Below are 115,343 nucleotides of genomic sequence, written 5' to 3' on the forward strand. Positions count from 1 at the left end.
TCTTCCGTTACCTCTTCTGTTCCTTCTCTTTTTTGCTTCGCTAACGCCGCTGCTTTCGCTTTCGCTGCAGCTGCTGCCTTCGCTTTTGCCTTTTCCTCTTCCGTTACCTCTTCTGTTCCTTCTCTTTTTTGCTTCGCTAATGCCGCTGCTTTCGCTTTTGCGGCCGCAGCTGCGCGTCGTTTTGCTTCTTCCACAGTCATTTCATCATTTTTTGGTAGCGCTTTCTCTTTTTCCTGATCTTCTTCCTCAAGTTTACTTATTTCTGCATCATGTTTCGCAACGAGACGCTTTCTCGCCTCTTCTTTTGCACGCCTAGCCGCTTCTCTTTTCAAATCCTCTAATTCTTTGCTTGGATCACTCATTTATTCGTCACCTGCTTCCCCGTCTTTGCCTCGTAACGAATTTTTTCTTTCAATTTATTAATTCCATAAATTAAGGCAGCAGGATTTGGTGGACAACCAGGAATATACACATCAACTGGTACAATTTGATCTACACCTTTCACAACAGCATATGAATTTACATACGGGCCACCTGCTGTCGCACAAGATCCCATTACAATAACCCATTTCGGTTCAGGCATTTGATCATATAAACGCCGAACAATAGGAGCCATCTTCTTCGTTACCGTTCCCGACACAATCATAACGTCCGATTGCCTTGGTGAAGTCCGAAAAAATGACCCAAATCGATCTAAATCGTAATGCGATGAACCTACTCCCATCATTTCAATTGCACAGCATGCCAGTCCGAATGTCATCGGCCATAAAGAATTACTCCGTGCCCATCCCTTCAACTGTTCCAATGTAGAAAAAAAGATATTTCGTTCTAATTCCGCTCGCTCATTTGGATGTAACTCCTCAAAATTTATAACCATTGTAACACCTTCTTTTTCCAAGCATACGCTAATCCAACTAGCAACATTACAACAAAGATGAGCATTTCAATCAGTGCAAATAAACCGAGCTTGTCATATGCAACAGCCCATGGATATAAAAATAAAGTTTCTACATCAAAAATGACAAACAATAAAGCAAAAATATAATAACGAGCATGAAACCGAATATTTGCATCATGAAAAGGCTCAATCCCACTCTCATACGTCGTCGCTTTCGCTGCACTTGGTTTGTTTGGGCGCAGCATCTTTCCTAATGTAAGAGCCACTACCGGCAGCAATATGCCTAATAGCAAGAAAATCAAAACGATCATATAACTATTTTCATATACACTTACCATTGTGAAACCCTCCCCCCTGAATTAAGAACAAGTTCACTTAGTAAACAATATGTCCTAGTTGCAGTAATTATTATTTTTAAATTTTTCTAAATAATGCAACTATTTTAATCATTATAGCAAACTTCAAATTCCTATGTCGATATGTTGGGGGACAGAAACGGGAATTATTAAAATCTATTTTTAGAACTCGCTATACCTGTGTAAAATAAGTATAGAAATTATATATACTTTTCAAGAAACAATAAAAAATAAAAAGAGGAAGTTATATGTATATACCGTGGGTGAGATAAATGAAAAAACAAACACATGTAAGTATTCTTATAAGCATCATATTGTTATCTGTAGCGATTCATTATGTGGCAATGCCTTTTCTATATGAATACTCATTTCCTTTTCAAATATTAATTGGAATGAGTACTTTATTCATTGATATTATCGCTTGTAGTTATATACTTTATTTTTCAAACAAGAAAGAAGGGTTACCTCGTTTATTTTGGACCATTTTATGTATTGGAACCCTCTCTTATTTCATTGGAGATATCATCGTTGCCTATCAACGTTTAATTTTAAAGGACTACTATACATTCGTTGATTTGTCCGATTTTTTTTATCTACTTTTTTTAATTAGCTTTGCATTTGCCTTTCTATATGAAATCATCTATAACCGCGATTTATTAGAAAAGCTTTTTATGATATGTGATATTTGTATTATTGTTACAGCACAATTCACTTTAAGTTACTACTTACTTATCGAACGTACTATTCACGTTTCTTCAACATCCAATATCGACATATTTGTTCAACTTACCTATCCAATGACCGATTTACTCTTTTTCCTTATAGGAATCAATCTGTTATTCAAGCCATTATCTTTATTATCCAAAAAAGTCGGCGCGCTTCTTGGCAGTGCTTTAATTTTATATGCTACTACAGATGCGATTTATGCTTATATTAAATACTTCACACCCGAGTATTCTATGTTTACAGTTACTCCTCTCTATCAAGTAACTTTAGTACTAGTAGCAATCGCCTGTATTCTGCATACGAAAGAACCTGAAAAACAAGAGCAAGTACTATTAACACCTAAACTTGGTGAATCGATCAGATTATCATTACCTTATATTTCTGTAGTAATGCTTATTGTGTTTATACTAGTTGAATACGTTTTTGCACCTATTGTAGTAATTGGGCTTATGATAACTTTCTCCTTCGTTCTCATACGCCATAGTTTAGTTCGAAAACAAAATAAAGTACTATTACTAGCTCAAATGCAATTCAACTCAGAACTCGAAAAACAAATTGAACTACGTACAGAAGATTTAGTAGAACAAAAAAATGAACTATACCATAACCAACAAATGTTTAAATCTTTATATGAGCACCATCCAGATCCAATTTTCACATTAGACTTGTACGGTAATTTTCTCAACGTGAACAACGCTGGTACGACTTTACTCGGTTATCAAACGAATGAATTATTAAAACAACCATACTATTCACTTACGTATGAAGAAGATTTGGAAGAGATTATTAATGCCTTCCATCGCGTAAAAAAGGGAAAATCTATTTCTTTAGAAGTACGGGCGTATCATAAAAATAGAGATATTTACTACTTGCATGTTACAGCTGTTCCTATCTTTTTAAAAAATCATATTTCTGGCGTTTATTTAATGATTAAAGATATTACAGAAAGCAAACAACAGCAAGAACAAATTAACTTTCTAGCCTACCATGATACATTAACAGAGCTTGCAAATCGCCGTGCATTTCATCAATATGTAGAACAAGCAATTGCTCGATCCAAAATATCAAAAAGGCCTTTTGCTGTTATGTTCCTCGACCTAGACCGCTTTAAAGTTATTAACGACACCCTCGGTCATAGGGTAGGAGACCTGCTATTAATTGCAGTAGCAAAAAGACTCGAAAGAATAGCAACACCAAATATGAAACTTGCCCGATTAGCTGGGGATGAATTCACAATCCTTATTGAGAATTATCAAAAAAGGCCAGATGTAAAAAAAATAGCTGACGCGATTGTAGCAGACATGAACGAACCATTCGAAATTGAAAATCAACATTTAAAAATCTCACCAAGCATCGGGATTGCAATATATCCTGAAGCAGGTGAAGATCCATTATCAATCTTGCAGCATGCCGATATGGCCATGTATGAAGCAAAAAACAAAGGAAAAAACGGTAGCTCTCTGTACACGAAAGAATTATATAAAAAAATGGAACGAAAAGCTCGAATTGAAAAAGATTTACCACTCGCTTTAGTAAACGAAGAATTTTATGTCGTTTATCAACCACAAATTGATATTACGACGAAAAAAATTATTGGTGCTGAAGCATTAATACGCTGGAAACACCCACTCCTAGGTGACATTCCGCCATGTGAGTTCATTCCAATTGTAGAGGAGACTCCGCAGGCCATTCCACTCGGTCATTGGGTATTAAAAGAATCTTGTCGCCAGTTAAAAATATGGCATACTTTTGGCTATACAGATTTAAAAATAAGTGTGAACTTATCAGCAAAGGAGTTCCAGCAAGATAATTTAATCGAACACATTTCACAAATACTAACAGACTTTAACGTCGATCCCAAATATGTAACACTTGAGTTAACAGAACGAATTGCGATGATTGATGAAAAAGAAACATTATTAAGACTAAAACAATTAAAGGAATATGGTATTCAAACGTCCATTGATGACTTCGGTACCGGCTATTCTTCTCTCGCTTATTTATCAATTTTCCCTATCGATACATTAAAAGTACCGAGAGAATTTACACAACTCGCTGATCACCGTCCTGAAGAAAGGGCTATTGTCTCAACTATCCTTTCCCTTGCAAATACGTTAAATCTTTCTGTCGTTGCTGAAGGAATTGAAACAGAAAAACAACTTAAATTTCTACAAAAAAACAACTGTAAGTATATGCAAGGTTACTATTTCAGTAAACCACTTACGAGTCATCAATTTATAAAATTCCTACAAAAAACCCCCAGTATGAACCAATAGCTCATACTGGGGGTTTTATAAAATGAATCATCAATGTGGGATGCCCCACTTTATAGTGTCGGAATTGTTTTCTCGTAATATTCCTCTGCAATCTCTTCATAAAAAGCTGCTGACGTCGTATAAAAATATGGAATTAGCCATAGGAATCCAATCCCGAGTGTAATACAACTTAATATAAACCAACCAATAAAGCTTAAACATAAAATGAAATACTCCATCTTATGCCCATCCATCATACGACGGCTCTCTGTAATAGCTTGATTTATAGAATACTCAGGGTGATCATTTATAATAAAGTACGTCATCGCATAAGAAAATGATTTAATAATGCCTGGAATAATAAATAGTAAAAACCATAAGAAAAGATAAATATTCACTACTATATATAATAAAAATGACTTTATAAACTTACTTCCTTCTGTAAACCATCTGAATATATGCCCGATACGCGCTTCTTTTTCACGAATGATATGCAGCGCTAAACAATAGCCACCTAACGTTAATGGACCTACCATCAATATTGAAATAACGTCTACTGAAAGTGAGTTATTTACTTCTTTCCAATCCCAAAATTGAGAGAAAATGAAATCAATACTAAAACTAAAAGCTGAAATAAGAATCGAAATTAGTAATGTTGCCCCAACAGCTAAGCCCCATTTCCCTTCTAATGAATCTAGCGCTTCTCCTTTTAAATCACTAATCATAATTTGCCTCCTATACGTAATAACTCTATTAGTATAGCATGTTCCTACTACAATTGATCTTTTGAAAGATGGCGATAAAAATGCGCTGTCGTTGTACTCATATACGGGCTAAGCCAAAGAAAGCCTATTCCAAGTGTAAAAATCGCTAAAATTGCCCAACCTATAAAACTCAGCCACAACAGAAACAAATCCAATTTGTGCCCCTTCATAAGATGCTTACTTTCTTTCATCGCCTGTGACACACTATACTCTGGATTTTCAACCATAACATAGTACGTCAGCGCATAAGAAAAGTACATCACAATCATACCAACGATTGAAATAGCCAATAATACAAAGAAAGCAATAGCAAACGACGTATTTCCTTCTTCACCTAAAAATGCAAATAAGGCTACTAGCAACATTGGAATCCATGTACCTGTATATAATAAAATTGCAAGCATTGCCCACATTGTTTTCATCATTCTTTTAAAGCCACGAAATCCTTCGAATAAGTAATCTACTTTAGCACCTTCTCGTTTACTAATCTGTAAAAATACATTTGTATAACCGTATGATGTAATCCCATACGATGCGTTACCTAAAATTATCATAATGCAATAAAAAATCCCGAATGTAACGCCTGCTCCAATTGATATTGTTTCTTCTTCAACCGAACCTACTAAAACAGCAAATAAGAAAAATATAATAATTCCTGGAATTAAAAGTATAAGCATTGCAGCCATTGAAACAACATAACTTAAAATAAAATATAAAATCGTTGATCCAACACCTAGTCCCCAATTTCCTTTTAAGGAGTGCAATGCTTCTCGTTTCATTTCGCCGATCATTTATTCATCCCCTTTATAAATTGTTGTACATTCTCTACTTATACGAGCAACAATATAATTATACCATTTTTGTAAAATTATCCATAAACAACATAAAAAAAAATCCGTAAAGGCAAAGCCTTTACGGATTTTTTATTTCATATCGGAAACGTTTAAACGGTTCACAGCACGTTGTAATGCCATTTCTGCACGTTTAAAGTCAACATGTGCTTGTTTATCTTGCAGACGTTGCTCAGCACGACGCTTCGCTTCATTTGCACGATGGATATCGATATGGTTTGCTTCTTCAGCAGATGATGATAATACAGTTACTTTATCTGGACGAACTTCGATAAAGCCACCGCTTACCGCTACATAATCAGTGTGTCCACCATTTTTCAGACGAACTGCACTAATTTTTAATGGTGCAACAGTTGGAATGTGACCCGGTAAGATCCCCATTTCCCCACTCTCCGCTTTTACACTTACCATTTCTACTTCTTTTTCGTAAACCGGTCCATCAGGAGTTACAATACTGACTGGAAATGTCTTCATACTTCGTCCCTCCTAAGGCCTTACGCCATCATTTTCTTCGCGTTTTCAATAACTTCTTCAATGCCACCAACTAAGCGGAATGCATCTTCTGGAAGGTCATCATATTTTCCTTCTAGAATTTCTTTAAATCCGCTAACTGTATCTTTTACAGGTACATAAGAACCTTTTTGACCTGTAAACTGCTCAGCTACGTGGAAGTTTTGAGATAAGAAGAATTGAATACGACGAGCACGATGTACAACTAACTTATCTTCTTCAGATAACTCATCCATACCTAAGATAGCAATGATATCTTGAAGCTCTTTATAACGCTGTAAAGTTTGCTGTACTTGACGAGCTACTTCATAATGCTCTTCTCCTACGATTTCTGGAGAAAGTGCACGAGATGTAGATGCTAATGGATCTACGGCTGGGTAAATACCCATTTGTGTTAAACGACGCTCTAAGTTTGTTGTTGCATCTAAGTGAGCGAACGTTGTAGCTGGTGCTGGATCCGTATAGTCATCGGCTGGTACATATACCGCTTGGATAGACGTGATAGATCCTTTATTTGTAGATGTAATACGCTCTTGTAATTGACCCATTTCTGTTGCAAGTGTTGGTTGGTAACCTACCGCAGATGGCATACGACCAAGAAGGGCAGATACTTCAGAACCTGCTTGCGTGAAACGGAAGATGTTATCGATGAACAGAAGTACGTCTTGTCCTTGCTCATCACGGAAATGCTCAGCCATTGTTAATCCTGTTAATGCAACACGTTGACGTGCTCCAGGTGGCTCGTTCATTTGTCCGAATACCATCGCAGTTTTCTTAATTACGCCTGAATCGCTCATTTCGTGGTATAAGTCATTACCCTCACGAGTACGCTCACCTACACCAGCGAATACAGAGATACCACCGTGTTCTTGTGCGATGTTATTGATTAATTCCTGAATTAATACTGTTTTACCTACACCGGCACCACCGAATAGACCGATCTTACCACCCTTAATGTAAGGAGCAAGTAAGTCTACTACTTTAATACCAGTTTCAAGAATTTCTACTTTAGTAGATAATTCTTCGAATGCAGGTGCTTGACGGTGAATTGGATCACGATGTACATCTGCAGGAACCTCACCATCTAAGTCAATTGCATCACCTAATACGTTAAATACGCGACCAAGTGTTACATCACCAACTGGTACAGAGATTGGTTTACCAGTATCTTCTACTTCTGTGCCACGAACAAGTCCATCTGTGGAAGACATCGCAACTGTACGAACTGTATCATCACCTAAATGAAGTGCAACTTCAAATGTTAAGTTAATACTTCCGTTTTCGTTGCTTTGTTTTACCGTAAGGGCGTTGTAGATTTCTGGTAGCTTTCCGCCATCAAACTTAACGTCTACAACCGGACCCATGATTTGCGTAACGCGCCCTTTATTCATCGGGTTCCCTCCTAGCTTTCTTTTAATTAGCCAACTTTCTACGAGCAGCTAGCTTTTCATTTTTTATTGGTTTATAGCTTACGCGACTCTTTTGAAAGAGTCGCTTCCGCCTTTTATTGAATCTAGCTCCAGCGGTTAGAATGTTCGTTGGCTTCGCTTTTTCCTACGAGGCACAAATCGCCTCTACGTCAAAAGCTCCATCCCCCTCTCATTCTAAACGAACCGCTTCCGCCTTTTAATACTATTCTAACGCTGCTGCTCCACCAACGATTTCCGTAATTTCTTGCGTAATCGCTGCCTGACGCGCACGGTTGAATGAAAGTGTAAGTGAATCGATAACTTCCATTGCGTTGTCTGTAGCACTCTTCATTGCTGTCATACGCGCTGCGTGTTCACTTGCTTTACCGTCTAGTAATGCACCGTACACTAAGCTTTCTGCGTATTGTGGCAATAGTACTTTTAAAATTTCTTCTTCAGAAGGCTCGAATTCATAAGCTGTCGTCGGTTTATCAGACGCCACATCAGTAAGCGGTAAAATTTTATTTTCCGTTACTTCTTGTGAAATTTTACTTACGTAATGGTTGTAGTAAATATACAGCTCATCATAAGCACCATCTGCAAACATCGCAATTGCTCGAGAAGCAAGATCTTTAATATCAGTAAATGATGGGTGGTCAGATAGTCCAACTACTTCATCAATGATGTTAAAGCCGCGACGTTTTAAATAATCACGTCCTAGTCGTCCAAGCACAATAATTGAATATTGGTTTGAATCCATATTATGACGTTCACGAATTACGTTACTTACTGTACGTAATACGTTACTGTTATAACCACCTGCTAGTCCGCGATCAGATGTAATAACGATGTATCCTGTACGCTTTACAGGACGCGCATTGAGCATCGGATGATTAATTCCTTTACTTCCTTGCGCAATGCTCGCTACTACTTCTTGAATCTTTTCCATATACGGAACGAAAGATTTAGCATTTTGCTCTGCACGGTTTAACTTAGATGCAGATACCATCTCCATCGCTTTCGTAATTTGACTCGTTTTCTTTGTCGAGTTAATCTTCGCTTTTATATCGCGTAAAGATGCCACAGGTTTTCACCACCTTTTTTCCGGAAGTTGGCACGATTAGTAAGAATCCTCTTCCTAATCTACGTTGCAAGATATTCTTGCTCATGATTGAAGGAAAAGAATAGGTGCACCTACTCTTTTCCTTTACATAACCGTCAGCAATCTCAGAAATTGAGATGCCTTATATATTATCTAGCTCCAGCGGCTTGAATGCTCGGTGGCTTCACTTCTCCCTACGAGGCAAAAACCGCCTCTTCGTCAGAAGCTCCATCCCCCTCACATTCAGAACGAGCCGCTTCCGCTTTTATTAATCTAGTTCCACCTCTTAGCCGATGGGGCTGAACAGTCGGCTTCACTTTTTATTATTATTCAGAAGCTACGAATACTTTTTTAAATCCGTTAATTGCTGCTGCAAATTTGTCGTCATCCGCAAGTTTCTTAGTTGTGCGGATTTCTTCTAATAAGTCAGTCGCATTAGAATCTAACCAAGCATGGAATTCTTCTTCGAAACGAGTGATATCTACTACTGGGATATCATCTAGGAATCCACGTGTTAAAGCGTAAAGAATGATAACTTGTTTCTCTACACGTAACGGTTTGTGTAATCCTTGTTTTAATACCTCAACAGTACGAGCACCACGGTTTAGTTTCGCTTGAGTTGCTTTATCTAGGTCAGAACCGAACTGAGCGAACGCTTCTAACTCACGGTAAGATGCAAGGTCAAGACGAAGTGTACCTGATACTTTACTCATTGCTTTAATCTGAGCAGATCCACCAACACGAGATACAGAAGTACCCGCATCGATCGCTGGACGTACACCAGAGAAGAATAGGTCAGATTGTAAGAAGATTTGTCCATCCGTAATCGAGATTACGTTTGTTGGGATGTAAGCTGATACGTCCCCTGCTTGTGTTTCGATGAAAGGTAGTGCAGTTAAAGAACCGCCGCCTTTTGCATCACTTAATTTTGCTGCACGCTCTAATAAGCGAGAATGTAAGTAGAATACATCCCCTGGATAAGCTTCACGACCTGGAGGACGACGTAATAGTAATGACAGCTCACGGTAAGCTGCTGCTTGTTTGGATAAGTCATCATATACTACTAATACGTGTTTACCATTGTACATGAACTCTTCACCCATTGTTACACCAGCGTAAGGAGCTAGGTATAATAATGGAGCTGGTTGAGAAGCAGATGCAGTTACAACGATTGTGTACTCTAATGCACCGTGCTTACGTAGTGTTTCTACTACGTTACGTACAGTTGATTCTTTTTGTCCGATCGCTACGTAGATACAAATCATATCTTCATCTTTTTGGTTAATGATTGTATCAAGTGCAACTGCTGTTTTACCAGTTTGACGGTCACCGATGATTAACTCACGTTGACCACGGCCAATTGGTACAAGAGCATCGATCGCTTTAATACCTGTTTGAAGTGGTTCATGAACAGATTTACGATCCATTACACCTGGTGCTGGACTTTCGATTGGACGAGTGTTTGTTGTATTGATTGGGCCTAAACCATCAACTGGTTGACCTAATGGGTTTACAACACGACCAATTAGTTCTTTTCCTACTGGTACTTGCATGATGCGACCAGTACGACGAACTTCGTCACCTTCACGGATTTCTGTGTAAGGTCCTAAAATGATAATACCTACGTTGTTTTCCTCTAAATTTTGTGCTAGCCCCATAACGCCGTTAGAGAACTCTACAAGTTCACCAGCCATAACGTTATCAAGACCATGAGCACGTGCGATACCGTCACCAACTTGGATAACTGTACCAACATCACTAACTTCGATTTCAGACTGATAGTTCTCAATTTGTTGCTTTATCAGTGCGCTAATTTCTTCAGCTCTGATGCTCATGTGCTTCACCCCTATCTATTCTTCATTAATTCACGCTGAATACGTGCTAATTTTCCTTGTAAACTTCCATCATAAATGCGATTTCCAATACGTACTTTAATGCCGCCTAGTAAATCTTCATCTACAACATTTTTTACGCGAATTGCATCTTTTCCTGTTCTCTTCGCAAATGCTTCTGCAATGTTAAGCTTCTCTTCTTCTGATAGAAGACGAGTAGAATATACAGTTGCGTCCGCTACGTTACGTTCTTCATTAGCAAGAACAACATATTCATCTGCAATTTCAGGTAAGATATCAATGCGTTTGTTATCAATTAAAATATATAACGTATTTAAAATAGATTCAGAAACAGATCCGAATACGTTTGCAAGAAACGTTTTCTTTTGTTCCTTTGAAATGTTCGGTTGCGTTAAAAAGCTATGTAGTTCTCCGTTCTTTACATAAACGTTTTGTACAAGGCGTAATTCCTCTTCAAACATTTCTAATACGTGTTTTTCTTTAGCAATTTTAAAAAGAGCGACAGCATAACGTTTTGCTACAATCCCATTGCTCATCGCGCTTCTCCTACTTCTTTAATATAATCGCGAATTAACTTCACTTGATCTTCTTCTTTTAATTCTTTTTCAATTACTTTAGAAGCAATTTGAACAGATAAAGAAGCAACTTGTTCTTGTAAAGCAGCAATTGCTTGCTCTTTTTCGCGTTGAATTTCTTGTACAGCAGATGCTTTAATTGATTCTGCTTCTTCTTTCGCAGCAGCAACAATAACATCTTTTTGATCTACAGCTTGCTTTTTCGCTCTTTCGATTAACTCTTGTGCTTCAACACGTGATTGTTTTAACATTTCACGTTGTTCTTCTACTAACTTCTTCGCCTCAGCATTACTTCTTTCTGCAGCGTCGATTTCATTAGTAACATGCTCTTCACGTTCTTTCATAATTCCCATTAAAGGACCCCACGCAAATTTGCGTAGCATTACTAATAGAAGTAAGAAAATGAACAATGTATAAGCAATCGTTCCAAATGGAATGGCAGCACCTAATAATAAAGTTGGCACAAGGATTCACTCCCTTCAAAATATCTAAATTGATCATATGAAAAAAAAAGACATACGTTTCATTCATAAAGCAATGGCGAAGAAAGTTCGGAAAAACACTCTTCGCCATCTATGTAAGGGGAGTCTCCCTTATTTGTTCATTACGATGAAAGCAATAACTACACCGATGATTGGAAGTGCCTCAACTAAAGCAACCCCGATGAACATAATTGTTTGAAGTGCGCCTTTTAGTTCTGGTTGACGAGCAACACCTTCGATTGTACGTGATACGATAAGACCGTTACCAATACCTGCACCTAATGCTGATAAACCAATTGCAATTGCAGCTGCGATTACACCTAAACTCATTTAATTTGTCCTCCTTTGTATTATAAAAAAATAAATTTTTTCTTACTTAAATTATATTAATGGTCATGGCTTACTTTATGAGCCATATAAACCATCGTTAACATTACGAAAATAAATGCCTGGATTGAACCAACGAATACACTGAATCCCATCCACGCTAACATAGGTACAAGTGCACCTAATGCGCCAAGGAATGATGCTCCGCCCAACTTAGCAAGTAATCCTAATAAGATCTCACCTGCATAAATGTTACCGAATAAACGAAGACCTAACGTTAATGTGTTAGCAAACTCCTCAATAACCTTTAATGGGAATAAGAATTTCATAGGTTGGAAATAACCTTTTACATATTCTTTCGTACCCTTCATCTTAATTCCATAATAATGGGTGAGGGTAACTACCATCACGGCTAATGTTAATGTAACTGCTGGATCAGACGTTGGTGATCTCCACCATGCAATATGTTCGCCAGCTTCAGTTGCTGAATACATGAATGGTAAACCAAGGAAGTTCGATACGATGATAAACATGATAAGCGTAACGCCAAGCGTTAAGAAACGTCCACCTGTTTTCCAGTCCATCGTACTATTGATAATCCCTTTCACGAAGTCAAACACCCATTCCATGAAGTTTTGCATTCCTGTTGGGCGAAGAGCTAAGCTGCGAGTTCCGATAACAGCGATTAAGAATACAATAACTGCTGCTACAGTAACCATCATAACTGACGACAAATCGAACGTTAAACCTAGAAATTCAACTAATCTACCGTGTTCCACTAGTAATTCACCTCTCTTCCCTGCTCTTATACTCTAAATAAAGAAAATCTATGATCATGACAAGGTATCCTGTCAGCAATCCTACACCTAAGCCCCACATCGCAATTAACTCTTGATATTTGGCTGCAAATAAAATTAATAACCCAATCGTGGCGAATCTTGAATATGTACTTACCGCTGTTGCCTTAAACTTCACGTTTTCTCCATTTGTTACGCGATCCAACAGCTTGTCTGTTCTACGTGCAATGATGCGCAAACTAAGAAAACTGAAAATCGTCCCGATAATCAGCCCAAGAAATACATCCTTGTAAGAGGTGAATCCCCATCCTAGCACTAGAAGCGCAAGCAAGTAGTACATATATTTCTTTTGTCTTTGGACAAGTCCATGTACGTCTATCATCATTGCTCTCCCGAATAGTAATGTCGAATGAGTCGAATCATTGCGTATACCCCTGTTCCTAATCCGAGTAATAACCCTATAATAAGAAACAATGGAAACGTTCCAACCTTATTATCAATCCACTGCCCACCAAAGATCCCAACAAGAATAGAACCGACTAACTGAGCAAGAATACCTGACATTAAAGCATAAGCTTTTATATGGCTGCGATCGTTTTTTTGCAAGGATTCATCCCTCCAATATGTAACCCTCATTCACGATGTGTTAATAATAACTCATTTTTTTGCATAAATCCTATACAAAACAAAAAGTTTACATTTTCGTCACGGAATAGATGTAATTTTGTCACTGAAAGCCCTACCATCTATCCCCGTTGTTAGCATACAATAGGGTATTAACAGTGTCAACGAGAAATCGTAAAAAATCAAAAAATTTGAGTATTAGTCATTTCCTCCCAAAAATGAAAACGTTCCCCTTCTAAATACTGGTTAGAGATATGCAATTTCTAACAGTTTTCTCATTATAATAGAAGGAAATGTTCACAAGTTTGTCACCATTATATTTTTACGATATAACGCTTTCCTTCCATAATATAGTGCTCCTTAGACGTAAGACTTCTATATTATATGTGAGGTGTATGCAACTTATGTTGTATATACTATGTATATTTATCCCCCTCCCCTACCCTATCAAGGTACAAAAAAACGAGAGGGGAATCCCCTCTCGTCAGTTGTCTTACTTCGTTCCGAATAAACGGTCACCAGCATCACCAAGACCTGGCACTACATATCCGTGGTCATTTAATTTCTCATCTAATGCTGCTACATAAATATCAACATCAGGATGTTCTTCTTGTACTACTTTTACCCCTTCTGGAGCTGCAACGATACACATTAATTTAATTTGCTTTGCACCGCGCTTTTTCAGAGAGTTAATTGCTTCAGCTGCAGAACCACCTGTTGCTAGCATCGGATCTAGTACGATAAAGTCACGCTCTTCTACATCCGTTGGAAGTTTCACATAGTATTCTACCGGTTGCAATGTTTTAGGGTCGCGATATAAACCAACGTGTCCTACTTTTGCTGCTGGAATTAATTTCAGAATTCCATCAACCATTCCTAAACCTGCACGTAAAATTGGAATTAAACCAAGTTTTTTACCAGCGATCACTTTTGTTGTCGCTTTGCTTACAGGCGTTTCAATCTCAATATCTTCAAGTGGAAGGTCGCGAGTAATTTCGAAAGCCATTAAGCTTGCTACTTCGTCCACTAATTCACGAAAATCTTTCGTACCTGTATTCTTATCGCGAATATATGTAATCTTATGTTGAATTAACGGGTGATCAAATACATACAGTTTTCCCATGTGAATCTCTCCTTTAGATGATATTCATGCGTTTGCACGCTTTTTTACACTATTTACGATTGTAAAGAAAACGTTACTAATATTCAAGGGCAAATTTGGCAAAATCATGATTTTCCGATGAATCTATCTAGTATCTTTACCAATTATGGGAGCTGTATCCTTCATTATATCGCCAAAATTTATTCATCATTTGTATACATACTTAAAGAACAATATATGTCCAAAAAAAGACTGCTAAAACAATTACGTCTCAGCAGTCTTCTTCAATCTATTATATATCTGTGTACATTGGGAATTTGCTCGTTAACGCTTCTACACGCTTACGTGCTTCTTCTAATGCAGCTTCATTTTCATGATTTTTTAATGTGTAAGCAATAAGTGACGCAATTTCATCCATTTCTTCTAAACCGAAACCACGAGATGTTACAGCCGCTGTACCGATACGTACACCGCTTGTTACAAATGGGCTTGCTGTTTCAAATGGAATTGTATTTTTGTTTACTGTAATACCAACTTCGTCTAATACGTGCTCTGCTACTTTACCTGTGATTTCTAAGTTACGAACATCAATTAGGATTAAGTGATTATCTGTTCCACCAGAAACAAGTGTAAGCCCTTCTTTTTGAAGACCTTCAGCTAAGCGATTCGCATTGTTAACGATATTTTGTGCATATGTTTTAAAATCATCTTGAAGTGCCTCACCAAACGCAACAGCTTTTGCAGCGATTACGTGCATAAGTGGGCCACCTTGAATACCAGGGAAGATTGATTTGTCAATTTGTTTTGCAAATTGCTCTTCACATAAAATCATACCACCACGTGGACCACGTAATGTTTTATGTGTTGTTGTTGTAACGAAATGTGCATGTGGTACTGGATTTGGATGTAAACCAGCCGCTACTAAACCAGCGATATGTGCCATATCAACCATTAAGTATGCACCCACTTCATCTGCAATCTCACGGAATCGTTTGAAATCGATAACACGAGGGTATGCACTTGCACCCGCAACGATTAATTTTGGTTTATGTTCTTTCGCTTTTGCTAATACATCATCGTAATTAATACGGTGAGATTCAGCATCCACGCCATATTCTACGAAATTATATTGTACTCCACTGAAGTTAACAGGGCTTCCGTGTGTTAAGTGACCACCATGAGATAAATTCATACCAAGTACTGTATCGCCTTGCTCTAAAATCGTGAAGTATACTGCCATGTTCGCTTGTGCACCAGAATGTGGTTGAACATTTACGTGCTCTGCGCCGAAAATTTCTTTTACGCGATCACGTGCGATATCTTCTACTACGTCTACGTGTTCACAACCACCATAGTAACGTTTTCCAGGATATCCTTCAGCATACTTATTCGTTAAAACAGAACCTTGCGCCTCCATTACTGCTTCACTTACGAAGTTTTCCGAAGCAATTAGCTCAATCTTTGTGCGCTGTCTTCCTAGCTCTGCCTCAATTGCAGCAAATACCTTTTCATCTTGACGTTTTAAATGATCCACCAAAATCCCCCTTTTCTGAACGAATTACATCGATTCCCAATAGTTTTTTCTCATTTATTCAGAAAAAACGAAAATTCAGGTTGTAATTCTTTCGAACCTTCATGTTTTCAACTACATTCTAACATGACTTTCTATATCATAAAAGAAAAAAAAGACCGAAAATCGGTCTTTTCTTTCCTCTATGATAAAGTCAGACAACATACCTTATTCGTAACTTTAACGGCAAGTGACAGACTCTTCCTTCGCCGCGTAAACAGCACGTGCTCCACCAATTAGTTTTCCACGTGTTGTTGCCATCGTTACATGTGCACTTCCAATTTCCTTCACACTAGTACGAACCGGAACAGCTACGTGCTTTAAATGCATACCGATAAATGTATCACCAATATCCATCCCCGCATCTGCTTTAATAAACTCAATTACTACCGGATCTTTCAAATTGTGATAAGCATATGTTGCTAATGCACCACCTGCTGATCTAACAGGCGTAACTGTTACAATTTCAAATTGATATTTCATTGCCAACTCTCTCTCAACTACTAAAGCACGGTTTAAATGCTCACAACATTGAAACGCCAACTCAATACCTGTTTGCTCTTGAAATTGTTTTAACTCAGAAAAAATCGCCTCTGCTACTTCCATCGTTCCTGATGTTCCAATTCTTTCTCCTAGTACTTCGCTCGTACTACACCCCACTACAAAAATTTGACCACTTTGTAATGAAGCTTGTTCTTGGAAGTCAGAAAGCGAACTTTGTAGCTGTTCTCTTACCTTTACGATTTCTGTCATTACGCCTCTTCCTTTCACAGGTTGGTTCACCAAATTATATTTCCTACTGCCTCTAGTTAGAATCTATTACTTTGCTTCGTAAGTTTTAATTTTTCCTACGCGGTTTTCGTGACGGCCACCTTCAAATTCAGTTGTTAACCAAATTTTTGCGATGTCACGTGCTAGACCAGCACCAATTACACGCTCGCCCATTGCTAACATGTTTGTGTCGTTATGCTCTCTCGTTGCTCTCGCGCTGAAAGTATCATGAACTAATGCACAACGAATACCATTTACTTTGTTTGCAGCAATTGACATACCGATGCCTGTCCCACAAACTAAAATACCACGGTCTACTTCGCCATTTGCTACCATTTCCGCTGCTGGAAACGCAAAATCAGGATAATCAACAGAACCAGCTTCACATTCACAACCTAAATCAATATATTCAATATTTAACTCCTCTAATAAACTTACAAGTTCTTTACGAATATTCATACCGCCGTGATCAGATGCTACTACTACTTTCATTTTTACCCCTCCAAAGTTTCAATCCATTATCTTCATTTCTCACTTGACCCTTTAATGGGACGAAGTGATCTCCAATATCGTATTATACACGAAACATCAACCTTCTGAATGTTTTTTCAGTAAAGTTTGTACAAGTTTTTCCATCTCTTCTAACGTTTCTTTATAAATAGAGAGAGATCCGCCGAATGGATCTGAAATATCCTTACTTGTCCCCTCAGTTACTCCATATAATGTATCTACTTTCCCTTCCACACTCGGATAATGCCCAAGGATAATTTGCTTATGGTTTTCCGTCATTGTTACTACAATATCTGCCCAATCAATTAAGGCTTCGTTTACCTGCTGCGAAGCATGATCGATTGCAATCCCCTTTTCAGCTAAGGCTTCCTTTGCATGTACCGACGCATCACTTCCAGGATAGGCGAAAACACCAGCAGATTGCACTTCAAACTTGCCTTCTCCATGGTGACGCAGTAACGCCTCAGCCATCGGACTACGGCATGTATTTCCAGTGCAAACAAATAATACTCGTTTCATTTAAACCCACCCCTTCTCTCTACTTCCTACCCTTTATCATAGCGTAAATTAAAATAGAACAAAAGAAATGTGAATATACGAAAGACGCATTTCTCTTATATTTTTTCTAAGAAAAATGCGCCTTATCCACATATATGTGAAACCCTATTTCCAAGTGCCCAAAGTATTTTACCATACATAAGGAACAGACTACAAAACAAAATAAGGAATCCATTTCATACGAAACGGATTCCTTTCATTTAATAATAATTATTTCATTGTAACTTTCATTACCTCTGTTGAACCTTTTGTAGCAGTTACACCTACAGTTGTTTTAATAGACTCAGCTGCATCTGTGTTTGTAATAACGATTGGAGTAATTGTGCTTTTCGCTTTTTCGCGAATTAATTCTAAGTCGAATGAGATTAATTTATCTCCAGCTTTTACAGCTTGTCCTTCAGAAACGTGAGCTTCGAAACCTTCACCTTCCATTTTTACAGTTTCTAATCCAACGTGGATTAAAATTTCTGTACCGTTTTTCGCTTTAATTCCAATCGCATGTTTCGTGTGGAATAATTGTACGATTTCGCCATCAACTGGAGATACAACTACACCTTCAGTAGGATCGATTGCAACACCGTCACCCATCATACGACCAGCGAATACTGGATCTGGTACTTCTTCAATATTTTTTACTGCTCCAGTTAATGGAGCTACGATTGTTTCTTCATTTGTTTTTGAACCAAGACCGAATAATTTTTTAAACATAGGATAGTCCTCCTTATAATTTACCTAAAAGTTTATAGGGCAATCTCTATTAAAGATCTGAATAAACGTAAGACCTCATACTTCGAATATTATACTGTAAAAACGCTTTCGAAATAAATTACGTCATTACTACTAGACTCTTATTGTAGCGTCTCACAAAATTCCAGTCAATTCTGATTGTCTGAATAACAATAAGAAGTTAACTTCTACTTATATTTTCTCTTTTTTTATCCAACTTGTCTAGAGGTCTTTACTACATTTTATTTTTTGTTGTTAATTTGTAAAATTTAATTCAAATTTTTTTCGAAATCCACTTGACTAAAGTAAGTAACTATTTTATTATTACTTACGTAAGGTAAGTTAATAACTTTTAGGATGTTTTTAAAATGATGGATTTCGGTCTTCTTATTATTCGTCTTATTATAGGTATTACATTCATGGGTCATGGTGCTCAAAAATTATTTGGTTGGTTCGGCGGTTACGGTTTAAAAGGAACAGGTGGCTGGATGGAATCAATCGGTTTACGCCCTGGTGTATTTATGGCATTTATGGCTGGTGCAACTGAATTACTAGGTGGTTTCTTATTTGCATCAGGTATTTTCATTGCAGTTGGTTCATTGTTTATCGTTGGAACAATGTTAATGGCAATCTTCACTGTTCATGGAAAAAATGGTTACTGGGTGACACAAAACGGATATGAATACAATTTAATGTTAATCGCTGTTGCGATTGGTGTAGCTTTAATCGGACCTGGCGCATACGTTTTATTATAATTTTTATCTTGAATTCGAGATTATTTAAATGGAACTTACTTCATTACGATTGAAGTAAGTTCTTTTTATGTAACAAAATATTATTTCCAGCAGGAGTTTTCCACTAACATCTTGTAAACAAACAATAAGTCATCATATTTAGAAAGGGGATTTCAATCATGTTATCCATTAATCCAAATGAACAAACGGAAAAAGAGAATTACAAATTATTAACGGGAAGTATCATTCCACGCCCTGTCGCATTCGTTACTTCTGTAACAAAAGAAGGCGTATTAAACGGTGCACCATACAGTTATTTCAACATTGTTGCTGCAAATCCACCACTTATTTCAGTTTCTGTCCAACGGAAAGCAGGAGAAAGAAAGGACACTTCTCGAAATGCAATTGAAAAAGGTGAGTTTGTCGTACATATTTCCGATGAATCTTACGTAGAAGCAATTAACGAAACAGCAGCTAACCTCCCGCCAAATGAAAGTGAAATTGAACTAGCAAAATTAACACCAATTGAAAGTGATGTCATCTCTGTTCCAGGTGTAAAAGAAGCAAATATTCGAATGGAATGCGTACTAGAACGTGCAATTCCTCTTGGTGGAACAGAAGACTCACCAGCATGTGATTTACTAATTGGACGTGTCGTTCGTTTCCACATCGCAGAACACCTATACGAAAAAGGTCGCATTCACGCAGAAGGACTCAAACCAGTAAGCCGCCTAGCAGGACACAACTACGCAAAACTAGGAGAACAATTTGAGTTGGTAAGGCCCGTTTAAAAGTGGAAGTGGCCCGTTTAGCTCTGACCAGCTAAGGTTCTCTCGCACAAAAGGTGCTTTTTACCTTTATTGCGGGAGGTTCTTAGATGCGAAGAGCTGGCCACTGGAACTGGATAATGTCTAAAAGCGGATGCGACTCGCTCAGAATGGGAGGAGGATGGAGCTTCTGACGTAGAGGCGCTTTTTGCCTCGTAGGAAGACGCGAAGCCACCGACCATTCTAGCCGCTGGAGCTGGATATATCTAAATACAGAATGAAAGCAATTACGTTCATCAAACATAAAATCCCTTGCTAAATAGCAAGGGATTTTATCATTGTAATTCTTCTTTCTTTTCCTCTAAAGTAGGTACTTTCTCTTTTTTCGGTTTCCCAAGCTTAATTACGAAGAAGTAAAGGGAAAGCAATGTAATTAGAAAAACAATTAAAAACGGGTATGGAGAATAAAAAGCACGCGCTGCCTCCGTTTTTCCCGCAACAAACTTCAATGACTCAATATCCAAAAACTCAGCAAACATTTGTACACCGAGCATACTAAACCAAAATACAAAAAAACTAATAATAATACCAAAAACTTGCTTCAATCTCGTCATCATCTCATCCTTTCTATATGTGGAATTTTTTAGCGCAATTAGTATAGTACAAACAAAACTATGCACAGAAAGGAGCTATCTTACTATTCGCGAACCAACTTAACCCAACCTAAAATTGAAATTTGCAAAATAATACCCCAAATAACAAGCAGTCGTAACCACCTCGGAAAGAAAGTTACAAATCGAATATACCATTCCAATAACTTGTTCATAACGCCCTCCTCCTTAAAATTATATAGGAAAAAGGAGATATAATCCAAATCCAACCAAAATGATACCACCTACTATCTCGCCATATGTACCGAGCACATCTTTCGCATGTCTCCCAATGAATAAACCAATCCACGCTAATAACATACTAACAAATCCAAAAAGTAATATCGTAATAATTGTCTGCGCCCCATAAATACCAAGACTAAGACCTACTGAAAAACTGTCTATACTAACCCCAAATGCAAATACGAATAAACTAATTCCAATAGGGGCCGTTCTAGTCTCTTCATTCTCCAAGATAGATGAATATACAATATAAAATCCTAATCCGATTAATAAAATAGCACCTGCAAAATGTGCAATGTCTCCATACTGTTCTGATAAAAAACGACCTAATACCATCCCTATAAATGGCATGATAATATGAAATATCCCTATCGTCACACCGATATACAGGATTTGTCTTACCTTTAAGGTCATCATTCCCATACCAAGACTTACCGAGAACGCATCCATCCCTAAGGCGAATGCCATAATTATTAAAGGTATTAGCTGTTCAAACGTCATTCATGTCCCTCCTCGGACGTGCTACTTCAAAATATGCTTATCCGAGGAGAAATATTCTGTTTGCTAATCGTACCTTATCATTCAGTAATAATTTGATGTCCTGCCGCTTTTGTTAATCGATTCATAATGGCATTCCCTATTCCTTCATTCGGGAATGATTCACTAAAAATAACATCCACTTCACTTGCATCAAACGTTCTAAGTACATCATATAATTTAGTCGCAACGCTAGCTAAATCGCTTCGAACACCACAAGACAATACAACATCCGCACTATATACGTGCTGATACTCTTCTGTCGTTAATACACCTACTTTGAATCCTTCTTCCTTCTTCTCATCCACAAGGCGTTGAATAAATTCACGTGAACCTTCAACAATACTTAGCGGCGCTTTCGGTGCATAATGTGTATATTTCATTCCAGGTGATTTCGGTTTTTCCTTCTCATCCTTTAAAGCCGGATCTAAAGAAACCGTGCCGATTACCGATTCTAATTGTTCTTTCGTAATCCCACCTGGGCGTAATATCGTTGGAACAGCACTCGTACAATCAATTACAGTCGATTCAACACCTACTCCTGTTGCACCACCATCTACAATACCTGCGATTTTCTCATTTAAATCTTCATATACGTGAGACGCTAACGTCGGACTTGGACGCCCAGAACGATTTGCACTCGGTGCTGCAACAGGTACATTTGCTTCTTCAATAAGAGCAAGCGCTACTGGATGATCAGGCATTCTTACTCCAACCGTATTAAGTCCTGCCGTTACCTTCTCTGAAATTCCTTCTTTTCTAGGTAAAATAATTGTTAACGGTCCTGGCCAAAAATGCTCCATCAACTTCTCAGCAACTGGCGGAATTTCCTTCACAATCCCATCTAACTGCGATTTTGTACCGATGTGGACAATCAGTGGATTATCACTCGGTCTTCCTTTCGCCTCAAAGATTTTCGCGATCGCTTCATCATTCATTGCGTTTGCACCTAGTCCATATACTGTTTCGGTAGGGAAGGCAATCGCCTCGTTTTCCCTTAATAATTTCGCTGCTTCTTGTAACTGTGGATAATATTTTTTTCTTTCCACAACATTATCCACAACCCACATATTTGTATGCATTTTTTCCCACGTCCTTTTCTACCCTGAAATACTGTCTATTTTTAGTTTACTATGAGATTTATCCAAAAGACAAACAAGGTTTATCCACAAAATGTGGATAAACCTAATTAATCCGTGGATAACTTTGTGAATAGCTGACAATTTAGTATTATTGCATTTGGCTCTTTTATATTTTTACAAAAGTGTTCTAACTGTCGAATTCCCTCTGGTACGTTTTCTTTCTCTATAGTAACAAAGTCAAAAAACTGAAAGATTGTTATAGATTGTGGATGATTTGTTAATAAGTACAATTGTCGAATATTTTTTTCTTTCATATACTGCAAAAACATTTCGAAAAAATATAAGAAAGTCTGTTTATCCACATTAGGTGTGAATAAACAAGAACGAATAAGCGCGTTTTCTTCACTTTGTTCATATCCGATGACAGCCCGTATTTCTTCCGCCTCTTCCAAAATCATAAATTGCGCGTACAACTCATTTATTTTATCATCTTTTTTGTTAGCTTGTCCGAAAAAAGAATGCAATCTTTCCACATCTGCTTTCGTCGCAAAATATACCTTCTTCATAATAAATCCCTCCTCTTTTTTATATATGAGAAGGGATTTACGAATAGTACTATTTAGAGAATAAAGATGTAAAAGCTTCTACAATAAATAACTTAACTTCTGGCTTTTCTTCTTCCTCCTCTATTTTTACGTACTCATTTTGTTTTTCTTGTTTTTGTTCCACAGGTTTCTCCACTTTTTCCACAGGTTTTGTTTCTTCTTTACTTACAGGTTGTTCTTCTACCTTTGTTTCATTTTTTACTACTTTCTTTTCAGAAGCTGTTACTTTTTTTGCGACTTCCTGCTTTACAACTTTCTTTTCTTTCACCTCGTCCTCTTTTTGCTCTTCTGCATTTACTACTTCTTCATCATCTATTTGTTTTACTTGCTCCTCTTCAGGAGATTCAGCCTTCACAACATGTTCTTCTTTCCTTACAGCTGTACCACTTGAAAAATCTAAGAAACACATCGGTGGAAATAATACACACCACCAGTTTGCCCCTTCACCTTCCCCAATTGTAATTAAGACTGCTTCATATTGCCCTGCCGGATAAATAAAATTCCCATATACCTTTGTAGGAAACTTTACATTTTTACTGAATTTCACTTGAAATGAATCTTTACTTCCTTCTTTCTTTAACGTATTTGCCACTGTTTTTTCGATTTCTGGAATATGACTTTGAATAACTTTACGTGCCTCTTCAAATGAAGTTAAATCCGCTACCCATCCATCAATCTGTGCTTTTACTTCATCACGTACTTTACGCTTTAACGCCTGATCTTTATCTGAATCGCTATTTGCTAAAATTCGTAATCGAACGGCCTCTTTCGGAATAACTGAAGGCCCTTTCGCATCAGCTTTCATATATCCAAACTGCACAAGTAACTGTGCACCAATTAATAATAGAAGAAGATAAGCAATAACTTGTTTTTTCATTTCCTCCACCGTCCCTTCTACAAACAGTGTGGACAGACTTTCATGTTTCTAAACTATTAAATTCAAAATCTATATAAATTTTCCCACAAAAAATAGAGTAAGGCGTGAACCTTACTCCATCTCTGCAAATACCATACGATCTTTTCCATTAATATCAAAAACAACCTCAACATGAGCATGTGGAAAAGCTTGTTGTAACAGCTCTTTCACGTCCTCACCTTGCCCTACTCCAATTTCAAATGCCACAATTGCTTTCTTCTGCAACACATTCGGCAACTCTTCCATAAAACGGCGATAGAAATCTAATCCGTCTTCACCACCAACAAGTGCTCTCTTTGGCTCATGCTCTTTCACCACAGGAGAAAGACCACGCCAATCCTCTTCTGGTATATATGGAGGATTTGATACAACAACATCTAACTTTTGATCCGTTTCATAAAATGGCGATAATAAATCACCATGATAGAACGTTACTTCTGCGCCCAAAGTTTTTGCATTTTCTTTTGCAACTTCAATCGACTCCTGCGCAATATCTACCGTATACACATGAAGATTTTTATTCTCTAAAGCAAGCGTAATCGAAATCGCTCCACTACCTGTACCGATATCTGCTACATGTAGTTTCTCATCACCAAAATGGCGCTCGATTCTTTCTAACACTCCTACTATAAGCTCTTCTGTTTCTGGTCTTGGTATTAACACTTCTTCATTCACAAAGAACGATCTTCCATAAAACATTTCATAACCAATCATATATTGAATAGGAATACCTTCTACATGCTTGTGGATAAACTCTGTAAAACTTGTTTCTTGTTCCGCAGTTATTTCTTCACGCATATTCATCAATAATCCTGTTCTATTCGTCTTTAATACATGACAAAGGACAATTTCTCCCGCATTTTCATCTCGTCCATTCTCCTGTAAAAAAGAAGAAGCCCATTTCAGGGCTTCATAGACACGCATTACTCAGCTGCCTCCATCCTTTGAGCCTGATCTTCCATCACTAAGGCATTGATGAAATCATCTAACTTACCTTGTAAGATTTGATCTAGCTTTTGAATCGTTAAGCCGATTCGATGGTCTGTAACACGGTTTTGCGGGAAGTTATACGTACGAATACGCTCTGAACGATCGCCCGTACCAACAGCTTGTTTACGGTTTTGATCATACTCTGCTTGTGCTTCTTGTCTAAACTTATCATAAACACGTGCGCGTAATACTTTCATCGCTTTTTCTTTATTCTTAATTTGTGATTTCTCATCCTGACATGATACAACTACACCAGTCGGTAAATGCGTTAAACGTACCGCTGACATCGTTGTATTAACGCTCTGTCCACCAGGTCCACTAGAAGCGAATGTATCAACACGAACATCTTTCTCATGAATATCAATTTCTACTTCTTCTGCCTCTGGTAATACAGCTACAGTTGCTGTAGATGTATGGATACGTCCACCAGATTCCGTTTCAGGAACACGTTGTACACGGTGAGCGCCGTTCTCGAATTTCAGCTTCGCGAAAGCACCTTTACCGTTAATCATAAAGATAATCTCTTTATATCCACCTAACTCTGTATAGCTAGCCTCGATAATCTCCGTTTTCCAACCTTGTACCTCAGCGTAACGGCTATACATACGGTATAAGTCACCAGCAAATAAAGCGGCCTCGTCGCCACCAGCAGCTCCACGAACCTCAACGATAACGTTCTTATCATCGTTAGGGTCTTTTGGTACAAGTAAAATTTTCAGACGCTCTGATAATGTTTTTTCTTGTGATTCTAACTCAGAAACCTCTTCTTTTACCATTTCACGCATTTCTGCGTCTAACTTATCTTCTAACATCGCTTTCGCATCTTTTAATTGCTCACGAACATCCTTATACTCACGATACACCTCTACCGTTTCCTGTATATCAGACTGTTCCTTTGAATATTCACGAAGCTTATTTGTATCGCTAATAACCTCTGGGTCACTTAACAATTCATTTAACTTCTCATAACGATTTTCTACAGCTTGCAAACGATCTAACACATCATTCACCTCTACATCCTAGTATCTAATACAAATAGTATATGGTACTTACTCAAAAAAACGCAAATTATATTTAAAAGCACAAGCGGCTCACACCACTCACACTCTCTATTCTGAAAAAAACCCGCCTTGCGCAGCGAGTTTTACTTATCTTTGTTTGTAGGCACTGCATGACAATGACGACAGCGTGGTTCATACGATTCTGAAGCCCCGACTAAAATAATCGGATCATCAAATGCCGCTGGTTCTCCATCAATTAATCGTTGTGTACGACTCGCTGGAGATCCACATGCAGAACATACTGCTTGTAGTTTTGTTACATGTTCAGCAATCGCCATCAGCTGAGGAACTTGTCCAAATGGTAGACCACGGAAATCTTGGTCTAAACCAGCTACAATGACACGATAGCCACGATTTGCCAATACTTGCACCACTTCCACAATGTCCCCATCAAAGAATTGCACTTCATCGATTGCAATTACATCCATTTCTTCAGTGATATGTTCAAATATATCTTTTGAAGCTGAAACAGGAACTGCTTTTACCTTTAATCCGTTATGTGACACAACGTCTTCTTCACTATAGCGATTATCAATACATGGTTTAAATACAATTGCATGTTGTTTCGCAAATTGCGTACGACGCACACGGCGGATAAGCTCTTCTGATTTACCAGAAAACATACTACCGCAAATCACTTCAATCCAACCGTTCTGATTTATTAAGTACATGAAGCTCTCCTTTCATCTACTTTTTAGTTAAAAGTAGGGTAAAGGTATAATATTTTCGCAAAAAAAACAGACAAGCGAATAGATACACTTGCCTGTTTTATGTTTTTATTACTTAAGACCGTATTTCTTATTGAAGCGGTCAACGCGTCCGTCTGCAGTAGCAAACTTCTGACGTCCAGTGTAGAATGGGTGAGAATCAGAACTGATCTCAACTTTTAGTAATGGATAAGTGTTACCATCTTCCCACTCAACAGTTTCGTTAGATCCTTTAGTAGATCCGCTTAAGAATTTGAAGCCTGTGTTTGTGTCCATGAATACAACTTTCTTGTAATCTGGGTGAATTCCTGCTTTCATTCTTTTCATCTCCTTCCGCCCTGAATCATTTTCGAAACAGAGTTTTTCATCTTCAGCTGCATACACAACTATATTGATGAAACACATATGATGAAATTATAACAAGGCTAACTTCATTTTGCAACTACCTGTTTTTGTCTTTTTAAATTTAAAGTGGAGACGGCTCACTCAGCTCTGACTGGCTAAGGTTCTCTCGCATAAAAGGTGATTTTTACCTTTAATGCGGGAGGTTCTTAGACACGAAGAGCTAGCCGTCGGAACTGGATACCTTTTAAAAGCAGAAGCGGCTCGTTTAGAATGTGAGGGGGATGTAGCTTCTGACGTAGAGGCGCTTTTTGCCTCGTAGGAAGACGCGAAGCCACCTACCATTCTAGTCGCTGGAGCTGGATACTATCTTAAAGTGGAGCCAGCCACCGGAACTGGATATCATTTAAAAGCGCAAGTGGCTCGTTCAAAAGCCAGGACACTTCAAACTCTCGACCTTGAAGTGCTCTTTGCTTCGAGCGAGAGAGTGAAATGACCGGAGATTCTAGCCCCATCAACTTAAATAAGAGCCAACCCATCCGACTAGAACGAACTAATGCCCTTCCACTCATCTCTCTTTAACATCACCTAAAAAATATAAAAAACTCGCTTACCATAAAATAAGCGAGTCCCAATCTTTTCCCTTTACTTCGTTGTTACATATCTTTTCGAATCTGCAACAATGTTTTGTAAAAATTCTTCATTTGTCTTTGTTTGACGAAGTTTACGCAAGAAACCTTCAACAAAGTCTGGTGTATCGCGCATTGTTTTACGAATACCCCATAGCTTGTCTAAATGTTCTTTCGGAATTAATAGATCTTCTTTACGTGTACCAGAACGACGAATATCAATTGCCGGGAAGATACGACGCTCAGCTAATGAACGATCTAAGTGAAGTTCCATATTTCCAGTTCCTTTAAATTCTTCGTAAATTACATCGTCCATACGAGATCCTGTATCAACAAGCGCTGTTGCCAAGATCGTTAAGCTACCGCCTTCTTCAATATTACGAGCAGCTCCAAAGAAACGCTTTGGTCTATGGAAGGCAGCTGGGTCGATACCACCCGATAATGTTCTACCACTTGGTGGAATAACAAGGTTGTAAGCTCGCGCTAAACGGGTAATACTATCCATTAAAATAATAACATCTTTCTTGTGCTCTACAAGACGCATTGCACGTTCTAACACAAGTTCCGCTACTTTAATATGATTTTCTGGTACTTCATCAAAAGTAGAGCTTACAACATCTCCTTTAACAGAACGTTCAATGTCTGTTACTTCCTCTGGACGCTCATCAATTAAAAGTACAATTAATTCAGCTTCCGGATGATTTGTTGTAACACTGTGTGCGATTTCTTTTAATAGACTCGTTTTACCAGCCTTTGGAGGCGCGACAATTAAACCACGTTGTCCAAATCCAACTGGTGCGATTAAATCCATGATGCGTGTCGGTAACTTTTTCGGTTCCGTTTCCAATTTCATTTGGCGATCTGGGTATAATGGTGTTAATGCAGGGAAATGCACACGCTCTTTTGCTGATTCTGGATCATCTCCGTTTACAGCTTCAACTTGTAATAATCCAAAATAGCGTTCATTTTCTTTCGGAGGTCGTACTTTACCAGAAACCTTGTCTCCATTACGTAAATCGAAACGACGAATTTGCGAAGCTGAGATATAAATATCTTCTGAGCTTGGAGAGTAGTTGATAGGACGTAGGAATCCAAATCCTTCTGATTGAATAATTTCTAATACGCCTTCCATGAAGAAGAAGCCTTCTTTTTCTGCTCGAGCTTTTAAAATGGCGAAGATTAACTCTTTTTTCGTTAATTTGCTATAATACGAAATCTTAAACTCCTTCGCAAGCTCGTATAACTCTTTTAATTTCATGTTTTCTAATGCTGCAATTGACAAATTCATTCAGACACCACACTTTAACATTATTCTCTTTTCACATGGGTAAAGGGAAAAAATACGGAAGGCAAATAATTAATAATGAAAGGCAATAAGTTCAAGTAGGGTAATATTCACTATTGTAACCCTTTTATCTAGTTTTAATCAATACGTTGGAACACAAATACAAGAAGCGAAGACAAGAAAATTTGTCTTCGCTTTTTATTTCATCCAGCTTCAGCAGCTAGAATGGTCGGTGGCTAGAAGGGGCAGTCATTTCATCCCTTCCTGCGAGGCACAAAACGCCTCTTCGTCAGGAGTTCCATCCCCCTCCCATTCTGAACGAGCTGCTTACGCTTTTTACTTAAATCCGGTTCCAGCGGCTAGAATCTCCGGTCATTTCACTCTCTCACTCGAAGCAAAGAGCGCTTCAAGGTCGAGAGTTCCAAATAGCCTGCGATTCTGAACGAGCCGCTTGCACTTTTTATTTAATAACCAAGTTCGGTTTTTTATTCAAGCTGTGACGTCCGTCTACGAAGCGTACTGTGCCTGATTTTGCACGCATAACAAGGGATTGTGTTGTTCCTACGCTACCTTTAAATTGAACGCCGCGTAATAGTTCTCCGTCTGTTACGCCTGTTGCTGCGAAGATTGCATCGTCACCTTTTACTAAGTCCTCCATGCGAAGGATGCGGTTGATGTCTTCTATGCCCATCTTTTTGCAACGCGCCAATTCAGCTTCGTTTTGCGGTAATAGTTTCCCGTGAATCTCGCCGCCTAAACATTTTAATGCAACCGCTGCTAGTACACCCTCAGGCGCACCACCAGAGCCGAATAAAATATCTACACCTGTACGATCAAATGCAGTGTTAATTGCGCCAGCTACGTCTCCATCATTAATCAATTTAATACGAGCACCAGCTTTACGAATTTCTTCGATAATTGCTTGATGACGTGGACGGTTTAAAACTGTCGCTACAACATCTTCAATATCTTTGTTTTTCGCTTTCGCAACTGCACGTAAGTTATCGATGATAGGCGCATCAATATCGACCGCCCCAACTGCTTCTGGGCCAACCGCGATTTTATCCATGTACATGTCAGGAGCATGTAACAAATTACCGTGATCTGCAATTGCTATAACAGCAAGAGCATTCCATCCACCAGCTGCCACGATGTTTGTCCCTTCTAAAGGATCAACCGCAACGTCTACACGTGGACCATATCCTGTACCTAATTTTTCTCCGATATATAGCATTGGCGCTTCATCCATTTCACCTTCACCAATTACAACTGTCCCTTTCATCGGAATTGTATCAAATACATCACGCATAGCTGATGTTGCTGCACCGTCTGCCTCATCCTTTTTCCCGCGTCCCATCCAACGCGCTGATGATAAAGCTGCAGCCTCTGTTACACGTACTAACTCCATAGATAAACTTCTTTCCACGATAATCCCTCTCCTTTAAGTCTTTATATTTCTGCCGTATTTTGTGAACCGTGTTTTTCTATAAAGTGTACTTCCGCAAGTAGTGATGCTTCGCTTCCCCATCGCGGAAGTATCACTTATGCGTTCTTCATCTCTTCAATTTCTTGCTTCGTCATTTGTTCGCGCCAAATGTTCGCGCCAAGCCCTGTAAGCTTGTCTACTATATTTTCATAACCTCGATCGATATGCTCAAGTCCGGTTACTTCTGTAATTCCGTCCGCCATTAATCCTGCAATAACAAGGGCTGCTCCAGCTCGCAAATCACTTGCTTTCACTTTTGCACCTTGCAATAAAACTGGACCAGTTACAATTGCTGAACGACCTTCTACTTTAATTTGTGCATTCATACGACGTAATTCATCAATATGTTTAAAACGTGCACCATAAATTGTATCCGTTACAACACCCGTTCCATGCGCCTTTGTTAAAAGTGTTGTAAACGGCTGTTGTAAGTCTGTTGGGAATCCTGGATATACAAGCGTTTTTATATCAACTACTTTTAATCTTCTATTACCGTTCACTGTAATTTGGTCATCATTCGTTTCAACTTGGACACCAGCTTCTCTTAACTTTGCCGTAACTGACTCTAAATGCTGAGGAATAACATTATCAACTGTCACTTCTCCTCCTGACGCAGCACCTAAAATCATATACGTACCCGCCTCAATACGATCTGGAATAATTGTATGATGACAACCATGCAGAGAATCCACACCATCAATTCGGATTACATCTGTACCAGCACCTTTAATACGTGCTCCCATGCTAGTTAACAATGTAGCTACATCAATAATCTCTGGTTCTTTTGCTGCGTTTTCAATAACAGTTCTACCTTTCGCTCGCACAGCTGCTAGCATAATATTAATCGTAGCTCCTACACTAACAACATCTAAATATATACGAGCCCCGCGTAATTCATCTGCTCTTAAATAGATAGCACCTTGCTCATTCGTAACATGTGCACCTAACGCTTCAAACCCTTTAATATGTTGATCAATCGGCCTCGGTCCTAAATGACATCCACCTGGAAGCCCAATAACAGCTTTTTTAAAACGGCCAAGCATCGCACCCATTAAATAATAAGAAGCACGCAATTTTTTCACTTTTCCATTTGGTAAAGGCATTGCAACCATGTTAGAAGGATCAACTACCATTTCTTCCTCCTGTCCATAAGTTACCCTTCCTCCAATTTCCTCTAGTAAGTCTCCTAACATTTTCACGTCCGAAATATTAGGGACACCACCAATAGTTACTGGAGTATCAGCTAAAATTGTCGCTGGAATTAGTGCAACGGCGCTGTTCTTTGCACCACTCACGCGAATTGTTCCATTTAAAGCTCTTCCGCCTTCAATTAGCAATTTTTCCATATTGAGCTCCCTTCTTGTGAATGTATTTACTTTCTATATTTTTATAGAAAGCTCCCCTTAAGAATCTCAATCACACTTTCCACCCTAACACTCAATAAATAGGAAACCATTATCTTCATTTCTCCTGTAATACAAAAAGATAAAGATTAACTATTCATCGAATTTACTTTATCAACTTAGATACGTTATCACATTTATTAATAGGACTATGCACATTATTTTCTATTTCAAAAACAAAATGATAAAATCTTTAGATTTGTTCACGCTTTCATTATACAACGAAAGGAAACCGTCTAAAAGAGTAGACGGTTTCCAAAACGGAATTTTATTCTTACGCTTTACCGTTAGAACCGAATTCGCGCATTTTACCAATAACAGTTGCTTTGATAGCGTCGCGGCCAGGTCCGATAAATTTACGAGGATCGTAAACTTCTTGGTCTTTGTTTAATACTTCACGAACAGCTTTTGTAAACTCAATTTGGTTCTCAGTGTTTACGTTGATTTTTGAAGTACCTAAAGAGATAGCTTTTTCGATATCAGCAGTTGGGATACCAGTACCACCGTGTAATACTAAAGGTACGCCAGTGAAGTCACGAACTTGTTCCATTTCAGCGAATCCTAAGTTAGGCTCACCTTTGTAAGGACCGTGTACAGAACCTAAAGCTGGAGCTAGGCAATCAATACCTGTTGCTTCAACAAGGTGCTTACACTCTGCTGGGTCAGCGTAAATTACGCCTTCAGCGATTACGTCGTCTTCTTGTCCGCCAACTGTTCCAAGCTCAGCTTCAACAGATACGTTACGAGCGTGTGCGTATTCTACTACTTTTTTAGTAGTTTCTACGTTTTCTTCGAATGGGTGGTGAGAAGCGTCGATCATTACAGATGTGAAACCTGCATCGATTGCTTCTTTACATTTTTCGAAGCTTGAACCATGGTCAAGGTGAATCGCTACAGGAACAGTGATGTTCATTTCTTCGATTAAAGCTTTAACCATAGCTACAACTGTTTTGAAACCAGTCATATGACGAGCTGCACCCTCAGATACACCTAGGATTACAGGAGATTTTTCTTCTTCCGCAGCAGCTAAGATAGCTTGAGTCCACTCTAAGTTGTTCATGTTGAATTGACCAACTGCGTATTTTCCTTCTAGTGCTTTGTTTAGCATTTCTTTCATAGAAACTAAAGGCATGGTGAATCCTCCTAAAAAACGTTTTTTGTATCCGATAAGTTCTTATCGCTGGTAGTATGACCAGAATAAGGTAAAATATGTATATCTACATACCGGACTTTTTTCTACACTCAATAGGATAACAACTTGTACTCAAAAACTCAACCGTATTCACCTGCACAATAGTCCATGTAAACGCTTTTTTCCATATTTTTTATAAAAAATTCATTTTTACGCCTCTACAGCGAGCTCATTTCTCACAGCTTGACGAATTTCATCAATGTCAAATGGTTTAGCAAAGTGCATTAAAGCTCCTAAATCTTTTGCTTCTTGGATCATATCAAGCTCCCCATAAGCAGTCATTAAAATTACTTTAATACTCTCATCAATTTCTTTTACATGCTTTAAAATCTCTATACCATCCATACCTGGAATTTTCATATCTAACACAACTAAATCTGGATTATCTTTTTTCACGATATCTAAAGCTTGAAATCCATTCGCTGCTTGGAATGTCTGATAACCTTCTTTTTGGAACACTTCATGTAATAACACACGAATTCCATATTGATCATCAACGATTAAAATTTTCCCTTCCATAACTCCCAACCTTTCTGTGTAAGTACAAGATTTAAAGCTTCTTATATCTTAACGATTAATTTTCGCTATTCTTTACCAAATTCCTTCCTATTTCTTTCTTATTTTACCGTTTCCCATTTTGTTATGCCACCATTCAATTTCACCTTTCTAAAAAAATACACTATAATGAAAGCCGGTAAACATGTACGAAGGGAGTAACATTATGTTAAAAATTTTTTCAACTCAATTAAGTGGTTATTTCTCCAGAGTCTCTCAAAAAGAGGAAATGAATATAGAAGATAGCGCTCGTCTACTTGCTCAAGCATTAGTTGGCGAAGGTTTCATTTATTTACATGGTACAAATGAAATGGAGGGCGTTGTTGCTGAAGCGCTATTCGGTGCTGAACCAATGAAGCAAGCAAAACGATTATTTGAAAATGATAAAGAAGTAAAAGTAACTTCTGCAGATCGTGTACTTCTTATTAGCCGTTTTTCAACAGATGAAGAAGTTGTAGCAATAGCAAAAAAACTGCAAGCAGATGGACACTCTATTGTCGGCATCTCTGCTATTCAAGAAGGTACTGAATCACTAGAACAATATACAGACGTACATATTGATACAAAGCTGTTAAAAGGGCTTATTCCAGACGATGAAGGTGATCGCTACGGATTCCCAAGCTTAATGATAGCTTTATTCGCATATCACGGAATTAAATTTACAATCGATGAAATGTTAAATGAATATTAAAAAAAGCGCCCTATTTCAGGCGCTTTTTTTATTACTTGCTCTCTTTATTCGTAATAGACGCTTTTACGAAGTCATGGAACAATGGTTGTGGACGGTTTGGACGAGAAACTAGTTCTGGGTGGAACTGTGCTGCCACGAACCAAGGGTGATCTTTTAATTCAATGATTTCAACTAGACGGCCATCTGGGCTTGTACCAGAGAATACAAATCCTTCTTTTTCCATATCCGGACGGAATTGATTGTTGAACTCATAACGATGACGATGACGCTCATATACAACCGGCTCATTGTAAGCATTGTATGCATTTGTTTCTTCAGCAAGCTTACATGGGTATAGACCAAGACGAAGTGTACCACCTAAGTCTTCTACATCTTTTTGTTCTGGTAATAGGTCGATGATTGCGTAAGGTGTGTCAGGATTAATTTCAGAAGAGTTAGCTCCTTCTAATCCTAATACGTTACGTGCGAATTCGATTGATGCAAGTTGCATACCTAAGCAAATTCCTAGGAATGGAACTTTGTTTTCACGAGCATATTGAATTGCAACGATTTTACCTTCTACACCACGATCGCCGAAGCCACCTGGTACAAGGATACCATCTGTGTCTCCTACTAATTCTTGTACGTTCTCTGGTGTTACGTGCTCAGCATTTACCCATTTCACTTCTACATCTGTATCGAAAGAGTAACCTGCATGACGAAGTGCTTCTACAACAGAAATGTATGCATCTTGAAGCTCTACGTATTTACCAACAAGAGCGATTTTTGTTTTCTTAGAAAGGTTACGCACTTTTTCAACTAGCGCAGTCCACTCTGTCATATCTGCAGCTGGATTGTCTAATTTTAAGTGATCGCAAACGATTTGGTCCATATTTTGCTCTTGAAGAGATAATGGAACTGCATATAAAGTATCTGCATCGCGTGCTTCGATAACCGCTTTTGTATCAATGTCACAGAATAATGCAAGCTTGTCTTTCATATCTTGAGAAACAGGCATTTCTGTACGAACAACGATAATATTTGGTTGAATACCTAAGCTGCGAAGCTCTTTAACGCTATGTTGCGTTGGTTTTGTTTTCATTTCACCCGCTGCTTTTAAGTACGGGATTAACGTACAGTGAATGTACATTACATTGTCACGACCGATGTCGCTCTTAATTTGACGGATTGCTTCTAAGAATGGTAGAGACTCGATGTCACCAACAGTTCCACCAATTTCTGTAATAACAACATCCGCGTTTGTTTCGCGACCAGAACGGTATACGCGTTCTTTAATTTCGTTAGTAATGTGAGGAATAACTTGAACTGTTCCTCCTAGGTATTCACCACGACGCTCTTTTTGAAGAACTGAAGAGTAAATTTTACCTGTTGTTACGTTGCTGTATTTGTTTAAGTTGATGTCGATGAAACGCTCATAGTGACCAAGGTCTAAGTCAGTTTCTGCACCATCATCTGTTACGAATACCTCACCGTGTTGGTATGGGCTCATAGTCCCTGGGTCTACGTTAATGTATGGATCAAACTTTTGAATCGTTACGTTTAAACCACGATTTTTTAAAAGTCTTCCAAGAGATGCTGCTGTAATACCTTTTCCTAAAGACGATACTACACCGCCTGTTACAAAAATATACTTAGTCATGAAAAAGCTCCCTTCTACTTTGCTGTTATATAATCACCGTTGCAAAGCGCAACGTATGTAGATAACACTGTATCCATCTTATTGTTAGACTCTTTTTATTTTCTAAACAAAAAACAAAAAAGAAAATTGCTCCCCTCATCACAAAAAGTAATAAGTAGGGAGCAATTTTCTTTTATATTTACACTTTAAAAGTATTATCGTCCTTTTTTAAAGAGCCCAAAAATGATTCTACATGGACGATAATGAAAAGTCAAGAACTACAGTTCTTCCTCTTCTTCTTCTTCAGTTTCATCATACTCAAGTTCTTCTTCGGCGAAGTCGTCATCATCTTCATCTAAATCATCAAGATCATCGTCATCTCCGTCTTCATCTTCAAGAACCTTGTCCAAATCTTCTACATCATCTTCTTCATCTTCAGTTATGTCTGCATCGTCGAAGTCTTCATCTTCTTCAATGTAGTCGTCAAAACCGTCTTCTTCAACTTTACGTTTCTTCTTCGGTTTTGGTTGAGGCAAGATTTCTTCATCAATTTGCTCGTATGGGTACCAGCTACGTAATCCCCAACGATTTTCTCCTAAATTAATGAAACGTCCATCGATGTTTAAGTCTGTATAAAATTGTGCGATTTTCGCATTAACTTGCTCTTGAGATAGTCCCAGCACTTGAGCGATTTCTTGAACCAACTCGTTGAATGTCGTTGCTTGTTTTTTATCCCCTAAAACGCTATGTACAACTTCAATCATTGAACATTCTTTTAGCTCTTCTGGTGAATATTGCTTAAAATCCACTTATGCGGCACTTCCTTTCATCAAATATAACCTTATATATAACGGCCTGCTTAAAAAAATCCATACTATTCATTATAAACAAAAGTCGCACAAATATGCTACAAAAAAAACGGGAAACTTTTATAGGGTAATAAATTTATAATTTGTCCATTCCTTATTTCGGAAGCATATGAGCCCCTTGCAATACATACCTAATTTGCATTTCTGTATATTCTTCGAGCGTATATAGCTTTTGCAACGCCCAACGTCTAAATCCCCACATCTGTCCTTGTATAAAAATATTATGAGCAAGAAGCTGTATTTCTTTTTTATTTAATGTAAATGTTCCATTTTCCGTACACTGTTCTAAAATATTCTCAAACATTCCTACCATTTGAAACTCCTTTTCTAATACATACGGGAGTGATTCTTTCGGTAAAAAGCGTACCTCTTGATACATTATTAATACTTCTTCCTGCAATTCGTCCATCACTTTAAAATAATTCGTTATTGCTATCTTTAAACTTTCTACACTTCCTTTTTCTGTACAAACTACTTCCTCTAATCTTTCTTTTACATGTTCATAAATACTATCACAAACTAAATACAAAACATCATCTTTTGTACGAATGTATTCATAAAGCGTTCCAATACTAAATCCAGCTGCCTTTGCGATTTCTCTCGTTGTTGTACGCGGAAATCCTTTTTGCTTAAACAATTGCACTGCACCTTTAATCATTTGTTCACGTCTTAACGCGACTAATTTTTCATCTTTCACTGATGCATGCACATTATGTTTAACCATCCCCTTCACCTCTCTATTATTTTTTTGGAAGGAAAAAGCGTAGGAAAATACCTACGCCTTTCATCCTACTTCGTTAACATACGAGAAATTACGAGCCTTTGAATCTCTTGTGTTCCTTCATATATCTGTGTAATCTTTGCATCTCGCATATAACGCTCTACTGGATAATCTTTCGTATAACCGTAACCACCAAATACTTGTACCGCTTCAGTCGTCACCTTCATCGCTGCATCGCCTGCAAATACTTTTGACATTGCTGACTCTTTCCCATACGGAAGCCCTTCCGATTCCAGCCAAGCCGCCTGGTATGTTAGAAGGCGCGCCGCCTCCACATCCGTTGCCATATCTGCAAGTTTAAAGCCAATCCCTTGCTGCGCCGCAATCGGCTTCCCAAACTGATGACGCTCTCTTGCATATTCTACGGAAGCATCTAAAGCCCCTTGTGCAATACCAACCGCTTGCGCCGCAATACCATTACGGCCACCATCTAATGTTTGCATCGCTATCTTAAACCCTTGTCCTTCTTTCCCTAGTAAATTCTCTACAGGGATGCGGCAATCTTCGAACATAATTTCAGTTGTTGGTGAAGAGCGAATCCCTAACTTACTCTCCTTCTTCCCAACTGAGAATCCTGGTGTATCACTTTCCACTATAAATGCACTCGTGCCACGCTGCTTCGATTCAGGATCAGTTAACGCAAAGACAACATAAATATCAGCAATACCACCATTAGTGATAAATATTTTTGATCCATTTAATACATAATGGTCTCCATCTCTTTTAGCAATCGTCTTCATTCCACCAGCATCCGATCCAGATCCCGGCTCCGTTAAGCCGTACGCGCCAATTTTCTTCCCTTCAGCCATCGGTCTTAAAAATGTTTGCTTTTGCTCTTCTGTTCCAAATTTAAAAATGGGCCAACCAGCAAGCGAAGTGTGCGCAGACAATGTTACACCTGTAGAAGCACATACGCGCGATAATTCTTCAATAGCAATTACATACGCTAAGTAATCGCTTCCAATTCCGCCGTATTCTTCAGGCCACGGAATACCAGTTAAGCCAAGCTCGGCCATTTGATCAAATATTGCACGATCAAATCTCTCTTCTTCATCACGCTCAGCTGCCGTCGGTGCTACTTCGTTCTTAGCAAAGTCTCGAACCATTTTTCTTATCATTTCATGTTCTTCTGATAGTTTAAAATGCATGCCCGTCTCCCCCTTGTGCTTTTATAAAGCTCGGCTAATAACAAGTTTCTGTATTTCGCTCGTTCCTTCATATATTTGCGTGATTTTTGCATCACGGAAAAATCTTTCTACTGGATAGTCCTTCGTATAACCGTATCCACCAAATACTTGCACCGCTTCAATCGCAACTTCAACAGCTGTTTTAGAAGCGAATAATTTCGCAATAGATGCTTCTTTACCGCATGGTAGTCCTTGTGCCCTTAATGATGCCGCTCTATATACGAGTAATCGCGCCGCTTCTACACTAGTAGCCATATCGGCAAGTTTGAAGCCAATCCCTTGCTGCGCCGCAATTGGCTTTCCGAATTGCTCACGTTCTTTCGCATAATCAATTGCACATGCAAGCGCCGCTTCAGCAATTCCTAGTGCTTGCGCTCCAATTCCAATTCGTCCAACATCTAAATTCGCCATCGCTACCTTAAATCCTTGTCCTTCTTCACCAAGTAAATTCTCAGCCGGCACTTTCATATCCTCGAACGTAAGTTGTACCGTACGAGAACCGAGAAGTCCCATTTTATGCTCATCTTTGCCAATAATTAAGCCTGGTGTATCTTTCTCTACTATAAATGCAGAAATCCCACTTTTTCCTGCCTCTGGATTTGTAGAAGCGAATACAATGTATGTACTTGCTTCACCGCCATTTGTAATAAATACTTTCGATCCATTAATAATGTAGTGATCGTCTTTCTTTACAGCTCTTGATTTCAAACTCCCTGCATCTGATCCTGCATTGGGTTCTGTTAATGCAAATGCGCCTAAATATTCACCAGTCGCAAGTTTAGAAACATATTTTTCTTTCTGTTCTTCTGTTCCAAAATATAAAATTGGGTTCATCCCAACTGACGTATGTACAGCTAAAATTACACCAACTGTTGCGCTTACCTTTGAAATTTCTTCGATCGCTAAAATGTAAGAGATAAAATCCATTTCTGAACCGCCGTATTTTGCAGGCGCTGGAATTCCCATTAATCCAAGCTCACCCATCTTCTGCAAAATCTCTTTTGGGAACACCCCCTGTTCCATACTAGGAACAAAGGGAGCTATTTCCTTCTGCGCAAAATCTCGAACCATTTTCCTCATCATCTGTTGCTCTTCATTAAAACGAAAGTTCATATACTCCGCCTCCATTTGCTATATATCCTTTTAACAATTTGGTAAGACCACTGTTTTGTAACAAAGGGGAATTTATTCGTAAACGTAGAAACCACGACCTGTTTTACGTCCTAACCATCCTGCATTTACGTACTTGCGTAGCAATGGACATGGACGATATTTACTATCACCTAAGCCTTCATGCAACACTTCCATAATGTATAAACATGTATCTAAACCGATAAAATCAGCGAGCGTTAAAGGGCCCATCGGGTGATTCATACCGAGTTTCATTACTTCATCAATCGCTTCTTTCGTCGCTACACCTTCATATAACGTGTAAATTGCTTCGTTAATCATCGGTAATAAAATGCGGTTCGATACAAACCCTGGGAAATCATTTACTTCAACTGGTACTTTCCCAATTTTCTTCGTAATATCTTCAATCGTTTCATATACTGCATCATCTGTAGCCAATCCACGAATAATTTCAACAAGCTTCATAACCGGAACGGGGTTCATAAAATGCATACCGATTACCTTTTCCGGGCGCTTCGTTACCGCTGCAATTTCGGTAATTGGCAGAGATGACGTATTCGTCGCTAAAATTGCGTGTTCTGGAGCGATTTCATCTAGATTCGCAAAGATTTTCTTTTTAATATCCATTTTCTCAACAGCTGCTTCAATAATAAGGTCTGCTTCCTTCACACAATCTAAATCAAGCGTTACTGTAAGACGGTTTAATGTCGCTTCCTTTTCTTCTTCCTTCATGCGCCCCTTTTCTACTTGGCGCGCTAAGTTTTTCGTAATGATAGCCAACCCTCTATCTAATTGCTCCTGTTTTAAATCTTGTACCTTCACATCGTATCCTGCCATTGCACATACTTGTGCAATTCCTGATCCCATTTGTCCTGCACCAATTACAACAATTTTTTGTACACTCATTTCTTCTTCCCCCTTAATATAATTCTGTAATAAATGAATCGTTTTCTCGCCGTAAATTAATGAACCTCAATCATCACTGCATCGCCTTGACCGCCACCACTACAAATCGAAGCAATTCCAATTCCGCCGCCGCGTTGCTTAAGTGCATGGATTAATGTAACGATAATGCGCGCTCCACTTGCTCCAATTGGGTGTCCCATCGCTACTGCTCCGCCGTTTACATTCAATTTTTCTGGGTCAATTCCCGCGATCTCTGTACTTGCAATTGCTACCGCTGCAAATGCTTCATTAATCTCAAATAAATCGATGTCTTCAATTGTCTTTCCTGTTTTTTCTAACAATGCGTTAATTGCATACCCTGGCGTTCTCGGGAAATCTTTAGATTCCACTGCAATTGCTGTATGCGCCAAAATTGTCGCTAATGGCTTTCTTCCTTCTTGTTTCGCTCTGTCTTCGCTCATTAATACAAGTGCAGCACCACCATCGTTTAGGCCTGGCGCATTACCAGCTGTCACCGTCGCCGTTTTATCAAATACAGGTTTTAATTTTGCTAACTTTTCAATCGTTGTATCCGCGCGCGGTGCTTCATCCTTTGCAACGACAATCGGATCACCTTTTCTTTGCGGAATCGTTACTGGCACGATTTCCTCTTCGAAACGTCCTTCTTTATGCGCTGACACTGCACGTTGATGGCTACGATATGCCCATTCATCTTGTGCTTCGCGAGAGATTCCATCTTCTTTCGCAACTTCTCCGCCATAAACACCCATGTGTATACCTGAAAATGCGCATGTTAAACCGTCAGCAACATTTAAGTCGATAACCTCGCTGTTGCCCATTCTGTATCCCCATCTTGCTCCGCGTAAAATGTAAGGACTGTTACTCATCGACTCCATACCGCCAGCTACAATCAATGATTGATCGCCAGTACGAATAATTTGATCCGCTAATGTAACCGCACGCAGTCCTGATGCACAAACTTTATTCACTGTTTCCGTCTGCACTTCCCAAGGGATTCCAGCAGCCCTCGCAGCTTGGCGCGATGGAATTTGTCCCTGGCCGCCTTGAATAACCGTGCCAAATATAACTTCCTCAACATCACTAGCAGAAACGTTCGCTCTTTCAAGCGCTGCTTTAATTGCAATTCCTCCAAGCTCTGTTGCTTTTACATCTTTTAAAGATCCTCCAAATTTCCCAACCGGTGTTCTTGCAGCACTTAAAATAACTGTTTTACTCATGTTTCTTTCCCCCATTTCTTTTTTTAGAACCGAGCGCTCGCTCGGCATTGTTACGCTGAGAAGAGGTGCAATGATTGCACCTCTCTCTAAAGTTGTATTCATGCTTGCAGATTACATTGCTTCTTTCTTCTGTCCGATAACAGAGCGTTCTAAAATCTCTGTTACATCAAGCGTTTGAACATTTTCTTCTACTTCTTTCGCTTTCGTCCCATCACTAATCATCGTTAAGCAATATGGACAACCTGTACCGATAATAGATGGTTGCACAGCTAATGCTTGTTCTGTACGAGCAACGTTAATACGTGAACCAGCTGTCTCTTCCATCCACATTAAGCCACCGCCTGCTCCACAGCACATTCCCGTTTCACGGTTACGTGCCATTTCTACAAGGTTCACACCAGGAATCGCTTTCAAAATATCACGTGGCGCTTCGTATACTTCGTTGTATCTTCCTAAATAACAGGAATCATGGTACGTAACTGTTTCCTCAATAGCGTGAACAGGTTTTAAGCGTCCTTCTTTCACCCACTGAGCTAACAGTTCTGTATGATGATAGACTTCTGCTTGCAAGCCAAAGTCCGGATACTCATTTTTAAATGTGTTATAAGCATGAGGGTCAATCGTAACGATTTTCTTCACTCCTGCTTTTTCAAATTCTTCGATATTCTTTGTCGCCATCTCTTGGAAAACAAATTCATTTCCAAGTCGGCGCGGTGTATCTCCAGAGTTCTTCTCTTTATTACCAAGTATCGCAAATGAAATGCCTGCTTCGTTCATCAACTTCGCAAACGATATCGCAATCTTCTGACTACGATTATCATATGATCCCATTGAACCAACCCAGAATAAATATTCGAACTCCTCGCCAGCTTTCGATTTTTCTTTCACAGTTGGAACTGTTACTTCATCATCACCTTGGCGCCATGTTTCACGCTCTTTACGGTTCAGACCCCACGGATTCCCTTGACGCTCGATGTTTGTCATCGCACGCTGCGCTTCCGCATCCATCTTTCCTTCTGTTAAAACGAGATAGCGACGTAAATCAATAATTTTATCAACATGCTCATTCATAACCGGACACTGATCTTCACAGTTACGACACGTTGTACAAGCCCAAATCTCTTCTTCTGTGATAACATCTCCGATTAAACTCGGATCGTAAGCGAGTGTTGCAGCTGCAGATTCTTGTTGTCCTTTCCCAGCTGCCATCATCGCTAACTGATTTCCTTGTGTATTATTAAAAGCAACTACTGGAACCCACGGTGCTTTTGATGTTACTGCAGCTCCTTTATCAGTCAAATGATCGCGAAGTTTTAAAATTAAATCCATCGGCGATAACATTTTACCTGTTCCTGTTGCCGGACACATATTTGTACAACGACCACACTCTACGCAAGCGTATAAATCAATAAGCTGATTTTGTCTAAAGTCTTCAATTTTACCAACACCAAACGTTTCTTGTGTTTCATCTTCAAAGTCAATCTTTTCAAGTTTTCCTGGGTTTGAAAGGCGACCGAAGAAAACGTTGGCTGGTCCTGCAATTAGATGCGCGTGTTTTGATTGTGGAACATAAACTAAAAACGTTAACAAAATTAGTAAATGCACCCACCAAGAGAAATAGAACACAGAAATGGCTACGGTTTCATTTATCCCCGAGAAAACGTAAGCGATTGCAGAAGCGATTGGTTCACTCCATGAAAGCTCCTCGCCGTGCCATATAATTCCCATTCCATTACCGAGTAGCACAGAAATCATTAAGCCGCCAATAAAGATAAGAACAAGGCCTGATTTGAAATTACGTTTTAAACGAACTAGCTTCTCAACATAACGTCGATGAAAAGCCCAAAAGACTGCAATTAAAATAACAAGTGTGACAATTTCCTGGAAGAATGTAAATGCAGGGTATAGTGGTCCAAGTGGAAGATGTGATCCTGGTGCGAGTCCTTTCCAAACGAAGTCAATTGCTCCAAATTGGACAAGAATAAATCCGTAAAAGAACATAACGTGAATAATGCCGCTCTTTTTATCTTTCAGCAGCTTTTTCTGACCGAAAACATTGACCTTAAGGAGATCCCAACGCTCTTTAAAACGACGGTCAAATTCAATCTTTTTTCCTAACTGTATGTAGGCCATCCTCGTTCGTATAAGATACACAAACAAATATCCCGCATAAGCAATAACAGCAATGGCAGCCAGCCAATTCATGATCAGTAAGCTATTCATTTTTATGCTACCCCTCTCTTTGTAAGCCCTCTTTCTTTTTTTAGAATCTTCAAAAACATATAATTTTCTGAATTTTATCCCCTACCTTCATTATATAATGAGTGAGCATTCAGTCAACAGTTTTTTGTTATACAACAACATATTTTTTAATAAAGCTGTTTATTTCGGTGAAACTATAAAGTGAAACTTTAATCAGTAGGGAGCTGTTTATTCCCTACTGATTATTAGCCACCAAATAATCGGATACATTGAAAGTTTAATTTATAAAAAACTGATGGTGAAAAGACCGTGAAGGAGGGAATTTACTCATGTTCTTCTTATCTCTCTTATTAATAGGCATCGCTCTCTGGATTGTAATCGATCTTTCTTATGGGAGAATTGTTCATTTAAAGCGTGTACGTTCTCGTTCTTTCCCTTTACGTCAAAGTGATTTTCACCTTTATACATACGGAAAAGATTTGTATGACGCCCTATTTACTGATATAAAACAGGCGAAGCACCATGTGCACGTTTTGTTCTTCATTGTCAAAAACGATAAAATCAGCCGTGAATTTTTAAGGTTACTTATCGATAAAGCAAAGGAAGGGATTGAAGTAAGACTTTTACTCGATCGATTAGGAAGCCATCATTTATCAAACGAGGCAATTCGTTCCTTGCAAAAACATGGGGTCTCTTTTTCATTTTGTCATAAAGCAAGGTTTCCTTTTCTTTTCTTTTCTGCAAATCAAAGAAACCATAGAAAAATTACAGTTATTGACGGAAAAATTGGTTATATTGGTGGGTTTAATATTGGAGAAGAATATTTAGGGCATAATCAAAAATTAGGATTATGGCGCGATTATCATTTACGCCTTACAGGGGAAGGAATACAAGATTTACAAAAGCAATTTTTACATGATTGGCTCGACGATACGAACCAAAATTTATTAAATTCACCTCTTTATTTTCCTAAGCAACAACCAGGAATCATTCTGCATCGTTTTATCCCTACCGATGGTGCCTACTTGCAAAATACATTTTTACATTTAATTGAAAGTGCGGAAAAAGAACTCTTTATCGGTACACCATATTTCATTCCTGGGAAGAAAATTATGAATGCATTATTAAAAGCGCGACAACGTGGGGTTCAAATCACGGTTCTCGTTCCAGAAAAAGCGGATCACGCCCTTGTTCGCGAAGCAAAATTCCCATATTGCCGAAAGTTAATACAAGCTGGATGCAATATTTACGCATTTCAACAAGGTTTTTTTCATGCTAAAGTTATTATAGTCGATGATTATATTTGTGATATTGGAACTGCAAACTTTGATATGCGAAGTTTATATATTAACCATGAAATCAACTGCCTTTTATATGATGAACATTTTATACAAACAGTAAAAAGCAAATTCCATGAAGATCTAGAAAATGCGTCATTACTTTCCTTTAAAGATGTTAGCCCGCATTCTCTTATTGATAGGGGAAAAGAATGGGTAGGAACGATACTTGCTTTCTTTCTATAGGAAGGATAATGAATAAAGGAGATGTATTCATTATGATTATGCGTTTCGGATATGTCTCACATGCAATGGCACTCTGGGACTGTTCTCCGGCTAAAACGATGACATTTACAAGCTTTCAAAAGCTTAGTAAACAAGAACGAGAAGATAAATTATACGATGTTACGCGGCAGAATCTTGAGCATACAATACGTATTCTTCATTACAATATAGCGCATGAAATTCCATTATATCGCTTATCTTCTTCCATCGTCCCACTTGCAACACATCCCGAAGTCGAGTTTGATTACATCGGGTTGTTCACACCGCTTTGGCGTAAAATTGGGGCCTTAATTAAAGAACACAATTTGCGAGTAAGTTTTCATCCAAATCAATTTACGCTATTTACAAGCGATAAGCCACATATTACAACTAACGCTATTACAGATATGACTTATCATTATAAAGTATTAGATGCAATAGGGATTGCAGATTCTTCTTATATTAACATCCATGTAGGTGGTGCCTACGGAAATAAAGAAAAAGCGGTTGGACGTTTTCATGAAAACATAAAAAAACTTCCTGCACATATAAAAAAGCACATGACGCTTGAAAACGACGATAAAACATATACAACTGCTGAAACTTTATCAATTTGCCAAAAAGAAAAGATACCTTTCGTATTTGATTATCATCATCACATGGCTAACCTTTGCGAAGAACCGCTAGAAGATTTACTTCCTGCAATTTTTGAAACTTGGTCACATACAAATATCCTTCCTAAAGTTCACATTTCCTCCCCTAAATCAGAAAAAGAGTTTAGGGCTCACGCTGAATATATTAATTTAGAGTTTATTAAACCTTTCTTACACATTGCAAAAAAAATCAATCATGATTTCGATATTATGATTGAAAGTAAACAGAAAGATTTAGCACTATTCCAATTAATAGCTGAACTTTCTTCTATAAGAGGAATGAAAAGAACAACTGGCGCAACGTTACAATGGTAAATTGTAATGTTGCGCCTTTTTTTCAAAAAGTAATTCTTATAGTAAAAATGTTCCTATTTTATATGCTATTATTTAAATTAGCATTTTCCCCCTAAGATTCAACTTTATTGAAATGGAGTCATAATATGATTAATCAAAAAAAGTATGTACAATTTGTCATAATGTATATTTTTATATTTTCTCTTTGGATATTCTTTATTCCAGATAAATGGAATATAAAAGAAATTGGAATCCTTTTCTTATTTTGTTTTGCTGCAGTCTTTTCTTGTTATTGCTCATATAAAGCAATTAAGAAGATGAAGCGCGGCGATAAATTATTTTGGGTGTTATTATTATGCACTTGCCTCTGTGGATTGGCTATGGAGATAACTTTATTTCTTGATTCACTTTCTATATGCACTCAAGTCATATTCTCATATGAAGCACTACCTTTTTTCATCATCCAATATATTTTACTCTTTTCTGGCTTTACTATAAAATTCATAAAACATTACTCTATTAGGGGCCTTGCTCAATTTTCATTCGATAGCATCTTTATCGTTATTATGAATATTTATTTTACCCTAACTTTTATTTTGGATCTTTCAAGCTTCAGTATGCTAACAAAGGGCACGTGGATTTTAATTGGATACTTTGTCGCACAATCATTAGTAATTTACGCCGTTATTAGCCTGTATAGAAGAGAACAATATTCTTCTAGTAGAATTTCATTAATTATTGGTTTTACTATCATGCTCGTTTACGGATATATACAGCTATTCCAGTTAAACAAAGGAATGCAAACTTCCGCTGAATTCTCTTATTTAATACATACTGCTTCCATTTTATTAATCTGTTTATCGTCCATACTATACATTTTGGATAAACCAATGCAACATGAAACGAAAACAAAATATTATCGATTTGACTATGTGCGCTTTATATTACCGTATTTTAGTATAATCATTACTTTTTCCTTTATTATCATTCAACCTTGGGATGATAAGTTCATGTTAATCGGTCTCGTATTATCACTTATTTTTTTATTCTTACGACAACTTTACATGTGGAAAGATAATAAAGTATTAATCGATACATATGAACAGCTGACTACACAACTAGAAGATGAAGTTGAAGAAGGTGCATTTGCATTATCAAAAAGTGAACAACGCTATAAATCTTTATTTGAAGATCATCCCGATGCTGTTTTTTCTTTAAATATGAATGGTATTTTTCAACATTCTAATAAGGCATGTGAAAGCTTGTTTACTGCCTACTATTGTGAAGTAGCAAGCTATTCTCTTCTACACTTCATTGATTCAAAAGACCATGATCTATTAAAGAAAGCTTTACAAATAACAAAAGAAGGTAGGCCACAAACTTTAGAAGTTCGTACAAAAGAAAACGAAGGCTATTACTATTACCTTCACATTACACTCATCCCTACTTTCATAAACAAAGAAGTTGTTGGGATGTTCGGCATAGCACGTGATATTACAACTTTATATGAAAAGCAAAAACAAGTAGAACATTTAGCCTTTCATGATGCACTTACTGGATTACCAAATCGCCGAAAGTTTGAAAAAGATTTAAAAAACATTTTAAATACAGCTCAAACTAGCGCGAATGATGTTGCTGTCATGTTCCTTGATTTAGATAGATTCAAAAAAATTAACGATAGACTTGGTCACGATGTCGGAGATCTATTATTAATTGAAGTAGCAAAAAGATTACGTGGTTGCTTGCGTTCAAAAGATATCGTTGCTCGTCAAGGTGGAGATGAGTTTACAATTCTATTACCAGATATGTACTCAGAAAAAAGTGCGGCTTTTATAGCTGAACAGATTTTAACCGTTTTAAATAAACCATTCTTCATTAAAGACGAAGAACTGTCTATTACACCGAGTATCGGAATTGCCATGTATCCTGATTACGGAACCGATGTTACTGAATTAATGAAAAATGCTGATATGGCTATGTATCGCGCGAAAGCAAATGGAAAGAACAGATTTGTTTTCTTCTCAAAAGAAATAAGTATCGCCCAAAATGAAATCCAATTCTTAGAAGGTGAACTTGCAAAAGCATTACAACAAAATGAATTTTTCCTGGAATATCAGCCACAAGTAAGCACAAAAACAAAACAAATTATCGGTTTTGAAGCATTAATTCGTTGGAAGCATCCAAAACTCGGCATCGTATCGCCTGCTCAATTCATTCCTCTAGCGGAGGAAACTGGATTTATTATTGAGCTTGGAAATTGGATTTTACGTACCGCCTGCTTAGAGGCAAAAAGGTGGCATAATCAAGGTTTTTCTCACTTGAAAGTTGGTGTAAATTTATCTGTTGTTCAATTTAACCATACAAATTTAATTCCAACCATTTCAAAAGTGTTAGAAGAAACAGAACTAAAACCAGAAGCACTAGATATTGAAATTACGGAAAGCATTGCAATTAATCAAAATCAATCTGTAGTTGCAAAACTAGAACAGCTTCAAAATCTCGGTATTCAAATTTCAATCGATGACTTTGGAACTGGTTATAGTTCTTTAGCTTATTTAACAAAATATCCAATTAATACATTAAAAATTGCTCGGGAATTTATTTGCGGCATTACAACTAGTCCTTTAGAAGAAGCGATTATCTCTTCCATTATTACACTATCAAAAGAACTAAATTTAGAAGTTATCGCCGAGGGAGTAGAGACAGAAGAACAATGGAAGTTTTTATATGAACAAAACTGTGACAACATTCAAGGATTCTTTATTAGCAAGCCTGTTTCTAGTAAAGATGTTTGGAGGTTACTCCACAAAAAAACAACCGTCTAAGTAAGACGGTTGTTTTTTTAATATTCAAAAGGTAGGTCCGAAGCTAATTGTACCTCTTGATCATTATGAGAAATTACTTGGCTTTTCTCTAAAGCTGTATCTGTTAATGAAATACCCCATGCCATTGCTAACGTTAATAAACTACCAATAAGTAATTTTTTCATATTCCATCACCCACATTTTTTTCTTTTAATATATCATGAAAATTTATCCATACCGTATGCAATTATGCATATCCATTTTTTAGGGTTATTCATTGATTGATTTTATTTACGATCGCCTCTTTATATGCATGCATTTCTAATATATCAAAAAAGAAACTTGCTTTCTTATATGTATCTTCAATCTCTGCCTCATCATACTCCAACTTTTCTAGACATTCACCTCTTTGATAGTACAGCTGTCCAATTAATGCCATACTATTAATTCGGCAAGATATTTCAATCGCCTTATTCACTTGATACAAGGCTTGTTCATATTGATTATCTAAGTATAATGCTTTTGCATGATTATACCTTACCTTCACGTCGAATTCTTCATTATCATGCAATGTCTCTAATTGTTTTAATATATCTTCAAATAACTCAATACTTTTCTTAAAATAATTATTTTCAGCATAAATATTTGCAATTGCATTCTCTATATAAAGATTTTGGTATACGTCTATTCCAGCTAATTGTTGGTTTAATAATTTTTTTAATTCTAAAATACAATATTCATAATCAATTTTCTTCAATATGTAAGCTGCCACATGATATTGCCATTGAAGAAACTGCTGGAATTCAGGATGATATTCTTCCTTTTTCAGCTCATTCCATACTCTATTATAAATCTCTTTATATTTTTTTTGCTTACACAGCATAATGACTTGATCTTTAAACTGTTTTTTTCTCTCAATATCCGAATAAATGAGTACCTCATAAAAATGAATAATGGGAACTTGTAACTTTGCTGCAATACCTTGCAATATATCCATACTTGGGTATACCGCGCCCGATTCAATTCGACTCACTTCCGATTGATGACATATGTTCTCGGATAACTGCTTTTGTGTTAACCCTCTCATCACCCTAATTTTCTTAATTTCACTTCCTAGTTTTTCTGCGTGCATACTTACTCACCATCCCATTATAACAATCTAATTTTTTAAGTTGTCATACCACTACAATAATGTGAATTCGACAATTTTTGATATGAAATAATGCATAATATATATATAAAATTCGGCAAATTCTTAATACAATTCATCCCACATACAATAATAGATTAGGAGTTTTATAGATGAATTAGAGAAAACTTGCCAGTGCATTCATTCCGTTCGGTCTCCTTTGCTCCTTATCAACAAAAGCTATTCATGCCCAAGAATTAGATAAAAGTGAAGTAAAAGTTGAAAATGCTCAGCCTGGTTTAACAATTGGGAAATTAACAAAACCTCAAAATGATACGAAAGAGAATATTGCGAAAAAACATTTAAAGGGTGAGGTAAACGTGGCTAAAGCTCAACAAGAACAAGTCACTACTAAGAAAATGTAGATTTCCAACCTACAAATAAAGAAACAAAAGAAAATCAAACCGAAGCTCGCCTTGCACAAACATATAAAAACTATAAAGTATATGGACAAGATCTTATTGTAAAAGTAGATAAAAATGGAGTAATCACAACTATTAGTGGTAAAGTTGTCCAAAATTCAGATCAACAACCTAATCTTACTATAACAAATTTTTTGTCGAAAAATGAAGTAAAATCTATATTACGCGATATACTTCAAATCCTGAGCGATGCGACTGTGACGAAACTCTCTATTGAAATACTTGTTTATAAGAAAAAAGAAGCTTACCACTCATAGGTAAACTTCTTTTCATATCCATCCCTTTTCTTCTGCAATTGTAATGGCCTCAATTCTATTTTTCGCATCTAGCTTCGTTAATACTTCAGAAATATAATTACGAACTGTGCCAGGTGAAAGATAAAGTGTCTTCGCAATTTCATTTGCCGTCTTTCCTTCTTTCGCGAGTAGCAATACTTCTTTTTCACGATCTGATAACGGATTTTGTTCCTGCCATAAGCCAAACATTAAATCTTGAGAGACTTCTCGCTTTCCTTTCATTACGTTACGAATCGATGCAGCTAAATCTTCACTCGGGCTATCCTTTAATAAATATCCTTGTACGCCAGCTTTCATTGCTCGTTCAAAATAACCAGGACGCGCAAATGTTGTTAAAATCATTACTTTACATGCTGATTTTTCTTTCTTTAATGTTTCCGCAACATCTAATCCGCTTTGAATTGGCATTTCAATATCCATAATGCTTACATCAGGTTGTAACGATTCAATTAGTTTTAGTGCCTCTTCCCCGTTCGCGGCTTGCCCAATTACTTCGATATCATCTTCTAGATCAAGCAAGGCTCCTAATGCACCACGAAGCATCCGCTGATCTTCTGCAATAATAATTCGAATCATGCCCTCACCTCATCTTTTCCTGTTCGAATAACAACCGGTACTTTTACTATTAATAGTGTCCCTGGATTGATTGTGGCCAGTTCAACAAACCCATCAATAAGAGCGATGCGCTCCTTCATACCACGAATGCCATTTCCATCGTGGTTTTGATCTGCTAAACCGATTCCGTTATCTTCTACTTTCAAAATCAGCTCACCTTGTGATTCTATTACAGAAACTGTACAATTTTTCGCCTTACTATGTTTTACAACATTCGTCACAGCCTCACGTAAACACATTCCTAAAATATTTTGTTCAATAGGTGATAACGAACTCGAACTCGCTTCCTGCTTTACTTCTAATTCGATATTAGCCGCTTGTAAGATCGCCCTTATTTGCTCTAGCTCTTCCTCTACTGTAATCATACGCATATCCGAAATTAATTCTCTTAGCTGCTTTAAAGCAGTACGAGATGTTTGTGTAATTTCCTTTGCTTCCGCACTTGCACGCTCCGGATTTTTTACAATTAATTTCTCCACGAGCTGACTCTTTAAAGTAATGAGTGATAACGTATGCCCCAACGTATCATGAAGATCTCTTGCAATTCGTTGCCGTTCTTCACGTTTCACTAAATCTTTAATTTGCTCATTCGCTTCGTTTAATTGATTTCTTAACATCTTTTTTTGATTAAAATTACGCATTCCAAATGGTGTAAGTAGCATTAAAATAAACATCGGAACAATATTTACTAAACTCGTAGTTGTTATTTGATTCATATTTACAAATATAAAACTTCCAAGCATTACAGCTAACAAACTTAACAACAATCGAAACACTTTCTTATTTGGTGCAAACCCTATCGCACTTGCTGTGAAAAAACCAAAGAATATCATGAAGGGGTTGTAAAATAAAGCAAATAAAAAAATGAGTACCATTTGAATACATGCCCAAAAAACAAACGTTCTCTGCACAAAATAAAGCTGACGGTATGTGATAATGAAAACTATCAACATACCGCTTCCAATTACAAGCTTCCACCCTGACGCCTGCGATAAATGGTAAATCGGAAATAATAAATACACGAGAAACATATACGGAAAGAAACCCATATGTTTCGGAAAAATCTCAATCCTCTTCTTCTCTATCATTTATACCGCTTCCTGTCTTTTTCTTATATATATTGATATTACAACAAATATAAGGAAATAACCTCCTAATACCGCGATATTTTCCCAGCCAATCGATTTTCCAGCTACAATATCCCATGCACCACTTCCGAAGTGATATGTTGGTGTCCATTCACCGATAGATCTTAATATTTTCGGGAATACTTCGATTGGCATCCATAGACCGCCAATTACAGCTAAACTCATATTTAAAATATTCGCTAAACCCGCTGCTGCATCCGCCTTCTTAATAGAACCTATTACTGTTCCTAATGCTAAAAATGGTGTTACACCTAACAACAACCATAATCCAGCACCAATCCATTGCCCTACTGTTAACTCAACATGATTAATTAATATCCCTGCGATAAAGATAACTAAAATTGAAAAAGCATTCACTACTGTTTGAGCGATGATCTTTGCTGTTATATACGCTCCCTCTGGAAGTGGTGTAATTTTCAACAAATGTGTCCAACCTTGCCCTTTTTCCTGAGAAATCCTTACACCGAAACTAAAAAGTGCTGTCCCTACAATACTAAACGTCGCCATTGAGATTAAATAATGCGCTTTCCACGCATCTCCGTTTTGTGGCACTTGAATAACATTAGTGAAAATGTAGTAAAACATAACTGGCATTAATAATGAGAAAAAGATAAATAATTTATTGCGGAACGTACGTAAAATTTCTATTTTACATTGCATCCATAAAGCTTTCATGCGATTTCCCCCTTCTGATTTGCGACAAACTGTTCAAATGCTTCATCAAGACTTCCACGTTCAACTGAAATATTTGTTACAGGTAAGTTCTTTTCATAAATTGCTTTTAAAGTTGCATCCGTATCTTCAGTTATTAAAGTGAAATGGCCTTCGTTTGATTGTACTTCTGTTACGCTTGGTAACCCTTTTAATAATTTTGCAGGAATACTTTCCTTCGAATAAAATGTAATTGTTTTTCGTGAAATCGTCGCTTTCATCTCATCTGGCGTACCGTCTGCGATAATCTTTCCATTAGCAAATAATAAAATACGATTTGCTAATGCATCTGCTTCTTCTAAATAATGCGTCGTTAAAATAATCGTTTTCCCTTCACTTGCTAACTTTCGAATCGTTTCCCAAAACGTTCTTCGAGACGTAATATCCATTCCAACCGTCGGCTCATCTAAAAATAGCAAATCTGGATTTCCTGCAAGTGCGAGTGCAAAATTTAACCTTCTCTTTTGACCGCCTGATAATTTCTCACATCTTTGCTTTCGCTCTGATTTTAAATTCGATAACTGTAGCAACGTTTCTTTCGCTACCGGATTCGTATAATAGCTACGGAATAACTCAATTGCCTCTTCCACTGTAATGCTATCAATGACACTTACTTCTTGTAACATCGCGCCGAGGCTATTACGAACATCTCTATGCTTTGGACTCTTTCCAAATATAGAAACAGTTCCTTCCGTCGGATCCTTTAATCCAAGCATCATCGACATCGTCGTCGTTTTCCCTGCCCCATTCGGTCCAAGCAATGCTACGATTTCTCCTTTATTTACATGAAATGAAACGTTATTTACTGCACTTTTATGCTTAAATGTTTTAGAAACACCATTTACTTCAATAATCTTTTCCATCTCTCCACCCCCGCTGTTTCTTATATTTACATTGTATTACTTGGAAAACTTAGGAAACAGTATGATGCGTCATGACATCGATATGACAATTGTCATGTATTCTTTATGAGAGGAATCAATCCGCATACTGCAAGCGAGTAGCAGGACGAAAATAAACATGATACAATCGGGTAAGATATATATTCGAGGAAGGACAGTGGTTTTCATGATTATTCGTAATGAACAAGATTTAGAAGGCTTACGAAAAATCGGCCGCATCGTTGCGCTTGCACGTGAAGAAATGAAAAAAGAAGCGAAGCCAGGTATGACAACGAAAGAGCTTGATTTGATCGGTAAAAAAGTATTAGATGAGCACGGTGCTATTTCTGCACCTGAAAAAGAATATGATTTCCCTGGTGTAACTTGCATCAGTGTAAACGAAGAAGTTGCTCACGGTATTCCAGGAGATCGCGTATTAAAAGAAGGCGACTTAGTAAATGTCGACGTATCTGCTGCACTTGATGGTTATTATGCAGATACAGGTATTTCATTTGTACTTGGAGAAGATGAAGCAAAAGAAAAGCTTTGCCAAGCAGCTGTTGATGCATTTTGGGCAGCAATGAAAAAGGTGAAAGCTGGTTCAAAACAAAACCAAATTGGTCGTGCTGTTTCAAACTTTGCACATAAAAATGGATACAATGTAATTCAAAACTTAACTGGTCACGGTATCGGTCTTAGTTTACATGAAGCACCAAACCATATTTTAAGTTACTTTGACCCAATGGATAATGCGCTTTTAAAAGATGGTTTAGTTATCGCTGTAGAGCCATTCATTTCTATGAAGGCTGATCACATTATCGAACGTGGCGATGATGGTTGGACATTCGTTACACCTGATAAAAGCCTTGTTGCACAATGTGAACATACAGTTGTCGTAACACGCGGTGAACCGATAATCTTAACAGAAATATAAAATTAAAAATGACCGTTTGTAGAATTTTTCTACTAAAACGGTCATTTTTAATTTTTGGAAAATATTTGTTAAACCGCTGTTGAACTCTTTATCATTTAAGTATATAATCTTTAGCGAAGGTTATTCATAATCATCTTCTAGAGAAGATAACACTATTATCAAAAGGGATACCTTCTTTTTTATTATGTAAAACAGCTTCAAAAATGACCGCAGTAATGATTTAGTCGAATATTATAAATAACTTATATTCCACTAAATCCGAAAAGGAACTGTACCATGTTAACTTCGGTCCACAAATTGTACAACTCTCTCTAGGCAAAAAGTTAATTTTCATAAGTGTAATAAGTGACATTATTAAGACACAATTACCTCAATTTCATATTACATAAATGAATATTTTCAAAGTGCATATTGTCTTCAACCTAACCAAAATCAACCCTATTCAGATTTTTTCCACACAATTTTAAAGCAAAAAACAAACTTTTAACTTGGGATACATTACTTTGGTTAGCATGTATCGTAAAACTTACCTTTATGACTATCTAGTTCATAACACATTCACAAGAAAATACTCTTGTATATAAAGGTCTGATATCGTTCCTTTTATCAGCATACTTTCGACATTTTTTGTCGAATTATGTATATTCCAGATTTTTACGTTACTTTATATATGCCTTTGATTAAACATCTATTCTGTCAGAGAACGTACATAGAAACGGGGGGATAGTAGCAACAAAGACTTTATAACAATTAACTTTTTTTATATTCCATTTGTTCATGTGGAATATATTCCTCAGTGAACAAATGAATGTTCAAAGGAGGCAAAATGAAAAAACTTTTCAATATATGTTTAATTGTATTTGTACTATTTTCACAGTTTATTAGTTTCCCGTACAATCAGGCAAAAGCTGAGACTTTACAGGAAACTTCATTATTTGACACTGTTGAGATGAAAGATGCAACGGATCACATTATTGACGAAGCAAAAAATCCTAACAACTTAATAAAGATAGGATCAACCATTCAAGTAGAATATGCTTGGTCAATAAAGGATCAACGAGTGGTACATGCAAACGATACAGCAGTCATTCAAATACCACTTGCATTAAAAATATCTAAAGATTTGCAAGGAGATTTAGTAACAGGTCAAAAAAATATTGGTCAATATTTTTTAACAGCTAAAGATAATAAATTAAAACTAATATTTAATGATCAAGTAGAAAATTCGAAAGATGCTAAAGGAAAAATTAAAATTGATACTGTTTTTAACCCAACTTTAAAAACTGGAGAAAAATCAGTTCAAATCGCTTTTCCTTTAGGAACAATGGTTCAACCTATAACAGTTCCTGTTCAAGCAGAAGATTCTAAAGAAGATAGCACCGAACAGGATACTAATAAACCAGTGCAAGATCCAGTAGCTAAACCTGTTAATGGTAATACGGAGCAAGATTCAGCAACTAAACCTGCTACTGATAATCCGGAACAAAATCCAGCAACTAAACCTGCTACTGATAATCCGGAACAAAATCCAGCAACTAAACCTGCTACTGACAATCCGGAACAAAATCCAGCAACTAAACCTGCTACTGATAATCCGGAACAAAATTCAGCAGCTAAAATTGCTACTGACAATCCGGAACAAAATCCAGCAGCTAAAATTGCTACTGACAACTCAGAACAAAAGCTAGCAAGCGACCCTACTAAGAATATAAACTCAGGTCCAAAGCAAATAACAACAAACATTTTAACGGGTGTAAAGTTGACGGACAAAGACGGAAAACCATTTACAGAGGATAACCGTCCAAGCACAGATTCCCCTGCCAACATTGAGTTTACATGGGAACTTTTAAAATCAATGAATGTAAAAAGTGGAGATTACTATATTTTTGATCTTCCTAAACATTTTAAGATTTACAATACAATTAACAGTCCTTTATATGATAATGAAAATCACCCTATTGGGAACTTTACTGTTACAAAGGATGGAAAAGTCACAATGACATTCAACGATTACGTTGAAGAACATCCAGATGTTGTTGGTAACTTACAATTAAAGACAGAATTTAATAAAGCTGAAATTAAAGGTACAACAACACAAGAAATTCCTTTTCCAATTAAAGATAAAGATGTTTCTATTACCGTTGACTTTAAGCCCAATGTACAAACAGCTACAAATAAAAAAGGGTTACCTGATAGACCAATTAATACAAATGAAGTTAATTGGACAGTAGAAATGAACAAAACAAAAGAAAATCTTAAAAACGCTGTTTTTAAAGATAACATCCCACAAGGTACAATTTTAAATAAGGATTCTATTAAAGTTTATTATTTAGAGGTTGATGTTAACGGGAACGCAACACGTGGTGAAGAAGCTGATCCAGCAGATTACAAAGTTATTTCATCAGATGGTTCAAAATTGGAGATTGCTTTTAAGGAGAATATCAGTAAAGCATACCAAATCGAATATGCCACAAAAATTACTGATGAAAATGTAAAAGACTTCCGAAATAACGTTACGATAACGAGTGATAATCAAAAACAACAAAACGCAAGTGCTACTGTTACTGTCTCTCGTGGTACACATTTAAACAAAACAAGTAAATATGATCCAAAGACGCAAACGATTGAATGGACAATTACTTACAACGGTGATCAAAAAAATATCAAAAAAACTGATGCACTTTTAAAAGATATTTTTGACGATACACATGAACTAGATGCAAATTCTATCGTTGTGAAAAACGCTTCCTACGATGATAATGGAAGGCTTGTAACAGGAGATACTGTTAATAATTACACTGTAAGTAACAAGAAGAACGGATTCGACTTACAGTTTAATGAGGATATTAATAGTGCTTATGTAATTTCCTATAAAACAAAGCCAACTGGTAACGTCATAAAAGATGGAAAAGTAAAAAATACAGTTACAGCTGATAATGGTTCAAGTAAAGAAAATGAAGTTGGCTTCAAGCAGCAAAATATTATTAAATCTAATAATAAAGCTGAAACAAACTATAAAGACAAAACAACAACCTGGACAATTACAGTAAATAATAACAACTATCCATTAAACAATGCGATCATTACAGATACCTTTAATCATGGTGGCTTACAATTAAAAGATAAGAAACTAGAAATTAAAGACGGAGATTATATCCTTCAAGATGGGACTGACTATGTTTTAGATGTAACAGATAAAGGTTTCAAAGTTACCCTTATAGGTACATATCAGTCTAATATGACAAAAACATTAATCATAAAATATACAACGGACTTTGACTATACCCAATTAGAAAGTGGTAAAACTTCATTTAAAAATACAGGTGACCTATCTTGGATAGATGCAGATTCCAACAAACAATCAAATAAAGTTGAAGCGAATTTTGATCCTGATACCTTTACAAAGGCAAATGGTTATAAATACGGTTCTTATAACGCCCAAACGAAGGAAATTACTTGGATAATAGGCTTTAACTATAATAACGTTGAGATTAAAGATCCGTATGTTATAGACGTAATACAAGATAAACAAAAGTTAGTGCCAGGATCCATTGAAGTGCGCGATATGATTTTAAATGGAAGCCCAGATAATGCAAGACCTGGTAATGCTGTACCGACTGAGCAATATGAACTTGAAGAACCTACAGAGAAAAATAAAAATACCCTAAAGGTCCATTTCAAACAATCAATTAATTCACCTTACTATATTATCTTTAAAACAAGCCTTGATGGTGAACTTATCCAAAGTACCTACAAAAACGAGGCAGAGTTGAAAGATGGCTCTAAAATTGTAAACACTCTTAAAGGTGACGCTCAAGTAAATAAAGGTGGCAGCTTTGTTACTAAAAAAGCTGTGCAAGACGACAACTATATTAATTGGAGTATTGCAATTAATGAAAGCCAATCGACCATTGCAGACGCAGTTGTAACAGACGACCCAACAGACAACCAAGTACTTGTGGAAGATTCATTCCACTTATATCCTACAACTGTCGATCCATATGGAAATTTAACAAAAGATACAGCAAATGAATTAAAACAAGGAACAGACTATAAGTTAACGATCACAACAGACAATAATACTGGAAAGCAACATTTTGAAATTGCTTTCTTGAAGAAAATTGATCGAGCTTATATTTTAGAATATCGCTCACTTATTAATGCAGACGATAAAGAAAAAGTGAGTAATAAAGCAAAAATCACAGGCAATAAGTTAACAGTAACAAATACGGAAACTACCGAAACGATTGAAGTACGAATGTCTTCTGGTTCAGGCGGAGGATCTGCTACTACAGGTCGTGGAAACCTTGAAATTATAAAGGTAGATAGCGATGATAAGAACGCACCATTAGCCGGGGCAGAGTTTACTTTATACGATCGTACAGGGAAAACCGTTATTCGTAAAATAATAACAGACAAAGACGGTATCGCTAAGTTTAATAACTTAAAACGCGATAAATATTTATTAAAAGAAACAAAAGCTCCTGAAGGCTATGTAATTAGCTGGGATTTAAAACAAGGAAAAATTGTTGAACTTGGTACACAAGAAACTACAACATATAAACTTGCAAATAAGAAGTTTGTCGGGAAAGTAGTTTTAACAAAGTCTGATGACCTGAACAAAAACGTAACATTGCAAGGTGCCATTTTCACACTATTAGATAAAGATAAAAATATAATTTCAGAACACGCAAAATTAACAACAAATGATAAAGGACAAATTACTGTAGATAATTTAAAACCAGGAACTTACTACTTAAAAGAAACAAAGGCTCCTGAACATTATAAATTAGATGATCGACTGATTGAGGTTAAAATCGCGGAAGATCAAACAACAGTAATAAACCGAACTGCAACAAACAGTTTGATTCCAGGATCGGCCATTTTAACAAAAGTCGATAAAGATGGAAAAACTTTAGCAGGGGCGGAGTTCAGTGTACGCGATCGACATAACAATGTAATTCGCGGATATGAAAAATTAACGACAAATGACCAAGGTCAAATCGAAGCAAAGGATTTACGCCCTGGCAACTATCAATTTGTCGAGGAAAAGGCACCTAAAGATTACGACATAGATAAGAAACCAATTGAGTTTACAATTGTAAAAAGTCAAAAGGAAGCAGTTACTGTTACTGCGACGAATCATCTCATTAAAGGTGGCGTCACTTTAACAAAAACTGATGATATCGATGGTACAGCTCTTGCAGGTGCTGTATTTAAAATTGTCGATGCTAATGATGAAAAGAAAGTCATTCGTGAAAATGTAAAAACTGGTGCTGACGGTAAAGTAACTGTTAAAGACTTAGAGCCTGGTACGTATAAATTTGTTGAAACAGAAGCTCCTAAGGATTATACGTTAAATACAAACCCTATCGAGTTTACAATCGACAAAAGCCAACAATCTTTAGCTAGCGTTACGGCAACAAACAGTTTAAAAACAGGAGATGTTGAATTATTAAAAGTTGATGAGTTTGGTGATAAAAAGCCGCTAAAAGGTGCAGTATTCAAACTTGTCGATGCAAATAATAATGACGTTCCCCCACACACTAACTTAACTACCGATAGTACAGGTAAGTTTAAAGTTAGTAATTTACGTCCTGGTACGTATAAATTTATTGAAACAGCTGCTCCTGAACATTACGTTTTACGAGCAGAACCTATTGAATTTACAATCGATAGAAGTCAGAAAGAAACTCTACTTGTGAAAGCTGAAAATGCTTTAAAACCAGGAGATGTTGAATTAACGAAAGTTGATGATATCGACGGTACAGCTCTTGCAGGTGCTGTATTTAAAATTGTTGATGCTAATGATGAAAAGAAAGTCATTCGCGAAGATGTAAAAACTGGTGTGGATGGTAAAGCTATCGCTACTGGCTTACGCCCTGGCGATTATAAATTTATCGAGGTAACAGCACCGAAGTATTACGATAAAAATACAAATCCGATTAAATTTACGATTACAGAAAGTCAAACGACGTCGGCTACTGTTACTGCTAAAAATAGCTTAACAAAAGGCGGTATTGAATTAACAAAAGTGAATGCTGCAGATGAAAAAGAAACACTTGAAGGTGCAGTATTTAAAATCGTTAATAGAGATACAAATGAAGTTGTTCGCACGGAACTTGTTACGAATAGTAAAGGAATGCTAGTTGTTGACGACTTACGTCCTGGTAACTATAAACTTATCGAAACGAAGGCTCCAACTTATTACGATGTAAATGTAGAACCAATTGAATTTACAATCGAAAAAGGACAACAAAAACTTCTTCCACTTACATTTAAAAATAGTTTAACGAAAGGAAAAGTTAAACTTATTAAAGAAGATGATGTGGAGAGTAGTATCGCTCTTGCCGGCGCAGTGTTCACATTACAAGACGCAACTGGCAAAGAAATTGCGAAAGATTTAAAAACAGATGATTATGGAGTACTAGTTATTCCTGATTTAGCACCAGGAGATTACCAATTTATTGAAACAGCTGCTCCTGAACATTATAAATTAGATCAAACACCTATTAAGTTCACGATTAAAAAAGGTAGCAAAGAAGATCTTCCAGTCCCTGTCACTGTGAAAAATAGTTTACTTACAGGTGGCGTTACTTTAACTAAAGTCGATGACGTTGATGGCGTTACTCTTGAAGGTGCAGAATTTATCATTGTTGATGCTCATGATACGAAAAAGGTTGTTCGTAAAGGATTAACTACTGATGAACATGGTCAAGTGTCTGCTTCTGATTTACGTCCTGGTGACTATCAATTTATTGAAGTAAAAGCTCCGAAAGACTATGACTTAAGGAAAGATCCTATTCCGTTCACTATCGGAAAAAGTCAAAAAGAAAATATCAACGTTACCGCTACTAATAGCTTAACGAAAGGTGGCGTCATTTTAACAAAAATAGATGACATCGATCGTACAATGCTGAAAAATGCAGTATTTAAAATTGTTGATATGGATGGTAAAGAAGTTCGCACAAATCTTGTTACAGATGAAAATGGTGAAATTTCTGTTTCTGACTTACGTCCTGGAGACTATCAATTTATTGAAACAGCTGCTCCTGAACATTATGTGTTAGACGAGACACCAATTCCATTTAAAATTGAACGAAACCAAACGAAAAAAATTCCTGTTACAGGGAAAAACACGTTGAAAAAAGGTAGCGTTGAATTAACAAAAATTGATGATATTGATACTGATACGAAGCTCGCTCATGCTGTATTTAATTTATTAGATGCAGACGGAGAGATAGTTGAGGCAGGCTTAAAAACAAATGCTGAAGGAAAAATTGTTGTTGAAAATCTACGTCCTGGTACGTATAAGTTTATTGAAACAGCCGCTCCTGAACATTACGATTTAAATAAGAAACCGATTGAATTTACAATTAAGAGAAGCCAAACTGAAACGCTTCATATTACGGCCAAAAACGCTCTAACAAAAGGTGCAGTGGAACTTTCTAAAGTAGATGACATCGATGGCACTACACTTGAAGGCGCAGTATTTAACATTGTTGATATGAAGGGTACTGTCATTCATAAAGGCCTTGTTACAAATAGTAAAGGGAAAATTGAAGTTAACGACCTACGTCCTGGTGATTACCAATTCATCGAAACAGAAGCTCCTAAGCATTACGTTTTAGATGAAACACCAATCCATTTCACTATTGAAAAAGGACAGAAGAAAACTCTTTCTTTAACTGCTAAAAATAGTTTAAAACAAGGTAGTATCGAATTAATTAAAGTAGATGATTTAAACGATCAAACAAAACTTGCCGATGCTGTGTTTAATTTACTAGATCAAAACGGAACTGTAATTAAAACAGATTTAAAAACGAACGGTGAAGGAAAAATCACTGTTGAAAACTTACGTCCTGGTACGTATCAATTTGTCGAAACAACAGCTCCGAAACATTATGATTTAGATAAAAAACCAATTGTAGTTACAGTTGAAAAAAGCCAGAAAGATGTTGCTACTGTTACTATGACAAATAGTTTAACAAAAGGCGGCGTGGAACTTACTAAAGTAGACGACGTCGATGGTACTACACTTGAAGGCGCAGTATTTAACATTGTTGATATGAAGGGTACTGTAATTCGCGAAAACCTTACTACAAATTCACAAGGTAAAATTAGCGTTTCTAACTTACGTCCAGGTGATTATCAATTCGTCGAGACGAAAGCTCCGAAACACTACGATTTAAATAAAGAACCGATTCCTTTCACTATTGAAAAAGGACAAGCCGAACCGATTTCTGTTACTGCTAAAAATAGTTTAACTAAAGGTGCGGTAGAGCTTTCTAAAGTGGATGATATCGACGGTACAGCTCTTGAAGGTGCAGTATTTAAAATTGTTGATATGAACGGTAATAACGTTCGCACTGGCATTACGACAGATGCGCACGGAAAAGTTACTATTCCTGATTTACACCCTGGAGACTATCAATTTATTGAAACAACGGCTCCTAAGCACTATAAACTAGATGCTACACCGATTAAATTTACAATTAAGAAAAGCCAAGCAGAGAAGCTACAAGTCACTGCTACTAACAGCTTAATTGAAGGTGCTGTTGAATTAATTAAAGTGGATGATATAAATCCAGATACAAAACTTTCTGATGCAGTATTTAACATCATTGATGCGAAAGGGAAAGTTGTTCGCACGAATTTAACTACTGATAAAGACGGGAAAGTTTCTGCTTCTAATTTACGTCCAGGAGATTATCAATTCGTCGAGACGAAAGCTCCGAAAGATTATGATTTAAATAAAAAACCGATTCCTTTCACTATCGAGAAAAGCCAGCCAACTCACATTTCTGTTACTGCTAAAAATGGCTTAACTAAAGGTGGCGTAGAATTAACGAAAGTTGACTCTTTAGATGCGAAAGAAACGCTGGAAGGCGCGGTATTTAAAATTACTGATATGAGCGGTAACGACATTCGTACGAATTTAGTTACCAATAAAGATGGAAAAATCATCGCTAAAGGCTTACAACCTGGAGATTATCAATTTATTGAAACGAAAGCTCCGAAACATTATGACTTAAATGAAGATCCTATTAAGTTCACAATTGAAAGAAGCCAAACAAAACATGTCTTCGTTACAGCTACGAACAGCTTAACGAAAGGTAGTGTGGAGTTAATTAAAGTGGATGATATTGAAGAAAACACAACACTTGAAGGTGCGGTATTTAAAATTGTTAATAAGGATGGACACGACGTCCGTACTGATTTAACTACTGATAAAAACGGCCGTTTAGTTGTGGATGAATTACCACCGGGAGACTATGAGTTTATCGAAACAAAAGCTCCTAATCACTATGACTTAAACGAAACACCTATTAAGTTTACAGTTAATAAAGGACAAGAAAAAATCGCTTCCGTTACCGCTACGAATAGCTTAACGAAAGGCGCTGTTGAATTAACTAAGGTCGACGATGTTGACGGCTCTACTCTTGAAGGGGCTATCTTTAAAATTGTTGATATGAACGGCAATGATGTGCGTTCTAATTTAACTACTGATAAAGATGGAAAAATTTCTGTTTCTGATTTACGTCCGGGAGACTATCAGTTTATTGAAACGAAGGCTCCTAACCATTACGACTTAAATCAAAATCCTATCAACTTTACTGTTGAAAAGAGTCAAACAGCTAAAGCTTCTGTTACCGCTATGAATAGCTTAACGAAAGGCGCTGTTGAATTAACTAAGGTCGACGATGTTGACGGCTCTACTCTTGAAGGGGCTATCTTTAAAATTGTTGATATGAACGGCAATGATGTGCGTTCTAATTTAACTACTGATAAAGATGGAAAAATTTCTGTTTCTGATTTACGTCCGGGAGACTATCAGTTTATTGAAACGAAGGCTCCTAACCATTACGACTTAAATCAAAATCCTATCAACTTTACTGTTGAAAAGAGTCAAACAGCTAAAGCTTCTGTTACCGCTACGAATAGCTTAACGAAAGGCGCTGTTGAATTAACTAAGGTCGACGATGTTGACGGCTCTACTCTTGAAGGAGCTATCTTTAAAATCGTTGATATGAACGGCAATGATGTGCGTTCTGATTTAACTACTGATAAAGATGGAAAAATTTCTGTTTCTGATTTACGTCCGGGAGACTATCATTTTATCGAAACGAAAGCTCCTACTGGATACGATTTAAGTGCTAAGCCAATTCCTTTCACAATTACGAAAGGACAATCTCAAGTTACTTCTATTACTGCTTTAAATAGTTTAACAACAGGTTCAATGGAGTTAACTAAAGTTGATATGGATCACAACGGAACACTTGAAGGTGCCATTTTCAATATTTTAGATAAAGACGGAAAAGTAGTACGAGAAGGTTTAAAAACAGACGGGCATGGTAAATTAATCGTAAATGATTTGAAACCTGGTAATTATCAATTAGTGGAAACAAAAGCTCCTGCAGGCTATCAATTAGATGCATCACCAATAAACTTTACAATTGAAAAAGCTCAAGCTACACCACTACAAATTACAGTTTCAAATAAAAAAATCGATTCTTCATCAGGTGGAGATGATAAACCAATTACTCCTCCTAATAAAGAAGAGGAAACAGGGAAAGAAACTTTTGAAGAACCGGAAAAAGGAAATCCTGAAACACATGGTAACGGAACTTCCGAAGAAAAAGAAAACCCTGAAACACAAATAAACAAACAGCAAGATGACCGAAATACAGGTAAAGAACTTCCAAATACAGGTCACAAAAAGGATCCTACTCAAACAGTAGGTATCGTACTTCTACTAGCTGGATTGTTAAGTATTTTAGCTACAAAACGAAAAAAATATTATTAATAGTTTTTCACACCCAATCAAGTGAATATTTGATTGGGTGTTTTTTATGCAAAAAAGGACGATACATAGAGTATCGTCCTTTTAACGGGGTGAGGCTGTCCAAAGGTACGGAAAACCTTTGAACAGCCTCGTATTTTCATATGGATGCCTTACATATATCACTGATAATAAGTATGAAATGCGGAAACATATTTATCATCACATGATTCAAACATGAGAAAAGAAACCCTACAGTGGATTCTTTTCTCTACATAATCTAAAGTTTGGGTACACTAGATTCATGCAATGTAGGAGCTTTCCAAACAGAAAGCGAACCTTCATTTAAAATGATAGCATACATGTCTCTATCAAAAATATGCAAATATGCATACAGCATTTTTTATTTCTCAATGTCAGAATATTGAAAATAAATAGAGATAAAGGTAAAATGAAGTCGTTATCCGTCTTCTTTTGTCAGTCAGAGAGAATAGAAGAATAGGAGAGGAAAAAATGAAAAAATCTTTGAAACAAAAAATAGTAAGCTCTTTGCTTGCTGTATCACTCGCTGTTAGCTTAGCTCCAGTCGGACAAGCTAAAGCTGATTCCACGTCAGAAATCACACAAACTTCACCTATCACAAAACAAGTTGATGCAAACCACGCCATCGAACACATCCGTTTCTTATCTGAAACAATTGGTCCTCGCCCCGGTGGGACAAAATCGGAAGAATGGGCTTCTCGCTACATTGGTATGCAGCTTAAATCAATGGGCTATGAAGTAGAATATCAACCATTTCAAGTGCCCGATCAATACGTTGGATTTATGGAATCACCATTATCCACAAAGCGTAATTGGCAAGCTGGCGCTGCTCCTAACGCACTAATTTCTACAGAAGCTGTTACAGCCCCTCTTATCTTTGTTCAAGGTGGAACAAAATTAGAGGATATCCCAAATGAAGTAAACGGGAAAATTGTTCTATTTGAAAGAGGAACAACAGTTGCAGACTACAATAAACAAGTTGAAAATGCTGTTAGTAAAGGAGCAAAAGGAGTTCTTTTATACAGTTTAATTGGCGGACGTGGAAATTATGGACAAACCTTCAATCCCCGCCTAACGAAAAAGCAATCTATCCCTGTCTTTGGTCTTGCTTATGCGCAAGGAAATGCATTTAAAGAGGAAATTGCTAAAAAAGGGACAACAATTCTTTCCCTAAAAGCAAGACATGAATCTAATTTAACATCATTAAACGTCATCGCTAAAAAGAAACCTAAAAATAGTACGGGTAATGAAAAAGCTGTCGTTGTAAGTTCGCACTATGATAGCGTAGTCGGCGCACCTGGAGCAAATGACAATGCTTCTGGTACAGGGTTAGTATTAGAGTTAGCACGCGCTTTTCAAAATGTAGAAACTGATAAAGAAATTCGTTTTATTGCTTTTGGTTCTGAAGAGACTGGCTTACTTGGCTCCGATTATTACGTGAATAGTCTGTCCCAAAAAGAACGCGATCGAATTTTAGGTGTCTTTAATGCAGACATGGTTGCAACAAATTACGACAAAGCGAAGAATTTATATGCTATGACGCCTAACGGTTCTCCAAACCTGGTAACAAACGCAGCCTTACAAGCAGGTAAACAATTAAATAATGAACTCGTTCTTCAAGGAAAATTTGGCTCTAGTGATCATGTGCCATTTGCTGAAGTTGGTATTCCGGCCGCCCTATTCATATGGATGGGTGTCGATAGTTGGAATCCATTAATCTATCATATTGAGAAGGTATACCATACACCTCAAGATAATGTGTTAGAAAACATTTCACCTGAACGTATGAAAATGGCATTAGAGGTTATCGGAACTGGTGTTTATAATACTCTTCAAAAACCTGTTACTCAAACAAATCAAAAAGCCGCTTAATTATTTAAAGGACCACTGATAAAAATCAGTGGTCCTTTATTGAGAAAATACATATATGCATAAAAGCATATTTCCTCCTGCTCATTATCATATACAATATTAACTGTAACAAAAATGATTACAACTAATAAGGAGGCTTTTTTACTATGAAAAAAATGATTTTAGCCGGTGCGTTAACTTTAGCAGGAATTACTGGTACTACCGCGTTTATTCCTGAAACAAAGGTCGCTGCTGCCACTCAAGAACAAAGCTTTACAAAATTTTATTCTTTGCAAACTGGAAGTAGTTCTGAACAAGAACCTGTTTTCCTTCAAAAGGGACAAGAGTTAACAATTCAACCTAACAGTAAAACTCCTAGTTACAGTGTTTATGACTCAAATCATAGCCTTATCGGACGTTATTCTGATGGGTACGGCAGAATTTTCACTGCAAAAACAGATGGAAATATGTATGTTCAATTTCATGCGCCTTACGTTTACTATAGTCCTATTAGCTTTTCTGTTACGTATACTATCCAATAGAAAAGAGGTCCTTTTACAGGGCCCCTTTATTTCTCTTTCCATTTTACTTTTACAAATCCATCTTTCACCATTACACCACTTATACGAAACACATATTTTTCATTCGCTTTTAATGTAACTGTAAAAGCACCTTTTTTTGATTCACAAATTTCCTTTAACTCTTTTATCCCTTCCCCTTGTCTTTCATACAAGCTAAAGCATAAATTACCGCGTTTTGCATCTGTTTCATAAGAAAATGTCACTTCTGTATCTTTCTCGTACTGAATTTCAATATCTTTACCAGCAATATCCCATGATGAAAATTTTGCTTCATAACTTGCCTCTCCTTGCTTCTCACTTTCTAAATATATATCACCAGCTTTCCACATATCATCTAACGTTTGAACGAAAGCAAAGCCGCTCAGTAATACAAACATCGCACTTGCAAATATGACAACCAATGTTATCTTTTGTTTTTTCATAGCCTTCATTGTATGTTCTCCTTCTATTTTCTTGTTACTTCTTCGTATCATATATAACAAAACTCCAATAAAAAATGGCAATACAATTGCTATAACACTCCACCATTTACTTATTCCACGCGTTTTCGCATCTGTATATACCCATGATGCTACACATACTAAAAGTGCTATAAAAGTCAAAAGCATTGTAATCCCAGCTATCTCAAATACTACAAATGGATTAGCGAACTCTATCATGTAATTTATACTCCTTCTTTAAAAATGACTGTATGACAATATATATAGGAACGTATAGATGCATCATAATCACACTTGCTATCAACATAGGGACTTTATGATTCAAATGAACGACAAACTGTTCCATAACAACTGTTAATAAAATAATCCAAATAGCATGAATACAAATAACCCATCTCTTCTCTAATTTGCGAGCATTTCGTACGCCCTGTTTCGTATTATTTATCAGCTCTTCGCTTGGAATTGTGTCTTCAGCTAAGCTGCTCCTTATCTTCTGATCAAACTTATCTTCCGTCATAAACGAACCCCTCCAAATGTTCCCGCATTTGCTTCTTCGCATAATTAAGGCGGTATTTCACCGTACCAATCGGTATATTTAATATTTCGCTCATTTCTTTATAAGAGTATTGTTCATAATAGTAGAGTACGAGCACGGTTTTATATTTTTCATTCAATAACTGTATAACTTCCCGTATCATTTCTGCTTCTACTTTTTGAATAAATTCTTCTGATACATCCACTTCATCTGCGAAATCTATTTCTCCACCATCCTCTTTATGAAACAAATCTAATACGCGATCTTTAAACCTTTTCTTTTTACGATAAAAGTCATAAAATGTACGAACACAAATTGTAGTAATCCATTTTTTATAATTTTCCACACAAGAAAGTTGGTGCCTAGAGGAAAAAACCTTTATCCAAGTCTCTTGAAAAATATCTTCTGCATCTTCTTTCGTTTTCGCTAATTTATAGCATAAGGAATATATTTGCTGCTTATATATATCAATTAATTCTTCTACCTTTTCTTCCATCGGAAACCTCCTGTCATTTATATAAGACGACGCAAATTCTCCTTTTGTTTGATAAAATTTTATTTTTTATTATCTCCATACAAAAAAGCAATCACAACATTGTGTGATTGCCTTTTACTGAAAGCGAAAAATCGGCTCCGCTTTTCTTTATGTCCAGCTCTGCCTCCTAGCCCCTTCTGTCTAAGAACCTTCCCCACGAGAAGATAAAATGCATCTTCTGTGGGAAAGAACCTTAGCCTTCGGGGCTAAACAGTCGGCTCCGCTTTTCTTTATTGTCCAGCTCCAGCGGCTAGAATACTCGGTGGCTTCGCGCCTTCCTCCGAGGCAAAGTACGCCTCTCTGTCAGGAGCTCCATCCCCTCCTATTCTGAACGAGCCGCTTCCGCTTTTCTTAATTACATTTTTTCTGGTGCAGATACTCCTACGATTGCTAGTGCGTTTTGAAGTGTAGTGCGTACTGCTTTCATTAATTCATAACGAGCTTTACTTAATTCTACGTTATCTTGGTTTAATACTTTTTCTGCATTGTAGAAGCTGTGTAATGCTGCTGCTAATTCAAATGCATAGTTTGTAATGCGGTGTGGTAGACGTTTTTGTGCTGCATCCGCAACTACTGCTGGGAATTCACCAAGTTTTTTCAGTAACTCTACTTCTTTCTCAGAAGTAACAAGTTTGTAGTTCACGTCTCCACCTGTAGCTAATCCTAACTCTTCACCTTGACGAAGGATACTGCATACACGAGCATGTGCATATTGTGCATAGTATACTGGATTTTCATTAGATTTTGATACAGCTAAGTCCATATCGAAATCTAAATGAGAATCACCGCTACGCATTGCGAAGAAGTAACGCATTGCGTCCACGCCTACTTCTTCCATAAGCTCACGAAGTGTAACTGCTTTACCTGTACGCTTACTCATCTTCATTTTTTCACCGTTTTGATACAGTTGTACCATTTGGATGATTTCTACTTCAAGTGTTTCTTTATCGTAACCTAGCGCTTGAATAGCAGCTTTCATACGAGGAATGTAACCGTGGTGGTCAGCACCCCAAATGTTGATTAATTTATCGAAACCACGCTCTAATTTATCACGATGATACGCGATATCTGGTGTTAAGTATGTGTAAGATCCATCATTTTTAATTAATACACGGTTTTTATCGTCACCGTAAGTCATTGAACGGAACCAAGTTGCTCCATCTTCTTCAAAGATCTCTTCGCGCTCTTTTAATACAGCAAGAGCTTGATCGATTTTTCCGTTTTTGTATAATGATGTTTCTGAGAACCATACATCAAATTTAACGCGGAAGCTTTCTAAGTCTTTTTGAAGTTTTGCTAATTCATATTTTAAACCGTACTCACGGTAGAATTCATAGCTTTCTTTTTCATCAGCTTTCGCATAACGATCACCAAATTCTTCTGCTAAACGTTTACCGATTGCAATGATGTCTGCACCGTGGTATCCGTCTTCTGGCATTTCTTTCTCTAAGCCTAAAGCTTGCATGTAACGAGCTTCAACAGAAAGAGCTAAGTTATGAATTTGGTTACCAGCGTCATTAATGTAGTACTCACGAGATACATCGTATCCTGCTTTTGCTAGTAGGTTACATAAAGTGTCACCTACTGCTGCACCACGTGCGTGCCCTAAGTGAAGATCACCTGTTGGATTCGCAGATACGAACTCAACCTGTACTTTTTCACCTTTACCAGTATTCGTTTCACCGTAAGCTTCACCAGCATTAACGATTGTTGGGATTAAGTCTGTTAAGTAGCTATTATCCATGTAGAAGTTAATGAAACCAGGACCTGCGATTTCAATTTTTTCAATAGAAGCTTTTGCTTTATCGAAGTTTGCAACTAATTCTTCTGCAATCATACGAGGTGCTTTTTTCGCAACGCGCGCAAGTTGCATTGCCATGTTTGTAGAGAAGTCACCATTTGTCTTATCTTTTGGAGATTCTAATACAACGTTTGGAATCTGTTCTTCTGTTGCTAATTCTGCCTTTAATACAGCAGCTTGAATTTCTTCTTTAATTAATCCTTTTACTTGTTCTAAAGAATTCATTATTTTGCCTCCTTCAAATTAATTGTAATTGTATATCTGCCAGCTTCTTGTTCACTTAGAAGCAATGCGTACGTTAAGAAGAGTTGTCCTTTTTTCTTTTCATCCGACCATTTAAAAAGAACGTTATCAGTTTTCGTTTGCAATGCAAACGTACCAAGTTCACTCGTGTACGTACCAGTTGTCCATTCACCTTTCACATGCGTTTGACGCATAGAAACAGCACCTGAACGCATAATGAGAACTTGTTCATCTTGAATTTTAATAATTGTTTTCACTTCGCCCTGTTCGTTCGGCTCTTGGAATGTTACGTATGTACCTTGACCTTTTACATAGTATTGACCATTTGCTTCAAAAGCAACGGTTTCCTTCCTCGCCCCTTCACGGATTTCTGTTACGAAATGAACGTGTACCGGCAAGCCTGCAAGTTGTTTCTCCACGTCTTGCACACCTTTCAAATGTTATAGATATTAAATAATGTATATAATAAATCACTTTTCCTATCATATCAAAAAAAACCTCTGTCTGTCTGCTGAAAAATCAGGAAAACTCCATTTCAAAAAATAATTCACTTTCACTTTATTTCATATGATAAAATATTTTTTAAATCTAAATATTCTTTCATTTAAAGAGGTGAATCAAATGCTATCAAATAAATTAAAAACAGGTGATGAAATTAGAGTGATTTCACCATCTTGTAGTTTAAGTATTGTCTCAAATACGTGCCAAGAGCTTGCTATCAAAAGATTAACCGACATGGGCTTTCAAGTTACATTCTCAACATATGCTGACGAGATCGATCGATTTGCTTCCTCTTCTATTTCTTCACGCGTTCACGACCTCCACGAGGCATTTAAAGACCCGAATGTAAAAGCTATTTTGACGACACTTGGCGGATACAACTCTAACGGTTTATTGAAACACCTCGATTATAATTTAATTCGAGAAAATCCGAAGTTCTTCTGTGGCTACTCTGATATTACCGCTTTAAATAATGCCATCTACGCAAAAACAGGACTCATTACATATTCAGGGCCCCATTTCTCTTCATTTGGAATGGAGAAAGGGCTCGAGTATACGAACGATTACTTTTTAAAATGCTTAACTTCTAATGAGCCTATTGAAGTCCTGCCATCTGAAACATGGAGCGATGATTCTTGGTACATCGATCAGGAAAATCGAGAATTTATTAAAAATGAAGGATATGTTTCAATTCACGAAGGCGAAGCAACTGGGGAGATTATCGGTGGTAATATGAGCACATTGAATTTACTGCAAGGTACACCATATATGCCAAATTTAAAAGGCAAAATTTTATTTCTTGAAGAGGATAGTTTAACTGGAACAGCTACCCTTAAAACTTTTGATCGTTATTTACATTCCCTTATGCAGCAGCAAGATTTTGAGTACATAAAAGGTATCGTTATAGGAAAGATGCAAAAAGGTGCAGAATGTACGATAGAAGACATACAAGAAATGATTGCTTCAAAGCTTGAACTTGCACATATCCCTATCATTGCAAACGCAAGTTTCGGGCATACAACCCCGATTTTCACTTTCCCAATTGGCGGACGTGTACAAATCGTTTCTAACAAAGAAAAAACATCTATCACGATTTTAACGCACTAAAAAAGGAGCGAATGAGTCGCTCCTTTTACCGTTTTTCTATTTTTTCCAACGCTTTTTGCGGAATTGATTCTTTCGGGATTTCAGCCCATCCTTTTCCTTGCATACCTTTTGCATAAATTTTTATAAACGCCCCCGTATGCAATTCACGGTTCATCATTTTTTTCACAACTTGTAGCTTTCCGTCCTCTGTATACCCTTTAAATGTATACAAGTATTCACCGTCTTTTTTCTCACCTTTATCTATAACCGCATAATAATCTTGTATTTCTTTATTTGAAAAGAAGTTGTCTACAAAAGCATGTACACCTTCTGTTTTTGTGTTCAAATAATACGCTGTTCCGCCTAAAATGATGGCGAATACAGCTAAAACTTTAATTACCAATTTCATACATGAACCTCCTGTTTGCACTTCTTTCTCTCTAGTCATATATCTATACTTGTATTATACGAAAAATGACATACTATACTCTATCTAAATGCCTTACACTTTCCTTACATTATTGTAAGGCATTTTCACCTTATAGTAAGTTCCCAATAAAAAATTTTTCCGTTTCATGAACTTTTATATTATTATTGAATGATACAAATTTTTATTACAAAAATCAAAGGAGACAGTTTTCAAATGGCTATCTTGCAAGGTTTAGCACTATTACTTGTTGTACTTTGTCTATTTACACTTTTTAGTTACCGTGCTCCTTACGGTATGAAAGCGATGGGTGCTTTAGCTAATGCAGCAATCGCAAGTTTTCTTATTGAAGCATTTCACCGTTATATCGGTGGAGAAATGTTTCATAACGACTTTTTACAATCAGTAGGGGAAGCTTCTGGTAGTATGAGCGGTGTCGCAGCGGCAATTTTAGTCGCACTAGCAATCGGTGTTTCACCCGTATATGCTGTTTTAATCGGTATCGCTACTAGCGGATTCGGTATTTTACCAGGATTTTTCGCTGGATACGTTTGCGCTTTCGTCGTGAAATTTCTCGAAAAAAAATTACCGGCTGGCGTAGAGTTTTTAGCAATTTTATTTATTGCCGCACCAATCTCACGCGGAATGGCAATGCTTATGGATCCGCTCGTGAACGCAACGCTCGGTAAAATCGGTTCTATGATTTCAGTTGCAACTACAGAAAGTCCTATTATTATGGGTATTATGCTTGGTGGATTAATAACAGTTATTTCTACCTCTCCACTGAGTTCTATGGCACTCACTGCAATGCTTGGATTAACAGGTTTACCAATGGCAATTGGTAGTCTTGCCGTAGCAGCCTCAGCCCCAATGAACTTTATTTTCTTTAAACGACTAAAGATTTGTTCAAAGAAAGATACAATTGCTGTAGCAATCGAACCTTTAACACAAGCCGATGTTGTTTCAGCAAATCCAATTCCAATTTATGCGACGAACTTCGTTGGCGGTGCACTTGCTGGTATTATTACATCTCTGTTCCAGCTCGTTAATAATGCGCCAGGAACAGCATCACCAATCCCAGGACTTCTTGTCTTATTCGGATTTAATGACGTTGTAAAGGTAACAATTGCTGCTGTATTATGTGGAATCGTTACCACGATTGTTGGATATATCGGATCAATCGTGTTCCGTAAATATCCAATTCGCTCTGCTGATGAAATTCGCGGCATTACTTCGGAAGAGAAGGTTGCATAAGAAAAAGAGCTATTCTCATCGCTTGAGAATAGCTCTTTTTTATGTCGCGTGAAGGTAAATAAAATTATATCGGCGATTTTTTAAATATATTGACTTACCGACACATATCGCCAAAACAAGGGCCCCCTATTCATATAGGAGGCCCTTGTTTTATCCAGTTACGCCTCCTATACCCTTGCGTCTAAGAACCTTCCCTGCCAAAAGGTAAAAAGCACCTTTTGCAGGAAAGAACCTTAGTCACCGGGTCTAAACAGTCGGCTTCACTTTTATTTTATCCAGCTACAGCAGCTAGAATCTCCGGCCATTTCACACTCTCGGTCGAGCGTTCCAATGACCTGCGATTCTGAGCGAGCTGCCTCCGCTTTTACTTCACCCAACCGAGCAGCATTTCCCGCACGAATTTGCTTGCTGCGACTGGTGTTTGATCACTATGGTCGTAGACAGGAGCTACTTCTACTAAGTCTGCTCCAACTACATTTATATTTGAATTTGCAATTGCTACGATGGAATCTAATAATTCTTTAGATGTGATACCTCCAGCTTCTAACGTTCCTGTTCCAGGAGCATGAGCTGGGTCTAATACGTCAATGTCGATTGTGACATAGACTGGGCGTCCTGCAAGTTTCGGTAATACTTCTTTTAACGGTTCTAATACGTCAAATTTATATAAGTTCATACCTACTTCTTTTGCCCATTCGAATTCTTCCTTCATTCCAGAACGAATACCGAAAGAATATACGTTTTCCGGACCAATTAAATCGCACACTTTACGAATAGGTGTAGAGTGGGATAAAGGCTCCCCTTCATACGACTCACGTAAATCAGTATGAGCATCCATATGGATGATTGCTAAATCCGGATATTTTTTTGCCATTGCCTTAAAAATTGGCCAAGACACTAAGTGCTCACCGCCGAGACCTAGTGGAAACTTACCGGCATCTAAAAGTTTTGATACATACTCTTCAATCATGTCTAAGCTGCGTTGTGCGTTTCCGAATGGTAATGGAATATCACCCGCATCAAAATATTTTACCTCTTCTAGTTCACGATCTAAATATGGGCTATATTCTTCAAGACCGATTGATACTTCACGAATACGTGCAGGGCCAAAGCGAGAACCTGGACGGTAACTTACTGTCCAATCCATAGGCATCCCGTAAATAACTACCTTTGACTCTTCAAAACTTGGATGACTTTTAATAAATACTTTACCTGAATAAGCTTCATCAAAACGCATATTCTTTTCCTCCTTATGTGGAACTTAAGGTATCCCAACCTTTCATTATTTCTCAAATTTGGAGCGAGCTGCTCCTCTTTCTCGATTTACCGGGTCTTCTGTTTCATAACAAAAAGACGATTTTCTTTATAGGAGTGTAAGTAGCTAGCATGTTCAAGTCTTCTGGACAAACACCTTAAATGAGCTACTTACACTTTATTTGTTCGATACGATTTTCTTACTTAATTAGATCGCCAACAAACTTCGGTAATGCGAATGCTGCATTGTGTAATTCTTTTGTGTAGTATTTCGTTTCGATTTCGTGGAAACGATCTTCACTTACTTCTAATGGATCGTGTTTTTTAGATCCAATTGTGAACGTCCAAAGACCACTTGGGTAAGTTGGAATGTTCGCTGTGTATAAACGAGTAATAGGGAAGATCTCTTTTACGTCTTTAAACACAGTTGTAATTAATTCTGGTGTAAACCAAGGGTTGTCCGTTTGTGCAACGAAAATACCATCTTCTTTTAACGCTTTAGAAATTCCAGCGTAGAAACCTTTCGTAAATAAGTTTACCGCTGGTCCTACTGGCTCAGTAGAATCTACCATAATTACGTCATATTCATTTTCGCTCTCTGCGATGTGTAGGAAGCCATCTCCTACTTTTACTTCTACACGCTCATTATCTAATGCGCCTGCAATTGATGGTAAGTATTGTTTAGAGTACTCAATTACCTTTCCATCGATTTCAACAAGAGTTGCTTTCTTTACACTTGGGTGTTTTAATACTTCACGAATAACACCGCCATCACCGCCACCAACAACTAATACGTTTTCAGGGTTTGGATGTGTAAATAAAGGTACGTGCGCTACCATTTCATGATAAACGAACTCATCTTTTTCTGTTGTCATAACCATGCCATCTAAAATAAGCATGTTTCCGAACTCTTCCGTTTCAACCATATCTAGTTTTTGGAATTCTGTTTGCTCCGTATGTAATGTGCGGTTAATACGCGCCGTAATCCCAAAATGTTTTGTTTGTTTTTCAGTGAACCATAGTTCCATCGTACAATCACGCCTTTCAATGCAAATTTATAATAGGGACATCATTAATGTCCCCTAACAAAAATAAAACAAAACATCCAAAAAGTATAGTTAAAAGTACAAAAATACCGAAAATATATTTTAGTCAGAGGGTTCCAATATATATGCATAAAGAAAACCCTTTCTTAAGAAAGGGCTTTTGTCTCTACTTCTACCGGTTTTCGAATCGGAATTAAAAGCATTACGCAACCAACTAACACAACAATTCCACCGACTAAAAACGGACTTTGCGGTGAAACAGCATGACCGATGATCCCTGATAAGATTGGAGCAATTGCGCCACCTAACCAACGAACAAAGTTATAAACGCCTGATGTAACAGATCTTTCATAAGGTGAAATATCCATTACATAACTTGTAAATAATGCATTATTTAATCCAGATGCTAATCCTGATAGGACAATTAATACAATTTGTAACCACATAACTTTCACAAAGAATAGTGCGATTAAGAAAATCGCAAATACGAGTAAACTACCTTTCAATAATGCTTTTGGCTCATATTTACCTTCTAGCTTATGGGCTAAAATTGCAGAACCGTAAGCTAGCGCTAATCCCCATCCACAAAATACAAATCCTAATTGAATAGCAGATAGATGCATAATAAGTGGTGAATATGCTAACACAACGAAAAATCCGTAGTAGTATAACATTCCTGAAATCGCACCTTGCATAAACGGTTTATACTTCACCAGGTTAAGTAATTCCCCTACGCCTGCTGCTTTACGCTTCACTTTTCGTTCGGGTTCTTTTACAAAAAAGAAAACTAAAATAAATGCTAAGAAAATTAAAATACTCGTCGCAAAAAATGGGTAACGCCAAGAATGTCCACCTAATATCCCGCCTAATAACGGTCCGCCTGCCATCCCTAAACCGATAGCTGCTTCATATAATCCTACTGCTTCATGAACTTCTTTACTTAATGCAATCAATAATGTCATCGCCGTTGCGAAGAACATCGCATTTCCTAATCCCCATCCTGCGCGGAAAAGAGATAATTGAGCAATCGTTTGCGATATACCACATATAAACGCAAATACAGTCACGATCGCAAGACCAATCGTCATCATTCGTTTATCACCAAATCTCGATGCGAATACTCCAGCTGGTAACATCATAATCGCCATTGTTAAAATATATGCTGTAAATAACATCTCTACTTGCCAATGGGATGCGCCAATTTGCTCAGCAATGCTTGGTAAAATTGGGTCGACTACCCCTATACCCGAAAAGGCAAGGAAGGTAGCTACCACTGTAATCAATCTCCCTAGTTTTTGTTTGCTCTCCATTTTGATCATTCTCCTTTTGTGCTCTCTAAAAATGTCACGGCACGATGTAAGCTATCTTCAAGTTCTGCCTTTACACGCTGCATTTGCTCCATTTTTCCGTCTAGCGTTTGCACTTGTTGCTTAAGCATCTCTTTAATTTCTTGAATCACTTCGCGGTCAAGAGGATTCTCACTATTTCTTCTTTGCTCCATTCTTTCTTTTAACGATAAGAAATACTGCATCTCTTGAAGCGTAATTCCTAACACTTCTTTCGCTTCCACAATTTTTTTAATTCTGGCAATATCCTCATCTGTATACAGGCGAATGTTCCCCTCACTACGTTCAGGGGGATGAATTAAACCAATTTCCTCATAATAACGAAGTGTACGTTTTGTTAAACCAACTTGCTTTGTGACTTCATCAATTTTATACATGTTTATTCCTCCTTTCACTCGATTATTACATTTTACGTTAACGTTAACTTTTGTGCAACTGTTAGACTTTTGTAAATGTTTATCCTATTCAATTGTATTTTTCCAAAAGCAGTTTCATAATGAAAGAAAAGAAACGATAAGGAGATTTCCGTATGAATAAACCACTTATTTTCGCCCACCGCGGGGTAAAAGGAACACATCCAGAAAATACGATGATTGCCTTCCAAGAAGCTGAACGCATTGGCGCCCATGGAATTGAACTTGATGTCCACCTATCAAAAGATGGTGAACTTGTCGTGATTCACGATGAAACGGTAGATCGCACAACGAATGGCATAGGCCACGTTTCTGAAAAAACAGTAGCAGAATTACAAGCTTTAGATGCTGGTAGTCATAAAGACCCTTCTTTCCATGAAGCAAAAATTCCGACGTTACGCGAAGTATTCATTTGGTTATCTACAACAAAGTTACAGCTCAACATTGAGTTAAAAACAGATGTTATCCACTATCCAAATATTGAAGAAAAAGTTGTCGCTCTCGTTCGAGAATACCACCTGTCTAATCAAATTGTATTCTCTTCATTCAACCACGCCTCTGTTTCATTATTAGCAGAAATAGCTCCTGAAATTCCAAGGGCAATTTTATATGATACACCACTTGCTGATCCTATCGCCGAAGCAAAAACTAGAGAAGCAACTGGTTTACATCCAAATTTCCAACTGCTTACAAAGGAATTTGTTCAACTAGCGCAAAAACAAGGGTACGTTTTCCGCCCTTATACAATTAACGAATACAAAGATTTACAAACTATGATCGATTATGGTGTAGATGTCATTATTACCGATTGGCCAGCACGTGCCCTTGAGCTCCTTTCTTAATTGAAGGAGCTTTTTGTTTTCAAAATTTCATTGTTTAAAATAACCGAAAACCCTCAATACTAATACAATAATGTTTGTATGATGAGGGGCTGAAAAAGATGAATCAAACTATGAATCCAAAACTTAAAAAATATAAACGTCTTTTCTTCACCGTAATGTTTTCTTCTGTTCTTTTTTTCGTTTTTTCCTTTTTTGTTATTATTATAGTTGCAAAAATTATGGGACCTCCTCCTGTTGCTGTCCCGCAAACAAGTGTCTTTTACGCCAATGATGACACTGTTATAGGACAAAGTAATGAAATGCAAAAACGTTACAATGTATCTCTCAATGAAATTTCTCCTTATGTAAAAGAGGCGACACTATCTATTGAAGATCAACGATTCTACAAACATCATGGCTTTGATATGAAACGTATTGCTGGTGCCATTGTTGCCGATTTAAAAGCGATGGCAAAAGTCCAAGGTGCTAGTACGATTACACAACAGTATGCTCGTAACCTGTACTTAGATCATGATAAAACGTGGAAACGTAAACTATTAGAAGCAATGTACACAATTCGCCTTGAGGTGAATTATAATAAAAATCATATTTTAGAAGGATATTTAAATACGATTTATTACGGACATGGTGCTTACGGAATCGAAGCTGCGTCCCGTTTATATTTCGATAAAACTGCAAAAGAATTAACGTTAGCAGAAGCTAGCATGCTCGCAGGTATTCCGAAAGGACCTAGTGTCTATTCTCCCTTTTTAAAAGAAGATCGTGCGAAAGAAAGACAATCTCTCATATTAGATGAAATGGTAGAGCAAGGTTATATTACGAAGAAACAAGCAACTTCAGCGAAGAAAGAGCCATTAACTTTCGCCTCATTAGATACGAAAAAGGTGGCAGAGGTTGCACCTTATTTCCAAGATGCTGTACAAGCTTCCCTCCTTCGTGATATCGGATTAGATGAACAAGCCTTACAAAAAGGAGGCTTGCGTATTTATACAACACTCGACCCGAAATTACAATCTGTTGCAGAGCAAGCTGTAAAAGATCATATACCTGACACAACAAACATACAAACCGCGCTCGTCTCTATGAATCCAAAAACAGGAGAAGTGGCTGCCCTTGTTGGCGGGACTGATTATAATACGAGCCAATTTAACAGGGCTACACAGGCCGCTCGCCAGCCTGGATCTACGTTTAAGCCATTTCTATATTATGCGGCATTAGAACGAGGATTTACCCCTGCTACGCGCTTAAAAAGTGAATACACTGTGTTCACTTTAGGTGACGGTGTTTCAAAGTATAAACCGAAAAACTATAAAGACTATTATGCAGACGATTTTGTAACAATGGCGCAGGCTCTTGCGGTCTCTGATAACGTATATGCCGTGAAGACAAATTTATTTTTAGGCGAAGACATCCTTACAAAAACGGCGAAACAGTTCGGAATTAAGAGCGCATTAAAAGACGTCCCTTCTCTTGCTCTCGGTACATCTCCTGTAAAACCGATTGAAATGGTTAACGCTTATAGCATGTTCGCAAATGGCGGAAAAGAAGTAAAACCGATTTTCATTCGACGCATTATGGATCATGAAGGAAATATGCTATACGATGCTCATTTGGAGAGTAAACAAATTCTCGATAAGAGCAAAGCGTTTGTGATGGAAGAAATGATGACGGGCATGTTTAATAAAAAACTAAGCAGTTATGCTGCTGTAACTGGTCAATCGATGTTATCTAAACTATCCAGAACATATGCTGGAAAATCTGGTTCCACTGAAACAGATAGTTGGATGATTGGGTTTACCCCGCAAATCGTAACTGGCGTATGGGTTGGATATGATCGACCTAAATCGATTTCAAACGTAGCAGAGCAAGGATATGCGAAAAGAATATGGACCGATACGATGGAGAAAGGCTTAGATGGACAACCTAAACAAGAGTTTAAACAGCCAAGTGACGTCGTTGCAGTCAATATTAACCCTGAAAACGGAAAAATCGCTACAAAAAATTGTCCAATTTCAGTGAAAATGTATTTTGCAAAAGGTACAGAACCAACTGAATACTGTATGGATCACGTCGATGATAAAGAGGAATTTGAAAAGACAACTGAAGAAAAGAAAAAAACAAGTTGGTGGAAAAAATATCTTCCTTGGTAAAAAAATAGCTGACGGGCATCCGTCAGCTACTTTTTTATTCACTTAATAATGCACGGCGCAATTCTTCGCTAGATTCGTTCCAAATCGCTTCATTATGCTCTTTCAAGAATGTACCAAGTACTTTTTTAGATGATTCGTCCATATGGTCAACCATAATGTGACGCTTTAATGATTTATCCATTTTATTTACGTGCTCTGGAAGTGATTTATATCCGCGACGAATTTCACGATCAACTGTCATTTCACAAGCTGTTACACCTGCATAATACGCACCTGTCGCAGTTCTTTCAATTGTTACCCACACAAGCCAAAATGGTTTTCCGTTTGGAACTTCATCTTTATTTGTTAAAAATTTAATACCTTTTTCTACTGTACTACGCGCATGCATCGCACCAATATCAACAAATGCTGTTTTCTCTAATACATCGACAAATACAGGTGAAATATTTTCTAGACTTAATGCCCCAACGCCAAAACCACCATGTCCATCTGTTGAATCATTTTTCACGATATTAAAACCGATTTTTTTCTTTTTCTCTGTCATATGTAAGTTCCTCCTCGTTTAAAGGCCGAAAATAGGCGCAATGATATTCTGTAAAAATATTAATACATACGGAATAACAACATTAAAAATAGGCTGGATTGTGTAATTGCTAAGCGGTGTAATAACAAGAATTAATAACGCTATCGCTCCATACTTTTCATACTGTGTCATTTTCGCACGAATATTTGTTGGTGCTAGATCCTCCACTACGCGATATCCATCAAGTGGCGGTATCGGTAATAAATTAAAGACAAGTAAAACAATATTCAACATAATAAAAATCTGGAAAAATTGAGCTAACGTATCTGCTACTGCAGATGGAATTGAGTATAATACACCAAACTTTAATAAGCTATACCAAATAATTAAACCGATTGCGCTTAAAATTAAGTTACTAATCGGCCCTGCAATAGAAACTAATATACCAGCAAGACGTGGTCTTTTAAAGTTGTACGGGTTAACAGGAACTGGTCTCGCCCAACCAAAACCAAGAATTAATACCGCAATCATCCCAATAGGATCTAAGTGTGCCATCGGTGATAAAGTCAAACGGCCTTGTCTCTTTGCTGTATCGTCTCCAAATTTATATGCTACATATGCATGCGCAAATTCATGCACTGATAATGCGATAATAATGGCCATTGCTACCAAAGGAATTTGGTGCAACGGGTATCTAAATAACTGATCCATGTTTCATCTCCTCTTCCATATGTCAAAAAAAGAAATTATTTGTTTTTTCGATTGTTCTTCCACATAATCCGCTATAATAAGAGTGTAACTTACATAAAAGGAGCGATTATATATGCCATACGTAACAGTGAAAATGCTAGAAGGACGCACAGAGGAACAAAAGAAAGCTCTTGCTGAGAAAGTAACAGCAGCAGTAAGCGAAACAACTGGTGCTCCTGAAGAAAACATTGTTGTTTTCATTGAAGAAATGTCTAAAAACCATTATGCAGTTGGCGGAAAACGCTTAAGCGACAAATAATTTCAAGTTTTTTCATAAGAAGCAGCGCTTAGCTGCTTCTTATTTTTTTCCTTCTAGTAACTCGATGATTCTCTCTTTATATTTTCCTTTTCTTCCATCTTCATAGATTAAATCATGCGGGTAGAATAGCTTTTGATCCCTTCTCTTCTTACCAGTAATCGCCTCAACAATATCCGATTCACGTGAAAGCTCTCTAAGCTCTCCATTTGGCATAAGAAGTAAGATTGGCAGACGTTCTTCTTCTTCACCAGCACGGTAAAAGTCATACGGTAAGTCTGATGTTGAATCAACTACTAAATAGTATTCTGGATCGAGTCCAATCTTTTTAAATAAGCTACTTAATTCCATCCAATTGTCTAAACCGTGCTTATCTGTAAACTCTACATATTTAAATAAATTTCGATTCATAAAACGGCGACATAAATCACTTAAAATTGGATCTTCTTCGTCTTGCCATACTTGGAAGTAATAATACATAACGTTCTCGTCTAACTTTAAATAATCCTCTACTGTCACTTCTTCTTCAAATAAAGAATAGAAATGAACCGGATGATTTTTAAATGTATAATACTTCTCGTGCAATGACTTTGCACGGTGTAAAATCTTCGTTAAAATAACTTCGGCACTGCGCGTTACCGGATGGAAATATACTTGCCAATACATTTGATAACGACTCATAATATAATGCTCAACAGCATGCATACCACTATTTTTAATGACTACTTGATTCCCGTACGGACGCATGACACGCAGTATACGTTCCATATCAAAGTTTCCATACTTTACGCCAGTGAAATACGCATCTCTTAATAAATAATCCATGCGATCTGCATCAATTTGACTGGAAATCATGCTAATCGCTAACTTATTAGTAGATGTTTTTGCGATTACATCCGCTACCTTTTGGGGGAAATCTTTATCCACACGACTTAATACGCGATTAATTTCCGTATCTCCAACGATAATCTTTTGCGTAAATTTCTCATGATCTAATGAAAATACTTTTTCAAACGAATGAGAAAACGGGCCGTGACCGACATCATGAAGTAATGCCGCACATAAACATAACAATCTATCTTCAGCATTCCAGTTTGGTCTGCCATCAAACACATCATCAATCATACGACGAATAATTTCATATACACCTAACGAATGAGTAAAGCGACTATGCTCTGCACCGTGAAATGTAAAAAATGTCGTTCCAAGCTGTTTAATACGGCGCAAGCGTTGAAATTCTTTCGTTCCGATTAAATCCCAAATAACACGATCGCGCACGTGCACATATTTATGTACCGGGTCTTTAAACACTTTTGTTTCGCTGAGTTTGTCGTTTAAATATACCACCTTCCGACATCCTCCTTTCTTTACTGCATTCTTACTATATATTATAAACGAAATAGGAAACAGAAAGAAATGAAAGACTATATTAATTACCCGTATATAAAGAAAAAATCACTTTTACCGAAGTAAAAGTGATTTTTTCTTTATACATTATTTACCTAAAACGAATTCAGCAACTTCATCTAAGATCATTTCTTTACCTAGAGGGAAGTAACCTTTGTTTAAGTCTTCGTTTTTAATTGTAAATACGTGGTTATTTTTAACAGCGTTCATATTTTTCCAAATTGATTCTTCTTGGAATTCTTTTAGACGCTGAGAACCGTCACCAGTTGTAAATACGAATAAGTAATCTGGGTTGTAATCAATTAAAGCTTCTTTTTGTACTTGTACTAAAGGTTTATCAGTTGGTGTACCTTTAACTGCTGGTAATTTTAAATCGTTAAAGATTACGCTACCGTAACCGTAGTCACCGTATACGCGGAAAGCATTTGGATATGCAGCCATTTTCATAAATTTAGCATCACCAGTTTTCGCTACGATTTTATCATGTAATTTGCTTGCTTTTTCATCATACTGTTTGAACCATTCTTTTGTTTCTTTCTCTTTACCGAAGATTTGACCTACTTCTTCGAATTTCGGACGCCATTGGTCTAATGGAGTTTTTAACATAACTGTTGGTGCAATTTTAGATAATTGATCATAAATCTTTTCTTGACGATTGTTTACAAGAATTAAGTCTGGTTTTGCAGCAGCTACTGCTTCGATGTTAATTTTATCGCCCCAAGCAGAACCAACTGGTTTTACGTCTTTTAATTTCTTTTCAATATGTGCATCAATTTTTTCTTGTGATGTATTAGCAGTAATAATTGGTTTCATACCAAAGATTAATAATTCTTCTGTTGAACCACTAAGGTCAGCAATTTTCTTTGGATTTGCAGGGATTTTAATTTCCCCTTTTGCATGTTGTACAGTGCGCTCTTCAGTCTTCGCATCCTTCGCATCTGCTTTCTTCTCTTCTTTGTTAGAACAAGCTGCAAATAGTACAGAAGTAACGACTAGTACCATTGCTAATAACGCCATTTTAAAATTCTTCATGTTCCCACTCCTTCTAGCTGTATTTCTCTTATAGGTTACAGTGAACTATAAGAAACAAGATTAACAATTAATAAATATATATTAATTAATTGTTGCTTATGCCCCGTTCTAACGGGTGTTCAACTTCCTATTTACTAATAAGAAGCTCAACGTCCATTAGAAGCCCCCCTCTTTACGAGGGGGATTCTACTTATGCTTTTTTACGCAATTGATTACTAATCATCGCTAAATCATATGTTAAACAAATTGGTTTACAGTTTACTGGACACGGAACGATTTGAGCTTCAATCTCAAATACACTGCGAAGTGTTTCACTCGTCATCACTTCGTCTGGCGTTCCTTGCTTCATTAACTTACCTGCTTTTAATGCAATCATATGATCTGAGAAACGAGAAGCATGGTTTAAGTCATGGATAACCATAACAATCGTTCTACCTTCTTCTTCATTTAACTTTTTCAATAAGTTTAATACTTCTAATTGATGAGCCATATCTAAGTACGTTGTCGGTTCATCTAATACAAGTAATTCTGTCCCTTGTGCAAGAGCCATCGCAATCCATACGCGTTGACGTTGCCCGCCTGATAACGCCTCTGCTGGACGATTTGCGAATTCTGTCATTCCCGTCACTTCAAGTGCCCAATGAATGTAGCGATAATCCTCTTCTTTCAATGTTCCAAACCCTTTTTGGTGAGGAAAGCGTCCATATGAAACGAGTTCAAACACAGTAAGGCCAGTTGGCACTTCTGCAGTCTGTGGTAAAATTGCCATTTTCTTTGCGATTTCTTTCGTTGGCTGTTTCTCAATTGCTTTTCCGTCAAGATAAACAGTACCCTTTTTCGCCTTCAAAATACGAGAAGCCGTTTTTAATAATGTGGACTTCCCACAACCATTTGGTCCAATAATTGTTGTAATTTTCCCTTCCGGAATTTCAACTGTTAATCCATCAATAATTAACCCTTCATTATAGCCAACAGATACCGCATCAACTGCTAAAGTTGCCATACAAAAAGCCTCCCTTTATTTTGTCCTCATAAGTAAGTATATGAAATATGGTGCACCAATTACAGAAATAACAAGACCGACCGGTATTTCTGAAGTTGTTAACACACTTCTTGAAATTACGTCTGCGAATAAAAGTAAAAACGTCCCTATTAGTGCAGCGGTAGGCAGCATAATTTGATGTTTACCGCCAACAAGGCGCCTCGCCAAATGTGGAGCCATTAAACCGATAAAACCAATTCCTCCGGCAACAGCAACAGAGGCACCAGCTAAACAAACTGCAATAAATAATAATTTACGTCTCTCTTTTTCTACATTTACACCAAGACCAACTGCTGTGGAGTCGCCTAGGTTCATTACGTTTAATATGTGAGCCTTACTAATAGCAAGTGGCAAGAAAATAACCATCCATGGAAGTACACTTAGTACAAACTTCCAATCTGTGCCCCATAGACTTCCTGCTAACCAAATCGTAGCAAAACGGAAATCGTTAGATGTCATCTTCATAGAAAAAATTAAACTAACAGCACCAAACCCGGCTGCAACAGCGATACCGACAAGTATTAATCTCGTTGATGAAACGCCGTCTTTCCATGCTAATAAATAAATAATAACCGCTGCTAATATCGCACCAACTAACGCAAAGAAAGGAAGGATAAATACAGATAAAAATGTACCAGTTCCAACTTTCCCGAAGAAAAAGTAAACGAAGATAACGACTGTTAACCCCGCTCCAGCGTTAATACCAATAATACCTGGATCAGCAAGTGGATTACGTGATAACCCTTGTAAAATCGCACCTGACATCGCTAAAGCAGATCCAACTAATATAGCAATGACCATACGTGGCATACGGAATTCAAATAAAATAACAGACTGATCTTCAGCCCCGAGTCCAACCAATGACTTTAATACGTCCATTGGTGGTATTTTAAATGTCCCTGTATTTAAACTTACTAAAAATACAGTAACGATTAATCCTACTAAAATTGTTAAAACCGAAACGTTCTTTTTTGTTAAGACACTTGTCCTCACATTTTCCCTCTCCCTTCGTTACGTGCTAAGTAGAGGAAGAATGGAACCCCAATTAGCGCTGTAATTGCTCCAATTGGTGTTTCAAACGGCGGATTAATAACGCGAGATAACATATCTGCACATTCAATTAACAGCCCGCCTAAGACCGCAGAACATGGAATAACCCATCTATAGTCTGAGCCTACAAGGAAACGAGTCATATGTGGGATGACAAGACCAACAAATCCAACCGATCCTGCCATAGAAACTGCCGAACCTGTTAACACAAGAACAAGTACTGTTCCGATAAATTTAATTAATGTCGTATTTTGACCAAGTCCAATCGCAATTTCTTCACCGAAGCTTAAAATTGTAATATACCTCGACATCATAATTGCAATTAAGAGACAAACTAGACCAATCGGTACTAACATATTAATACTTTCCCATTTCACGCCAGCAACTCCGCCTGCATTCCACATACTCACCTCTTGGGCAAGATTGAAATATAGCGCAATTCCAGATGAAATGGCCCCTAATAAAGCACTAATCGCTGCACCCGCTAAAGCTAATTTCACAGGCGTTAATCCACCTGGTGAAGAAGATCCAATTCCATATACAATGCTCGCTCCAAACGCAGCACCAATAAACGATGCGATAACGAACATTAAATAAGGTGAATTAGGGAAGAATGCATACATAATTGCAATTCCAAATACAGCCCCATCTGTAATCCCCATTAACGATGGGGAAGCAAGTGGATTTCGCGTCATACCTTGCATAATTGCCCCTGATACTGCTAAAAAGGCACCTGCTACTACGCCCCCTATCGCTCTAGGCATACGAAGTTCTTGAATTACGTTATGATGCGTAATAGAACCATCAAACTGAAACACAGCTTGCCATACAGTCTTTAAACTAATATCTGCAGCACCAAACGAAATAGACAATGCCATGCTTAAAGCTAACAAAATTGTACCTGCTACTAAAATAATAGAAGCAATGAGCGGCCTGCTCTTAATCTCTTTAACATTCACATCTTGCTGTTCTATACTCCTTGCGCTCGCTTCCATCCCTCAACCATCCTAACCAACAACATATGTTTAATTTAATGAAATTTATTCTCAAATAGTAATAAAAAAAATAAAATGAATCGTTCTTTTCCTGATAATGATTCTCAGAATCAGACACCTTCTATTCTACCTATCGCTTCCAAAGACTGTCAACTATTATTTTGAAATACAAATTCATATAGATTGAGACCTTAATAAATAGATAACGCCTATCTGTCATTATCTATTATCATCACCAATTAAGCTTCCACAGAATAAATCCTTCCCTTTATGGGCATAAAAAAAGAAGAGTAATCTGTTCACTCTTCTTTTCCTTACTTATTTAACTTTGCTTCAATTTTTACAATTAATTCGTCTTCTGTCGGTGCCGCAACTGGACGGTTATTTACAAATGCGAATGATTTTTTACGACCAGGACCACAGTAAGACTGACATCCAACTTCAATCGTTGCACATGAATCTACCTTTTTTAGCTTTGGAATCAACGTTTTAACGTTTGTTGCCTGACAATCATCACACACACGAAATTCGTTTCCCATTATATAACACTTCCTCTATTTTAAACTTTTCTCAAGTACATTTAAAAATAAACACTAAATGGTATTTTACCGCTCTTTGAAGCTCGTTGCAAGTTTCCTTTCGACGCTCTTTCCTCATATAATGCTACATATTTATATGTTCTCCTACGGAAGCTTCCGTCATTCTTGGCAAAATTTATCCCGCTTTAATGGGCAGTAAGACCCCCACCTCAAAATTCATCGAAATCTACCATATTTTTAAAAGCTTTGTATAAAAGCTCATTTTTTTGCCCATTATAAAAATAGGAAGTTCATAAAAAGAAAGGGAGTTGAATCTATGAAAGTAAGACAAGATGCTTGGACGGATGAGGATGATTTATTACTTGCTGAAACTGTACTTCGTCACGTTCGAGAAGGAAGTACGCAATTAAATGCATTTGAAGAAGTAGGAGACAGGTTGAATCGTACATCGGCTGCCTGTGGTTTCCGTTGGAATGCTGTTGTTCGCTATAGCTATGAACAAGCTCTTCAACTAGCAAAAAAACATCGTAAAGATAAAATGCGCGCTGCAAGCGGTGAACAAGCGAAAAAACGTTTACTTTATACACCACCAGCTTCAGATTCAATAACTGATTATGAAGAATTTGTACAAGAGGAATCAATTGTACAATATAAAGAAGCTATTCCATATAAAGAAACTACCGTTCCTGCTGCAAAAAGCTCTATGACAATGCAAGATGTTATTTATTTTTTACAAACAGTCGGATCTTCCAATATAAAAGTGACAGCTCTTGAAAATGAGAATACGAGATTGAAACAAGAAATTAAATCACAAATCCTTCGAAATGAAGAACTGGAAAAGAAACTAGAAAAATTAGAAAAGCAATCTCATACTGTACAAGAAGATTACGAAACACTTATGAATATTATGAACCGCGCTCGTAAGTTGGCTGTCATGGATGACGAGGAACGTTCTCAAACATCTTTCCGAATGGATCGAAACGGTAATTTAGAAAAAATTGCAGAATAAAAAGGATGCATATAATGCATCCTTTTTTAGTCTTTCACCTTTAAATTTTCCCTTTATATATGAGAAAACCCCATTCTTCATTTTTTGCTATAATAGAGATTGTCATTTTAAAGATAAGGGGTTAGTTATATGAGCAATTCCCGTTCCATTTTATCTCAGCCAGAGTGGCGTATTGTAGATCAGTCTAGTTTGGGACCAACATTCCATGCCTTGCAGTCATTCGCCATGGATGACACATTATGCACAAGCATTGGAAATGGTCAATCAGCTGCAACAATGCGTTCTTGGGTTCATCACAATACAATTGTTCTTGGCATTCAAGATTCACGCCTACCGCACTTGGAAGAAGGTATTTCTTTTCTAAAAGAAAACAACTTCAATGTTATCGTTCGTAATTCTGGCGGACTTGCAGTCGTACTTGATGAAGATGTTTTAAACGTATCACTGTTATTCCAAGAAACAGAAAAGGGTATCGATATTGATCTTGGATACGATACAATGTGGCATTTAATTCAAGAAATGTTAAAGGATTACGATGTTACAATCGAGGCAAAAGAAATCGTTGGTTCTTACTGCCCTGGTAGCTACGATTTAAGTATTCGCAATCAAAAATTTGCTGGTATTTCACAGCGCCGTATTCGCGGCGGTGTCGCTGTCCAAATTTATCTATGCGCTACAGGAAGTGGTTCTGAACGTGCCGCACTCGTTCGTGATTTCTACAACCTAGCCATTCAAGGAGAGGAAACACGCTTTACGTATCCTGAAATTGTACCGAGTACGATGGCCTCACTTTCAGAATTACTTGGCGAAACCATTACAGTACAAGATTTAATGATGCGTCTTTTAAAAACATTACAGCAATTCGCTCCAAAGTTAACACCATCTCAATTAACAATAGATGAAATACCTTTATATGAGACGAATTTACAGCGTATTATTGATCGTAATAATAAAGCACTTGGCTTAGAAAAATAAAGACCGTCGCTATAATAGCGACGGTCTTTATTTCAATTCATTATAGAATTAAAGTGCTTGAGCTGCTGTAATTAAAGCTAACTTGTACACTTCTTCTTCGTTACATCCACGAGATAGGTCGTTTACAGGCATGTTTAAACCTTGTAAGATCGGTCCTACTGCTTCGAAGTTGCCTAAACGTTGAGCGATTTTGTAGCCAATATTACCAGCTTCTAAGCTTGGGAATACGAATACATTAGCATCACCTTTAATTGTAGAACCTGGAGCTTTCTTCTCAGCTACAGATGGTACGAATGCAGCATCGAATTGGAATTCTCCGTCTAAAGCTAATTCAGGAGCCATTTCTTTTGCAATGCGAGTTGCTTCTACAACTTTTTCTGTTTCTGGAGATTTCGCAGAACCTTTTGTAGAGAAGCTTAACATAGCAACGCGTGGATCAATACCGAATAGTTCAGCAGTTTTCGCACTCTCGATACCAATTTCAGCTAAATCTTGGCTGTTTGGTGCAATGTTAATTGCACAATCAGCGAATACATATTTCTCTTCTTCACGTACCATGATGAATACGCCAGAAGTTTTTGTAACACCTGGTTTTGTTTTAATAATTTGAAGTGCTGGACGAACTGTATCAGCTGTAGAGTGAGCTGCACCACTTACTAAACCGTGTGCTTTGCCCATGTATACAAGCATTGTACCGAAGTAATTTTCGTCTTTAAGGATTTTGCGAGCGTCTTCTTCAGTTGCTTTACCTTTACGGCGTTCAACGAAAGATGCTACCATTGCATCCATTTCTTCGTATGTAGCTGGGTCGTAAATATCAACGCCTGCTAATGTTAAATTCATGCTAGCAGCTTTTGCGCTAATTTCTTCTTTATTACCAACTAAGATTGGTTTTACTAACTCTTCTTTTGCTAAACGCTCTGCAGCGCCTAAAATTCTTTCATCAGTTCCTTCAGGAAGTACGATAGAAATGCCTTTTCCTTGAACTTTTTCTTTTACTGTTGTAAATAAGTTGCTCACGAATAAACCCTCCTACATATGTTAAAAAAACTCTATCTTTAAGAATACTGCTTTTCTTCTATATTTTAAACTTATAGCTCCCAAAAAATAGATAAAATAAAAATGATTATATTTTCATAAAATTCAGCATAGAAATAAATCCGCTTTAACCCTTATCTCTTCCTATTTTCAAGTAAATTTAAATGTGACAGTTTTATGCACCAAGGCTTTATATAGATGATTTTAAAACTATATATGCTATAGTTAACGTGTAAAACTATCATTAACTGAGGTGAATAGAATGAGTGAAGCAACAACAACGTTAGATGGCTGGTATTGTTTACATGATTTACGTTCTATTGATTGGGCTGCATGGAAAACATTATCTAGCGACGAACGCGGACAAGCTGTGTCTGAATTTTTAAATGTCGTTGAAAAATGGAATGAAGTAGCTAGTGCGAAAAAAGGCAGTCATGCGATGTATACAGTTGTTGGCCAAAAAGCTGATATTATGCTTATGATTTTGCGTCCAACAATGGAAGAGTTAAATGAAATTGAGACAGAATTGAATAAAACAACATTAGCTGAATATATGGTTCCTGCATACTCTTACGTATCTGTTGTTGAACTAAGCAACTACCTTCCAGCTGATGAAGATCCATACCAAAATCCACAAATCTTAGCTCGCTTATATCCTGAGTTACCAAAAGCAAATCACATTTGCTTCTATCCAATGGACAAGCGTCGCCAAGGTGATGACAACTGGTACATGCTTCCTATGGAAGAACGTAAAAAAATGATGTACAGTCATAGTAAAATCGGTCGCCAGTACGCAGGTAAAGTGCGCCAAGTTATTTCAGGATCTGTTGGATTCGACGATTTTGAGTGGGGCGTAACATTATTCGCTGACGATGTTCTTCAATTTAAAAAACTTATATATGAAATGCGCTTCGATGAAGTAAGCGCTCGTTATGGTGAATTCGGAACATTTTTTGTTGGAAACATTTTACCAGACGAAAAAGTAGAGAAATTTTTACACATATAAAATCGTAAAAAAGGAACGGAATTCGTTCCTTTTTTTATTACCTTCTATATTTCTCTCCAAAAAACTTCTTTTCTCCACAAATTTGAACAAAAATCGACAAATACCTTTCAAATTCCTTACAAAATTGTAACCTTTCTATATCCAAATTTATGCTAAAATGGTACGAGCTATATGCTAATAACGATGCGAAGGTGATAATCTATATGAAGAAAATCTTATCTATTTTACTAATGCTTCTATTGTCAATTTCTTCCTTAGGAGTAACAACATCCCATGCCGAAGAAAAAATACACATTGAGGCAGCTGCTGCACTTCTATTTGATGCAGATACAGGAAAAATACTGCATGAACAAAATCCAGATGAATTACTAGCTATCGCTAGTATGTCAAAATTAATTGTTGTTTATGCCGTGTTAGAAGCAATTAAAGAAGGAAAAATCACTTGGGATACAAAGGTAAACATTTCTGATTACGCTTATGAAGTTTCACGTAATAATGAATTCTCTAACGTTCCCTTCGAAAAGGGACGTCAATATACTGTAAGAGAACTATATCATTCTATCGTTATCTTCTCTGCAAACGGATCTAGTATTGCCTTAGCAGAACTTCTTGCAGGCAGTGAGAAAAACTTCTTAAATCTTGCAAATGAACATGCAAAAAAACTAGGGTTAAAGAAATATAAATTTGTAAACGCTACTGGGTTAAATAACGCTGACTTAAAAGGAAAACATCCTGAAGGAACTGATCCGAATGGAGAAAATTCCATGTCAGCTCGCGATATGGGTATGCTTTCAAAAGCAATGATTACAAAGTATCCAGAAATGCTAGAGGATACAAAACAAAGATTTAGAAACTTCCCAGATAATCATCCGAAACCAATTCGTATGGAAAACTGGAACTGGATGTTGCCAGGTGCCGCTTTCTCTTATGAAGGAACAGATGGTTTAAAAACTGGTAGTTCTGATACTGCTGGATACGGATTCACTATTACAGCAAAACGTGGTGACTTACGCCTCATTTCAGTAATTATAAAAACAAAATCAATGGACGAGCGTTTCACTGAATCCCGTGAATTAATTGAATACGGATTTAATAATTTCGAAAAACAAAAACTAAAAGTGGATAAAAACAATACAATCTCTGTAGTAAAAGGGAAAGAAGACCAAGTCACTGTTACACCGGAAAAAGAAATAACAGTAATTGCGAAGAAAGGTAGTAAAGCTCCTTATAAAATTGGGACTGAGGTAGATAAATCCCTCGCTGAAGATGGACATTTAGTTGCCCCTGTTAAGAAAGGTGCCAAAGTAGGATCGATTACTTTAGAATCAACTGATAAATATGGTTTCTTAGACGGTAGTAAAAGTATGAAAGTTACCGCAAAAACGACAGCAGAAGTTGAAAAAGCAAACTGGTTTGTGTTATCAATGCGCTCTATTGGAGATTTCTTCTCAAACTTATGGTCTAAAGTATTTTAATGATGAAAAGCTAGCTGACGCTAGCTTTTTTTATTTTCTTCCCTCAATGTAAAACTTTGTTTGGTTGTCATATCTGAGTCCTTTTTCTCATACGTATGAACTAGTAATTGTTACACACTTCATCTAGAGATAAACCTCTTTCCACAAAGGATTCCAAAAAGAGAGGTGACACATAATGGGCGTTATCGCGTATAACGAAGAAGATGTAAAGTTATTAGCTAGACTGATGCGTGCTGAAGCTGAAGGAGAAGGTCAACAGGGAATGTTGATGGTCGGAAACGTTGGAGTAAATCGTGTCCGCGGAAATTGTTTAGATTTTAAAAGTATTCGTAATTTACGTCAAATGGTCTATCAAAACCCTGGCGGTTTTGAAGCAACACAAAAAGGTTATTTTTATCAGCGTGCGAGAGAACAAGATATCGCCTTAGCAAGGCGAACGATTCAAGGACAACGTTTCTGGCCTGCCAACTTTGCCTTATGGTTTTTTAGGCCTGAAGGTGCATGTCCACCAACTTGGTATAACCAACAAAACTCTGGTCGCTTCAAGAAGCACTGCTTCTTCCAGCCATCTGCTGGGGATTGCCCTAGCATATATTAAGGGATGAAAACAAGGAGGGATTTTTGAATGGCACAGCAACAAAACCCGTATTATGGAACAGGTTTTTATCAACCGTCTGGAACTTATGTACAACCGCAACAAATGACCCCACAACAACAACAACAGCAACAAGCGATGCAACAACAAGCTGCGCAAGCTCAATTTGCTGTTTCTCAAGGCATGTTACCATTAGAACAGTCTTATATTGAAAATATTCTCCGCTTGAACAAAGGCAAGCAAGCCACAGTTGTAATGACTTATGAACGTGGTAGCTCACTTGGTACACAATCGTACACGGGTATTATCGAAGCCGCTGGTCGTGATCATATTGTAATTAGTGAGCCACAATCAGGGAAACGTTATTTACTACTAATGATTTACTTAGATTATGTGGAATTCCCAGAAGAAATTACGTATTTACCTAGTCAACAAGCTACTTATGCTCCAAGACCATAAAAAAAGCTGGCATATGCCAGCTTTTGTTTTTTATAACCCTTTTACAACTGCAGTTCCGACTAAGATCCACGCCACAATAAACGCTACGCCACCAAGAGGTGTAATTGGGCCAAAGAACTTAATACCTGTCGTACTTAATGCATACAAACTGCCTGAAAACATAATAATTCCGGCTACCATAAGCCAGCCAGCAGTAGTTAAAAGTGATGATTGAATTTTATCCATCAATAAAGCAACTACGAATAGTCCACCTGCGTGAAACATTTGATATGTAACACCTGTTTTCCAAACTTCTAACATTTTTGCAGAAATTTTATTTTCTAAACCGTGTGCTCCAAAAGCTCCTAAAGCAACAGATAGCCCTGCTGCAATACAACCTAGTAAAAAGAAAATTTTCATCTTAATTCCCCTTTTTTACCTTTATCATAAGCAATTTTTTCATATAAGCCAAACGATTTATCTTCTAAAAATCAAATAAGGAATTACCGTTTGCATCACTTTCTTTTATATATACTGGCTCATCAGAAATCGGTGTGATTGGTTGCATTGTTATGGGTTGTGATCCGATGATTTGTGATTGAATTTGTGGCTCTCTATACGTAGAAGATTCAACCTGTTCATCTAATAGTAAATCACATAAAGCACGCACAACTAATACATGCTCTTTTGATTTTTGTCCTTCACTACTTTTTGCTTTTGCAATTTCATTCGCCATTTTATTTAAAATTTTATCACTCGATATTTGCATTCCTTTTCACCTCTTACTTTGTAGTTCCTTCTCAAATTGTCCCAGCTTCTCTACTGAACCAAATACTATTATCATATCATGTTCTTGTAGTTTTTCCTGCCCCGTTGGATTATGTATAACATTCCCATTTCTCAAAATCGCTAAAATTGTTACATCAAATTGATTTCTCACGTCACTCTCGAGTAATGATTTACTAGCTAAAATAGAGCCCTCACCGACTGCAATCTCTTCAATTACAAATGACTGCTCCACGCCATATAGTACTGTATCAATATAATGAACTGTTAGCGGATTCGCAATACCTTTTGCAATATGAATCCCTGCCATGCTAGATGGATTAATCACCTTATTTGCCCCAGCCCTCTTTAATTTGTCTTCAGTTTCTGGTTTTTCTGCTCTTGCCACAATTTTAATTGCATCGTTTAATCCTCTAGCTGTTAATGTAATAAATACATTTTCAGCATCATTTGCGACGATAGCAACTAAACCCGCTGCCTTTGAAATTCCGGCATGATGTAGCACTTGGTCTTCCGTTGCATCTCCATGTACATACAAAAGTTTTTCCTTCTCTAATATGCTTTCATCCTTATCCACGACGACAAATGGGATTTTCTTTTCTTGTAATTCATGTACAACTTGAAGCCCGACTCTACCACAACCACATACGATAATATGATTTTGTAACTGCGCTATTTGTTTATCCATCTTCTTCCTCCGCACTGCATGAAATAAATTCCCTTCAATAATCATAGCTGCCACTACACCAATTGCATATGTAACGATACCGACGCCAACAGGTATAATAAGAAGTGCAAAAACTTTTCCTGCATGTGTTACAGGAATGGCATCTCCGTATCCAACGGTTAATACAGTAATCATCGTCATCCAAAATGCTTGAAACAAACTAATCTCTTCAATCGTCATAAATCCTAACGTTCCTAGAATTACAACAAAGGTCATACATATAACTGCTATCCATAATTGCTTACGTGCATTCATATCGTGTTTCAACTCTTTTCTCTATCTACAATCTTTGCCAGTGGAAATGAAATACATATATACTAGATACGGAATCTATGAAAGAGGTTGATATAATGAAAACATTTCTTTCCGCCTTACAATGGGCGCTCTTTATTTTAGCTGGAAGCCTTATCGTACCAATTAGCGTCGCAACTAGTTATGGTCTCGATGGAGCTGAAGCTATTGCATTCGTACAAAGAACATTATTTGTTCTTGGTTTTGCTGGCCTACTGCAAGCTTTATTTGGGCATAAACTTCCTATTCAAGAAGGTCCTGCAGGGCTTTGGTGGGGGATTTTCTCCCTTTATGCAAGTTTAGGTGTCGTATTATTTGGATCCAGTAATGAAACACTTAAGGTCCTTCAGTACGCTTTCTTATTAAGCGGCATCATTTGTATTATTCTTAGCATTTTTGGACTTATCGATAAACTAGTTCGTTATTTTACACCGACAGTCATTGGAACATATTTATTTCTTCTTGTAGCACAACTGAGTGGGTCCTTCTTAAAGGGAATGTTTGGCCTTGACGGACAACATACAGAAGTACAAGCTGACGTATTTATTCTATCACTGATTGTTATTTTACTATCCTTCTTCATCATGAAGCTACCTATTATCGGACAATACTCTGTTCTTTTCAGCATCGTCTGCGGTTGGATTTTATTTGCATGTTTCGGATTATCTAATCCAGTAACGCCTGTAACAGATATAATCCGTTTTCCGTCTCTATTTGTTTTCGGGATGCCTCGTATTGAGTGGAACATGGCCATTACGGTCATTTTCGTTACACTATTACTTCTAACAAATATGTTAGCAAGCATTCGTGTTGTGCAAAAGGTTGTTTCTAAATATGAAGAGAATACGGCACCAGATCGTTTCAAACAAGCCGGCATTATAACGGGAATAAATCAATTGCTAGGAGGTCTTTTTTCAGCGATTGGACCTGTCGCTATTTCTGGATCAGCAGGCTTTATTGCAACGACTAATATTTATAAACGACTCCCATTTATGTTAGGATCAAGCTTTATTATTCTCGTTAGTATATTTCCAAAGATTACTTCATTCTTTGCGGCGATACCTGTCGCAGTTGGATATGCTGCCATTTATCCTGTATTTGCAAGCATGATTGGTCTTGCCTTCCGCGAATACGAAACGGTGCAGAATAAAGAACGATTATTTAAAGTAGCGGGGCTTTCAATCTTTACAGGCGTCGGCGTTATGTTCGTTCCAGCAGGGACATTTTCTACACTCCCACCATTTCTAGCATCATTTTTAAGTAACGGTCTCGTTCTTGGATCTGTAATGGCAATTTTGCTCGAAATACTATTTTCTCGTTCAACAGAAAAACAACGATCGTAAATTGGAAAACTTCCATTATTGCACTCTACCTATAGAGTTGTTACGATAATAATAAATTAAAAGCTAATCAGGAGTTAACGGTATAAATTATCATGGGCAACACGCTCATGGTAATTTATACTAACAATAGAGGACTTCTCCTAACTTCACATAAAGTGAAACTTTAATCAGTATGGGTTTTGTTCATCCCCACTGATTATCAGCCCTCATCAATCGGACTTTTACGGGCTGTTAATGCAGGATAAAGAGGTTCGATGTCTTACTATATATTACCCAACATCTTCATAAAACTTTATTTCTATTTCAACAAAGAGAGGAATTTTCAATATGACTTATAAAATGATTGTTTTAGATTTAGATGATACTTTATTACGTGATGACCATACTATTTCACCTCGCACGAAAGAGGCTCTAATGACCGCACAAGAGCAAGGTGTAAAAGTTGTACTTGCTTCTGGGCGTCCAACGTTTGGTATGCGCAATGTAGCGAAAGAACTTCGTTTAGAAGAATACGGCAGTTTCATTCTATCTTTTAATGGTGCAAAAATTATTAACTGTAAAACAAACGAAGAAATCTTTAGTAGTACGCTATCTCCTGAAATCGTTCACAACCTATTTGAAATTAGTAAAGCTGAAGATGTATGGATTCATACTTATATGGGCGATGATATCGTAACGGAAGAAAATAATCCTTATACTGAAATTGAGGGCGATATTACTGGTATGCCAATTGTTGTAGTAGATGACTTTAAAGCTGCTGTTAAAGAGCCTGTAGTAAAAGTATTAATGAATAAGGAAGCTGAACGTCTTGTTGAAGTTGAAAAGAAACTACAAAAACAACTAGAAGGCCAATTAAGCGTGATGCGTTCTAAACCATTCTTCTTAGAATTTACTGAAGCCGGTGTTACAAAAGGAACGAGCTTAAACAAACTGATCCAAAAGCTTGGCATTAAGCGTGAAGAAGTTATCGCAATGGGCGATAGCTATAACGACCAAGCAATGATTGAATTTGCTGGTCTTGGCGTTGCAATGGGTAATGCACCTGATGATATTAAAGAAATTGCAAACTACGTAACAGATACAAATATGAACGATGGCGTTGCAAAAGTTGTAGAGAAGTTCGTACTAAAACGAGAAGCGCTTGTTTAATATTTTCACCCATAAAACCTATTTGAAGTCAAATACTTCAAATAGGTTTTTCTTTAAATTCTCATGCTTTTGTGACTATATTTTGAACTTTGCACTATTCTCGTAGTGTAAACTTTCTTTTTGTATATAATGAAACAAAATAGACTATTTTATTTTGAAAAAGAATACAAATTTACTATATACAAGCATACGTTAAAGGAGGTTGCTTTATGTTATCTACACCAATCGGACGATTAAGAGCAATTGGACTAGTTGAGGGTATTTCTTTCCTATTACTATTATTTGTAGCAATGCCATTAAAATATTTCGCAGGATTTGCAACAGCTGTTAAAATTACAGGCATGGCTCATGGTGTTCTATTTATTCTATTCATCTTTGCAGTAATTCAAGTAACAATCGCACACCGTAAATCAATTTTATGGGCACTTGGAGCATTCGTTTCATCAGTTATCCCATTTGGTACTTTTGTGCTAGATGCTAAATTAAAGAACGAACAACAATAATAAAAAGGTAGTTAACGACTGTTAACTACCTTTTTTATTTACAGATTTGGAATTTCCCAATCAATTTCTCTTTCACCCATATTAGCTAAAATCGTATTCACTTTAGAATATGGTTTACTCCCAAAGAAACCACGTCTTGCTGATAGTGGACTCGGATGTACAGATTCGATAATATAGTGCCTCGTATTCGTAATTAACTTTTTCTTCGCCTGTGCATGACGTCCCCACAATATGAAAACAACTGGCTTTTCACGTTCATTTAATAGCTTAATTACCCGATCCGTGAAGTGCTCCCATCCTTTTCCTTTATGAGAATTTGCTTCACCTTGTCGAACTGTTAGTACAGTATTTAATAATAAAACTCCTTGCTCTGCCCACTTTACTAAATAACCGTTATTCGGGATTTCATAACCATATTCATCTCGAAGTTCTTTATACATATTTAGCAATGACGGTGGCGTTTTAATACCTGGTTGTACTGAAAAGCTTAAACCATGTGCTTGATCCGGTCCGTGATATGGGTCTTGTCCTAAAATAACGACCTTTGTATTTTCATAACTTGTATATTCTAGAGCGTTAAAAATATCTTCTACTTTCGGATAAACTACATGTGTGCTGTACTCTTCTCTCAAAAAATTAGCTAAAGTAAGATAGTATTCTTTCTCGAATTCCGGTGCCAATAATGGCCCCCAATCATTTTTTAAAACATTTTTCATACTTTCACTTCCCGTCCAATTAATTCACCATATCCTGCTTTGTAAATACTACAAACGAAATAATTAGGGACACAACGGCCCATACAGTTAAATTCATCAAAGAAAATCCCATCGATAAACCTTGTAATGCAGGTAATTTTCCTGATAAATAATCCGTTAATGATAAATTCACACTAAAAATATATTTTGCGCCTTCCCAAGATGTTGCAAACGAACTTAAAATACCGCCTGCAATTAATGCAGCTAGCATAACGCCCATACCAGCTGGTGTATTACGAATTAAAACAGAGACCATAAATGATATAGTTCCAACAACGATAGCAACAAACCAGGCTAGTCCATACGCCATTAAGATATATTGCCACTGCGGAATAAGGTGCACAAAGTTCGTATTTAACGTCTCCTTATCAATGACGAATCCTGTTAAAACAGGTAAATTCCATCCCGAGTACCCAAATACAAGCCCTGATAGTATGTAAGCAAACAAACCTACAAGAAACAGTATGAGCGAAATGAAAAATAACATCGTCACGTATTTACTAAGGAGTATTTTCCAGCGCCGAATCGGCCGCGTAAGTAACATCTTCATCGTCCCATCACTTCGTTCTCCTGAAACGATATCAATGGCGACAATCATTACGAGAAGCGGAATAAATAACGTAATTCCTTGTTCAATAAATGCCCTGACAAAAGTCGGTGCACCCGGTGCCATCGGGTTAATATCATGATCTAAATAATATTGTTGTTGCTCAACTCTTACCTTTAACCAATCACGCCATTCTTCTGGCAACCTAGAATTGTTCAATCGATTTTGAGAATCAACAATTTGCTGTTGTAATGAAACCTTCCAATCAGTTGTACCGAGTCTTTTTTGTGTCGTTTCTATTTCACGATACTGCGCGTACACAAAAAGTGGGATCAAGATTGCTAAAATAAGCATAACAACAAAAATACGTTTCTTGCGGTAAATCTTTTCTGATTCATTTAAAACTAGATTCGCAAATTCACGCATGCTGCTCACCCCTTGTGAGTTCAATAAATAAATCTTCTAGCGTAAATACAAGTTCCTTAACGCTATGTACGTCTATCCCGTTTTCTACAAAACGTTTATTCCAATTGCTTATAGATGCGATATTCATGCGGCATAGTAATCGATCACCTTCTATACTCACTTCTCTTACTTCCTCAGCATCTTCTAGCATATCTTTTGCCTTAAGAATTGGTGTAACAATCCATTCTACGCGATCACTTGCTGTTTGAATTAACTCTTCAACCTTGGCAACTGTTATCATCTTTCCTTTATGAATAATAGCAACGCGATCACATATCATTTGCACTTCACTTAACAAATGACTTGAAATAAACACACTCATATTTTCTTCTTTCACAAGCTTATGTATAAATTCCCTAAGTTCTCTAATCCCAGCTGGGTCTAAACCGTTTGTAGGCTCATCTAATATGAGCAATTTGGGATTTCCAAGAAGCGCTTGCGCAATACCAAGACGCTGTTTCATACCGAGTGAGTATGTTTTTACCTTATCGTGAATTCTTTCATCCAAATGAACCATTTGAGCAATTTCAATAATACGTTCATCTGATATACCACCTAACATACGGGCAAATTGTTTTAAATTTTCCCATCCCGTTAAATAGGTATACAGTTCTGGGTTTTCAACGATACTCCCAATTTGACGCATCGCTTCTCTGAAATTTTCCTTAATAGAATAACCGCCGATAGAAATCGTGCCTTCTGTTTCTTTAATCAATCCAACTAACATTCGAATGGTAGTCGTTTTTCCAGCACCATTCGGCCCTAGGAAGCCAAACACTTCTCCTTGTTTTACATCAAAGGAAATATTCTCTACAATCGTCTTCTTTCCAATTACCTTCTTCACGTCTCGTACGGAAAGTATCGTCGTCATTTTACCCCTCCTTGTTCTAGTTTTAATTTACTCGCAACATTTTGAACTAATCGGTCCGCCATATATGTATATCCTATTTCATTCGGATGGAAATGATCGGAGTATAATAAATCTTTCCCACGGTTTTGGAATAAATCAAATGTCGGTGTAATATACACATTTTTATTATTTATTGCCAATTTTTCTAAAGATGCATTCCAGTCTACAACAATGTTTGAAGACCCTTTTAAATCTTCTACATCTTCAAAAGGATTATATAAACCTAGCCAAAAAATTGGGCTATCTGTATTTAACTTACGAACTTCTTCTATAATTTTCTTCGCTTCATTCTGGAATGTTTCTGTATCAGGACGGTATGTTTCTAAATCTATCTTTCCAAGCGAGTCCCAACCTGGGAATAAATCATTTCCTCCAATCGTTAAAACGATTACATCTGCTTGCTTAATTGAATATTGAGCGCCACTACTCTCAATTTGTTTTAATAAGTCAGGCATTTTCGCACCACTAACTGCTAAGTTAGTTAAAGCAACCTTTTGCTTATAATCTTTTTGTAAATCTTCTTTCATCCGTCCAACATAACCAATTCCTTCTTTATCACCAACACCGCGTGTTAATGAATCACCTAAAGTAACGATTTGTAATGTTCCCGTTTTCTTTTTCTCTTTTGCCACTACATCGGTCTTTTTAATTAAATTTGAAGCTTTCGGATTTAATACATCATTTACACCTGAAACAAAGCCATATGCAAATAAACAGAAAGATGCAATTGTAATGAGTAGAATTACTTTTACTACTTTTGATCTCATATCAAAACCCCTTTTAGCCCTCATAGATTGTCCATAATTATACCAAACGCAATTTTGAAAAGCGATTTTCAAACCTTATCTATTATGTTGTTTCCCTATGTACTAATTCTGGCAATAACTCTACGTGCTTTACATCGATTTGCTCATCATTAATCTTTTCATATAATAATTCAAATGCCGTTGCGCCAACATTTTTACTACAATACGAAATCGTCGTAATGCCTAAAATATCTGCCACATCTTGATCATCACAACCGATAATCGTAATATCTTCCGGAATACGAATGCCTTGTTTTTTCGCTTCCGTTACCATCCCCGCGGCAATATGGTTGCAAGATACAAGAAACGCTGTTGGTTTTACTGACATACGTGTCCATTCCCTAATCACATTACGCCCATCTTCCACTGTAAAACAGCCTTTAAACTTCCAAGCCTCTATCGGTGTTACAGCAATTTGTTGAAGGGAATCTTCATATGCTTGTTTTCTTCTCTGACTATTAATGCTATTACTTCTTCCAATGCAATACCCAATACTTGTATGACCCGCATCTATTAAGCTTTTCATTCCACGTGAAAACACTTTATAGTAATCAATATGCACACTCGAAATGAAATTCGAGTCGATTTCTTCGCACATAACAATAGGGCCGAATTTCGTATATTCTTCAAGCTTTTCCTCACTATTTGCCCGCGAACATATAATAACCCCATCAAGTTTTTTCATTTTTAACATATTCAAAATTTCTAATTCCTTTTCCTCACTATAATTCGTCTGACAAAGCATCATATTATAATTATTCTTTGCTGTTTCCTTTGATATTCCCTCGATAATAGCGCTATAATATTGATCATTTACGTGCGGTAATAAAACGCCAATTACATTCGTTTTTCCTTTCACCAAATGAATTGCATTCACATTTTGCGTATAATTTAATTCCTCTATAATTGCTAAAATTTCTTTTCGTTTCTGTTCATTCACATATGGATGATTATTTAGTACACGTGAAACAGTTGAAACAGATACCCCAGCAAGCTCAGCAATCTTCCTTATATTCGTCATCTCATTTTCCCCTTCCCTGCAAAAATTCTCCCTTGACCTGGTAAGCTTTCCACAATATATCCTTTCCTAGCAAATACTTTTTGAAAGGATATACAACTATGCTTCGACTCAAATTAGAATATATATTTTTCATTGGCGGTCTACTCATTCTCGCCATCGGCATTAATATGATGACGACAATTACTTCCTTTGGACTTAGCCCTTATGATTCCTTCTTTATTGCACTATATCAAAATTTCGGGATAAGTATCGGTTTTTGGATTTTCATGATTAACTTTGCTTTTACCCTTATCGTACTCTTTTGGAATAAAAAACAAATTACGATCGGTACAATTGTAACAATGGTTCTTATTTCTCTTTTTGTTGATTGGATCGGTTCCCTTACAACTATTATGGACGCTATCCGTTCTCTTCCAAAATATATAACACTTATTTGCGGAAATCTATTCGTTGGAGCTGGAATTGGTCTTTACGTCTCTACAAACCTTTGTGCAGCACCTCAAGAAGCTTTCGTTTTAACAGTTGCTGAGAAAAAGAAATGGACATTTAGAAGGACAGAAATTTCGTTAGCATTCTTATTTTTAACATTAAGCTTCTTATTAGATGGACCTATCTATTTTGGAACAATCATTTTATCCTTTACAACAGGCTGGATTATCCAAGCATTTATTCAAGTTGGTACGAAGATTTTAAATAGAAAAGAGCCTATTAAGCAAGCTGCTTAATAGGCCCTTTTTGTTTTATGATACGAGATGCTACTTCGCATCCCCTTCAATTCGATAATTTGCTTTCAAACAATCTATTTCTTCATACGATTGCAATGTATGTAGAATATAATCATAATCAGCAAGAGACGCACGATGCGTTACAATGACAATTTCAGCCTTTCCTTTCTCTTCAAGTGGCATTTGAATAATCTTTTCAAAGCTAACGCCACGCTCAGAGAATAACGAAGTAATTTTTGCAAATACACCAATTTCATCTTTCACATGAAGTCTTAAAAATTTCTTCACAACAATTTCGTCTGGCTCTTTTAATACTTTTTGATATTGCGGGACTACAGCACTATTTCCTGTTACCCCTAATCTAATATTTTGCATTACAGCTACTAAATCGGAAACAACAGCTGTTGCTGTCGGTAAACTTCCTGCACCTGGTCCATAAAACATCGTTTCTCCGACCGCTTCCCCATACACATATACAGCGTTATATTCGTTTTGTACGGCCGCAAGAGGATGTGTATTTGGAAGTAGTGTCGGTTCAACTGTAACCTCTAATTTTTCACCATCTCGCTTCGCAAGACCAATTAATTTAATCGTGTATCCTAAACTCTTACTGTATTCAATATCTTCTTCTGTAATAGAAGTAATTCCTTTTACCTTCACATCTCCAAGCTCTACATTTGTAGAGAAACCAAGGGTAGCCAAAATCGTCATTTTTCTTGCTGCATCTAAACCTTCTACATCTGATGTTGGATCTGCTTCTGCAAATCCAAGTTGCTGAGCTTCTTTTAACACGTCGTTATATGCTCTCCCTTCATCTGACATTTTCGTCAAAATAAAATTTGTCGTTCCATTTACAATTCCCATTACTTTCGTAATAAGATCTGAAGAAAGTCCCTCTACGATACTTCGTAGAATCGGAATCCCTCCGGCTACACTTGCTTCATAAAACAAATCTGCTTTATTATCTTTTGCTACCGCTAAGAGTTCCGCTCCATGTAACGCCATTAAATCTTTATTGGCAGTCACAACATGCTTCCCGCTTTGTAAAGCTTGTAAAATATATGATTTTGCGTCATCAATGCCACCCATCACTTCGATGACAACATCAATACTTGGATTATCTAAAATTTCATTTGCATTTTGCGTTAATAGAGTAGAAGGTACCTCTACTTCTCTCTCTTTTTCAATATTTTGTACTAGTACTTTCGTTACTTTTACAGGACAACCTACTTGGTGTATGAGTCGCTCTTGATGATCTGTAATGATACGAACTACACCGCTACCAACTGTCCCAAGACCTAATAAACCAACTTGAATTTCTTTCATAATACTGTCCACCCCTTAAAAATTGTGTTTAGATGAAATTATATGAGTAAAAAATCTGAAAAACAATGTTTTTAGAACATTCGGAAAAATATAAGTTAACCATTGCAAAGAAAACGTTGCCACGTGTTACACAATCTTTTTTTATAATACATAAGGGGTTTCTTGATACACGTAATAATTTAGCCAATTAGAGAATAATAGATTTCCATGGCTTCTCCACCTTACAAGCGGTTTTTCATTTGGATTATCATACTTAAAATAATTTTTCGGCACATCAATATTTAACCCTTTTTCACGATCTCGTTCATATTCTTGCTTTAACGTATCACAACTATATTCACTGTGACCGAGCGCAAACACTTGTCTTCCTTCTTGCCCAATAACAAGATGAACACCCGCTTCCTCAGAGTTTGCTAATAACGTTAACTCTTTCACTTCTCTAATGTCACTCTCTCGTACTTCCGTATGACGAGAATGCGGGGCAAAAAATAACTCATCAAACCCTTGTAACAGTTTCACATGTTGCTCACGCACTTCATGTTCAAATACACCAAACATTTTTTCCTTAAGAGGATACTTTGGAACGCCATAATGATGATACAAACCAGCCTGTGCTCCCCAGCAAATATGAAGCGTAGATGTTACGTTCTTTTTTGAATACTCCATAATACGTTTAAGCTCTTCCCAATAATCTACCTCTTCAAAGGAAAGGGTTTCAACTGGCGCTCCTGTAATAATCAGTCCATCAAATTTCTCATTCTCAATATCACGGAATGTCTTATAAAAACTCGTTAAATGTTCCTGTGCTACATTACGGGATAAATGTGATTCCATATGAAGTAAATGAACATCTAATTGTAACGGTGTATTGCCAATTAAACGAAGTAATTGCGCTTCTGTTTCTTGCTTTGTAGGCATTAAATTTAATATAGCAATTTTCAAAGCCCGTATATCTTGTGTCTCTGCTCGCTCCTTCGTCATTACAAAAATATTTTCCTCCTGCAACACTTTGCGAGCTGGTAAATCTTTATCAATTATGATTGGCATGTTGTTTGCCTCCGACTAACGCTGCTTCTAAATCGGCAATAATATCAGAAACATCTTCTATACCAACCGATAAACGAATTAAATCTGATGTAACACCAGCTAGACGTTGATCTTCAGCACTTAATTGTCTATGCGTTGTACTAGCGGGATGTATAACGCAAGTTCGCGCATCAGCTACATGCGTTACGAGAGTTGCTAGTTTTACATTTGCGATAAATTCTTTCGCTGCTTCTAATCCTCCCTTAATGCCGAATGTTAAAACCCCACTAGCACCTTTCTTCAAATACTTTTGTGCTAACGAATAATTTTCATTACTATCTAATCCCGGATAATTCACCCATTCAATACGATCGTGGTTAGCAAGCCACTTAGCAACTGCAAGAGCATTTTCACTATGACGCTCCATTCGTAAATGCAGTGTTTCTAAACCGATATTGCTAATATACGCATTAAATGGGCTCATACAGTTTCCGTAGTCTCTTAATAATTGAACACGTGCCTTCACAATATAAGCTGCTGCACCAAAATTTTGAACGTAACTTACGCCGTGATAACTTGGATCCGGTTCAACTAGTTCAGGATATTTCCCTTTTGTCCAATCGAAGTTCCCTCCGTCAATGACAATGCCACCTAACGAACTCGCATGACCATCAATATATTTCGTCGTAGAATGAACGATAATATTTGCTCCATGTTCAAATGCTTGGCATAAATAAGGAGTTGCTAATGTATTATCCACGATAAAAGGCACTTCCAACTCTTTCGCTGCATCTGAAAGTTCTTTGAAATTTAAAACGTTCATCGCTGGATTTCCTAGCGATTCTGCATAAACGAGTTTCGTCTTATCATTAGCAAGGGCCACAATTTCATCAGCAGTTAAATTCGGATTAAAGAATGTAACATCAATACCAAGCTTACGCAAACTCACTCCAAATAAATTAAACGTCCCGCCATAAACTGTGGAAGAACAAAGCAAGTGGTCTCCGCTACTACAAATATTTAAAACAGCAAGCATAATAGCAGCCTGCCCAGAAGCCGTTGCAACAGCTCCTACACCACCCTCTAAATCCGCTAGCTTTTGCTCAAATGCAGCTAAAGTAGGATTTCCAATACGCGTATATATATACCCTTCCGCCTCTAAGTTAAATAAGGCTGCTAAATCATCCGAAGTATCGTATTTATACGTTGTACTTTGATAAAGTGGTAAAACCCGCGGTTCACCATTCTTTGGCGTATAGCCACCTTGCACACAAATTGTTCCTTTTCCCCATGATTCTCCCATCTCTCATTCTCCTTTCTTTTTATACAAAATAAAAAACTGCTCCTTTCCTGAAAACAAGAAAGGAGCAGTTTGAAAACACGCTCTAAAGGCTCTTTCTTATCTTTCAGGATATTACCTGCAGGATTTGGCACAATTCCGTTATACGGCTGTTGCCAAGGTTTCATCGGGCCTGTCCCTCCACCTTTTCTTGATAAGACTATGCAATTACCGTTGATTTTATAGCAATAATTTCCTAATGTCAATCTGTTTTTCTGAATGTTCTAAATTAACTACAAAGAATTTGATGTACATAATAAAAGAAATATATTCTATATCCATTTGAAAAAGACCTTTTAAAACCTCCGCTTAATTTACTATTACCAATGCTTGGTGCAGCTGCTATCGGAAATGTATTTCCACTTCCAAAACATAACGAAACTACAAATTTAAAAAATAGGCAGTAGGGACAAAAGTTCCACTGCCCATTCTCATTACAAACGTTGCTTCAATAATGCATATAACTCTTCAAAATTTTGCACTTCATATGTTGGTACAATCTCACTATGATTTGATTTTTTCTCTGGATTAAACCAACAAGTATCAATTCCTGCTACATATCCACCTTTTATATCAGCGCTTAACGAATCCCCAATAATGAGCCCTTCTTCAGGAGAAAAATTGGGAATTCGCTCAAAAACATAATCAAAATACTCCTTCATTGGCTTTTGATAACCTGTATCTTCAGAAACAAAAATATCTTTAAACATTGAATGTAATCCTGCATTACGCAAACGTTTATCTTGCGTCTTAGAAACACCGTTTGTCACTATATATAAATCATACTCCCCTTGAATTTGATTTATAAATTCAAATGCACCTTGTATGAGTTGATTCCCTTCCTCTAAGTAGTTACGATAATTATTTTCGAATAATATCCCATCTACTTCTTCCCCGTATTCTTTAAACAAAATCGAAAATCGTGTATTTACGACTTCATCACGATTTATTTCACCTTCTTCAAAAGCAGTCCAAAGACCTTTATTAACTTTTTTATACCGCGCTTCAACTTCTCTACTTAGAGGAATCCCTTTCTCTTCAAACAGCATACGTAACGCCTCTTTCTCCGCCTTTTGAAAGTCTAACAATGTATCATCTACATCAAATAATAGTGTTTTGTATTTTTTCATAAACCCCTCACACTCTCTTTTCTACAAAAACAAATTTAAGTAAATCGTATCATTCTTTCTTGTAAAAATAATAGGAGATATCTCATACTAAGTATGAGGTGAAAATATGAAAGTCAGCAAAAATAGCGAAGAAATCTCTCATTACATACAAACTTACAATTTCCATACTCTCTTTTCTTTTGACATCTTACCGTATGCTGAACTACATTCCTTTCAGAAGAGAGAAAAGATATGTAATGAAGGGGTTCATGTTCCTTATCTTTATTACTTAATTTCCGGGAAAGCAAAAATATATATGAGTCACAAAAACGGAAAGATCTCCTTAATTAACTTTATTCAAGCACCTTCGTTCATTGGAGAATTAGGATTAATTGGCGTGGAATCCGTCACGAAAACGGTGGAAGTAATCGAAGATTGTATATGCTTAGCGCTTCCTCTTAAAGATTGTCAGCATCTTTTGTTACAAGATGCTATCTTTCTACAGAAACTATGCAAATTTATCGGTAAAAAAACAATTACCCGAACAGAAAGTTACGCTAAAAATAATAGTTACCCATTCGAAAACCGTTTAGCAGCGTTTATTCTATTAACAGAACAAAATAACAGTTATACAGAAAAACATACCGAGGTCTCGGAATATTTAAATGTCAGCTACCGCCATCTTTTATATGTATTAAACCAGTTTTGCCAACAACATTATTTAAAAAAAGACGGAAGAACCTATTACATACAAGATCGAATGCAATTGGAAAAACTAGCTGACGAACTGAAAATATAAAAAAGTAGCATTAACGCTAATCTGTTAATGCTACTTTGTTCGAGTGACGATTCTGTTTTCAATTAAAATTTGCTTGCTACTTTAGCTGCTTCTTCAAGACCCGCTGCAATGATTTCTTCTGCTTTATCTGGGAATTGATTATGTCCTTCAATAACTACTGTTTCCATGTTTGTTGCACCGAAGAAGCCCATCATGCTTGCTACATATTTAACAGCCATTTCTACTTCGGCTGCTGGGCCTTCAGAATATACGCCGCCGCGCGCGTTTAATAATGCAATCTTCTTATCTCCAATTAGACCAACTGGGCCTTCTGGCGTATATTTAAACGTTTTACCAGCTCGGTTTAAATAATCAATATATGTGTGCAATACTGCTGGAATCGTTAAGTTCCATAATGGGAAACCGAAAACGACTTTATCAGCTTCTAAAAATTGATTTAAATACTTATCAGCAACCGCTACTGCTTTTGCTTCCTCTTCCGTTAAATCAAATCCTTTACCTGCTTTGAATGTACCATTAATCATATCTACGCCTACATATGGTAATTCTTCTTTATATAAATCAAGTTCTACTACTGTATCATTTGGATGTGCTTCTTTATAGTTTGCTAAAAATGCCTCGTATAATTTCACACTAACTGCTTGTTCCGCTGGGCGGTTGTTTGCTTTTACAAATAAAACTGTTGTCATTGCCTTTTCCTCCTACTACTCACTCGTATGTTGTTATATGCTTTCAAAAAAGGTATCCCTTGTAATTGTTGTTTTGTTGCTTACAAACATATTTTATCTTTATATCAAGACAATTTCTTCCTCACATAGACGTATTTTTCCATAAAAAAAGTCCACCTTCTAAAGGCGAACTAGGTCTTACGACTTTTGTCTTATACGACTCCATTTTTCACTGCATATAACGCCGCTTGCGTACGATCAGATAAATTCAACTTACTCAAAATACTACTGACATGAGCTTTTACCGTTTTTTCTGTAATAACTAAAACAGAAGCGATTTCTTTATTACTCATCCCCTTCGCTAAGAGTTGCAACACTTCATTTTCTCTTGCTGTTAGCACATCTACTTGAATAGAAGGTTCCTCTTCTTTTTCTTCCACAGGTAACGTTTGAGAGAGAAGGGCATTGGCTATATCGGGATGTAATTGAATATTACCTTTATATGCGCTTCGAATCGCTTCAACAAGCTGATCCGGTTCTACATCTTTTAAAATATAGCCACTTGCTCCCGCCCTTAATGCTGGTAAAACATGCGCCTGATCAGAAAAACTAGTTAATACAATTACTTTCACATTTGGATATTCTTTTTTTATACACGCTGTCGCCTCAACACCATCCATTTCAGGCATGTATAGATCCATTAGTACAACATCAGGATTTGTCTCCCCTACTTTCACTAATGCCTCTTTCCCATTACTTGCTTCTCCAACTAACTCTAAATCTTCCTGCGTACTTAAGAAAAATGCCAATCCTTTTAAAACAACTGTATGATCATCGACTAACAATACTTTTATATTCACGAACTTCCCTCATTTTCACATCATAATGGTACGCTTATTTTTACACTTGTTCTTTTCTTACCACTTATAATTTTAATTGTTCCACCGACTAATTCCACTCTTTCTCGCATCGTAGTCATGCCAAGTGATTTCTTCTCTTTTATATCCTTTTCTACAAAGCCGTTTCCTTGATCGACTATTTCCAATGATACATTCTTCTCCGTCACTTTGAAATAAATCGTCGCTTCTCTAACATTCGCATGTTTGCTTACGTTATTTAAAGCTTCTTGTCCAATTCTCCATAGCGCTTCCTCTACTACGCGTGGCAAATCACGGACACCTGTAACTTGTTCCCTAATTTTCAGTCCCAAGTTTTCACCGTACTGCTTTAAAGCTGGTAGTAATCCTTTCTCTAAACCAGCTGGACGTAATTGCCAAATTAACGTCTTCATTTCCTTTAAAGCTCCTTGCGCTAATTCACGCATCTCATGCAAAGATTGGTCTACCTTTTCATTTTGATCTTTTAAAACCGCCTCAGCACCTTTTGTCATAAAGGTTAATGAAAATAATTTTTGTGAAACTGAATCATGTAAATCCCTTGCTAATCGGTTTCTTTCTTCCATTCGTACAAGTTCACGTCGTTGCTCATTTAATCTTATATTTTCTATTACAAAGGAAATATGATTTGTTATTGCTTGAAGTACATCTATCGTATTCACATCAAATTCACCATTATTTGAACTAACACATAAAACACCAAATATATGACTTTGAATCTGTATTGGTGTAGCAATAATCGTTCTATTAAAGGCTACCTTATGATGGGTTTGATGATTTAATAAAATAGGTTCACTTTTTTCTAACGCTTCTTTCGCTGCTTCTTTTATA

Annotated in this window: 112 protein-coding genes, 2 pseudogenes and 1 riboswitch (1 of these 115 running past the window's edge); of the genes and pseudogenes, 29 read left to right on the forward strand and 85 right to left on the reverse strand. The window is 37.0% G+C overall.

All coding sequences use genetic code 11. The features are described from left to right. From ACZ76X_RS21345 to nuoA, 3 genes and pseudogenes are all read right to left on the reverse strand, one after another. Window positions 1–362, reverse strand: a pseudogene (locus ACZ76X_RS21345) (NADH-quinone oxidoreductase subunit C); the annotation flags it as partial. Beyond that, window positions 359–877, reverse strand: coding sequence for an NADH-quinone oxidoreductase subunit NuoB (gene nuoB, locus ACZ76X_RS21350; RefSeq protein WP_098770807.1), 519 nt, complete (start codon window positions 875–877; stop codon window positions 359–361). The pseudogene ACZ76X_RS21345 and the gene nuoB, both read right to left, overlap by 4 nt. Then, window positions 868–1,236 carry an NADH-quinone oxidoreductase subunit NuoA gene (gene nuoA / locus ACZ76X_RS21355; protein WP_306186398.1) on the reverse strand — a complete coding sequence of 123 codons (369 nt, stop codon included), beginning with the start codon at window positions 1,234–1,236 and terminating at the stop codon, window positions 868–870. Before nuoA ends, nuoB begins: the two co-directional genes overlap by 10 nt. Before the next feature lie 290 nt (window positions 1,237–1,526). Here nuoA and ACZ76X_RS21360 point away from each other — a divergent pair, with 290 nt between their 5' ends. Further along, on the forward strand, window positions 1,527–4,256 hold the full coding sequence (locus ACZ76X_RS21360; protein ID WP_479851628.1) for a putative bifunctional diguanylate cyclase/phosphodiesterase: 2,730 nt from the start codon (window positions 1,527–1,529) through the stop codon (window positions 4,254–4,256). 50 nt (window positions 4,257–4,306) lie between these two features. Here the strand turns inward: ACZ76X_RS21360 and ACZ76X_RS21365 are convergent, their stop codons facing one another. From ACZ76X_RS21365 to ACZ76X_RS21455, 19 genes are all read right to left on the reverse strand, one after another. Further along, window positions 4,307–4,960 (reverse strand): DUF975 family protein, encoded by a 654-nt coding sequence (locus tag ACZ76X_RS21365; RefSeq protein ID WP_479851629.1) that lies wholly within the window; start codon window positions 4,958–4,960, stop codon window positions 4,307–4,309. Between the two features lie 47 nt (window positions 4,961–5,007). Continuing rightward, the gene (locus ACZ76X_RS21370; protein WP_479851630.1) at window positions 5,008–5,790 is read right to left on the reverse strand and encodes a DUF975 family protein; all 783 of its coding nucleotides are present in this window, start codon (window positions 5,788–5,790) and stop codon (window positions 5,008–5,010) included. A 132-nt stretch (window positions 5,791–5,922) separates the two neighbouring features. After that, window positions 5,923–6,324, reverse strand: a complete 402-nt coding sequence (gene atpC, locus ACZ76X_RS21375; RefSeq protein ID WP_000847211.1) for a F0F1 ATP synthase subunit epsilon — start codon at window positions 6,322–6,324, stop codon at window positions 5,923–5,925. Window positions 6,325–6,344: 20 nt separating this feature from the next. Beyond that, complete coding sequence (atpD, locus tag ACZ76X_RS21380) at window positions 6,345–7,751, reverse strand: F0F1 ATP synthase subunit beta (RefSeq protein WP_098670010.1); 1,407 nt, start codon at window positions 7,749–7,751, stop codon at window positions 6,345–6,347. 241 nt (window positions 7,752–7,992) lie between these two features. Then, on the reverse strand, window positions 7,993–8,853 hold the full coding sequence (atpG, locus tag ACZ76X_RS21385; protein ID WP_000157696.1) for a F0F1 ATP synthase subunit gamma: 861 nt from the start codon (window positions 8,851–8,853) through the stop codon (window positions 7,993–7,995). 344 nt (window positions 8,854–9,197) lie between these two features. Continuing rightward, the gene (gene atpA, locus ACZ76X_RS21390) at window positions 9,198–10,706 is read right to left on the reverse strand and encodes a F0F1 ATP synthase subunit alpha (RefSeq protein WP_000027518.1); all 1,509 of its coding nucleotides are present in this window, start codon (window positions 10,704–10,706) and stop codon (window positions 9,198–9,200) included. Between the two features lie 11 nt (window positions 10,707–10,717). After that, window positions 10,718–11,260 (reverse strand): F0F1 ATP synthase subunit delta, encoded by a 543-nt coding sequence (gene atpH, locus ACZ76X_RS21395; protein ID WP_000064683.1) that lies wholly within the window; start codon window positions 11,258–11,260, stop codon window positions 10,718–10,720. After that, entirely contained in the window at window positions 11,257–11,763 is a 507-nt protein-coding gene (gene atpF / locus ACZ76X_RS21400) for a F0F1 ATP synthase subunit B (RefSeq protein ID WP_001142618.1), read from the reverse strand. The genes atpH and atpF overlap by 4 nt, the downstream gene beginning before the upstream one ends. Before the next feature lie 129 nt (window positions 11,764–11,892). After that, a complete protein-coding gene (atpE, locus tag ACZ76X_RS21405) occupies window positions 11,893–12,111 on the reverse strand; it encodes a F0F1 ATP synthase subunit C (RefSeq protein WP_000052064.1) in 219 nt (72 codons plus the stop codon). A 56-nt stretch (window positions 12,112–12,167) separates the two neighbouring features. After that, on the reverse strand, window positions 12,168–12,887 hold the full coding sequence (atpB, locus tag ACZ76X_RS21410; protein WP_086392762.1) for a F0F1 ATP synthase subunit A: 720 nt from the start codon (window positions 12,885–12,887) through the stop codon (window positions 12,168–12,170). Between the two features lie 7 nt (window positions 12,888–12,894). Further along, window positions 12,895–13,287, reverse strand: coding sequence for an ATP synthase subunit I (locus tag ACZ76X_RS21415; RefSeq protein ID WP_000567600.1), 393 nt, complete (start codon window positions 13,285–13,287; stop codon window positions 12,895–12,897). Then, window positions 13,287–13,511 (reverse strand): AtpZ/AtpI family protein, encoded by a 225-nt coding sequence (locus ACZ76X_RS21420; protein WP_001171223.1) that lies wholly within the window; start codon window positions 13,509–13,511, stop codon window positions 13,287–13,289. Before ACZ76X_RS21420 ends, ACZ76X_RS21415 begins: the two co-directional genes overlap by 1 nt. A gap of 26 nt (window positions 13,512–13,537) precedes the next feature. Beyond that, window positions 13,538–13,651: a DUF4024 domain-containing protein gene (locus ACZ76X_RS21425; protein ID WP_000232962.1), complete on the reverse strand. Its 114-nt coding sequence runs from the start codon at window positions 13,649–13,651 to the stop codon at window positions 13,538–13,540. 371 nt (window positions 13,652–14,022) lie between these two features. Next, a complete protein-coding gene (gene upp, locus ACZ76X_RS21430; RefSeq protein WP_000517533.1) occupies window positions 14,023–14,652 on the reverse strand; it encodes a uracil phosphoribosyltransferase in 630 nt (209 codons plus the stop codon). Between the two features lie 271 nt (window positions 14,653–14,923). Then, entirely contained in the window at window positions 14,924–16,165 is a 1,242-nt protein-coding gene (gene glyA, locus ACZ76X_RS21435) for a serine hydroxymethyltransferase (RefSeq protein ID WP_479851631.1), read from the reverse strand. Between the two features lie 216 nt (window positions 16,166–16,381). Next, window positions 16,382–16,954 carry a TIGR01440 family protein gene (locus tag ACZ76X_RS21440; protein ID WP_479851632.1) on the reverse strand — a complete coding sequence of 191 codons (573 nt, stop codon included), beginning with the start codon at window positions 16,952–16,954 and terminating at the stop codon, window positions 16,382–16,384. A gap of 66 nt (window positions 16,955–17,020) precedes the next feature. Next, a complete protein-coding gene (gene rpiB / locus ACZ76X_RS21445) occupies window positions 17,021–17,464 on the reverse strand; it encodes a ribose 5-phosphate isomerase B (protein ID WP_000869919.1) in 444 nt (147 codons plus the stop codon). 96 nt (window positions 17,465–17,560) lie between these two features. Beyond that, window positions 17,561–18,001 carry a low molecular weight protein arginine phosphatase gene (locus ACZ76X_RS21450; protein ID WP_479851633.1) on the reverse strand — a complete coding sequence of 147 codons (441 nt, stop codon included), beginning with the start codon at window positions 17,999–18,001 and terminating at the stop codon, window positions 17,561–17,563. Between the two features lie 249 nt (window positions 18,002–18,250). Further along, on the reverse strand, window positions 18,251–18,748 hold the full coding sequence (locus tag ACZ76X_RS21455; protein WP_000473666.1) for a PTS sugar transporter subunit IIA: 498 nt from the start codon (window positions 18,746–18,748) through the stop codon (window positions 18,251–18,253). A 386-nt stretch (window positions 18,749–19,134) separates the two neighbouring features. Here ACZ76X_RS21455 and ACZ76X_RS21460 point away from each other — a divergent pair, with 386 nt between their 5' ends. Both ACZ76X_RS21460 and ACZ76X_RS21465 read left to right on the forward strand, forming a co-directional pair. Next, entirely contained in the window at window positions 19,135–19,521 is a 387-nt protein-coding gene (locus ACZ76X_RS21460; protein WP_098670014.1) for a DoxX family protein, read from the forward strand. A 158-nt stretch (window positions 19,522–19,679) separates the two neighbouring features. Beyond that, window positions 19,680–20,291 carry a flavin reductase family protein gene (locus ACZ76X_RS21465; protein ID WP_479851634.1) on the forward strand — a complete coding sequence of 204 codons (612 nt, stop codon included), beginning with the start codon at window positions 19,680–19,682 and terminating at the stop codon, window positions 20,289–20,291. Between the two features lie 311 nt (window positions 20,292–20,602). Here the strand turns inward: ACZ76X_RS21465 and ACZ76X_RS21470 are convergent, their stop codons facing one another. The 10 genes from ACZ76X_RS21470 to ACZ76X_RS21515 all read right to left on the reverse strand — a co-directional run bounded on the left by ACZ76X_RS21470 (window position 20,603) and on the right by ACZ76X_RS21515 (window position 27,376). Continuing rightward, window positions 20,603–20,881, reverse strand: coding sequence for a DUF3935 domain-containing protein (locus tag ACZ76X_RS21470; RefSeq protein WP_087959172.1), 279 nt, complete (start codon window positions 20,879–20,881; stop codon window positions 20,603–20,605). An 83-nt stretch (window positions 20,882–20,964) separates the two neighbouring features. After that, on the reverse strand, window positions 20,965–21,093 hold the full coding sequence (locus ACZ76X_RS21475) for a hypothetical protein (RefSeq protein WP_479851635.1): 129 nt from the start codon (window positions 21,091–21,093) through the stop codon (window positions 20,965–20,967). Between the two features lie 19 nt (window positions 21,094–21,112). Continuing rightward, window positions 21,113–21,661: a manganese efflux pump MntP gene (locus ACZ76X_RS21480; RefSeq protein ID WP_479851636.1), complete on the reverse strand. Its 549-nt coding sequence runs from the start codon at window positions 21,659–21,661 to the stop codon at window positions 21,113–21,115. 77 nt (window positions 21,662–21,738) lie between these two features. Further along, window positions 21,739–22,779 carry an L-threonylcarbamoyladenylate synthase gene (locus ACZ76X_RS21485; RefSeq protein WP_098670889.1) on the reverse strand — a complete coding sequence of 347 codons (1,041 nt, stop codon included), beginning with the start codon at window positions 22,777–22,779 and terminating at the stop codon, window positions 21,739–21,741. Between the two features lie 107 nt (window positions 22,780–22,886). Then, a complete protein-coding gene (locus ACZ76X_RS21490; RefSeq protein ID WP_000758435.1) occupies window positions 22,887–23,345 on the reverse strand; it encodes a GNAT family N-acetyltransferase in 459 nt (152 codons plus the stop codon). A 49-nt stretch (window positions 23,346–23,394) separates the two neighbouring features. Then, entirely contained in the window at window positions 23,395–24,261 is an 867-nt protein-coding gene (gene spoIIR / locus ACZ76X_RS21495) for a stage II sporulation protein R (protein WP_479851637.1), read from the reverse strand. A gap of 111 nt (window positions 24,262–24,372) precedes the next feature. Beyond that, window positions 24,373–25,224, reverse strand: coding sequence for a peptide chain release factor N(5)-glutamine methyltransferase (gene prmC, locus ACZ76X_RS21500; RefSeq protein ID WP_479851638.1), 852 nt, complete (start codon window positions 25,222–25,224; stop codon window positions 24,373–24,375). Next, complete coding sequence (gene prfA / locus ACZ76X_RS21505; protein WP_029441082.1) at window positions 25,224–26,291, reverse strand: peptide chain release factor 1; 1,068 nt, start codon at window positions 26,289–26,291, stop codon at window positions 25,224–25,226. The genes prmC and prfA overlap by 1 nt, the downstream gene beginning before the upstream one ends. A gap of 143 nt (window positions 26,292–26,434) precedes the next feature. After that, a complete protein-coding gene (locus ACZ76X_RS21510; protein WP_000280862.1) occupies window positions 26,435–27,022 on the reverse strand; it encodes a thymidine kinase in 588 nt (195 codons plus the stop codon). 108 nt (window positions 27,023–27,130) lie between these two features. Then, window positions 27,131–27,376 carry a type B 50S ribosomal protein L31 gene (locus tag ACZ76X_RS21515; RefSeq protein WP_000643433.1) on the reverse strand — a complete coding sequence of 82 codons (246 nt, stop codon included), beginning with the start codon at window positions 27,374–27,376 and terminating at the stop codon, window positions 27,131–27,133. A gap of 220 nt (window positions 27,377–27,596) precedes the next feature. Between ACZ76X_RS21515 and ACZ76X_RS21520 the strand changes: the two genes are divergently transcribed. Then, the gene (locus ACZ76X_RS21520; protein WP_479851639.1) at window positions 27,597–27,722 is read left to right on the forward strand and encodes a hypothetical protein; all 126 of its coding nucleotides are present in this window, start codon (window positions 27,597–27,599) and stop codon (window positions 27,720–27,722) included. 323 nt (window positions 27,723–28,045) lie between these two features. On the opposite strand, the gene rho is transcribed toward ACZ76X_RS21520, so the two are convergent. The 5 genes from rho to spo0F form a co-directional block, all read right to left on the reverse strand. Continuing rightward, window positions 28,046–29,317, reverse strand: a complete 1,272-nt coding sequence (gene rho, locus ACZ76X_RS21525; protein WP_001053898.1) for a transcription termination factor Rho — start codon at window positions 29,315–29,317, stop codon at window positions 28,046–28,048. A gap of 457 nt (window positions 29,318–29,774) precedes the next feature. Further along, the gene (glpX, locus tag ACZ76X_RS21530; protein WP_000442336.1) at window positions 29,775–30,740 is read right to left on the reverse strand and encodes a class II fructose-bisphosphatase; all 966 of its coding nucleotides are present in this window, start codon (window positions 30,738–30,740) and stop codon (window positions 29,775–29,777) included. Between the two features lie 116 nt (window positions 30,741–30,856). Further along, window positions 30,857–32,146 carry a UDP-N-acetylglucosamine 1-carboxyvinyltransferase gene (murA, locus tag ACZ76X_RS21535; protein WP_098670893.1) on the reverse strand — a complete coding sequence of 430 codons (1,290 nt, stop codon included), beginning with the start codon at window positions 32,144–32,146 and terminating at the stop codon, window positions 30,857–30,859. Between the two features lie 331 nt (window positions 32,147–32,477). Beyond that, entirely contained in the window at window positions 32,478–33,335 is an 858-nt protein-coding gene (locus tag ACZ76X_RS21540) for a class II fructose-bisphosphate aldolase (protein ID WP_048528036.1), read from the reverse strand. Between the two features lie 210 nt (window positions 33,336–33,545). After that, entirely contained in the window at window positions 33,546–33,914 is a 369-nt protein-coding gene (gene spo0F, locus ACZ76X_RS21545) for a sporulation initiation phosphotransferase Spo0F (protein WP_000398594.1), read from the reverse strand. A gap of 202 nt (window positions 33,915–34,116) precedes the next feature. Between spo0F and ACZ76X_RS21550 the strand changes: the two genes are divergently transcribed. After that, on the forward strand, window positions 34,117–34,641 hold the full coding sequence (locus tag ACZ76X_RS21550; RefSeq protein ID WP_479851640.1) for a DUF2529 domain-containing protein: 525 nt from the start codon (window positions 34,117–34,119) through the stop codon (window positions 34,639–34,641). Window positions 34,642–34,672: 31 nt separating this feature from the next. Here the strand turns inward: ACZ76X_RS21550 and pyrG are convergent, their stop codons facing one another. The 8 genes from pyrG to ACZ76X_RS21590 form a co-directional block, all read right to left on the reverse strand. Further along, entirely contained in the window at window positions 34,673–36,280 is a 1,608-nt protein-coding gene (gene pyrG / locus ACZ76X_RS21555) for a CTP synthase (protein WP_479851641.1), read from the reverse strand. Between the two features lie 257 nt (window positions 36,281–36,537). Continuing rightward, window positions 36,538–37,068, reverse strand: a complete 531-nt coding sequence (gene rpoE, locus ACZ76X_RS21560) for a DNA-directed RNA polymerase subunit delta (protein WP_479851642.1) — start codon at window positions 37,066–37,068, stop codon at window positions 36,538–36,540. A gap of 154 nt (window positions 37,069–37,222) precedes the next feature. Continuing rightward, a complete protein-coding gene (locus tag ACZ76X_RS21565; protein WP_000238605.1) occupies window positions 37,223–37,852 on the reverse strand; it encodes a TetR/AcrR family transcriptional regulator in 630 nt (209 codons plus the stop codon). 65 nt (window positions 37,853–37,917) lie between these two features. After that, the gene (gene acdA / locus ACZ76X_RS21570) at window positions 37,918–39,057 is read right to left on the reverse strand and encodes an acyl-CoA dehydrogenase AcdA (RefSeq protein WP_479851643.1); all 1,140 of its coding nucleotides are present in this window, start codon (window positions 39,055–39,057) and stop codon (window positions 37,918–37,920) included. A 21-nt stretch (window positions 39,058–39,078) separates the two neighbouring features. Further along, window positions 39,079–40,209 carry an acyl-CoA dehydrogenase gene (locus ACZ76X_RS21575; RefSeq protein WP_479851644.1) on the reverse strand — a complete coding sequence of 377 codons (1,131 nt, stop codon included), beginning with the start codon at window positions 40,207–40,209 and terminating at the stop codon, window positions 39,079–39,081. Window positions 40,210–40,281: 72 nt separating this feature from the next. Beyond that, window positions 40,282–41,133, reverse strand: a complete 852-nt coding sequence (locus ACZ76X_RS21580; protein ID WP_071757850.1) for a 3-hydroxybutyryl-CoA dehydrogenase — start codon at window positions 41,131–41,133, stop codon at window positions 40,282–40,284. Between the two features lie 56 nt (window positions 41,134–41,189). Next, window positions 41,190–42,473, reverse strand: coding sequence for an acetyl-CoA C-acetyltransferase (locus tag ACZ76X_RS21585; RefSeq protein ID WP_479851645.1), 1,284 nt, complete (start codon window positions 42,471–42,473; stop codon window positions 41,190–41,192). Window positions 42,474–42,482: 9 nt separating this feature from the next. Further along, window positions 42,483–44,594 carry a (Fe-S)-binding protein gene (locus ACZ76X_RS21590; RefSeq protein ID WP_098670899.1) on the reverse strand — a complete coding sequence of 704 codons (2,112 nt, stop codon included), beginning with the start codon at window positions 44,592–44,594 and terminating at the stop codon, window positions 42,483–42,485. A 308-nt stretch (window positions 44,595–44,902) separates the two neighbouring features. On the opposite strand from ACZ76X_RS21590, the gene cls reads away from it, so the two are divergent. From cls to ACZ76X_RS21605, 3 genes are all read left to right on the forward strand, one after another. Beyond that, window positions 44,903–46,096: a cardiolipin synthase gene (gene cls, locus ACZ76X_RS21595; protein WP_479851646.1), complete on the forward strand. Its 1,194-nt coding sequence runs from the start codon at window positions 44,903–44,905 to the stop codon at window positions 46,094–46,096. A 32-nt stretch (window positions 46,097–46,128) separates the two neighbouring features. After that, a complete protein-coding gene (uvsE, locus tag ACZ76X_RS21600; protein WP_479851711.1) occupies window positions 46,129–47,082 on the forward strand; it encodes a UV DNA damage repair endonuclease UvsE in 954 nt (317 codons plus the stop codon). 125 nt (window positions 47,083–47,207) lie between these two features. Further along, window positions 47,208–49,886: a DUF4084 domain-containing protein gene (locus ACZ76X_RS21605; RefSeq protein WP_479851647.1), complete on the forward strand. Its 2,679-nt coding sequence runs from the start codon at window positions 47,208–47,210 to the stop codon at window positions 49,884–49,886. Window positions 49,887–49,903: 17 nt separating this feature from the next. Here the strand turns inward: ACZ76X_RS21605 and papR are convergent, their stop codons facing one another. Both papR and plcR read right to left on the reverse strand, forming a co-directional pair. After that, on the reverse strand, window positions 49,904–50,050 hold the full coding sequence (papR, locus tag ACZ76X_RS21610; protein WP_000734741.1) for a quorum-sensing peptide PapR: 147 nt from the start codon (window positions 50,048–50,050) through the stop codon (window positions 49,904–49,906). 89 nt (window positions 50,051–50,139) lie between these two features. Further along, window positions 50,140–50,997, reverse strand: coding sequence for a transcriptional regulator PlcR (plcR, locus tag ACZ76X_RS21615; protein WP_226640821.1), 858 nt, complete (start codon window positions 50,995–50,997; stop codon window positions 50,140–50,142). 200 nt (window positions 50,998–51,197) lie between these two features. Between plcR and ACZ76X_RS21620 the strand changes: the two are divergent. Next, window positions 51,198–51,730: pseudogene (locus ACZ76X_RS21620) on the forward strand (M4 family metallopeptidase); the annotation flags it as partial. A 15-nt stretch (window positions 51,731–51,745) separates the two neighbouring features. Here the strand turns inward: ACZ76X_RS21620 and ACZ76X_RS21625 are convergent. From ACZ76X_RS21625 to ACZ76X_RS21640, 4 genes are read right to left on the reverse strand one after another with little or no spacing between them, the layout of a single operon-like run. Then, complete coding sequence (locus tag ACZ76X_RS21625; protein ID WP_098670904.1) at window positions 51,746–52,348, reverse strand: response regulator transcription factor; 603 nt, start codon at window positions 52,346–52,348, stop codon at window positions 51,746–51,748. After that, entirely contained in the window at window positions 52,345–53,475 is a 1,131-nt protein-coding gene (locus ACZ76X_RS21630; RefSeq protein WP_479851648.1) for a sensor histidine kinase, read from the reverse strand. Before ACZ76X_RS21630 ends, ACZ76X_RS21625 begins: the two co-directional genes overlap by 4 nt. Then, the gene (locus tag ACZ76X_RS21635; protein WP_074608073.1) at window positions 53,476–54,210 is read right to left on the reverse strand and encodes an ABC transporter permease; all 735 of its coding nucleotides are present in this window, start codon (window positions 54,208–54,210) and stop codon (window positions 53,476–53,478) included. Further along, window positions 54,207–55,109 (reverse strand): ABC transporter ATP-binding protein, encoded by a 903-nt coding sequence (locus ACZ76X_RS21640; protein ID WP_479851649.1) that lies wholly within the window; start codon window positions 55,107–55,109, stop codon window positions 54,207–54,209. The genes ACZ76X_RS21635 and ACZ76X_RS21640 overlap by 4 nt, the downstream gene beginning before the upstream one ends. A gap of 157 nt (window positions 55,110–55,266) precedes the next feature. On the opposite strand from ACZ76X_RS21640, the gene map reads away from it, so the two are divergent. The 4 genes from map (at window position 55,267) to ACZ76X_RS21660 (ending at window position 69,279) form a co-directional block, all read left to right on the forward strand. Further along, window positions 55,267–56,061 carry a type I methionyl aminopeptidase gene (gene map / locus ACZ76X_RS21645; protein ID WP_002096176.1) on the forward strand — a complete coding sequence of 265 codons (795 nt, stop codon included), beginning with the start codon at window positions 55,267–55,269 and terminating at the stop codon, window positions 56,059–56,061. Between the two features lie 826 nt (window positions 56,062–56,887). Next, window positions 56,888–66,868, forward strand: a complete 9,981-nt coding sequence (locus ACZ76X_RS21650) for a SpaA isopeptide-forming pilin-related protein (RefSeq protein ID WP_479851650.1) — start codon at window positions 56,888–56,890, stop codon at window positions 66,866–66,868. A 489-nt stretch (window positions 66,869–67,357) separates the two neighbouring features. Next, window positions 67,358–68,758 (forward strand): M28 family metallopeptidase, encoded by a 1,401-nt coding sequence (locus ACZ76X_RS21655; RefSeq protein ID WP_479851651.1) that lies wholly within the window; start codon window positions 67,358–67,360, stop codon window positions 68,756–68,758. A gap of 146 nt (window positions 68,759–68,904) precedes the next feature. After that, the gene (locus ACZ76X_RS21660) at window positions 68,905–69,279 is read left to right on the forward strand and encodes a hypothetical protein (RefSeq protein ID WP_098668203.1); all 375 of its coding nucleotides are present in this window, start codon (window positions 68,905–68,907) and stop codon (window positions 69,277–69,279) included. A gap of 26 nt (window positions 69,280–69,305) precedes the next feature. On the opposite strand, the gene ACZ76X_RS21665 is transcribed toward ACZ76X_RS21660, so the two are convergent. The 5 genes from ACZ76X_RS21665 to ACZ76X_RS21685 all read right to left on the reverse strand — a co-directional run bounded on the left by ACZ76X_RS21665 (window position 69,306) and on the right by ACZ76X_RS21685 (window position 73,291). Then, window positions 69,306–69,977, reverse strand: a complete 672-nt coding sequence (locus ACZ76X_RS21665; protein WP_479851652.1) for an anti-sigma factor — start codon at window positions 69,975–69,977, stop codon at window positions 69,306–69,308. Then, on the reverse strand, window positions 69,961–70,275 hold the full coding sequence (locus ACZ76X_RS21670) for an anti-sigma factor (RefSeq protein WP_479851653.1): 315 nt from the start codon (window positions 70,273–70,275) through the stop codon (window positions 69,961–69,963). The genes ACZ76X_RS21665 and ACZ76X_RS21670 overlap by 17 nt, the downstream gene beginning before the upstream one ends. Next, window positions 70,262–70,789: an RNA polymerase sigma factor gene (locus tag ACZ76X_RS21675; RefSeq protein ID WP_479851654.1), complete on the reverse strand. Its 528-nt coding sequence runs from the start codon at window positions 70,787–70,789 to the stop codon at window positions 70,262–70,264. The genes ACZ76X_RS21670 and ACZ76X_RS21675 overlap by 14 nt, the downstream gene beginning before the upstream one ends. A 394-nt stretch (window positions 70,790–71,183) precedes the next feature. Next, on the reverse strand, window positions 71,184–72,854 hold the full coding sequence (gene argS, locus ACZ76X_RS21680; RefSeq protein WP_306186330.1) for an arginine--tRNA ligase: 1,671 nt from the start codon (window positions 72,852–72,854) through the stop codon (window positions 71,184–71,186). Next, window positions 72,854–73,291, reverse strand: a complete 438-nt coding sequence (locus tag ACZ76X_RS21685; protein WP_000414867.1) for a YwiB family protein — start codon at window positions 73,289–73,291, stop codon at window positions 72,854–72,856. The genes argS and ACZ76X_RS21685 overlap by 1 nt, the downstream gene beginning before the upstream one ends. 202 nt (window positions 73,292–73,493) lie before the next feature. On the opposite strand from ACZ76X_RS21685, the gene ACZ76X_RS21690 reads away from it, so the two are divergent. Then, complete coding sequence (locus ACZ76X_RS21690; protein ID WP_479851655.1) at window positions 73,494–74,480, forward strand: S66 family peptidase; 987 nt, start codon at window positions 73,494–73,496, stop codon at window positions 74,478–74,480. A 25-nt stretch (window positions 74,481–74,505) separates the two neighbouring features. On the opposite strand, the gene ACZ76X_RS21695 is transcribed toward ACZ76X_RS21690, so the two are convergent. Continuing rightward, a complete protein-coding gene (locus tag ACZ76X_RS21695; RefSeq protein ID WP_479851656.1) occupies window positions 74,506–74,868 on the reverse strand; it encodes a YxeA family protein in 363 nt (120 codons plus the stop codon). Between the two features lie 234 nt (window positions 74,869–75,102). On the opposite strand from ACZ76X_RS21695, the gene ACZ76X_RS21700 reads away from it, so the two are divergent. Next, the gene (locus ACZ76X_RS21700; RefSeq protein WP_000996323.1) at window positions 75,103–76,140 is read left to right on the forward strand and encodes a PTS sugar transporter subunit IIC; all 1,038 of its coding nucleotides are present in this window, start codon (window positions 75,103–75,105) and stop codon (window positions 76,138–76,140) included. A 364-nt stretch (window positions 76,141–76,504) separates the two neighbouring features. Here the strand turns inward: ACZ76X_RS21700 and speB are convergent, their stop codons facing one another. From speB to ACZ76X_RS21720, 4 genes are all read right to left on the reverse strand, one after another. Continuing rightward, a complete protein-coding gene (gene speB, locus ACZ76X_RS21705) occupies window positions 76,505–77,377 on the reverse strand; it encodes an agmatinase (protein ID WP_048528013.1) in 873 nt (290 codons plus the stop codon). A gap of 217 nt (window positions 77,378–77,594) precedes the next feature. After that, on the reverse strand, window positions 77,595–78,422 hold the full coding sequence (gene speE / locus ACZ76X_RS21710) for a polyamine aminopropyltransferase (RefSeq protein ID WP_060632991.1): 828 nt from the start codon (window positions 78,420–78,422) through the stop codon (window positions 77,595–77,597). Between the two features lie 164 nt (window positions 78,423–78,586). Then, window positions 78,587–79,750, reverse strand: a complete 1,164-nt coding sequence (locus ACZ76X_RS21715; RefSeq protein ID WP_479851657.1) for an MFS transporter — start codon at window positions 79,748–79,750, stop codon at window positions 78,587–78,589. A gap of 5 nt (window positions 79,751–79,755) precedes the next feature. Next, a complete protein-coding gene (locus tag ACZ76X_RS21720; RefSeq protein WP_306186325.1) occupies window positions 79,756–80,163 on the reverse strand; it encodes a MerR family transcriptional regulator in 408 nt (135 codons plus the stop codon). Between the two features lie 152 nt (window positions 80,164–80,315). Between ACZ76X_RS21720 and ACZ76X_RS21725 the strand changes: the two genes are divergently transcribed. After that, a complete protein-coding gene (locus ACZ76X_RS21725; RefSeq protein WP_098668210.1) occupies window positions 80,316–81,041 on the forward strand; it encodes a glycerophosphodiester phosphodiesterase in 726 nt (241 codons plus the stop codon). 98 nt (window positions 81,042–81,139) lie between these two features. Next, complete coding sequence (locus tag ACZ76X_RS21730; RefSeq protein WP_479851658.1) at window positions 81,140–83,191, forward strand: transglycosylase domain-containing protein; 2,052 nt, start codon at window positions 81,140–81,142, stop codon at window positions 83,189–83,191. 34 nt (window positions 83,192–83,225) lie between these two features. Here the strand turns inward: ACZ76X_RS21730 and ACZ76X_RS21735 are convergent, their stop codons facing one another. Both ACZ76X_RS21735 and ACZ76X_RS21740 read right to left on the reverse strand, forming a co-directional pair. Continuing rightward, window positions 83,226–83,735 carry a YwhD family protein gene (locus tag ACZ76X_RS21735; RefSeq protein ID WP_000136678.1) on the reverse strand — a complete coding sequence of 170 codons (510 nt, stop codon included), beginning with the start codon at window positions 83,733–83,735 and terminating at the stop codon, window positions 83,226–83,228. Between the two features lie 18 nt (window positions 83,736–83,753). Next, the gene (locus tag ACZ76X_RS21740) at window positions 83,754–84,425 is read right to left on the reverse strand and encodes a site-2 protease family protein (RefSeq protein ID WP_078420143.1); all 672 of its coding nucleotides are present in this window, start codon (window positions 84,423–84,425) and stop codon (window positions 83,754–83,756) included. Window positions 84,426–84,537: 112 nt separating this feature from the next. On the opposite strand from ACZ76X_RS21740, the gene ACZ76X_RS21745 reads away from it, so the two are divergent. Further along, the gene (locus tag ACZ76X_RS21745; RefSeq protein ID WP_001147171.1) at window positions 84,538–84,723 is read left to right on the forward strand and encodes a 2-hydroxymuconate tautomerase; all 186 of its coding nucleotides are present in this window, start codon (window positions 84,538–84,540) and stop codon (window positions 84,721–84,723) included. A gap of 39 nt (window positions 84,724–84,762) precedes the next feature. Here ACZ76X_RS21745 and ACZ76X_RS21750 read toward each other — a convergent pair whose 3' ends face one another. The 6 genes from ACZ76X_RS21750 to ACZ76X_RS21775 form a co-directional block, all read right to left on the reverse strand. Further along, a complete protein-coding gene (locus ACZ76X_RS21750) occupies window positions 84,763–86,067 on the reverse strand; it encodes an HD domain-containing protein (RefSeq protein ID WP_000262739.1) in 1,305 nt (434 codons plus the stop codon). A gap of 147 nt (window positions 86,068–86,214) precedes the next feature. Beyond that, a complete protein-coding gene (locus ACZ76X_RS21755) occupies window positions 86,215–87,159 on the reverse strand; it encodes an ABC transporter substrate-binding protein (protein WP_000787739.1) in 945 nt (314 codons plus the stop codon). Window positions 87,160–87,349: 190 nt separating this feature from the next. After that, window positions 87,350–88,162 carry an ABC transporter ATP-binding protein gene (locus ACZ76X_RS21760; RefSeq protein ID WP_000212064.1) on the reverse strand — a complete coding sequence of 271 codons (813 nt, stop codon included), beginning with the start codon at window positions 88,160–88,162 and terminating at the stop codon, window positions 87,350–87,352. A gap of 15 nt (window positions 88,163–88,177) precedes the next feature. Next, window positions 88,178–89,194, reverse strand: a complete 1,017-nt coding sequence (locus ACZ76X_RS21765) for a FecCD family ABC transporter permease (protein WP_001260777.1) — start codon at window positions 89,192–89,194, stop codon at window positions 88,178–88,180. Next, window positions 89,191–90,246, reverse strand: coding sequence for a FecCD family ABC transporter permease (locus tag ACZ76X_RS21770; RefSeq protein WP_073517725.1), 1,056 nt, complete (start codon window positions 90,244–90,246; stop codon window positions 89,191–89,193). Before ACZ76X_RS21770 ends, ACZ76X_RS21765 begins: the two co-directional genes overlap by 4 nt. Before the next feature lie 314 nt (window positions 90,247–90,560). Beyond that, complete coding sequence (locus ACZ76X_RS21775) at window positions 90,561–90,785, reverse strand: YuzB family protein (protein ID WP_000526077.1); 225 nt, start codon at window positions 90,783–90,785, stop codon at window positions 90,561–90,563. 316 nt (window positions 90,786–91,101) lie between these two features. Between ACZ76X_RS21775 and ACZ76X_RS21780 the strand changes: the two genes are divergently transcribed. Continuing rightward, window positions 91,102–91,794, forward strand: a complete 693-nt coding sequence (locus ACZ76X_RS21780; protein WP_479851659.1) for an RsfA family transcriptional regulator — start codon at window positions 91,102–91,104, stop codon at window positions 91,792–91,794. Between the two features lie 129 nt (window positions 91,795–91,923). After that, window positions 91,924–92,769 carry an octanoyl-[GcvH]:protein N-octanoyltransferase gene (lipL, locus tag ACZ76X_RS21785; protein ID WP_479851660.1) on the forward strand — a complete coding sequence of 282 codons (846 nt, stop codon included), beginning with the start codon at window positions 91,924–91,926 and terminating at the stop codon, window positions 92,767–92,769. Window positions 92,770–92,817: 48 nt separating this feature from the next. Here the strand turns inward: lipL and pta are convergent, their stop codons facing one another. Next, on the reverse strand, window positions 92,818–93,789 hold the full coding sequence (gene pta, locus ACZ76X_RS21790) for a phosphate acetyltransferase (RefSeq protein WP_000067214.1): 972 nt from the start codon (window positions 93,787–93,789) through the stop codon (window positions 92,818–92,820). A 280-nt stretch (window positions 93,790–94,069) separates the two neighbouring features. Between pta and hemQ the strand changes: the two genes are divergently transcribed. The 4 genes from hemQ to gerQ all read left to right on the forward strand — a co-directional run bounded on the left by hemQ (window position 94,070) and on the right by gerQ (window position 97,342). Continuing rightward, the gene (hemQ, locus tag ACZ76X_RS21795) at window positions 94,070–94,813 is read left to right on the forward strand and encodes a hydrogen peroxide-dependent heme synthase (RefSeq protein WP_001287590.1); all 744 of its coding nucleotides are present in this window, start codon (window positions 94,070–94,072) and stop codon (window positions 94,811–94,813) included. A 203-nt stretch (window positions 94,814–95,016) separates the two neighbouring features. Continuing rightward, a complete protein-coding gene (locus tag ACZ76X_RS21800) occupies window positions 95,017–96,288 on the forward strand; it encodes a serine hydrolase (protein ID WP_479851661.1) in 1,272 nt (423 codons plus the stop codon). 175 nt (window positions 96,289–96,463) lie between these two features. Then, window positions 96,464–96,886, forward strand: a complete 423-nt coding sequence (gene cwlJ, locus ACZ76X_RS21805) for a cell wall hydrolase CwlJ (protein WP_306186312.1) — start codon at window positions 96,464–96,466, stop codon at window positions 96,884–96,886. Between the two features lie 27 nt (window positions 96,887–96,913). Then, on the forward strand, window positions 96,914–97,342 hold the full coding sequence (gene gerQ / locus ACZ76X_RS21810) for a spore coat protein GerQ (protein ID WP_098668217.1): 429 nt from the start codon (window positions 96,914–96,916) through the stop codon (window positions 97,340–97,342). Window positions 97,343–97,372: 30 nt separating this feature from the next. Here the strand turns inward: gerQ and ACZ76X_RS21815 are convergent, their stop codons facing one another. From ACZ76X_RS21815 to ACZ76X_RS21825, 3 genes are all read right to left on the reverse strand, one after another. After that, window positions 97,373–97,741 carry a DUF423 domain-containing protein gene (locus ACZ76X_RS21815; RefSeq protein ID WP_000688311.1) on the reverse strand — a complete coding sequence of 123 codons (369 nt, stop codon included), beginning with the start codon at window positions 97,739–97,741 and terminating at the stop codon, window positions 97,373–97,375. A 64-nt stretch (window positions 97,742–97,805) separates the two neighbouring features. Further along, the gene (locus tag ACZ76X_RS21820; protein WP_098668218.1) at window positions 97,806–98,090 is read right to left on the reverse strand and encodes a YwdI family protein; all 285 of its coding nucleotides are present in this window, start codon (window positions 98,088–98,090) and stop codon (window positions 97,806–97,808) included. 6 nt (window positions 98,091–98,096) lie between these two features. Continuing rightward, window positions 98,097–99,089, reverse strand: a complete 993-nt coding sequence (locus ACZ76X_RS21825) for a potassium channel family protein (RefSeq protein ID WP_142337399.1) — start codon at window positions 99,087–99,089, stop codon at window positions 98,097–98,099. A 95-nt stretch (window positions 99,090–99,184) separates the two neighbouring features. Here ACZ76X_RS21825 and ACZ76X_RS21830 point away from each other — a divergent pair, with 95 nt between their 5' ends. From ACZ76X_RS21830 to ACZ76X_RS21840, 3 genes are all read left to right on the forward strand, one after another. Further along, on the forward strand, window positions 99,185–100,468 hold the full coding sequence (locus ACZ76X_RS21830) for a purine/pyrimidine permease (protein ID WP_479851662.1): 1,284 nt from the start codon (window positions 99,185–99,187) through the stop codon (window positions 100,466–100,468). A 327-nt stretch (window positions 100,469–100,795) separates the two neighbouring features. After that, window positions 100,796–101,617, forward strand: a complete 822-nt coding sequence (locus ACZ76X_RS21835) for a Cof-type HAD-IIB family hydrolase (protein WP_098668221.1) — start codon at window positions 100,796–100,798, stop codon at window positions 101,615–101,617. A gap of 209 nt (window positions 101,618–101,826) precedes the next feature. Then, on the forward strand, window positions 101,827–102,120 hold the full coding sequence (locus tag ACZ76X_RS21840) for a DUF3817 domain-containing protein (RefSeq protein WP_098668222.1): 294 nt from the start codon (window positions 101,827–101,829) through the stop codon (window positions 102,118–102,120). Between the two features lie 38 nt (window positions 102,121–102,158). Here ACZ76X_RS21840 and ACZ76X_RS21845 read toward each other — a convergent pair whose 3' ends face one another. Genes ACZ76X_RS21845 through ACZ76X_RS21865 form a run of 5 tightly spaced genes read right to left on the reverse strand, consistent with a single transcriptional unit; the run spans window position 102,159 to window position 106,624 of the window. Further along, on the reverse strand, window positions 102,159–102,836 hold the full coding sequence (locus ACZ76X_RS21845) for a uracil-DNA glycosylase (RefSeq protein WP_479851663.1): 678 nt from the start codon (window positions 102,834–102,836) through the stop codon (window positions 102,159–102,161). Window positions 102,837–102,855: 19 nt separating this feature from the next. Further along, entirely contained in the window at window positions 102,856–103,848 is a 993-nt protein-coding gene (locus tag ACZ76X_RS21850) for an ABC transporter permease subunit (RefSeq protein ID WP_001206476.1), read from the reverse strand. Then, a complete protein-coding gene (locus ACZ76X_RS21855) occupies window positions 103,841–104,758 on the reverse strand; it encodes an ABC transporter ATP-binding protein (RefSeq protein ID WP_479851664.1) in 918 nt (305 codons plus the stop codon). The genes ACZ76X_RS21850 and ACZ76X_RS21855 overlap by 8 nt, the downstream gene beginning before the upstream one ends. Beyond that, window positions 104,755–105,636 (reverse strand): SGNH/GDSL hydrolase family protein, encoded by an 882-nt coding sequence (locus ACZ76X_RS21860; RefSeq protein WP_479851665.1) that lies wholly within the window; start codon window positions 105,634–105,636, stop codon window positions 104,755–104,757. The genes ACZ76X_RS21855 and ACZ76X_RS21860 overlap by 4 nt, the downstream gene beginning before the upstream one ends. Window positions 105,637–105,646: 10 nt before the next feature. Continuing rightward, window positions 105,647–106,624, reverse strand: a complete 978-nt coding sequence (locus tag ACZ76X_RS21865) for a LacI family DNA-binding transcriptional regulator (RefSeq protein ID WP_479851666.1) — start codon at window positions 106,622–106,624, stop codon at window positions 105,647–105,649. 98 nt (window positions 106,625–106,722) lie between these two features. Between ACZ76X_RS21865 and ACZ76X_RS21870 the strand changes: the two genes are divergently transcribed. Continuing rightward, entirely contained in the window at window positions 106,723–107,349 is a 627-nt protein-coding gene (locus ACZ76X_RS21870) for a YczE/YyaS/YitT family protein (RefSeq protein WP_098668228.1), read from the forward strand. A 30-nt stretch (window positions 107,350–107,379) separates the two neighbouring features. Here ACZ76X_RS21870 and ACZ76X_RS21875 read toward each other — a convergent pair whose 3' ends face one another. The 4 genes from ACZ76X_RS21875 to ACZ76X_RS21890 form a co-directional block, all read right to left on the reverse strand. Beyond that, window positions 107,380–108,675, reverse strand: coding sequence for a homoserine dehydrogenase (locus ACZ76X_RS21875; protein WP_479851667.1), 1,296 nt, complete (start codon window positions 108,673–108,675; stop codon window positions 107,380–107,382). Window positions 108,676–108,816: 141 nt separating this feature from the next. Then, complete coding sequence (gene metA / locus ACZ76X_RS21880; RefSeq protein WP_071715483.1) at window positions 108,817–109,722, reverse strand: homoserine O-acetyltransferase MetA; 906 nt, start codon at window positions 109,720–109,722, stop codon at window positions 108,817–108,819. Further along, window positions 109,706–111,004, reverse strand: coding sequence for a bifunctional O-acetylhomoserine aminocarboxypropyltransferase/cysteine synthase (locus tag ACZ76X_RS21885; RefSeq protein ID WP_479851668.1), 1,299 nt, complete (start codon window positions 111,002–111,004; stop codon window positions 109,706–109,708). The genes metA and ACZ76X_RS21885 overlap by 17 nt, the downstream gene beginning before the upstream one ends. 93 nt (window positions 111,005–111,097) lie before the next feature. Next, window positions 111,098–111,201: riboswitch (SAM riboswitch) on the reverse strand. Window positions 111,202–111,474: 273 nt separating this feature from the next. Continuing rightward, window positions 111,475–112,170, reverse strand: coding sequence for a YjjG family noncanonical pyrimidine nucleotidase (locus ACZ76X_RS21890; RefSeq protein ID WP_479851669.1), 696 nt, complete (start codon window positions 112,168–112,170; stop codon window positions 111,475–111,477). Between the two features lie 106 nt (window positions 112,171–112,276). Between ACZ76X_RS21890 and ACZ76X_RS21895 the strand changes: the two genes are divergently transcribed. Beyond that, complete coding sequence (locus tag ACZ76X_RS21895; RefSeq protein ID WP_479851670.1) at window positions 112,277–112,948, forward strand: transcriptional regulator YeiL; 672 nt, start codon at window positions 112,277–112,279, stop codon at window positions 112,946–112,948. Window positions 112,949–113,010: 62 nt separating this feature from the next. On the opposite strand, the gene ACZ76X_RS21900 is transcribed toward ACZ76X_RS21895, so the two are convergent. The 3 genes from ACZ76X_RS21900 to ACZ76X_RS21910 all read right to left on the reverse strand — a co-directional run. Continuing rightward, window positions 113,011–113,637: an FMN-dependent NADH-azoreductase gene (locus ACZ76X_RS21900; protein ID WP_098668234.1), complete on the reverse strand. Its 627-nt coding sequence runs from the start codon at window positions 113,635–113,637 to the stop codon at window positions 113,011–113,013. A 191-nt stretch (window positions 113,638–113,828) separates the two neighbouring features. Next, the gene (locus ACZ76X_RS21905; RefSeq protein WP_098668235.1) at window positions 113,829–114,476 is read right to left on the reverse strand and encodes a response regulator; all 648 of its coding nucleotides are present in this window, start codon (window positions 114,474–114,476) and stop codon (window positions 113,829–113,831) included. A gap of 20 nt (window positions 114,477–114,496) precedes the next feature. Next, window positions 114,497–115,343 carry the 3' portion of a GAF domain-containing sensor histidine kinase gene (locus tag ACZ76X_RS21910; protein ID WP_479851671.1) on the reverse strand. It continues 725 nt past the right edge of the window, so only the last 847 of its 1,572 coding nucleotides appear in the window; its start codon lies beyond the right edge, outside the window; it ends in the stop codon at window positions 114,497–114,499.

This window comes from Bacillus sp. BC05(2025), assembly GCF_056725905.1.

What these genes read in the sequence shown, in the direction of transcription:
- nuoB (WP_098770807.1), bottom strand. Translation starts at nt 877, where the DNA reads ATGGTTATAAATTTTGAGGAGTTACATCCAAATGAGCGAGCGGAATTA.
- nuoA (WP_306186398.1), bottom strand. Translation starts at nt 1,236, where the DNA reads ATGGTAAGTGTATATGAAAATAGTTATATGATCGTTTTGATTTTCTTG.
- ACZ76X_RS21360 (WP_479851628.1), top strand. Translation starts at nt 1,527, where the DNA reads ATGAAAAAACAAACACATGTAAGTATTCTTATAAGCATCATATTGTTA.
- ACZ76X_RS21365 (WP_479851629.1), bottom strand. Translation starts at nt 4,960, where the DNA reads ATGATTAGTGATTTAAAAGGAGAAGCGCTAGATTCATTAGAAGGGAAA.
- ACZ76X_RS21370 (WP_479851630.1), bottom strand. Translation starts at nt 5,790, where the DNA reads ATGATCGGCGAAATGAAACGAGAAGCATTGCACTCCTTAAAAGGAAAT.
- atpC (WP_000847211.1), bottom strand. Translation starts at nt 6,324, where the DNA reads ATGAAGACATTTCCAGTCAGTATTGTAACTCCTGATGGACCGGTTTAC.
- atpD (WP_098670010.1), bottom strand. Translation starts at nt 7,751, where the DNA reads ATGAATAAAGGGCGCGTTACGCAAATCATGGGTCCGGTTGTAGACGTT.
- atpA (WP_000027518.1), bottom strand. Translation starts at nt 10,706, where the DNA reads ATGAGCATCAGAGCTGAAGAAATTAGCGCACTGATAAAGCAACAAATT.
- atpH (WP_000064683.1), bottom strand. Translation starts at nt 11,260, where the DNA reads ATGAGCAATGGGATTGTAGCAAAACGTTATGCTGTCGCTCTTTTTAAA.
- atpE (WP_000052064.1), bottom strand. Translation starts at nt 12,111, where the DNA reads ATGAGTTTAGGTGTAATCGCAGCTGCAATTGCAATTGGTTTATCAGCA.
- ACZ76X_RS21415 (WP_000567600.1), bottom strand. Translation starts at nt 13,287, where the DNA reads ATGATAGACGTACATGGACTTGTCCAAAGACAAAAGAAATATATGTAC.
- ACZ76X_RS21425 (WP_000232962.1), bottom strand. Translation starts at nt 13,651, where the DNA reads ATGGTAGGGCTTTCAGTGACAAAATTACATCTATTCCGTGACGAAAAT.
- upp (WP_000517533.1), bottom strand. Translation starts at nt 14,652, where the DNA reads ATGGGAAAACTGTATGTATTTGATCACCCGTTAATTCAACATAAGATT.
- ACZ76X_RS21440 (WP_479851632.1), bottom strand. Translation starts at nt 16,954, where the DNA reads ATGACAGAAATCGTAAAGGTAAGAGAACAGCTACAAAGTTCGCTTTCT.
- rpiB (WP_000869919.1), bottom strand. Translation starts at nt 17,464, where the DNA reads ATGAAAGTAGTAGTAGCATCTGATCACGGCGGTATGAATATTCGTAAA.
- ACZ76X_RS21450 (WP_479851633.1), bottom strand. Translation starts at nt 18,001, where the DNA reads ATGAAACGAGTATTATTTGTTTGCACTGGAAATACATGCCGTAGTCCG.
- ACZ76X_RS21455 (WP_000473666.1), bottom strand. Translation starts at nt 18,748, where the DNA reads ATGTTTAAAAAATTATTCGGTCTTGGTTCAAAAACAAATGAAGAAACA.
- ACZ76X_RS21460 (WP_098670014.1), top strand. Translation starts at nt 19,135, where the DNA reads ATGATGGATTTCGGTCTTCTTATTATTCGTCTTATTATAGGTATTACA.
- ACZ76X_RS21465 (WP_479851634.1), top strand. Translation starts at nt 19,680, where the DNA reads ATGTTATCCATTAATCCAAATGAACAAACGGAAAAAGAGAATTACAAA.
- ACZ76X_RS21470 (WP_087959172.1), bottom strand. Translation starts at nt 20,881, where the DNA reads ATGACGAGATTGAAGCAAGTTTTTGGTATTATTATTAGTTTTTTTGTA.
- ACZ76X_RS21475 (WP_479851635.1), bottom strand. Translation starts at nt 21,093, where the DNA reads ATGAACAAGTTATTGGAATGGTATATTCGATTTGTAACTTTCTTTCCG.
- ACZ76X_RS21480 (WP_479851636.1), bottom strand. Translation starts at nt 21,661, where the DNA reads ATGACGTTTGAACAGCTAATACCTTTAATAATTATGGCATTCGCCTTA.
- ACZ76X_RS21485 (WP_098670889.1), bottom strand. Translation starts at nt 22,779, where the DNA reads ATGCATACAAATATGTGGGTTGTGGATAATGTTGTGGAAAGAAAAAAA.
- ACZ76X_RS21490 (WP_000758435.1), bottom strand. Translation starts at nt 23,345, where the DNA reads ATGAAGAAGGTATATTTTGCGACGAAAGCAGATGTGGAAAGATTGCAT.
- spoIIR (WP_479851637.1), bottom strand. Translation starts at nt 24,261, where the DNA reads ATGAAAAAACAAGTTATTGCTTATCTTCTTCTATTATTAATTGGTGCA.
- prmC (WP_479851638.1), bottom strand. Translation starts at nt 25,224, where the DNA reads ATGCGTGTCTATGAAGCCCTGAAATGGGCTTCTTCTTTTTTACAGGAG.
- ACZ76X_RS21510 (WP_000280862.1), bottom strand. Translation starts at nt 27,022, where the DNA reads ATGTACTTAATAAATCAGAACGGTTGGATTGAAGTGATTTGCGGTAGT.
- ACZ76X_RS21515 (WP_000643433.1), bottom strand. Translation starts at nt 27,376, where the DNA reads ATGAAAGCAGGAATTCACCCAGATTACAAGAAAGTTGTATTCATGGAC.
- ACZ76X_RS21520 (WP_479851639.1), top strand. Translation starts at nt 27,597, where the DNA reads ATGCGGGAGGTTCTTAGACACGAAGAGCTAGCCGTCGGAACTGGATAC.
- rho (WP_001053898.1), bottom strand. Translation starts at nt 29,317, where the DNA reads ATGAATTTGTCAATTGCAGCATTAGAAAACATGAAATTAAAAGAGTTA.
- murA (WP_098670893.1), bottom strand. Translation starts at nt 32,146, where the DNA reads ATGGAAAAATTGCTAATTGAAGGCGGAAGAGCTTTAAATGGAACAATT.
- ACZ76X_RS21540 (WP_048528036.1), bottom strand. Translation starts at nt 33,335, where the DNA reads ATGCCTTTAGTTTCTATGAAAGAAATGCTAAACAAAGCACTAGAAGGA.
- spo0F (WP_000398594.1), bottom strand. Translation starts at nt 33,914, where the DNA reads ATGGAAGGGAAAATTTTAATCGTTGATGATCAATATGGAATTCGTGTG.
- ACZ76X_RS21550 (WP_479851640.1), top strand. Translation starts at nt 34,117, where the DNA reads ATGTTAAAAATTTTTTCAACTCAATTAAGTGGTTATTTCTCCAGAGTC.
- pyrG (WP_479851641.1), bottom strand. Translation starts at nt 36,280, where the DNA reads ATGACTAAGTATATTTTTGTAACAGGCGGTGTAGTATCGTCTTTAGGA.
- ACZ76X_RS21565 (WP_000238605.1), bottom strand. Translation starts at nt 37,852, where the DNA reads ATGGTTAAACATAATGTGCATGCATCAGTGAAAGATGAAAAATTAGTC.
- acdA (WP_479851643.1), bottom strand. Translation starts at nt 39,057, where the DNA reads ATGCATTTTAAACTATCAGAAGAACATGAAATGATAAGAAAAATGGTT.
- ACZ76X_RS21575 (WP_479851644.1), bottom strand. Translation starts at nt 40,209, where the DNA reads ATGAACTTTCGTTTTAATGAAGAGCAACAGATGATGAGGAAAATGGTT.
- ACZ76X_RS21580 (WP_071757850.1), bottom strand. Translation starts at nt 41,133, where the DNA reads ATGAGTGTACAAAAAATTGTTGTAATTGGTGCAGGACAAATGGGATCA.
- ACZ76X_RS21585 (WP_479851645.1), bottom strand. Translation starts at nt 42,473, where the DNA reads ATGAATACAACTTTAGAGAGAGGTGCAATCATTGCACCTCTTCTCAGC.
- ACZ76X_RS21590 (WP_098670899.1), bottom strand. Translation starts at nt 44,594, where the DNA reads ATGAATAGCTTACTGATCATGAATTGGCTGGCTGCCATTGCTGTTATT.
- cls (WP_479851646.1), top strand. Translation starts at nt 44,903, where the DNA reads ATGTTCTTCTTATCTCTCTTATTAATAGGCATCGCTCTCTGGATTGTA.
- uvsE (WP_479851711.1), top strand. Translation starts at nt 46,129, where the DNA reads ATGATTATGCGTTTCGGATATGTCTCACATGCAATGGCACTCTGGGAC.
- ACZ76X_RS21605 (WP_479851647.1), top strand. Translation starts at nt 47,208, where the DNA reads ATGATTAATCAAAAAAAGTATGTACAATTTGTCATAATGTATATTTTT.
- papR (WP_000734741.1), bottom strand. Translation starts at nt 50,050, where the DNA reads ATGAAAAAATTACTTATTGGTAGTTTATTAACGTTAGCAATGGCATGG.
- plcR (WP_226640821.1), bottom strand. Translation starts at nt 50,997, where the DNA reads ATGCACGCAGAAAAACTAGGAAGTGAAATTAAGAAAATTAGGGTGATG.
- ACZ76X_RS21625 (WP_098670904.1), bottom strand. Translation starts at nt 52,348, where the DNA reads ATGATTCGAATTATTATTGCAGAAGATCAGCGGATGCTTCGTGGTGCA.
- ACZ76X_RS21630 (WP_479851648.1), bottom strand. Translation starts at nt 53,475, where the DNA reads ATGATAGAGAAGAAGAGGATTGAGATTTTTCCGAAACATATGGGTTTC.
- ACZ76X_RS21635 (WP_074608073.1), bottom strand. Translation starts at nt 54,210, where the DNA reads ATGAAAGCTTTATGGATGCAATGTAAAATAGAAATTTTACGTACGTTC.
- ACZ76X_RS21640 (WP_479851649.1), bottom strand. Translation starts at nt 55,109, where the DNA reads ATGGAAAAGATTATTGAAGTAAATGGTGTTTCTAAAACATTTAAGCAT.
- map (WP_002096176.1), top strand. Translation starts at nt 55,267, where the DNA reads ATGATACAATCGGGTAAGATATATATTCGAGGAAGGACAGTGGTTTTC.
- ACZ76X_RS21650 (WP_479851650.1), top strand. Translation starts at nt 56,888, where the DNA reads ATGAAAAAACTTTTCAATATATGTTTAATTGTATTTGTACTATTTTCA.
- ACZ76X_RS21655 (WP_479851651.1), top strand. Translation starts at nt 67,358, where the DNA reads ATGAAAAAATCTTTGAAACAAAAAATAGTAAGCTCTTTGCTTGCTGTA.
- ACZ76X_RS21660 (WP_098668203.1), top strand. Translation starts at nt 68,905, where the DNA reads ATGAAAAAAATGATTTTAGCCGGTGCGTTAACTTTAGCAGGAATTACT.
- ACZ76X_RS21665 (WP_479851652.1), bottom strand. Translation starts at nt 69,977, where the DNA reads ATGATAGAGTTCGCTAATCCATTTGTAGTATTTGAGATAGCTGGGATT.
- ACZ76X_RS21670 (WP_479851653.1), bottom strand. Translation starts at nt 70,275, where the DNA reads ATGACGGAAGATAAGTTTGATCAGAAGATAAGGAGCAGCTTAGCTGAA.
- ACZ76X_RS21675 (WP_479851654.1), bottom strand. Translation starts at nt 70,789, where the DNA reads ATGGAAGAAAAGGTAGAAGAATTAATTGATATATATAAGCAGCAAATA.
- argS (WP_306186330.1), bottom strand. Translation starts at nt 72,854, where the DNA reads ATGAATTCTTTAGAACAAGTAAAAGGATTAATTAAAGAAGAAATTCAA.
- ACZ76X_RS21690 (WP_479851655.1), top strand. Translation starts at nt 73,494, where the DNA reads ATGCTATCAAATAAATTAAAAACAGGTGATGAAATTAGAGTGATTTCA.
- ACZ76X_RS21695 (WP_479851656.1), bottom strand. Translation starts at nt 74,868, where the DNA reads ATGAAATTGGTAATTAAAGTTTTAGCTGTATTCGCCATCATTTTAGGC.
- ACZ76X_RS21700 (WP_000996323.1), top strand. Translation starts at nt 75,103, where the DNA reads ATGGCTATCTTGCAAGGTTTAGCACTATTACTTGTTGTACTTTGTCTA.
- speB (WP_048528013.1), bottom strand. Translation starts at nt 77,377, where the DNA reads ATGCGTTTTGATGAAGCTTATTCAGGTAAAGTATTTATTAAAAGTCAT.
- speE (WP_060632991.1), bottom strand. Translation starts at nt 78,422, where the DNA reads ATGGAACTATGGTTCACTGAAAAACAAACAAAACATTTTGGGATTACG.
- ACZ76X_RS21715 (WP_479851657.1), bottom strand. Translation starts at nt 79,750, where the DNA reads ATGGAGAGCAAACAAAAACTAGGGAGATTGATTACAGTGGTAGCTACC.
- ACZ76X_RS21720 (WP_306186325.1), bottom strand. Translation starts at nt 80,163, where the DNA reads ATGTATAAAATTGATGAAGTCACAAAGCAAGTTGGTTTAACAAAACGT.
- ACZ76X_RS21725 (WP_098668210.1), top strand. Translation starts at nt 80,316, where the DNA reads ATGAATAAACCACTTATTTTCGCCCACCGCGGGGTAAAAGGAACACAT.
- ACZ76X_RS21730 (WP_479851658.1), top strand. Translation starts at nt 81,140, where the DNA reads ATGAATCAAACTATGAATCCAAAACTTAAAAAATATAAACGTCTTTTC.
- ACZ76X_RS21735 (WP_000136678.1), bottom strand. Translation starts at nt 83,735, where the DNA reads ATGACAGAGAAAAAGAAAAAAATCGGTTTTAATATCGTGAAAAATGAT.
- ACZ76X_RS21740 (WP_078420143.1), bottom strand. Translation starts at nt 84,425, where the DNA reads ATGGATCAGTTATTTAGATACCCGTTGCACCAAATTCCTTTGGTAGCA.
- ACZ76X_RS21745 (WP_001147171.1), top strand. Translation starts at nt 84,538, where the DNA reads ATGCCATACGTAACAGTGAAAATGCTAGAAGGACGCACAGAGGAACAA.
- ACZ76X_RS21755 (WP_000787739.1), bottom strand. Translation starts at nt 87,159, where the DNA reads ATGAAGAATTTTAAAATGGCGTTATTAGCAATGGTACTAGTCGTTACT.
- ACZ76X_RS21760 (WP_000212064.1), bottom strand. Translation starts at nt 88,162, where the DNA reads ATGGCAACTTTAGCAGTTGATGCGGTATCTGTTGGCTATAATGAAGGG.
- ACZ76X_RS21770 (WP_073517725.1), bottom strand. Translation starts at nt 90,246, where the DNA reads ATGGAAGCGAGCGCAAGGAGTATAGAACAGCAAGATGTGAATGTTAAA.
- ACZ76X_RS21775 (WP_000526077.1), bottom strand. Translation starts at nt 90,785, where the DNA reads ATGGGAAACGAATTTCGTGTGTGTGATGATTGTCAGGCAACAAACGTT.
- ACZ76X_RS21780 (WP_479851659.1), top strand. Translation starts at nt 91,102, where the DNA reads ATGAAAGTAAGACAAGATGCTTGGACGGATGAGGATGATTTATTACTT.
- lipL (WP_479851660.1), top strand. Translation starts at nt 91,924, where the DNA reads ATGAGCAATTCCCGTTCCATTTTATCTCAGCCAGAGTGGCGTATTGTA.
- hemQ (WP_001287590.1), top strand. Translation starts at nt 94,070, where the DNA reads ATGAGTGAAGCAACAACAACGTTAGATGGCTGGTATTGTTTACATGAT.
- ACZ76X_RS21800 (WP_479851661.1), top strand. Translation starts at nt 95,017, where the DNA reads ATGAAGAAAATCTTATCTATTTTACTAATGCTTCTATTGTCAATTTCT.
- cwlJ (WP_306186312.1), top strand. Translation starts at nt 96,464, where the DNA reads ATGGGCGTTATCGCGTATAACGAAGAAGATGTAAAGTTATTAGCTAGA.
- gerQ (WP_098668217.1), top strand. Translation starts at nt 96,914, where the DNA reads ATGGCACAGCAACAAAACCCGTATTATGGAACAGGTTTTTATCAACCG.
- ACZ76X_RS21815 (WP_000688311.1), bottom strand. Translation starts at nt 97,741, where the DNA reads ATGAAAATTTTCTTTTTACTAGGTTGTATTGCAGCAGGGCTATCTGTT.
- ACZ76X_RS21820 (WP_098668218.1), bottom strand. Translation starts at nt 98,090, where the DNA reads ATGCAAATATCGAGTGATAAAATTTTAAATAAAATGGCGAATGAAATT.
- ACZ76X_RS21825 (WP_142337399.1), bottom strand. Translation starts at nt 99,089, where the DNA reads ATGAATGCACGTAAGCAATTATGGATAGCAGTTATATGTATGACCTTT.
- ACZ76X_RS21830 (WP_479851662.1), top strand. Translation starts at nt 99,185, where the DNA reads ATGAAAACATTTCTTTCCGCCTTACAATGGGCGCTCTTTATTTTAGCT.
- ACZ76X_RS21835 (WP_098668221.1), top strand. Translation starts at nt 100,796, where the DNA reads ATGACTTATAAAATGATTGTTTTAGATTTAGATGATACTTTATTACGT.
- ACZ76X_RS21840 (WP_098668222.1), top strand. Translation starts at nt 101,827, where the DNA reads ATGTTATCTACACCAATCGGACGATTAAGAGCAATTGGACTAGTTGAG.
- ACZ76X_RS21845 (WP_479851663.1), bottom strand. Translation starts at nt 102,836, where the DNA reads ATGAAAAATGTTTTAAAAAATGATTGGGGGCCATTATTGGCACCGGAA.
- ACZ76X_RS21850 (WP_001206476.1), bottom strand. Translation starts at nt 103,848, where the DNA reads ATGCGTGAATTTGCGAATCTAGTTTTAAATGAATCAGAAAAGATTTAC.
- ACZ76X_RS21855 (WP_479851664.1), bottom strand. Translation starts at nt 104,758, where the DNA reads ATGACGACGATACTTTCCGTACGAGACGTGAAGAAGGTAATTGGAAAG.
- ACZ76X_RS21865 (WP_479851666.1), bottom strand. Translation starts at nt 106,624, where the DNA reads ATGACGAATATAAGGAAGATTGCTGAGCTTGCTGGGGTATCTGTTTCA.
- ACZ76X_RS21870 (WP_098668228.1), top strand. Translation starts at nt 106,723, where the DNA reads ATGCTTCGACTCAAATTAGAATATATATTTTTCATTGGCGGTCTACTC.
- ACZ76X_RS21875 (WP_479851667.1), bottom strand. Translation starts at nt 108,675, where the DNA reads ATGAAAGAAATTCAAGTTGGTTTATTAGGTCTTGGGACAGTTGGTAGC.
- metA (WP_071715483.1), bottom strand. Translation starts at nt 109,722, where the DNA reads ATGCCAATCATAATTGATAAAGATTTACCAGCTCGCAAAGTGTTGCAG.
- ACZ76X_RS21885 (WP_479851668.1), bottom strand. Translation starts at nt 111,004, where the DNA reads ATGGGAGAATCATGGGGAAAAGGAACAATTTGTGTGCAAGGTGGCTAT.
- ACZ76X_RS21890 (WP_479851669.1), bottom strand. Translation starts at nt 112,170, where the DNA reads ATGAAAAAATACAAAACACTATTATTTGATGTAGATGATACATTGTTA.
- ACZ76X_RS21895 (WP_479851670.1), top strand. Translation starts at nt 112,277, where the DNA reads ATGAAAGTCAGCAAAAATAGCGAAGAAATCTCTCATTACATACAAACT.
- ACZ76X_RS21900 (WP_098668234.1), bottom strand. Translation starts at nt 113,637, where the DNA reads ATGACAACAGTTTTATTTGTAAAAGCAAACAACCGCCCAGCGGAACAA.